Consider the following 113,757-nt stretch of genomic DNA (forward strand, 5'->3'; position numbering starts at 1 on the left):
GGGGGATACAGATCGGTATCAGTTTGGTGGTCGGGGTGATGTTGCTTGCTCTGGTCAATGATTTGGGCCGTCTGTAACACTTCGCTGAATTGCGAATCTGCCGCATTTTGCGGCAGTTTGTTTATTGCCAGTTGGAATAAGAAAGGACTTCATGAAACGTCTGCTGCTAACTGCGGTTCTCACCGTATTGATGATCGCCGAAGTTCACGCCGAGTCCTTCACTATCTCTGATATTCGCGTCAATGGCCTCCAGCGGGTCTCCGCGGGTAGTGTCTTTGGTGCCTTGCCGTTGAACGTCGGCGAGCAGGCTGACGATCGTCGCCTGGTGGAATCCACTCGTGCGTTGTTCAAAACCGGTTTCTTTCAAGATATCCAGCTGGGCCGCGATGGCAACGTCCTGGTCATCACTGTAGTCGAGCGCCCGTCGGTCGCCAGTATCGAAATCGAAGGTAACAAGGCGATTTCCACTGAGGACCTGATGAAAGGTCTTAAACAGTCCGGTCTGGCCGAAGGTGAAATCTTCCAGCGTGCCACCCTCGAAGGTGTTCGTAACGAGCTGCAGCGCCAATACGTCGCCCAGGGTCGCTACTCCGCAACCGTCGATACCGAAGTGGTGTCGCAGCCGCGCAACCGCGTCGCGCTGAAGGTCAATATCAACGAAGGCACCGTCGCTGCTATCCAGCATATCAACGTGGTGGGTAACACCGTCTTCCCTGATGATGACCTGATCGACCTGTTTGAACTCAAGACCACCAACTGGTTGTCGTTCTTCAAGAACGATGACAAGTACGCCCGTGAAAAGCTATCCGGTGACCTGGAGCGTCTGCGTTCCTACTACCTGGACCGCGGCTACATCAACATGGACATCGCTTCGACCCAGGTGTCGATCACCCCGGACAAGAAGCACGTCTACATCACCGTCAACGTCAACGAAGGCGAAAAATACACTGTTCGTGACGTCAAGCTGAGCGGCGACCTGAAAGTCCCTGAAGACCAGGTTAAATCCCTGCTGCTGGTGCAGAAAGGCCAAGTGTTCTCGCGCAAGCTGATGACCACGACGTCCGAGCTGATCACTCGCCGCCTGGGTAACGAAGGCTACACATTCGCCAACGTCAACGGTGTGCCTCAGCCGCACGATGACGATCACACGGTGGACATTACCTTCGCCGTTGATCCGGGCAAGCGCGCCTACGTCAACCGCATCAATTTCCGTGGCAACACCAAGTCCGAAGACGAAGTGCTGCGTCGTGAAATGCGCCAGATGGAAGGTGGCTGGGCTTCAACCTACCTGATCGACCAGTCCAAGACCCGTCTTGAACGCCTGGGCTTCTTCAAGGAAGTCAACGTCGAAACCCCTGCTGTACCGGGCGTCGACGATCAGGTGGACGTGAACTATAGCGTGGAAGAGCAGGCCTCCGGTTCCATCACGGCCAGCGTTGGTTTTGCCCAGAGTGCCGGCTTGATCCTCGGTGGTTCGATCACCCAGAACAACTTCCTGGGTACCGGTAACAAGGTCAGCATCGGCCTGACCCGCAGCGAATATCAGAGCCGCTATAACTTCGGTTATGTCGACCCGTACTGGACTGCTGATGGCGTGAGCCTGGGTTACAACGCTTTCTATCGCACCACCGACTACGACCAACTCCAGACGGATATCGCCAGCTATGCGGTAGACAGTCTGGGCGCCGGCGTGAGCGTGGGTTACCCGATCAGCGAGACTTCGCGCCTGACCTTCGGTCTGACCGCGCAGCAGGACACGATCAAGACCGGTGTGTACACCGTTGATGAAATCTTCGACTTCGTGAACAAGGAAGGCGACAAGTACCTGAACTTCAAGGCGTCGGCCGGCTGGTCCGAGTCGACCCTGAACAAGGGCGTGCTGGCTACCCGTGGTCGTTCCCAGAGCCTGACCCTGGAAACCACTACGCCGGGCAGCGACCTGTCGTTCTTCAAACTCGACTACCGCGGCCAGTTGTTCCAGCCGCTGAGCGAGAACTACACCATGCGCCTGCACACCGAGTTGGGTTATGGCGACGGTTACGGTTCGACCGATGGCTTGCCATTCTACGAAAACTACTATGCTGGTGGTTTCAACTCGGTTCGTGGCTTCAAGGACAGCACCCTGGGTCCGCGCAGTACACCGAGTCGTGGCAAGAACCCGGGTACCGCGGAAGACCCGGACCAGGATCCACTGCCGTTCGGTGGTAACGTCCTGATCCAGGGCGGTGTGGAACTGCTGTTCCCACTGCCGTTCGTCAAGGATCAACGCTCCCTGCGGACTTCGGTCTTCTGGGACGTGGGTAACGTGTTCGACTCGCAGTGCAAGGACACTATTAACGCTGATGGCTCGCCGTCCCGTACCAAGTGCAACGACATCAGCCTGAGCAACATGGCCAGTTCCGTCGGCGTCGGTGTGACTTGGGTCACCGCACTGGGTCCGTTGAGCTTCGCCCTGGCAATGCCAGTGAAGAAACCGGATGACGCTGATACTCAAGTGTTCCAATTCTCCCTCGGCCAGACGTTTTAAGCGTCTGACCCAAGATAACGACAATGGATTTTGTAGGAGTGCATCGTGCGTAAGTTGACTCAATTGGTTCTCCTGGCGACCGTACTGGTAGCAGGTCCGGCTTTTGCCGACATGAAAATCGCCGTCCTGAACTATCAGATGGCCCTGCTGGAATCCGACGCGGCCAAGAAATACGCCGTGGATGCGGAGAAGAAGTTCGGCCCTCAGCTGTCCAAGCTCAAGACGCTGGAAAGCAGTGCCAAGGGTATCCAGGACCGCCTGATGGCCGGTGGCGACAAGATGCAGCAAGGCGAGCGTGAACGTCTGGAGCTTGAATTCAAGCAAAAGGCCCGTGATTTCCAGTTCCAGTCCAAGGAACTGAACGAAGCCAAAGCCGTTGCTGACCGTGAAATGCTGAAGCAGCTGAAGCCAAAACTGGACAGCGCTGTGGAAGAAGTCATCAAGAAAGGTGCTTTTGACCTGGTCTTCGAGCGTGGCGCAGTGATCGATGTCAAACCTCAGTACGACATCACTCGCCAGGTTATCGAGCGCATGAATCAGCTGAAGTAATCCATGACAGCGACTATGAAGCTCGGCCAATTGGCCGAGTTCCTCGGCGCCACCCTGCGTGGCGACCCGGAGAAAGAAATTACTGGGCTAGCCACTTTGCAAGAGGCTGGCCCAGCTCAGTTGAGCTTTCTGGCAAATCCTCAGTATCGCAAGTACCTGGCTGATAGCCGGGCTGCTGCGTTGTTGCTTAAAGCCGGTGACGCCGACGGGTTCGCCGGTAACGTACTGGTGGTGCCGGATCCGTACCTGGCCTACGCGCGGATTTCCCATCTGTTCGATCCAAAGCCGAAGGCGCCTGCCGGTATTCATCCGACCGCCGTTATCGCTGCCGACGCAGTGATTGATCCGGCCGCGAGTATTGGTGCATTTGCGGTTATCGAAAGTGCGGCGAGTATTGCCGCCGGCGTGACTGTTGGCGCACATTGCTTCATTGGCGCTCGCTGCGAAATCGGCGAAGGTGGCTGGTTGGCACCGCGGGTGACGCTGTACCACGACGTTCGCATTGGCAAAAGGGTCGTGATCCAGTCGGGCGCAGTGCTGGGCGGCGAAGGCTTCGGTTTTGCCAACGAGAAAGGCGTGTGGCAGAAAATCGCCCAGATCGGCGGTGTGCTGGTAGGTGACGACGTTGAGATCGGGGTCAATACCGCGATCGACCGTGGTGCGCTGGCCGATACGGTGCTTGGCAATGGTGTGAAGCTCGACAATCAGATTCAGATCGCCCACAACGTCCAGGTTGGCGATCACACCGCCATGGCCGCGTGCGTTGGGATTTCCGGCAGCACCAAGATTGGCAAGCATTGCATGCTCGCCGGTGGCGTGGGGCTGGTGGGGCATATCGAAATTTGCGACAACGTTTTCATCACCGGGATGACCATGGTGACCCACTCGATTACCGAAAAGGGTGCCTATTCTTCCGGTACGGCGATGCAGCCGGCAGCCGAGTGGCGCAAAAGCGCGGCACGCATCCGTCAGCTCGATGACATTGCGCGGCGTTTGCGCCAGCTGGAAAAGCGGGCAGGGGAAGTGACCCCTGACGGTAATGCTTCATCAGATGGCTGATACCATTTCCATATCAAGTGTGCACAGCCGCTAGACTGCCTCCTTGATTTGCTAGAGGGGTGCGCTTTTAGTCGCGCGCTCCCAATCTTTACATAGGCTTCCCCCCGAAATGATGGACATCAACGAGATTCGCGAATACCTGCCTCACCGTTACCCGTTCCTGCTGGTGGACCGGGTCGTGGATCTGGATGTGGAAGGCAAGCGCATTCGCGCCTACAAGAATGTCAGCATCAACGAACCGTTTTTTAATGGTCACTTCCCTGCGCATCCAATCATGCCAGGCGTCCTGATCATTGAAGCAATGGCTCAGGCTGCCGGGATCCTTGGTTTCAAAATGCTCGACGTGAAACCGGCCGACGGGACCCTCTATTACTTCGTCGGTTCGGACAAACTGCGTTTCCGCCAGCCAGTGCTGCCGGGCGACCAGTTGATCCTCGAAGCCAAGTTCCTGAGCTGCAAGCGTCAGATCTGGAAGTTCGAGTGCCAGGCTTCGGTCGATGGCAAGCCAGTGTGCTCCGCTGAAATCATCTGCGCGGAACGCAAACTATGAGTTTGATTGACCCTCGCGCAATCATCGATCCGACGGCCGTACTGGCCGACGACGTCGAGGTCGGCCCTTGGTCGATCGTCGGCGCTGGTGTGGAAATCGGCGAGGGGACAGTGATCGGGCCGCATGTGATTCTCAAGGGCCCGACCCGCATTGGTAAACACAATCGCATCTACCAGTTTTCCTCGGTAGGCGAGGACACGCCGGACCTGAAATACAAGGGCGAAGAAACCCGCCTGGTGATCGGCGACCATAACGTCATCCGCGAAGGCGTGACGATTCACCGTGGTACTGTTCAGGACCGGTCGGAAACGACCCTGGGTGATCACAACCTGATCATGGCCTATGCCCACATCGGTCACGACAGTGTTATCGGCAACCACTGCATCCTGGTCAATAACACCGCGTTGGCCGGGCATGTGCATGTCGAGGACTGGGCGATCCTGTCCGGTTTCACCCTCGTGCACCAGTATTGCCACATCGGCGCCCACAGCTTCTCCGGCATGGGCACCGCCATTGGCAAGGACGTGCCTGCGTACGTCACCGTGTTTGGCAACCCGGCCGAAGCCCGCAGCATGAACTTCGAGGGCATGCGCCGCCGCGGTTTCAGTGAAGAGGCCATTCATGCCCTGCGTCGTGCCTACAAGGTCGTTTACCGCCAGGGCCTGACGGTTGATCAGGCCCTGACTGAGCTGGGCGAAGCCTCGGCGCAATTCCCGGAAGTCGCGGTGTTCCGTGATTCGATCCAGTCTTCGACTCGCGGCATAACCCGTTAATCATGGCTAATTTGCGTATTGCGCTGGTAGCGGGTGAGGCTTCCGGTGACATTCTTGGCGCGGGTCTGATGCGCGCGCTCAAGGCTCACCACCCGGCGGTAGAGTTCATTGGCGTCGGCGGGCCGTTGATGGAGGCCGAAGGCCTGGTCTCGTATTTCCCCATGGAACGCCTGTCGGTCATGGGCCTGGTGGAGGTGCTGGGTCGTCTGCGTGAGCTGCTGGCCCGGCGCAAGAAGCTGGTCGCTGAGCTCATCGCCGAAAAGCCGGACGTGTTCATCGGCATCGACGCCCCGGACTTCAACCTAAATATCGAACTGAAGCTGCGTCAAGCCGGGATCAAGACTGTGCACTACGTCAGCCCTTCGGTCTGGGCCTGGCGTCAGAAGCGCGTGCTGAAGATTCGCGAAGGCTGTGACCTGATGCTCACACTTTTCCCGTTCGAAGCCAGATTCTATGAAGAGAAGGGCGTGCCGGTGCGTTTTGTCGGTCATTCCCTGGCTGACGCGATCCCGCTTGAAGCCGACCGTACCGCCGCGCGGGCCGAGCTCGGCCTGCCGGACGGGCCTCTGGTCGCTCTGATGCCCGGCAGTCGTGGCGGTGAAGTCGGGCGTCTTGGGGAGCTGTTCCTCGATACCGCCAAGCGGCTGCGAGCCATGCGCCCGGGCGTGCGGTTTGTCATGCCGTGTGCGAGCCCGCAGCGTCGGGCGCAGCTTGAAGCGATGCTGGCAGGTCGTGATTTGCCCCTGACCCTGCTCGATGGCAAATCCCATCTCGCGCTGGCCGCCTGCAACGCGGTGTTGATCGCGTCCGGAACGGCTACGCTGGAAGCATTGTTGTACAAGCGGCCAATGGTGGTGGCCTATCGCTTGGCGCCGCTGACGTTCTGGATTCTCAGGCGCATGGTGAAAAGCCCCTATGTGTCCTTGCCCAACCTGCTGGCCCAGCGCCTGTTGGTGCCGGAATTGCTTCAGGATGATGCAACGGTCGAAGCCCTGGCCCAGACCTTGTCCCCCTTGATCGAGGGGGGGGAAGAGCAGACCCGCGGCTTCGACGAAATTCACCGGACATTGCGTCTGGACGCCTCCAACCAGGCGGCAGATGCCGTGCTGAAACTGATTGGCCAAGTACAATGAGCAAGACAAGCATGCAGATGGGACTGGATTTCACCTTGGTCGCAGAAGTGGAAGAACTGGTTGCCGGAGTTGATGAAGTCGGTCGCGGTCCGCTCTGCGGTGCCGTGGTGACTGCAGCGGTAATCCTTGATCCGAATCGTCCGATCCTTGGCCTTAACGACTCGAAGAAGCTCACCGAGGCTCGCCGGGAAAAGCTCTACGATGAAATCTGCGAAAAGGCCTTAAGCTGGTGTGTCGCGCGTGCTGAAGTCGAGGAAATCGACGAACTGAACATTCTTCACGCCACCATGCTGGCAATGCAGCGCGCCATTGAAGGCCTGCACATCCAGCCCAAGCTGGCGATGATCGACGGCAATCGCTGTCCGAAGCTGTCCATGCGCGCCGAAGCGGTGGTGCAGGGCGACGGCAAGGTGCCTGCGATTGCAGCTGCGTCGATTCTGGCCAAGGTCAGCCGCGACCGTGAAATGGCTGCTTTCGAATTGATCTACCCGGGTTACGGCATTGGCGGCCACAAAGGCTACCCAACCCCCGTTCATCTGGAAGCCCTGGCACGCCTGGGGCCGACGCCGATTCACCGGCGCTCGTTCGCCCCGGTGCGCCTGGCGTACGAGGCTCGGGAGAGCCTGATCGAGAGTTAGTCGCAAGGCTGATGTTTTCGCCAAGGCCCGGTACAATCCGGGCCTTGTTGTTTTCGAGCTCACAGACAGGATCACCATGCCGGCTTCATTCGTTCATCTACGCCTGCACACTGAATACTCCCTGGTCGACGGTCTGGTGCGGATCAAGCCGCTGGTCAAGACCCTGGTCGGCATGAACATGCCCGCCGTGGCGGTCACCGACCAGAACAACATGTGTTCCCTGGTTAAATTCTACAAAGCCTCGATGGGCGCAGGCATCAAGCCGATCTGCGGCGCCGACCTTTGGCTGTCGAACAAGGATCCCGACAATGCCTTGAGCCGGATCAGCCTGCTGGCGATGAACGCCGTGGGTTACCGCAACCTGACTGAACTGATCTCCAGGGGCTTCATCGACGGCCAGCGCAATGGTTCGATCATCATCGAGCGCGAGTGGGTGGCCGAGGCCAGCGAAGGCTTGATCATGTTGTCGGCGGCCAAGGAAGGCGAAATTGGCCTGGCCATGCTCAGTGGCAATCCGGCGGAAGCCGAAACCCTGGCGCGCGAATGGATGGCGGTGTTCCCCGACCGCTTCTATTTGGAAATCCAGCGCACCAGCCGTCCCAATGATGAAGAGCAATTGCACGGTGCCGTGGCCCTGGCCGAGAAAATCGGTGCACCGCTGGTGGCGACCAACGATGTGCGTTTCATCAAGCAGGAGGATTTTGCCGCCCACGAAACCCGCGTCTGCATCGGTGAGGGCCGGGCCCTCGACGATCCCCGACGCTCGAAGAATTACAGCGACCAGCAGTACCTCAAAAGCGCCGAGGAAATGGCCGAGCTGTTCAGCGATATTCCCGAAGCGCTGGAAAACACTGTTGAGATCGCCCGGCGCTGCAACATCGAAGTGAAACTGGGCAAGCACTTCCTGCCCAACTTCCCGATTCCCGATGGCATGACCATCGACGAGTATTTCCGAAAGGTGTCCTTTGACGGCCTGGAAGACCGCCTCACCGTCCTGCTGCCCAGGGACACCACCGAGGACTACGAGGCCAAGCGCCAGGTGTACGTCGACCGGCTGAATTTCGAGCTGGATATCATCATCCAGATGGGCTTCCCCGGTTACTTCCTGATCGTTATGGACTTCATCCAGTGGGCCAAGAGCAATGGTGTACCGGTAGGTCCCGGCCGGGGCTCGGGTGCCGGTTCGCTGGTGGCTTATGTGCAGAAGATCACCGACCTTGATCCGCTGGAATACGACCTGCTGTTCGAACGTTTCCTCAACCCGGAACGGGTATCCATGCCCGACTTCGACGTCGACTTCTGCATGGACGGTCGTGACCGGGTTATCGAGTACGTGGCCGAGAAATACGGGCGTAATGCGGTAAGCCAGATCATCACCTTCGGTTCCATGGCCGCCAAGGCTGTGGTTCGGGACGTGGCGCGGGTGCAAGGCAAGTCCTACGGCCTGGCGGATCGTTTGTCGAAGATGATCCCGTTTGAAGTCGGCATGACCCTGGAAAAGGCCTACGAGCAGGAAGAAATCCTGCGCGACTTCATCAAGGTCGATGAAGAAGCGGCAGAAATCTGGGAGATGGCGCGCAAGCTCGAAGGCGTGGTGCGTAACGTCGGCAAGCACGCCGGTGGTGTGGTTATCGCCCCGACCAAGCTTACGGACTTCTCGCCGATCTACTGCGACGAAGCCGGCGATGGCCTGGTAACCCAGTTCGACAAGGACGACGTCGAGGCAGCTGGCCTGGTGAAGTTCGACTTCCTGGGGCTACGGACTCTGACGGTCATCGACTGGGCGCTGAAAACCATCAACCGCGACCGTGCCAAAGTCGATGAGCCGCCGCTGGATATCGCCTTCATTCCGCTGGACGACAAGCCGACCTACCAGTTGCTGCAAAAAGCCGAGACCACCGCGGTGTTCCAGCTCGAGTCGCGCGGCATGAAGGAGCTGATCAAGAAGCTCAAGCCCGACTGCCTGGAAGACTTGATCGCACTGGTGGCTCTGTTCCGTCCCGGCCCGCTGCAGTCAGGCATGGTTGACGACTTTATCAACCGTAAGCACGGTCGCGCCGAACTGGCGTACCCGCACTCGGACTATCAGTACGAAGGCCTCAAGCCAGTACTGGCACCGACCTACGGCATCATCCTGTATCAGGAACAGGTGATGCAGATCGCCCAGGTCATGGCCGGTTACACCCTCGGCGGTGCGGACATGCTGCGCCGGGCGATGGGTAAGAAAAAACCTGAAGAAATGGCCAAGCAGCGCGGCGGCTTCATTGAAGGTTGCGCGACCAACAATATCGACGCCGACCTGGCCGGTAACATTTTCGACCTGGTGGAGAAATTCGCCGGTTACGGCTTCAACAAATCCCACTCTGCAGCCTACGGCCTGGTGTCGTACCAGACCGCGTGGCTGAAAACGCACTACCCGGCACCGTTCATGGCCGCGGTACTGTCGGCGGATATGCATAACACCGACAAGGTCGTGACCTTGATCGAAGAAATTCGCACCATGAAGCTGCGTCTCGACGCGCCGGATGTGAATACTTCTGAGTTCAAGTTCACGGTGAACGACGAAGGCCGGATCATCTACGGCCTTGGCGCGATCAAGGGTGTGGGTGAAGGGCCGGTGGAAGCAATTACTGAGGCGCGACAGGACGGGCCGTTCAAGGATCTGTTCGATTTCTGCGCCCGGGTCGACCTCAAGCGCATCAACAAACGTACCCTGGACGGTTTGATCCGCAGCGGTGCGCTGGATCGCCTGGGGCCGTATTTCCACGACGAACCAAAAGCCTACCAAGCGAACATCGACCAGAATCGCGCGGTGTTGCTCAATGCAATGGAAGGGGCGATCAAGGCGGCGGAACAAACCGCGCGGACCCACGACAGTGGCCACGCCGACCTGTTTGGCGGCTTGTTCGTCGAAGCGGATGCGGATGTCTACGCCAACCACCGCAAGGCCAAGGAACTGACCCTCAAGGAACGCCTCAAAGGCGAGAAAGATACCTTGGGCCTGTACCTGACCGGCCACCCGATCGACGAGTACGAAGGCGAGATCCGTCGGTTTGCCCGACAGCGCATCATCGACCTGAAACCGGCGCGCGATACCCAGACCGTGGCCGGCATGATCATCGCGCTACGGGTGATGAAGAATAAAAAGGGCGACAAGATGGGCTTCATTACCCTGGACGACCGGTCCGGGCGGATTGAAGCTTCGTTGTTTGCCGAAGCGTTCCATTCCGCGCAGTCGTTGTTGCAGACCGACGCGATGGTGGTGGTCGAAGGTGAGGTCAGCAACGATGACTTCTCCGGCGGCCTGCGCCTGCGGGTCAAGCGGGTGATGAGCATGGAAGATGCGCGCACCAACCTGGCCGAAAGCCTGCGCCTGAAGCTGCAGACCAAGGACTTGAAGGGCGATCAGCTACGCTGGCTGGGTGAATTGTTCAAGCGTCATCGCGGCGCGTGTCCAATCACCATGGAGTACACGAGCCCCGATGCCAAGGCCTTGCTGCAGTTTGGCGAGACCTGGCGAATCGACCCGGCGGATGCGTTGATTCAAGCCTTGCGTGACCAGTTCGGGCGAGACAACGTCTTCCTCCAATACCGTTGACGGTCAGGAGCCATTATTGCCATCAAGTACATGGCCCTGATCTCGACCAAACTTTTTAATCTCGACCTGAACGCGCCTCTACCTTAAGGTAGGCGCGAATAGACAACCGGCCGACCCAAGCTCACTTGGATGTCGACCCAAGACGGACGCCTATGAACCCGAATTTTCTAGATTTCGAACAGCCGATCGCCGACCTGCAAGCCAAGATCGAAGAGTTGCGCTTGGTCGGTAATGACAATTCGCTGAATATCGGCGATGAGATCTCCCGCCTTCAGGAAAAGAGCAGCACCCTGACCGAGGATATCTTCGGCAAGCTGACCAGCTGGCAGATCGCACGTCTGGCGCGTCACCCGAAACGTCCGTACACCCTCGATTACATCGAGCACATCTTCACCGAGTTCGACGAACTGCACGGCGACCGTCACTTTTCCGACGACGCGGCCATCGTGGGCGGCATTGCCCGTCTGGATGACCAGCCGGTGATGATCATCGGTCACCAGAAAGGCCGTGAAGTGCGCGAGAAGGTTCGGCGCAACTTCGGTATGCCGCGCCCTGAGGGCTACCGCAAGGCGTGCCGCCTGATGGAAATGGCCGAACGTTTCAAGATGCCGATCCTGACGTTCATCGATACACCGGGCGCATACCCAGGTATCGATGCTGAAGAGCGCAACCAGAGCGAGGCGATTGCTTGGAACCTGCGCGTCATGGCGCGTCTGAAAACCCCGATCATCGCCACCGTTATTGGTGAAGGTGGTTCCGGCGGTGCACTGGCGATCGGTGTGTGCGATCAGCTGAACATGCTGCAGTACTCGACTTATGCAGTGATTTCGCCAGAAGGTTGCGCGTCGATCCTGTGGAAAACCGCCGAAAAGGCACCGGATGCTGCTGAAGCCATGGGCATCACTGCCGAGCGTCTCAAGGGCCTGGGTATCGTCGACAAAGTGATCGGCGAGCCTTTAGGCGGCGCTCACCGTGATCCAGCCGCGGCGGCCGCGTCCATCCGTGCCGAGCTGAGTTCGCAACTGGCAATGCTGAAGAAGTTCGATAACGAAGCGCTGCTGGCCCGTCGTTACGAGCGCCTGATGAGCTACGGTCTCTAACGACCACGCAGTGTCCCATGTGGGGGCGGGCTTGCTCGCGAAGGTGGTGTGTCAGTCAACGATGATGTTGATTTGGCGGCCTCTTCGCGAGCAAGCCCGCTCCCACAGTTGATTTGTGTGGTTTGAACGATATGAGTCAGCCCGTGACTGATCTGCCTTCAAGGTTGCTCCTGAGCCTTACGCCCTGGCGCAATGCCGCTCGCTGGCACATCGCCTTCTCCGGGGGGCTCGACTCCACCGTCCTGCTGCACCTGCTCGCCCATCTCGCAAAAAACCATTCCCTGCCGGCCCTCAATGCTCTCCACATCCATCACGGCCTGCAGGTCGCGGCTGATGCGTGGCCGGAACATTGCCAGTCGGTCTGCGACGAGCTGGGTGTGCCGCTGCAGGTGATTCGCGTGCAGGTTCAGCCCGGCGCCAGCCTTGAGCGTGCCGCCCGGGAGGCTCGCTACAACGCATTTACTGCGGTCATCCAGGCCAACGAATTACTGCTCAGCGCCCAGCACCGCGACGACCAGGCCGAAACCCTGTTGTTTCGTCTGATGCGCGGGGCAGGGGTGCGCGGCCTGTCGGGCATGCCTCGACAGCGGACGCTGGGACGCGGCCATCTTTTTCGCCCGCTGCTCGACGTCACCCGCGCCGAGCTTGAGGCCTACGCGGCCGAGCATCAGTTGTGCTGGATCGATGACCCTTCGAACCAGGATCGTCAGTTCTCGCGAAATTATCTGCGCCATCAAGTGTTGCCAGTGATGATCGAGCGCTGGCCGCAAGCAGTGACCACCATGGCCCGCAGCGCCGCACACCTGGGCGAAGCAGAGGGGTTGCTCGATGAGTTGGCGCAAATTGATTTGGCCAGCGCCCGCACGGTTAGTGATTTTGACTGGCTGGGCGTGCCCTCCTTGGAGCTTGCAGCACTTGCAGAACTTTCCGCTGCGCGCCAGCGCAATGCACTGAGTCACTGGCTTGCCGCGCTTACCCGCCTGCCGGACACCGACCATTGGTCGGGCTGGGAAGACCTGCGCGATGCCGCCCCTGATGCCCGGCCGGTCTGGCGTCTGGCGCAAGGCCAATTGCATCGCGCGGGCGGGCGGATCTGGTGGTTGGCCGGCAGATGGTTACGTCCGGCAAACGATGCCGTTGCCTGGCACGATCCCTCACAACCGCTGGTGCTCCCGGACAACGGCATGCTCAGTTGCAGGGGCCAGATTCCCGATGGGCCGTTGCAAATCCGCTATCGTCAGGGGGGCGAGGTCATGGCTGTGGGCGATCGCGGTCATCGCGATCTGAAGCGCCTGCTCAACGAACGGCGTGTTCCAGGCTTCGTCCGTGGCAGATTGCCGCTGCTCTACCGAGGCGCGCAACTGCTTGGGGTGGCCAACCTGCGGGACTTGAGTGGCAGCGAGCAGGACGGCTGGCATTTGCATTGGGCTCCACTGAGCGAAGATCAAGGTTTGAGCTGAAAGGGGCTTTCCGGTAGACTACGCTCCCTTCTTGATACAACTTCTGTGGATTCGCCTGAATCGCAGGAGTTGCCGATTACCAAGCAGTCTTTGCTGGGCGATTCCAAAAAATGTGTAGCGAGCAACCTACTGGTGTTTCATCTACCGGTCTGTCCCAACGCGGCGGTTTTTTTGAAAGGTGCACTGTGATTAATGCAGGTGATCGGGGGCTTCGGCCTTCCTTCGCTTTCCCCGGCGGCTCGTACCGCTTTAACGCAGACTTCTAGGGTTTTTCATGACGCGCTACATATTCGTCACGGGCGGTGTTGTTTCTTCATTGGGGAAAGGCATTGCATCGGCTTCATTGGCGGCGATCCTGGAGGCGCGGGGACTTAAGGTCACCATGCTGAAGCTGGACCCGTACATCAACGTCGACCCGGGCACCATGAGCCCGTTCCAGCACGGTGAAGTGTTCGTCACTCACGACGGCGCCGAGACCGACCTGGACCTGGGCCATTACGAGCGGTTCATCCGCACGACCATGACCCAGAACAACAACTTCACCACCGGTCGTGTTTACGAGCACGTCCTGCGCAAAGAGCGCCGTGGTGACTACCTGGGTGCAACCATCCAGGTGATCCCGCACATCACCGACGAAATCAAGCGCCGGATCATCAAGGGCGCCGGCGATGCCGACGTGGCCATGGTCGAGATCGGTGGCACCGTGGGTGACATCGAATCGCAACCGTTCCTCGAGGCCATCCGTCAATTGCGTTTCGAAGTCGGCGCCAAGCGCGCGATGCTGATGCACCTGACGCTGGTGCCGTACATTGCTACTGCCGGCGAAACCAAGACCAAGCCAACCCAGCATTCGGTCAAGGAGCTGCGTTCCATCGGCCTGCAGCCAGACGTGCTGGTGTGCCGCTCCGATCACCCGATCGACATCTCGTCCCGTCGCAAGATCGCCCAGTTCACCAACGTTGAAGAACGCGCGGTGATTGCACTGGAAGACGCTGACACCATCTACAAGATCCCGGGCATCCTGCACTCCCAGGGCCTGGATGATTTTGTCGTCGAGCGTTTTGGCCTGCAATGTGGCGGTGCCGACCTCTCCGAGTGGGAAGCCGTGGTCGATGCCAAGCTCAACCCTGAGCACGAAGTCACCATCGCCATGGTCGGCAAGTACATGGAACTGCTGGACGCCTACAAGTCGCTGATCGAAGCGATGAGTCACGCCGGTATCAGCAACCGCACCAAGGTCAACCTGCGCTACATCGATTCCGAAGACATCGAGAACCAGGGTACAGCGCTGCTGGAAGGCGTCGACGCGATCCTGGTACCTGGCGGCTTCGGTCTACGTGGCGTAGAAGGCAAGATCACTGCCGTGCAGTACGCTCGCGAAAACAAGGTTCCATACCTGGGTATCTGCCTGGGCATGCAAGTGGCCGTGATCGAGTTCGCTCGTAACGTGCTGGGCTGGAAAGACGCCAACTCCACCGAGTTCGATCGTGCCAGCGGCCACCCGGTTGTGGGCCTGATCACCGAGTGGGAAGATGCCACCGGTGCAGTCGAAACCCGTACCGAAACCTCCGACCTGGGCGGCACCATGCGTCTTGGTGCGCAGGATTGCCTGCTTGAGCCGGGTTCCCTGGTGCACGATTGCTACGCCAAGGACGTGATCGTTGAGCGTCACCGTCATCGCTATGAAGTGAACAACAACCTGCTGCCGCAAATCATGGCAGGCGGTCTGAAAATCTCTGGTCGTTCCGGTGATGGCGCGCTGGTTGAAGTGGTCGAGGCTCCGGATCATCCATGGTTCGTCGCTTGCCAGTTCCACCCTGAGTTCACCTCGACCCCGCGCGACGGCCACCCGCTGTTCACCGGTTTCGTCAAAGCAGCGCTGACTCAACACCAGAAGAAGGCATAAATCCGATGGCGCAGAAGATCATCCGTGTAGGCGATATCGAGATTGCCAACGACAAGCCAATGGTGCTTTTCGGTGGCATGAACGTGCTGGAAAGCCGCGACATGGCGATGCAGGTCTGCGAAGAGTACGTAAAAGTGACCGAGAAACTCGGTATCCCTTACGTGTTCAAGGCCAGCTTCGACAAGGCTAACCGTTCCTCCGTGACCTCTTACCGTGGCCCCGGCCTGGAAGAGGGCATGCGGATTTTCCAGGACATCAAACAAGCCTTCGGCGTGCCGATCATCACCGACGTCCACGAGCCTGAACAGGCCGCGGTCGTCGCTGAAGTCTGCGACATCATCCAGTTGCCAGCCTTCCTGTCGCGCCAGACCGACCTCGTGGTCGCGATGGCCAAGACCGGCGCGGTGATCAACATCAAGAAAGCCCAGTTCCTCGCGCCTCAGGAAATGAAACACATCCTGAACAAGTGCGTGGAAGCGGGTAACGATCAGTTGATCCTCTGCGAGCGTGGTTCGAGTTTCGGTTACAACAATTTGGTCGTCGACATGCTTGGCTTCGGCATCATGAAGCAGTTCGAGTACCCTGTGTTCTTCGACGTGACCCACGCGCTGCAAATGCCCGGCGGTCGTGCCGACTCTGCCGGCGGTCGTCGCGCCCAAGTTCTCGATCTGGCAAAAGCCGGGATCAGCCAGTCATTGGCGGGTCTGTTCCTCGAAGCTCATCCGGACCCGGACAACGCCAAGTGCGACGGCCCTTGCGCCTTGCGTCTGGACAAACTGGAGCCATTCCTGGCTCAGCTCAAAGCACTGGACGAACTGGTGAAGAATTTTCCGACAGTAGAAACTGCCTAAACCTTATTTCTACTGTAGGAGCCGAGCTTGCTCGCTATGGCGCCCCTGTGGGCGCCGTGAGCAGGTCGGCTGATGCAATAATGTAATACACAAGTTATAAATCGATCGGTAAAGCGTTTTCGTCAACTTTGGAGTGTTTACAACAATGGCAAAAATCGTCGACATCAAAGGTCGTGAAGTTCTCGACTCCCGTGGCAATCCCACCGTGGAAGCGGACGTGCTTCTCGATAACGGTATCATCGGTAGCGCTTGCGCGCCTTCCGGTGCTTCCACTGGCTCGCGCGAAGCGCTCGAGCTGCGTGATGGCGACAAGAGCCGTTACCTGGGCAAGGGTGTACTCAAAGCCGTCGCCAACATCAACGGTCCTATCCGCGACCTGTTGCTGGGCACAGACCCAGGTGATCAGAAAGCGCTGGATCACGCCATGATCAAGCTCGATGGCACTGAAAATAAAGGCTCCCTGGGCGCCAACGCGATCCTCGCCGTTTCCCTGGCTGCGGCCAAGGCCGCAGCGCAAGACCAGGACCTGCCGCTGTACGCTCACATCGCCAACCTGAACGGCACCCCGGGTGTTTACTCCATGCCGGTTCCGATGATGAACATCATTAACGGCGGCGAGCACGCCGATAACAACGTCGACATCCAGGAATTCATGGTTCAACCGGTTGGCGCGAAGTCTTTCTCGGAAGGCCTGCGCATGGGCACCGAGATTTTCCATCACCTCAAAGCTGTCCTGAAGGCCCGTGGCCTGAGCACTGCAGTGGGTGACGAAGGTGGTTTCGCACCGAACCTGGCTTCCAACGAAGACGCTTTGAAAGTCATCTCCGAAGCTGTGGCTAACGCCGGTTACAAGCTGGGCACCGATGTGACCCTGGCTCTGGATTGCGCAGCCAGCGAGTTCTACGAAGACGGCAAGTACAACCTGTCCGGCGAAGGCCAAGTGTTCACCGCCGAAGGTTTCGCCGACTACCTGAAAGGTCTGACCGAGCGTTACCCGATCATCTCGATCGAAGACGGGCTGGACGAGTCCGACTGGGCGGGCTGGAAAATTCTCACCGACAAGATCGGCGAAAAAATCCAACTGGTAGGTGACGACCTGTTCGTGACCAACACCAAGATCCTGAAAGAAGGCATCGATAAAAAGATCGCCAACTCGATCCTGATCAAGTTCAACCAGATCGGTACCCTGACCGAAACCCTGGAAGCCATCCAGATGGCCAGGGCCGCTGGTTACACCGCAGTGATCTCGCACCGCTCCGGCGAAACCGAAGATTCGACCATTGCCGACCTGGCCGTGGGCACTTCGGCTGGCCAGATCAAGACCGGCTCCCTGTGCCGTTCGGATCGAGTATCCAAGTACAACCAACTGCTGCGTATCGAAGAGCAGTTGAACGGCAAGGCCAAGTACAACGGTCGCAGCGAATTCCGCGGTTGATCGTCTACTGATATAAAGTCAGCGGATTGTGGTGAAAAAATCGCAACGGCGATAGATTTGCCACTAATCTGATGCCTTATCAGCACAAGCCTGGGTCTTCCAGGCTTCGTGCTATCAGCTGCTTCAAATTTTGGCATGGCTGTCTTTTTTCCTGGAAACCCGATATTCGATGCGCAGTCCCAATTGGTTGTTTCTCGTCTTGCTCCTGTTGCTGGCTGGCCTGCAATACCGCCTGTGGGTGGGTAATGGCAGCTTGGCGCAAGTGGCCGAGTTGACTCAACAGATCGCGGATCAACACGCTGAGAATGAAGGCTTGCTGGAACGCAATCGGGTCATGGATGCCGAAGTCAGCGAGTTGAAAAAAGGCATGGAGACCGTTGAAGAACGGGCTCGCCATGAATTGGGCATGGTCAAGGACGGTGAAACCCTTTACCAATTGGCTCAATGAGTTCCTCGTTACCGGCCTTCTGGGCCGTGATTCCTGCCGCGGGCGTCGGTGCCCGTATGGCCGCGGACCGTCCCAAGCAATACTTGCAACTGGGCGGGCGCACTATTCTCGAACATAGCCTTGGCTGTTTCCTTGATCATCCTTGCCTGAAGGGATTGGTGGTCAGTCTTGCTATCGACGATCCCTATTGGCCCAACCTCGCATGCGCCAGCGATGCGCGCATTCAGCGAGTTGACGGCGGTGCCGAGCGTTCCGGTTCGGTGTTGAATGCCTTGCTGCATTTGCATGGGCTGGGGGCGAACGACGAAGATTGGGTGCTGGTCCACGATGCTGCGCGACCAAATCTGAGCCGCTGCGACCTCGATAAACTGCTCGGTGAACTGGCAGATGATCCGGTAGGCGGTCTGTTGGCCGTGCCTGCACGGGATACTCTCAAACGAGTCGACAAGCACGGGCGCGTGGTTGAAACCGTGGATCGCAGTGTGATCTGGCAGGCGTATACGCCGCAGATGTTTCGCCTCGGTGCGCTGCATCGGGCGCTGGCGGACAGTCTGGTGGCGGATGCGGTTATTACGGATGAGGCTTCGGCCATGGAGTGGGCGGGGTCGGCGCCGCGCCTGATCGAAGGCCGTTCGGACAACCTGAAGGTCACGCGCCCTGAAGACCTCGAATGGTTGCGTCAGCGCTGGACTAACCGCCGCTAAAAGATCGCAGCCTGCGATCTTTTGATCTTAGGTTCGATATTCCGGCCTCAAGGCCAACCCCTCCTTCAAGTAATCCACCAACTTACGTACCTTCGGTGACAGGTGTCGCTGCTGCGGATAGAGCGCCCATACCGCTGTGTTCGGCGGCTGATGGGTATCCAGCAGCGAAATCAGCTCACCGCTTTTCAAATGCTCCAGTACGTAATAATCCGGCAACTGACACAGCCCAACTCCTTGCAGCGCCGCGTCGAGCACCGCTTGCCCACTGTTGCAGCGCCAGTTTCCCTGCACCCGCTGGGAAAATTCCCGCCCGTTCTGCTCCAGTTGCCAGAGGTCCGAACTGCCGATCAGGCAATTATGGCGGCTCAACTCCGACAGACTGTGTGGGCGACCATAGCGTTCCACGTAGGACGGTGAGGCGCACAGGTACATACGCCGTGGCGCCAAACGTGTTGCGACCAGACGCGAATCCTGAAGACGGCCGAGGCGGATGGCCAGGTCGAGGCCGTCATGTACCAGGTCAAGCTGACGGTTGCTCAGTTCGATATCAATGCGCAGTTGTGGGTACAGCGCCATGAATCGCGTCACCAGCGGCACGATAAACCGTTCGCCGTAGGCCACTGCGCACGTCATGCGCAGCATGCCCTTGGGCTCGCTGGTCAGGTCGCCGACTGCGCGCAGCGCTTCTTCCCGACCGTCCTGCAAGCGCTGGCAATGTTGGAGGAACGTCTGCCCCGCTTCGGTCAGCGTGACCCGCCGGGTGCTGCGGTAGAGCAGTCGGGTCTGAAGGCGCTCTTCGAGACGGGCGATTTGTCGGCTGATGTGCGAAGAGGAAACGCCAAGTCGCTGCGCAGCCGCCGTGAATTGGCTGCATTCAGCTACGGCCACAAACTCGTCAATGCCCTCCCAGCGGTTTTCGGACATCGGTGATTATCCCTGTATGGCAATAATGTTTTGCTTTTGTCCTGATTATTCACTCTATATCGATGTATTACACTCACTGTCTCGTTTATTCACTGGAGTACCCCCATGATCAAGTCGCGCGCCGCCGTTGCCTTCGAGGCCAAGAAACCTCTTGAGATCGTTGAAGTCGACGTCGCCATGCCCAAGGCCGGTGAAGTCCTGTTGCGCGTAGTGGCCTCCGGTGTTTGTCATACCGATGCCTACACACTGTCGGGTGCGGATCCGGAAGGCATCTTTCCTTCGATTCTGGGGCACGAAGGTGGCGCAGTGGTTGAGGCGATTGGCGAAGGGGTGACTTCGGTCGCGGTCGGCGATCATGTGATTCCGCTGTATACCCCGGAGTGCCGGCAGTGCAAGTTCTGCCTTTCGGGCAAAACCAACCTGTGCCAGGCCATTCGCGCCACCCAGGGCAAAGGTCTGATGCCCGACGGTACTTCGCGCTTTTCCTACAAGGGCCAGGAAATTTTCCACTACATGGGGACTTCGACTTTTTCCGAGTACACCGTGCTGCCGGAAATTTCCGTCGCCAAAATCGCCAAGGATGCGCCTCTGGAAAAGGTCTGCCTGCTGGGTTGCGGGGTCACCACCGGCATCGGCGCAGTACTTAATACCGCGAAGGTCAAACCAGGTGATACCGTCGCTATCTTCGGCCTTGGCGGCATCGGTCTATCTGCGATCATCGGCGCGGTCAAAGCCAAGGCCGGGCGGATCATTGCCATCGACATCAACCCGGCCAAGTTCGAGATCGCCAAACAGCTGGGCGCAACCGACTGCGTCAATCCTAAAGACTTCGATCGTCCGATCCAGGAAGTCATCGTCGACATGACCGATGGCGGCGTGGACTTTTCCTTTGAATGCATCGGCAATGTGCAGCTGATGCGCGCCGCCCTTGAGTGCTGCCACAAGGGCTGGGGTGAGTCGGTAATCATCGGCGTAGCAGGTGCTGGCCAGGAAATCGCCACCCGACCATTCCAGCTGGTGACCGGTCGAGTCTGGCGTGGGTCGGCGTTCGGTGGGGTGCGCGGTCGTACTGAGTTGCCAAGCTACGTCGAAATGGCTGAAACCGGTGAAATTCCGCTGGATACTTTCATCACCCACACTATGGGCCTGGAAGATATCAACAAGGCTTTCGACCTGATGCACGAAGGCAAAAGCATCCGTAGCGTCATTCATTTCTAAGAAGCAGCGGTAAGCTGCAAGTCGAAAGCTGCAAGAGCGCCCATCTGCACTTGCAGCTACAAACTTGGAGCTTGCTGCTGGGAGCATTCCCATGAGCCTGGAAAATATCTCCTGCCAGAAAAGCTTCGGCGGCTGGCACAAACGCTACCGGCATCGTTCCGATGTGCTCGGCTGCGACATGGTGTTCGCCGTGTACCTGCCTCCGCAAGCGGAGCAGGGCGGCAAGCTGCCGGTGCTGTACTGGCTATCCGGCCTGACCTGCACGGATGAGAACTTCATGCAAAAAGCCGGTGCGATGCGCGTGGCCGCCGAGCTGGGGTTGATCATCGTGGCGCCGGACACCAGCCCTCGCGGTTCTGATGTTCCGGGCGATCCGGACGGCGCCTGGGACTTCGGCCTGGGTGCGGGTTTTTACCTGAATGCCACTCAGGAACCCTGGTCCCGGCATTACCGGATGCATGATTATGTCGTGAAGGAACTGCCAGCACTGGTAGAGGCGCATTTCCCGGCATCGGACAAACGCGGCATCAGCGGCCACTCCATGGGTGGCCATGGTGCGCTGGTCTGCGCTTTGCGCAACCCGGGACGCTATCGATCAGTTTCGGCGTTCTCGCCGATCAACAATCCGATGGATTGCCCGTGGGGCCAGAAAGCCTTTACCCGTTATCTGGGAGAGGACCGGTCAAAGTGGCGTGAATGGGATGCCTGTGCACTGATTGCCGAGGCTGCCGAAAAGCTGCCGCTGCTGGTTGACCAAGGTGACCGCGACGACTTCCTCGCCAGCCAGCTCAAGCCTGAAGCCCTGCAACAGGCGGCTAAACTTGCCGGTCATCCGCTGACGTTGCGCCTGCAACCTGGCTACGACCACAGTTATTTCTTCATCGCCAGTTTCATTGATGACCACTTGCAGCATCACGGGCGTGCTCTAAACGCCTAATGTCCGACAAAGTAGGTAGAATCACGCCCTGACAAAATTCGGGGCGTTTTTTTATGCGTATTGGCCACGGCTATGATGTGCACCGTTTCGCTGAAGGCGATTTCATTACTCTGGGCGGCGTGCGCATTGCACACAGCTTCGGGCTGCTCGCTCACTCCGACGGTGACGTCCTGCTGCATGCCTTGAGCGATGCCTTGCTCGGCGCTGCTGCGCTGGGCGATATAGGCAAGCACTTTCCCGACACCGACCCCACGTTCAAGGGCGCCGACAGTCGTGTGCTGTTGCGTCACGTCGTCGGCCTTATCCACGCCAAGGGCTGGAAAGTCGGCAACGTCGACAACACCATCGTCGCCCAGGCACCGAAAATGGCCCCCCATATCGAATCGATGCGCGCGCTGATTGCCGCGGATCTTCAAGTTGAGTTAGACCAGGTGAACGTGAAAGCTACCACAACCGAAAAGCTCGGCTTTGTCGGGCGCGAAGAGGGTATTGCCGTGCATTCCGTTGCCTTGTTGCTGCGCGCATGAACGAACTGCAACTGCTTGGCCCGCGGGCCTATGGTGACGTGCTCGGCACTGCGGTACTCAAAGCCACGGCCGAAGACTTTCAGGTCGATGAAGTGCTCGACATCCCCCTCAGTGGCGATGGTGAACATTTATGGATCTGGGTCGAGAAGCGCGGCCTGAATACTGAGGAAGCGGCACGGCGGATCGCCAAGGCTGCGGGCGTCCCATTACGCACCGTCAGTTACGCGGGGCTGAAGGACCGTCAGGCGCTGACTCGCCAATGGTTCAGCGTGCAGTTGCCGGGCAAGGCCGATCCTGACTTGTCGGCAGCAGAAAACGACACGTTGAAAATCCTCAAGACCGGTCGCCACAAACGCAAGCTGCAACGCGGCGCGCACTCGGCCAATGGTTTTACCTTGCGCCTGACCCAGTTCGCCGGCGATAAGGCGGCGATCGAAGAGCGGTTGCAGGTGATCAGCCAGCGAGGCATCCCCAATTATTTTGGTGCCCAGCGTTTTGGCTTCGACGGCGGCAACGTAGTCGATGCCCGTGCCTGGGCTGGGCGCAAGGCCTTGCCGGAACAGCGTAATGTACGTTCGCGGCTGCTCTCAACCGCTCGCAGTTTCCTGTTCAACCAGGTATTGGCGGCTCGAGTTGCCGACGGCACCTGGCAGCATGCCCAAGTCGGCGACCTGCTGGCGTTTACCGACAGCCGCAGTTTCTTTCCGGCCGGCGAAGCTGAATGCAACGATCCTCGCCTGGCGATTCTTGACCTGCATCCCACGGGGCCGCAGTGGGGCGAAGGTGACTCACCAGCCGCTGGGGTTGTCCATGAACTGGAGCAGGCAATCGCCACTCGCGAAGCAGACTTGCGCGATTGGCTGGTTAACGCCGGAATGAGCCACGAACGTCGCATCCTGCGACTGCCCATTGGTGGGTTGACGTGGCATTATCCCGAGCCTGACATTCTGCAACTGGAATTCGTCCTGCCGGCCGGATGCTTCGCCACCGTATTGGTGCGCGAACTTGTCGATCTGGTGCCGGTGGGGCAGACGGACAGCCCATGCGTATTCTGATTTCTAACGACGATGGGGTAACAGCGCCCGGGCTCGCCGCGCTTTATGCTGCGCTGGCGGATTACACCGAGTGCGTGGTTATCGCCCCCGACCAGGACAAAAGCGGCGCCAGCAGCTCGCTGACGCTCGACCGTCCGTTACACCCGCAAACCCTGGCCAATGGTTTTATCAGCCTCAACGGCACGCCTACCGATTGCGTGCACCTGGGCCTCAATGGCCTGCTGGAGCACCAACCGGACATGGTGGTTTCGGGGATCAACCTGGGTGCCAACTTGGGGGACGACGTGCTGTATTCCGGGACTGTTGCTGCGGCCCTTGAGGGACGTTTCCTGGAGCGTCCTTCCTTTGCGTTCTCGCTGGTCTCACGACAAGTGGAGAACCTTCCCACAGCGGCTTACTTTGCGCGCAAACTGGTAGAAGCCCACGCTGACCTCGACCTGCCCCCGCGCACGGTGTTGAACGTGAACATTCCGAATTTACCCCTGGATCACATTCGCGGCATTCAGCTGACCCGGCTCGGCCATCGCGCCCGGGCTGCGGCGCCGATGAAAGTGGTCGACCCGCGTGGCAAATCCGGTTACTGGATTGCAGCTGCCGGGGATGCCGAAGACGGTGGTCCGGGTACGGACTTCCATGCGGTGATGCAAGGCTATGTGTCTATCACTCCACTGCAACTGGACCGAACCTTCAATGATGCCTTCAGGAATCTTGATGGCTGGCTGGAGGGCCTGCGCTAATGGCTCGTGAGCACGACGACATTCTGCGCCGCGGCATTGGGATGACTTCCCAGCGTACCCGCGAACGCCTGATCCAGCGCCTGTATGACGAGGGCCTCTCCAACGCCAAGGTGCTGGAGGTGATTCGCCGTACACCGCGTCATCTGTTCGTCGATGAGGCGCTGGCGCACCGCGCTTATGAAGACACGGCGTTGCCGATCGGCCATAACCAGACCATCTCCCAGCCCTACATGGTAGCGCGCATGAGCGAGCTTCTGCTGGAAGCGGGGCCGCTGGACAAGGTCCTCGAGATTGGCACTGGTTCAGGCTATCAAACGGCTGTGCTGTCGCAGTTGGTCGAGCGGGTGTTCTCGGTGGAACGCATCAAGGTTCTGCAGGACCGGGCCAAGGAGCGCCTGGTGGAATTGAACCTGCGCAACGTGGTGTTTCGCTGGGGAGATGGCTGGGAAGGCTGGCCCGCACTGGCGCCTTATAACGGTATTATCGTTACGGCGGTCGCGACAGATGTGCCCCAGGCGCTGCTCGATCAGTTGGCACCGGGTGGACGCCTGGTGATTCCGGTCGGCTCGGGGGAGGTCCAGCAATTGATGTTGATCATCCGCGAAGAACAGGGCTTTTCCAGGCATGTACTGGGCGCTGTCCGGTTCGTTCCTTTGTTGAATGGGCCGCTGGCCTGAGCATTTGTTTAAACACGGTGAATTCTATTCGATTGTTCCTGTCTTACAGCGGCAACATCGGGTTAAACAGATTCATCGTCTGTCAGCAAACGTGTGCGGTAGTTCACTCAGGTAAAGCCGGCACGGCCCGTTATACTTGCGTCATTTCCTGCCGATACTTGGCAATTCAAATTTTCAGCCACCACAAAGGGAGCGGCGGGTGAGTCTCAAAGTCATTGCGCAGCGAATCGGTATCACGAGTTTTCAGTGCCTGGTGACTGGCCTTGTCTTGAGCACTTTGCTGGTCGGATGTTCCAGCAACAGATCGAGCGACGTGCGCGTCGTCGATCGCAACAAGGCCGCGGCTCAACGGCCAGCAGTGACTACGGGCCAGTACGTCGTGCGACCCAAGGACACACTGTTCTCCATCGCCTTCCGCTACGGCTGGGACTACAAGGCCCTGGCAGCCCGTAACAATATTCCGGCGCCTTACACCATCCATCCGGGCCAGGCAATTCGCTTTGATGGCCGGACCGGTTCAACAGTTTCCACTTCCTCGAGTTCAACGCCTTCGTCGTCGAGTAAAACCACGGTATTCAAGCGTCCCGCTAACGGTTCGGGGGCCGGCACAGCAGTGGTTGTACCGTCCGTCGCGAACAAGCCGGCACCCGCTTCACCGCCTCCTGCGGGTCCAGCCCCGACCGGCTGGGGATGGCCTTCTAATGGCATTCTTATTGGGAAATTCTCTTCAAACGGGAGTTTGAATAAAGGAATTGATATCGCCGGGGATTTGGGACAGCCTGTTTTGGCTGCGTCTGATGGGACAGTGGTATACGCCGGGAGTGGCTTAAGGGGCTACGGCGAATTAGTTATCATCAAACACAGCGATACCTACGTCAGTGCCTACGGACATAACCGCAGGCTGTTGGTTCGGGAGGGACAGCAGGTCAAGGTCGGACAGACAATTGCCGAAATGGGGTCAACAGGTACAGACCGGGTGAAACTGCATTTTGAGATTCGCCGCCAAGGTAAACCTGTAGATCCGCTGCAGTTCCTGCCACGTCGTTGATTTGTTACCAGCCTGTTCCGTCGCGTAGAGGGAACAGGCTCCAGCGTTGCCAAGGATAAAGGCGTCGCTCGAGCTTGAGGTCGAACTCACCAAAGGACTATAACAATGGCTCTCAGTAAAGAAGTGCCGGAGTTTGACATCGACGATGAGGTTCTCCTGATGGAGACTGGCATCGGGACGGATTCGGTGTCGAATGATGAAGGGGCAGCTCCACCTTCCGTTCGTACAAAATCCAAACACTCCGCGTCGTTGAAGCAACACAAGTACATTGACTACACGCGTGCACTCGATGCCACGCAGTTGTACCTCAATGAAATCGGCTTTTCCCCTCTGTTATCCCCCGAAGAAGAAGTTCATTTTGCGCGTTTGTCGCAGAGTGGGGATCCGGCTGGGCGCAAGCGCATGATTGAAAGCAACTTGCGGCTGGTGGTGAAAATCGCCCGGCGCTACGTCAATCGTGGCCTGTCGCTGCTGGACCTGATTGAAGAGGGCAACCTCGGACTCATTCGGGCGGTAGAGAAGTTCGACCCTGAACGCGGCTTCCGCTTTTCGACCTACGCAACCTGGTGGATTCGTCAGACCATCGAGCGCGCGATCATGAATCAAACCCGGACCATTCGGTTGCCGATCCATGTGGTCAAAGAGCTGAATGTGTACCTGCGGGCAGCCCGGGAACTGACGCAAAAACTTGATCATGAACCTTCACCCGAAGAAATCGCCAACCTGCTGGAAAAACCGGTAGGAGAGGTCAAGCGCATGCTGGGCTTGAACGAGCGGGTTTCTTCGGTCGACGTTTCGCTGGGTCCGGATTCGGATAAAACCCTACTGGACACGCTCACCGACGATCGTCCAACCGATCCCTGTGAACTGCTGCAGGACGACGACCTCTCCCAGAGCATTGATCAGTGGCTGTCGGAACTGACCGACAAGCAGCGCGAGGTGGTGATTCGCCGCTTTGGCCTGCGTGGTCACGAGAGCAGCACACTGGAAGATGTTGGCCTGGAAATTGGCCTTACCAGGGAACGGGTCAGGCAGATCCAGGTTGAGGGTCTCAAGCGTCTACGGGAGATCCTGGAGAAGAACGGCTTGTCGAGCGAGTCGCTGTTCCAATAGGCGCGTTGCAGGCAGGCAGCAAAAAGCCCCGACTGGTTCGTAATGCTGTTCACTTAAGACATCTTGAGCCGAGTGAGATACCTGTGGCGAGGGAGCTTGCTCCCGTTGGACTGCGCAGCAGTCCCCTGCTTTTCAGGTAGAGAGTGGGGCCGCTTCGCGGCCCCGCGGGAGCAAGCTCCCTCTCCACAGGCTCAGAGTTGCACTTATTTGAACACCATTACGACTGGTTCGGGGCTTTTTGTCGGCTGTGATTTGAGCCGACGGGGAGCTCGGGATTGCAGCCTGCTGGCGTAAGTCTTTGCTTACTCTGGCGTAAGTGTTCGTAATTTTTACAGGTAGACAGTTGGCTGTATTCGATCAGGACTTTTAGTAAGTATTTGATTTGTAATGGATATATCTTTTCTGGTTGGCTGGATGTTGAGTCCCTGTGGGTGTTTTCGAGGCGTTGCTCATTGCTCGGAAAGGTCTAGTATCCGGGTTGTGTCAACGGACAGACACGCCCCTCAGGATGAGGGGAAAGGATATCGCAGGAGCGATTCATCAGGATGATGAAAAGGAACACAGGGACTAGGGAAAAAAATGTGGGCGGGTCAAACCGCCCCTTTTTTTGCCTGTAGAAAAGCAAAAAGGCCCACAAGGGGCCTTTTCGGGAGCGCGATCAGATCAGCGTTCGAGGTGTTCGATCTTGCCTGGCTTGCCGTCCCACGCCGCAGAATCCGGCATCGGCTCCTTGCGTTCGGTGATGTTCGGCCAGACTTCGGCCAGCTCCATGTTCAGCTGGATAAAGTTTTCCATGCCGGCCGGGACTTCATCTTCGGAGAAGATGGCCACAGCAGGGCACTCTGGTTCGCATAGCGCGCAGTCGATGCACTCATCCGGGTGAATCACCAGGAAGTTGGGGCCTTCGTAAAAGCAGTCCACCGGACACACTTCTACGCAGTCGGTGTACTTGCACTTGATGCAGTTGTCGGTGACGACGAAGGTCATTTCTAATTTTCTCCTCAGGCGGCGGCAGCGGAGCCCCTTCACGTTGGGGTCGCCAGGTTCGGGAGCGATAGTCTGCAGGCCTGGCTGTGGCCTGCAGCATCCCAAACCGCGCGAGATTCTAACAGCTTGCAAGCAAGTGCGTTAGATCCGTGTCTTCAGTGCATAGAGCATTTCGAGCGCCTTGCGTGGCGTCAAGTCATCCAGATCGAGTTTGGCCAGTTCATCCAGCACCGGGTGAGGGAGGCTGGCGAACATGTCGCTCTGCTGCGGCGCGCTGGTTTTACCCTTGACTGGCTTGGGCGCCTCGTGAGGCAACGCGGTTGCTTCCAGCCGGCCAAGGTGCTCGCGAGCGCGCAGGATCACTTCGCTTGGTACACCGGCCAGTTGTGCCACGGCCAGGCCATAACTCTGGCTGGCAGGCCCCGGCAGGACGTGGTGCAGGAACACGATGCGTTCGTTATGTTCGGTCGCGTTAAGGTGCACGTTGGCAACGAGGGGCTGCGCCTCGGGCAATACCGTCAGCTCGAAATAGTGCGTGGCGAAGAGGGTGTAGGCGCGCAGGAACGCCAGGCGCTCCGCTGCAGCCCAGGCCAGCGATAAGCCATCGAACGTGCTGGTACCGCGTCCGACTTCGTCCATCAGCACGAGGCTGCGCTCAGTGGCGTTGTGCAGGATGTTCGCTGTTTCGCTCATCTCGACCATGAAGGTCGAGCGCCCGCCAGCCAGGTCATCGCTGGAGCCGATGCGCGTAAAAATACGGTCGACCAGCGACAACTCACAACTGGCCGCCGGAACAAAACTGCCGATGTGCGCCAGCAGTACGATCAAGGCGGTCTGCCGCATGTAGGTGGATTTACCGCCCATGTTCGGGCCGGTGATCACCAGCATCCGGGTGTTGTCGTCCAGGCTCAGGTCGTTGGCTACGAACGGCGTGGTCAGCACTTGCTCCACCACTGGATGGCGACCTTGGCTGATGCGCATGCACGGCTCTTCCACGAAGCGAGGGCAGTTCAGATCAAGGTTTAACGCGCGCTCGGCGAGGTTGCTCAGCACGTCCAGTTCGGCCAATGCCGCCGCGGTGTCCTGTAGCGGTGGCAGCTGCGATATCAGGTCTTCGAGCAATGCCTCATACAGCATTTTTTCCCGGGCCAGTGCCCGGCTCTTGGCCGACAGCGCCTTGTCTTCGAAGGCCTTCAGCTCCGGTGTGATGAAGCGCTCGGCGCCCTTGAGGGTCTGGCGGCGGATGTAATCCGCTGGCGCCGATTCAGCCTGCTTGCTCGGCAATTCGATGAAGTAGCCGTGAATACGGTTGTAGCCCACCTTCAGATGAGACAGGCCGGTACGGGCCTTTTCCCGCGCTTCGAGATCGATCAGGAATTGTCCGGCGTTCTCGCTCAGGGATTGCAGCTCATCAAGTTCGCTGTCATAACCGGTTTTCAATACGCCGCCGTCACGGATAACCGCAGGCGGGTTGTCGATGATGGCTTTCTCCAGTAACGCTGCCAGCTGCGGGTAGGTGCTGGTGGTCGCGGCCAGTTCAATGATGTGCGGCGCTTCAAGTTCGGCCATCGCCACCTGCAGTTGCGGCAGCGCGCCGAGCGCGTCACGCAGGCGGGCGAGGTCGCGAGGGCGGGCGTTGCGCAGGCCGATCCGCGCAAGAATTCGCTCGATGTCGCCAATTTCTTTGAGCTGCGGTTGCAGTTGTTCGAATCGATAGGCATCAAGCAGGCAGGTGATGGAAGTCTGGCGCGCCAGCAGCACCTTGAGATCGCGAAGCGGTCGGTTCAGCCAGCGCGTCAGTAGACGGCTGCCCATGGCGGTCTGGCAGCGATCGACCACTGATTGCAAGGTGTTGTCGCGGCCGCCGGCAAGGTTGGTGTCCAGCTCCAGGTTGCGCCGACTTGCGCCATCCAGCACCACGGTGTCGTCCAGGCGCTCGTGTCGCAGGCTGCGCAAATGCGGAAGAGCTGTGCGCTGGGTCTCCTTGGCATAGCTCAGCAGGCAGCCGGCAGCGCCGATCGCCAGGGTCAGGCTCTCACAACCGAAACCTTTCAGGTCCTGGGTGGAGAACTGCTGGCACAGACTTTTCAACGCCGAATCTCGCTCGAAATCCCACGGTGCACGGCGACGAACCCCGCGACGCTTCTCTGCGGGCAGATCCTTTGGCCAATCGTCCGGGATCATCAGCTCCACCGGATTGACTCGCTCCAGCTCCGCCAGCAGGTTTTCCCAGCCCTTGATTTCCAGCACGGTGAAGTTGCCACTGGTGATATCCAGCACGGCCAGGCCAAACAGGCGTTCGTCTCCCAGTACGGCGGCGATCAGGTTGTCGCGGCGCTCATCCAGCAGCGCCTCGTCGCTGACAGTACCGGGAGTGATGATGCGCACCACCTGGCGATCCACTGGCCCTTTGCTGGTGGCCGGGTCCCCGACCTGCTCGCAGATCACCACCGACTCGCCAAGCTTAACCAGTTTCGCCAGGTAACCTTCCGCAGCATGGTAAGGAATCCCACACATGGGGATCGCTTGTCCTGCAGATTGCCCGCGCGCGGTCAGGGTGATGTCCAGCAACTTGGCGGCTTTCTTCGCATCTTCATAGAAGATCTCGTAGAAGTCGCCCATGCGGTAGAACATCAGCTGGTCGGGGTGCTGGTTTTTCAGGCGCCAGTACTGCTGCATCATCGGCGTGTGGGAGGACAGATCGGAGAGCGCTTTATTCATCGGTTATCAGGCAAATTCGTTGAAAGGTGTAGGGCAAAGGAGGGACGTCGGCCCGGCTTTTCCGCGATGGGCGCAAGATTACCATGGGCGGTCCGCCCACCGCAGGAGTGAAAGCCATGCGCTGCATTTCCATCCCCGTGCACACTGCGCATTTCCTCACATTTTTGATGGCTGCCGCGCCTTGCAAGCGCAATCGGCTCGTGTACGGTAGTGCTCATCCCGCCCGACAAGGAGATGACCGTGAAAGAAATCACCCAGCTCGCCGCTGAACTTGGCAGACGCCTGCAGGTTCTCAATGCCCATGTCACAACCGCCGAGTCGTGCACCGGCGGCGGGATTGCGGAGGCAATTACCCGGATTCCCGGGAGTTCGGCGTGGTTCGAGGCCGGTTACGTCACTTATTCCAACCGGCAGAAAACCGAACAGCTGAATGTGCCGGGCGAACTGTTTTCCACCGTAGGGGCGGTCAGTCGCGAGGTGGTCGAGGCCATGGTCAAGGGCGCCCAGGAAAAAAGTCACGCTACTTTTGCCGTGGCGGTCAGTGGCGTTGCCGGGCCTGACGGCGGATCCCCAAGCAAGCCGGTCGGTACGGTCTGGCTGGCCTGGGGTGTCGCAGAGCAGATGTTCAGCGAGGTTCAGCACTTCCCGGGGAATCGCGACGAGGTTCGCCGACAAACGGTGAAGGCCGCGCTAGAGGGGCTGCTGCGGCATGCCGCTTCAGAAATCTCAAATCAGGGGTAGGCGATCCTGAAGCGCTGTGGAATAATACTGTCTACTTATACAGGTGTTGGCCGTCAGGCCTTATTGATTACGTGAGGACTTTAATGGACGACAACAAGAAGAAAGCCTTGGCTGCGGCCCTGGGTCAGATCGAACGTCAATTCGGCAAGGGTGCCGTAATGCGTATGGGCGATCAAGACCGTCAGGCGATCCCGGCTATCTCTACTGGCTCTCTGGGTCTGGACATTGCACTCGGCATTGGCGGTCTGCCAAAAGGTCGTATCGTTGAAATCTATGGTCCTGAATCCTCGGGTAAAACCACACTGACCCTGTCGGTCATCGCCCAGGCGCAAAAGGCTGGTGCGACCTGCGCATTCGTCGACGCCGAGCACGCACTTGACCCTGAGTACGCTGGCAAGTTGGGCGTCAATGTCGACGACCTGCTGGTTTCCCAGCCGGACACGGGTGAACAGGCCCTGGAAATCACCGATATGCTGGTGCGTTCCAACGCGGTTGACGTGATCATCGTCGACTCCGTGGCAGCACTGGTTCCAAAAGCCGAGATCGAAGGCGAAATGGGTGACATGCACGTTGGCCTGCAAGCCCGTTTGATGTCCCAGGCCCTGCGTAAAATCACCGGCAACATCAAGAACGCCAACTGCCTGGTTATCTTCATCAACCAGATCCGGATGAAAATCGGCGTCATGTTCGGCAGCCCGGAAACCACCACTGGTGGTAACGCGCTGAAGTTCTACGCTTCGGTTCGCCTGGACATTCGCCGTACTGGCGCGGTGAAAGAAGGTGATGAAGTCGTTGGTAGCGAAACTCGCGTCAAGGTTGTGAAGAACAAGGTCGCTTCGCCGTTCCGTCAGGCTGAGTTCCAGATTCTTTACGGCAAGGGCATCTATCTCAATGGCGAGATGATCGACCTGGGCGTACTGCATGGTTTCGTCGAGAAGTCCGGTGCCTGGTATGCCTATGAAGGCACCAAGATCGGTCAGGGCAAGGCCAACTCGGCCAAGTTCCTGGCAGACAACCCGGAAATCGCGGCGAAACTTGAGAAGCAGCTGCGCGACAAACTGCTGAGCCCGGCTCCAGACGTTAAAGCGTCGGCAGATCGAGTGAAAGCAGATGACCTGGTTGATGTAGATGTTTGATTGATCCGATGACCGCCGTACTCGATACACTCGTCGCAGTGCGGCGAACCGCAATGGACCTGCTCGCACGACGCGAGCACGGTCGAGTCGAGCTGACGCGTAAACTGCGTCAGCGTGGCGCTCTCCCTGAAATGATCGACACTGCACTCGACCGTCTGACGGAAGAGGGTTTGTTGTCAGAATCCCGTTACCTTGAAAACTTCGTGTCCTACCGTGCCCGCTCGGGTCATGGCCCGTTGCGTATCCGTGAAGAGCTGAGCCAGCGCGGCCTGCAACGAGTCGATATCGAGCTTGCTCTGCGCGAGAGCGGGATCAGTTGGCAGGATCAGTTGGAAGATACCTGGCGGCGAAAGTTTGCCGGGCATCTACCGATAGATGCTCGGGAGCGCGCAAAGCAGGGGCGCTTCCTGAGTTATCGCGGTTATTCAATGGAAATGATCAGTCGGCTGTTCAGCGGCCGAGGGATGGACGATTAAATGAAAAGGCCCGCTATTGATAGCGGGCCTTTTTTATACGCTTGTCACATCACCTTGGACGGTTCCCGCGTGCGCTGTTGAGCCTGGGTCTTGGGTGGCGCCCAGTTTTCCGGCAGGTTGATGTAATCCACCAGTTCCCGCAGGCGTCCGTGATCCCGCGCGTTGAAGGTGAACGCGAGTCGTGCCAGGTGGCTGAATTGTTCGTCGTCGTGTTCTTCGCCACTATAAACGTGTTGATGGAAATGGTCGCTCAGGCACAGGTCGGCGAACGCTTCCTGCATATGGTCGAGTGCCTGTTCGCTCAGCCTGTGGTTCATGCGAATGATGAACTGATGCTTGAGCCAGCGACTGGAGTGAAAGTTGCTGTAGAACTGGTTGATCTGCTCCACCGCTTCTTCGGCACTGTATACCAGGCTGACGAGCTTCATGTCGGTGGGAAGGATGTAACGATTTTGTTCGAGCTGATGGTGGATGAAATCCAGCGCACCCTGCCAGAAAGTGCCGCCAGGAGCATCCAGTAATATCACCGGCACCAGAGGACTTTTACCGGTCTGGATCAATGTCAGTACTTCCAGCGCTTCATCCAGGGTGCCGAACCCCCCAGGGCAGAGTACCAACGCATTGGCCTCCTTGACGAAGAACAGCTTGCGCGTGAAGAAGAAGTGAAATGACAGCAGGTTGGCCGTGCCCTGGACAGTCGGATTGGCGTGTTGCTCGAAGGGCAGGGTGATATTGAATCCAAGGCTGTGTTCAAGGCCGGCGCCCTCGTGGGCTGCCGCCATTATTCCGCCTCCGGCACCCGTGATCACCATCAGGTCTGAACGCGCCAGAGCAGCGCCCAGCTCTCGGGCGAGACCATAGAGGGGATGTTCGACAGGCGTACGTGCAGAGCCGTAAACCGTGACTTTGCGTCGACCCTTGAACTGTTCCAGTACGCGAAAGGCGTGTTCCAGTTCGCGCAGGGCCTGCAGGGTAATCTTGGCGTTCCAGCGATTGTGGTCTTCCTGTGCCATGCGCAGCACGGTGAGGATCATGTCACGGTAGATCGGGGTGTTCGGGCTGGCAGGGGAAACCAGGTTGAGTAGTTCGTCGACCTTGCTGGTGAGGTCGTGGCCGCTTTCTGCAAAATGACGGCTAAGGAGGTCATTCGGTTGGTAAGGCATTCAACTTCTCCTTGCGTGCGGGCTCTGGTTTTTTTCGGTGGATGAAAAAAACGTTCGCAACATCAAAATCCATAACGGGCGGCTCCTTCCCGACCCTCAAATATAATGGTGTTTACTCTAAATCTAGTCCTTGGCGATGATTTGCGCAGGCTTGATCATTGCGCCGCAAAGTCTTTCCTGGCAATCGCTTATTAACGATTTCAGAAGTGATTTCGCCACTCGTCTGAACCTGGTCCAAGAGTTCTGCGCTCTGATGTACTTACTTACAGGCGTGACGCGACCGTTTTGCGCAAGGGCAAGATGCACGGTACGGTTAACTCAAAGGATTTCGCGCAGTCGGGGCGAAAGAGGCAGGGAGGCGGGAAGCTATGGTCAGGGTCATTCTGGAAATCGATATGCCACTGTATCGATTGCTGAAGGTATCAGCCGAGACCAATCGTTTGAGTCTCGATGAAGAATGTTGTCGACGTTTAGCAGGTGGTGAGCGTCGTTCGTGTTACTTGCAGGCGCTTGTAGCGGAATTGCGCGCCGAAGACGAACAGCGGCGCGCCAATCCCCGATAATCACTTTTTCTTCTGGTTCACTTTCGGGCAATCCGATTCCTGGAAACGCTCGCTGGCGACCGGACGATTGCTCTTAACCTCGGTGAATTCGTAACGCATGATCGCGCCTTTGGCCATCAACTTGCGAAAACCCGGGTTGTTGCAGACGGTGGAGCCAAGCTGGAAATAAACAGCCTTCGGATCGGCGCGCATCTTGTCGGCGTGGGTGCTCTGTACGCTCAGGTGGTTGATCAGCTCTTTGCCTTCAACGGTATAACCCTGATCGAGAATGTCTTCATTGATTGCCCGCGGAGTGCCGACGCTGCTTTGAGCAGCAACGTTTTGCAGCATTTTGCTCAGTTCCATGTCTTTCAAGGAAGCAGCCTGGGCGTTGAAGGACGACGCCAGCAAAATGGCAGCGGTAGGAACGATAAAGCGCAGCATGAAACTCTCCTGGTTCAGTGACTGGTGGTTCGACCCGTCACATGACTGTGCGTTCAGTGGCGGAGAATTATAGGGGACGAGACCTGGACGGTACAGGTTTGCTCGGGCTGCTCTGATAAACTGCTACTACTTTATGCCCTGCCGAGTGTTGTTCGTGTCGATAATTCCTTCTGCCCCCCCCTTTGCTGCGAATGCCGTTGCCCGTTTGCGCGATCAGCGTGAGGAGGAGGGCATCAAGCCGATTCAGGCCCGTGGTTGGAGGGCCGCCCGCTGCCGTGCCTGTCGCGTGATCGAAAGCCATTGCCTGTGTGCTTGGCGCCCGCAGGTCGACGCGCGGTCCGGTGTGTGCCTGATCATGACTAACAAGGAAGTGTTCAAGCCGAGCAACACCGGGTGGCTGATTGCCGATGTCGTGCGCGACAACCATGCATTTATCTGGTCCCGGACCGAAGTGGATCAACAACTGCTGGCGCTGCTGGCCGACCCGCAGTGGCAGCCGTACTTGGTGTTTCCGGGGGAGTACGTCAAGCCCGAGCGAGTGACCAGCCAGGTAGCTGCGGATAGCGCCAGGCGGCCGTTGTTTATTCTGCTGGACGCCACCTGGACCGAAGCGCGGAAGATTTTCCGTAAAAGCCCTTACTTCGATGCGCTGCCGATCCTGAGCCTGTTGCCTGAAAAGCTTTCGCGGTATCGACTGCGCCGGTCGACCCGCAGCGAGCATCTGTGCACGGCCGAAGTCGCGGCGCTGTGCCTTGACCTCGCAGGGGATGTCGAGGCTGCATCGGCACTGGATGCTTATTTTGATGTGTTCAGCCAGCACTACCTTGATGCCAAGCACCAGCTGGACATGAATGTGTCTACTCCCGCACACGCCGAGCTGATGCCCTTTGTGCAGAGCGGCACAGCGGCCTTGTGTTGATTGTCGCCCATACTGTAAAGATCTGTACTGGCCATGTACCTTGACCACCTCGGCTTCGCTGGGCATGCTTGGCGCCGATTGGGGCGCGGCCAAGGTTTGAAACGCCGTTTTATCTTGTAATTGGTGTTGAACGTGCCCTGTTGGTGCAGCTCTGTGGCTGTACCTCGAGTTGTTTGAAAAACAGGATCATTTGAAAAATGGCCACATACGAAATCCTGATTGCCGATGACCACCCACTTTTTCGTAGCGCATTGCATCAGGCGTTGACTCTTGGCCTCGGCCCCGAAGTTCGGCTGGTGGAGGTGGCGAGCATTGCTGAGTTGGAGACACGGTTGGACGAAAAGTCCGACTGGGATTTGGTCCTGCTCGACTTGAACATGCCTGGCGCTTACGGATTTTCCGGCCTGGTGCTGTTGCGTGGGCAATATCCACAGATCCCGGTGGTGATGGTATCGGCCCAGGAAGAGGCCTCGATCATGGTCAAGTCTCGTGAGTTCGGGGCCAGTGGCTTCATTCCAAAGTCCAGCGACCTGAGTGTCATTCAAAAGGCCGTCAGGGCGGTATTGGACGGCGATGTGTTTTGGCCCCCGCAAGCCTTCGAAGCGGTCAGCGTTTCCGATGAGGCCAAGGCAGCGAGTGAGGGCCTGGCAAGTCTCACACCCCAGCAGTTCCGTGTGTTAACCATGGTTTGTGAGGGCTTGCTGAACAAGCAGATCGCTTATGAACTGAGCGTCTCTGAAGCCACCATCAAGGCCCATGTAACCGCCATCTTTCGCAAACTGAATGTACGTACTCGCACCCAGGCGGCGTTGCTCTTGCAACAACTTGAGTCAATTTCGAGCCATTAAGCCCGGCAGGTTCACGCTTTTTTGACTTCCACTGGTCTAGCTTTCCCACTCCTTTTTGGTGCAGTTACTTACTCTATGTCTCCTTTCAAAGGCCAGACCGGCCTCAAACGCATCCTCAATGCTTCGGGTTATTCACTGGATGGACTGCGCGCCGCCTTCACCGGCGAGGCCGCTTTCCGTCAGTTGGTGTTGCTCAACGTCATTCTGGTACCGCTGTCGTTCTTTTTGAATGTCAGCCGGGTGGAACAGGCGTTGTTGATCGCCGTTTGCCTGCTGGCCCTGATCGTCGAGCTGCTCAATTCCGCCGTGGAAGCGGCCATTGACCGCATTTCCCTCGAATTGCACCCATTGTCCAAGAATGCCAAGGACATGGGCAGCGCCGCCCAGTTCGTGGCACTGACCATGATCGCGCTGGTCTGGGCAGTGATCCTGCTTTAAGCGATGGTGGGCAGGACGATCTCGTCGCTGCGCTGAACCCCAGCGGTGAAAGCGCGGCACAGGTCCAGGAATTCGCGCATCGCCGAGGTCTGGTATTTCTGTTTATGCCAGATGAAATAGAACTGTCGCGCCAGGTCCAGATCTGGCGTCTCCACCGCTACCAGGCTACCGCGCCGGAATGCATCGCGCAGTGCCAGGCGCGAGATGCAGCCAATCCCCAGACCTGACTCGACCGCGCGCTTGATCGCTTCGGTGTGTTCCAGCTCCAGGCGAATATTCAGCGCGCTTCGATGGTGTCGCATAGCTTGGTCAAACGTCAGGCGCGTGCCGGAACCCTGTTCCCTCAGAATCCAGGCCTCTTGAGAAAGCTCGTCGATACTCGCCGTGCCGCGCAGGGCCAAAGGATGCTGCGGCGCACAGAACACCACCAACTCATCCTCGACCCAGCTCTGCACTTCGATGTCCGGATGGCTGCAGTCGCCTTCGATTAGACCCAGGTCAATTTCATAGTGCGCGACTTGTTGCACAATGTTGGCAGTATTCTGCACGTGCAGCTTTACTTGGCTTTCCGGATGGCGCTGCATAAAGCTGCCGATCAGCAGGGTGGCCAGGTAATTGCCGATGGTGAGGGTTGCGCCGACTGCCAGGGAGCCGAAACCGGACTTGCCGTTGAGCAGGTCTTCGATTTCCTTGGCCTGATCAAGCAGCGCGACGGCCTGGGGCAACAGCTGTTTACCCAGGGCGTTGAGGCTCAACCGTTTACCTGCGCGGTCGAAAAGCTGGCAGCTGGACTGGCGCTCCAGTTCGGTGATCGAAGTGCTTGCCGCCGATTGTGAGAGGTTGAGCAGTCCCGCAGCGCGGGATACGCTCTCCTGCTGGGCGACAGCGACGAAGACTTGCAGTTGACGGAGAGTAAATCGCATATCTATATAACCGATAACCCTTATCTTAATAATCCATTTAACAGATATTGTCGCTGCGATTAGAATGCGATGCAATTGCGCACATCACAGGCGCAGGCAAAATCTCCAGGAGTCCCACGTACATGAGCAACATGAACCACGAGCGTGTCCTCAGTGTTCATCACTGGAACGACACTCTGTTCAGCTTCAAGTGCACCCGCGACCCGGGTCTGCGCTTCGAGAACGGTCAGTTCGTGATGATCGGCCTGCAACAGCCCAACGGCCGGCCGCTCATGCGCGCTTACTCGATCGCCAGCCCGAATTGGGAAGAGCATCTCGAGTTTTTCAGCATCAAGGTGCCTGATGGTCCGCTGACTTCCCAGTTGCAGCACTTGAAGGAAGGCGACGAGATCATCATCAGCAAGAAGCCTACCGGCACGCTGGTACTGGACGACCTGAAACCTGGTAAACACCTTTACTTGCTCAGCACTGGTACTGGTCTGGCGCCATTCATGAGCGTCATCCAGGATCCGGAAACCTACGAGCGTTTCGAAAAAGTGATCCTGTGCCACGGCGTGCGTTACGTCAACGAAGTTGCTTACCGCGAATTCATCACCGAGCATTTGCCGCAGAACGAGTTTTTCGGCGATGCCCTGCGTGACAAGTTGATCTACTACCCGACGGTCACCCGCGAGCCGTTCGAGAACGAAGGTCGCCTGACCGACCTGATGCGCAGCGGCAAGCTGTTCAGCGATATCGGCCTGCCACCGATCAACCCGCAGGACGACCGCGCCATGCTGTGTGGCAGCCCGAGCATGCTCGACGAGACTAGCGAAGTGTTGAACAGCTTCGGCCTGAAAGTTTCGCCACGGATGCGTGAGCCGGGTGATTACCTGATCGAGCGTGCGTTCGTCGAAAAATAAGCAATTCGCAGCACTAGAATGCCCCCATCGCCTGCTCAGGCAATGGGGGCATTTTTATGTCCGATATATTTCAGGTAGTAGCTGCCGAAGGTTGCGATCTTTTGATCTTGAAATTCGGGAAAGAAGATCAAGGTCAAAAGATTGCAGTCTTCGCCAGCTCCTACAAGTTGGATACGGAAACGACTTCGAGCACGCGGATCACGCCCGCTTCGGGGTAATGCCAGCGCACATCCACATCCCAGAACTGCGCGCCATATTCACGTTCTGGCGCAGGTGTCTGGTACGCCGGGCGTGGATCTTGCGCGAGACACTGTTCGATAAGCTCGACCAGGGGTTCCTCAAGCCGCTGAGCGTGGCCTTGGGCCTGCTGCAGCGCCGAATCCTTCCACTGCACGGGAATCAACTGCGGCGCAGCGCTGGCGATGCTGTTGGAGGCGGTGTCGATGATGTCGGCGTAAGGCACGTAAGGTTTTATGTCCAGGATCGGCGTGCCATCGAGCAAATCGATGCCGGATATCCACAGGCGATTGGCTTCGACTTTGTCCAGCCTGACGACTGACTGGCCAATGCCATTGGGACGATGTGTTGCGCGAGTGGCGAATACTCCCATGGATTTGTTGCCGCCGAGGCGAGGCGGGCGGACTTTCAGTCGTGGCTTGTCTTCCAGCGCCTGGTGAAACAGGAACAGCAGCCACACATGGCTGACCTGCTCCAGGCCCTGTACGGCATCGCCCTGATCAAATGGCGCGACTAACTCCAGTACGCCGCGTGCGGCGGGAGCCAGCTGGGGTTGGCGCGGGATGGCGAACTTTTCCTTGAAGCAGGAGCGCACGAAGCCGATAGGGGAAACGCTGTAGGTCATGGAGTGGAGTCAAGGCGGAGTTGGGGTGGGCATGATAACCCGATCGCCCCTGAAATCGGTGTTGACCGGTAGGGAGCCTTCGCGAGCAAGCCCGCTCCCGCAGGGTTCTAGAGCGAACACTAGTTTTGTGTACGCCACAGAACCTGTGGGAGGGGGCTTGCTCGCGAAAGCCGCGTCGCCGATTTCAGAGACTGAACCCGCCATCAAGAGGAATGATATTGCCCGTCATATAAGCCCCCGCCGTGCTCGCCAGGCTGATCGCCAATGCCGCCATTTCTTCCTCCCGACCCCAGCGCTTCATCGGAATCAACGCCGTATCCTCGGCCAGTGCCTGCTCATCATTGCCAATATGCTGGGTCATTTTGCTTGGGAAACGGCCCGGAGCGATCACGTTGACGTTGATGTGCTGGCTTACCAACTCCCGGGCGAGAATCCGCGACAGTTGATGGAGGGCCGCCTTGCTCGGTCCATAGGCATAAGCTTGTTCACCGAATGAGGAAATCGCGGCTACCGAGCCAATGTTGATGATCCGTGCCGGGCTCGCTGCCGAGCCCGCCTTGCGCAGCAGTGGCAGGAATTGCTGGATGCAGTTGAACACCGAGGTCACGTTGAGCTGCATGACCTTTTCCCAGCCCTTGATCGGGTAGCTTTCCAGCGGCGCGCCCCAGGTGGTGCCGGCGTTGTTCACCAGAATGTCGAGATGCGTGAGCTGTTCGCCCAGGCGTTTGGCCAGTTGCAGTACGCCTTCTTCGGTGGCCAGGTTGGCTGCCACGCCATGGCAATGACCGAAGGCGCTCAATTCGTCAGCCGTTTGCTGGCAGGCTTCGGCATCCCGTGCGCAGACGTACACGGTCGCGCCGGCCTCGACGTAGGCCTTGGCGATCATTTTGCCGATACCACGGGTGCCGCCGGTCACCAGCGCGGTGCGGCCTTGCAGGGAGAAGTAGGGGGGCATGGCGAATCCTGAGGGCTGAGGGTCAGTACACCCTAGACGTCAGCTGCGGGAAGCAGAGCCATTATTTTTGCGCGGAATGGGGGGGCATATAGAACGACCATTGTAGGAGTCGGCTTGGTCGCGATGGCGTTTGTCGAAACGCCATCGTGCGCGAGCAAGCTATGCTCCCACAGGCACCCATCGCGATTACTGCGGGCGAACGCGCAGGGTCAGGCCCTTGAGGAAGTTGCGCAGCAATTGGTCGCCGCACGTGCGGTAGTTGGTGTGGCCGAACTTGCGAAACAGCGCGCTCAGCTCGGGCTTGGACACCGGGAATTCGGCAGCCTTGAGGATGGCGTGCATGTCGTCTTCCTTCAGCTCGAAGGCCACACGCAGTTTCTTCAGGATGATGTTGTTGGTCACCGGTGTTTCGATCGGCTGCGGAGGACGGCTGTCGTCCTTGCCGCGCTTGAAAATCACCAGGCCATCGAGGAAATGCGCCATGACTTCATCCGGGCAACGAACGAAGCCTTCTTCGTCTTCCTCTTTTTTGTCGAGGTAGGTCAGCAAATCTTCCAGGCTGACGTCCATGCCGCCGAGCTTGATAATCTCGATGACTTTCTTGTCGCTGATGTCGAGCATGTAGCGCACGCTGCGCAGTACGTCATTGTGGATCATGGTGTGCAGTCCTGATATTCAGCAGTGGGCGCCGCTCATCGCGGCGCCAAAATGTAGGGCGGCGTGAGAAGCCTTAGAACTTCTCTTTGCCGGACAGGTAGCGCCATTGCCCCAATGGCACCTTGCCAATGGACACCCCGCCGATGCGGATGCGACGGATGGCAACGACCTTCAGGCCAACGGCCTGGCAGAACAGGGCGATCACGCCTGGTTGTGGATTCTTCATCGCAAAGCGCAGGCGATTTTCGTTCTGCCAGCTGGCCTTCACCGCTGGCAGCTCTTTGCCTTTGTATGTCAGGCCGTGGTTGAGGCGGTTAAGCCCGTGAGCGACCATGTCGCCTTCAACCTCCACTACGTACTCTTGCTCGATCTTGGCGGAGTCGGCAGTCAGCTTGCGCAGAATCTTCCAGTCCTGGGTGAACACCAGCAGGCCGCTGGCATTGGCCTGCAGGTCGGTGCTGGCGGTCAGGCGCAGGAAGTGGCCCTTGAGCGGACGTTTGCTGAAACGGTGCTCTTCGCTCAGGGTCTCGGCGCTGATGGTACCCATGGCTTTTTCCGCGTCCATGCCCGCCGGGACGTTGAACAGAATGGTCACCGGCTCCGGCGCAGTCGCCTTGGCTTCTGGATCGAGCTCGACTTTCTGGGTGTCTACCTTGAATTGCGGCTCGTCGATGACTTCACCGTCCACGGTGACCCAGCCGCCCTCGATGAACAGCTCAGCCTCCCGACGGGAGCAGCCGACGAGTTCGATGAGGCGTTTGGAGAGACGAATCGGGTCGGTCATGACAGGGCCGTAACAAAAAAGGGGGTGGGCATTGTACCTGCTGGGCGCCGGTTAATCGCGGGTCCATTTCAATACGGTTCAATTTCCCGTGGGAGCTGGCTTGCCAGCGATTGCATCACCGCGGTCCATCTGACAAATCGCAGCGCCTGCATCGTTGGCAAGCCAGCTCCCACAGGGATTTTATGGCGTCAGGCGTGTTGTGAGCGTTGCTGGTCTTGGCGCAAGCGCATATGCAGCAACGGATAAGGCTGCCCCATCCCGTCATGCTCGGTGCGACCGACTACCTCGAAGCCCTGCTTGAAATAAAACCCCAGCGCCAGCGGGTTCTGTTCGTTGACGTCCAGTTCATACGCATTCAGTTGCTCTATGGCATAGCACAACAACTGCTTGCCCAGGCCCTGGCCGCGGTGAGCGGGGTCGATGAAGAGCATTTCGATCTTGCCCCCCGCAACCCCGGCAAACCCGGTGATGTGCTGGTGCGCGTCCCTGGTGCAGATCAGCATGACTGCATCCAGATAGCGGGTCAGCACCAGATTCTTCAGCAGTTCAATGTAGCTCTCTGGCAGAAAGTCATGGGTCGCGCGCACCGAGGCTTCCCAGACTTCTGTGAGTTCTGCGTAATCACTGAGTTTCGGTGTATGGATGACCGAATGATGGCGCATGGCACCTTGCCCCTTGCTTAGTAAACGGAACGACCCCGTTCCTCACAAAACGATAGACGTAAAAAAGCCCCGCATCTCGTCAGGAGAGCAGGGCTTTTACATTTTTTGCTTTAGATCTGTTCAGCCCACAGGTCGTATTCGTCGGCGTCGGTCACTTTGCACCAGACCTTGTCGCCCGGCTTCAGGTTGCTGCCGTTGTCGATAAACACGTTGCCGTCGATTTCCGGGGCATCGAAGAAGCAGCGACCCACTGCGCCTTGCTCGTCGACTTCATCGACCAGCACTTCGATTTCGCGGCCGACGCGCATTTGCAGGCGAGCCGAGCTGATGGCCTGCTGGTGCGCCATGAAGCGGTCCCAACGGTCTTGCTTGATCTCGTCCGGCACGATCTCCAGGTCCATGTCGTTGGCCGGGGCGCCATCGACCGGCGAGTACTGGAAGCAGCCAACGCGATCGAGCTGGGCTTCGGTCAGCCAGTTCAGCAGGTACTGGAAGTCTTCTTCGGTTTCGCCGGGGAAGCCGACGATAAAGGTCGAGCGGATGATCAGGTCCGGGCAGATCTCGCGCCAGTTCTTGATGCGCGCCAGAGTCTTGTCTTCGAAGGCCGGGCGTTTCATCGATTTCAGGACTTTCGGGCTGGCATGCTGGAACGGGATATCCAGGTACGGCAGGATTTTCCCGGCGGCCATCAGCGGGATCAATTCGTCGACGTGTGGGTACGGGTACACGTAGTGCAGGCGGACCCAGACGCCCATGGAGCCGAGGGCTTCGCAGAGTTCGGTCATGCGGGTCTTGACCGGGGCACCGTTCCAGAAGCCGGTGCGGTACTTCACGTCGACGCCGTAGGCGCTGGTGTCTTGCGAGATCACCAGCAACTCCTTGACGCCGGCCTTGACGAGCCGCTGGGCCTCGTCGAGCACGTCACCGATCGGACGGCTGACCAGCTTGCCGCGCATCGACGGGATGATGCAGAAACTGCAGCTGTGGTTGCAGCCTTCGGAAATCTTCAGGTAGGCGTAGTGGCGTGGGGTCAGCTTGATCCCTTGTGGCGGCACCAGGTCGATCAGCGGGTTGTGGTCCTGGCGCGGCGGCACGGCGTCGTGCACGGCGTTGACCACCTGTTCGTACTGTTGCGGACCGGTCACGGACAGCACGCTTGGGTGAATGTTGCGAATGTTGCCTTCTTCAACGCCCATGCAGCCGGTCACGATGACCTTGCCGTTTTCCTTGATGGCTTCGCCGATCACTTCCAGGGATTCGGCCTTGGCCGAGTCAATGAAGCCGCAGGTGTTGACCACCACCACGTCGGCGTCCTGATAAGTGGACACCACGTCATAACCTTCCATGCGCAGCTGGGTCAGGATGCGCTCGGAATCTACCAGTGCTTTGGGGCAACCCAGGGATACGAAGCCAACCTTTGGATTGGCCGGCGCAGGAGTGGTGGACATGTCTAACCTCGGTATTTGTGACGCCTGCGCCCGCTAAGGGCGAGGCGGCTGACGGACGCTTTATGGCGTCTCTGATCAAAAAGTGCGCAATTCTAGCGATGGGACGCGCTCTTGACCAGCTTTATGCGGGGAAATGCGACGAGTGCTGCGCTATGCTTCGCGCCTCGATGCTTTGCCGATTTTTTACAGTCAAGAAAACGTCTGTAACGTGAAGTAAAACAGCGCATGCTCCGGCAAAGCATAGTGCTTCTTATCAGTAGTCCAGGTCTGAGTAGTAGGAGTTTTGGATGGGGCAGGCAAGTAGTCATGCGGCGGGCGCTGAGCATTCGGCAGCAAGACCGATCGGCATGCTGGTCGCGGCGGTCGGGGTGGTTTACGGCGATATCGGCACGAGCCCGCTGTACACCCTTAAAGAAGTGTTCTCCGGTGGTTATGGTGTGCCGGTAAGCCATGACGGGGTGTTGGGCATCCTGGCGCTGATTTTCTGGTCACTGATTTGGGTTGTCTCGATAAAATACATGATGTTCGTGCTGCGGGCCGACAACCAAGGCGAGGGTGGGATCATGGCGCTGACGGCCCTGGCTCGACGCGCCGCCGCGGGGCATGCCAGGTTGCGCAGTCTGTTGGTGGTCTGCGGCTTGATCGGTGCGGCGCTGTTCTACGGCGACAGCATGATCACCCCGGCGATTTCCGTGCTGTCGGCGATAGAGGGCCTGGGATTGGCCTTCGATGGTATTGACCACTGGGTAGTGCCGCTGTCATTGGTGGTACTGGTGGCGTTGTTCCTGATTCAACGGCACGGCACGGCGCGCATCGGTATTCTGTTCGGGCCGATCATGGTCACCTGGTTCCTGGTGCTGGGCGCCTTGGGCGTCTACGGCATCCTGCAGCACCCCGAGGTGTTGCAGGCGATGAACCCGGTATGGGGCGTGCGATTCTTTGTCATGCATCCGGGTGTAGGCGTCGCGATCCTGGGCGCCGTGGTGCTGGCATTGACCGGTGCTGAAGCGTTGTACGCAGACATGGGGCATTTCGGCCGCAAGCCAATCGCCCGCGCTTGGTTCATCCTCGTACTGCCGGCATTGATGCTGAACTACTTCGGCCAAGGTGCGTTGCTGCTCGGCGATCCTGAAGCGGCTCGCAACCCCTTCTATCTGCTCGCGCCAAGCTGGGCGTTGATCCCCTTGGTGGGCTTGGCGACCATGGCGACCGTCATTGCCTCCCAGGCAGTTATTTCCGGGGCGTTCTCCTTGACGCGCCAGGCGATCCAGCTGGGTTACATCCCGCGCATGCACATCCAGCACACCTCCAGTGCCGAACAGGGCCAGATCTACATTGGCGCGGTGAACTGGTCGCTGATGGTCGGCGTGATCCTGCTGGTGCTGGGCTTCGGTTCCTCCGGCGCGCTGGCCTCCGCTTATGGCGTGGCCGTAACCGGCACCATGTTGATGACGACCATTCTGGTGTCGGCGGTGATGCTGCTACTGTGGAAGTGGCCACCGGTGCTCGCCGTACCGGTGTTGCTTGGCTTCCTCCTGGTGGATGGCCTGTACTTCGCGGCCAACGTGCCGAAGATCCTCCAGGGCGGGGCGTTTCCGGTGATTGCCGGTATCGCGCTATTCGTGCTGATGACCACCTGGAAGCGCGGCAAACAGTTGCTGGCCGAACGCCTGGACGAGGGCGGTTTGCCGCTGCCGATCTTTATCAGCAGCATCAGCGTCCAGCCACCGCACCGGGTCCAGGGCACTGCCGTGTTCCTGACCGCCCGCCCCGACGCTGTGCCCCATGCGCTGTTGCACAACCTGCTGCACAACCAGGTGCTGCATGAGCAAGTGGTGCTGCTGACCGTGGTATACGAAGACATCCCGCGGGTGCCGCCGAATCGGCGCTTTGAGGTGGAGTCCCACGGCGAGGGGTTCTTTCGGGTCATCCTGCACTTCGGTTTCGTCGACGAGCCTGACGTGCCGCAAGCGCTGAAGCTGTGCCATCTCGATGACCTCGACTTCAGTCCGATGCGTACCACCTACTTCCTCAGCCGCGAGACGGTCATTGCCTCCAAACTCGAAGGCATGGCCCGCTGGCGCGAGGCGCTGTTCGCGTTCATGTTGCAGAACGCCAACGGCAACTTGCGGTTTTTCAATCTGCCGTTGAATCGGGTGATTGAGTTGGGGACGCAGGTGGAGATGTAGGGGAAATTACGAAAGCCCGCTCCCACAGGGATTGGGTACAAATGAAAAAGCCCCCGCTACCGTGAGATAGCGGGGGCTTTTTTGTGGGGCGTGTCAGATCACTCCTCAGCCACCTTGTCCTTGTTCTGGCGCTTCTCGATCACGTCCACCAACTGCTGCGCCAGCTTCGGATAGTTCTCATCAAAGTGATGCCCGCCCGGAAGCTTCAGTGCTTCACCCACGGCCGTCTTGTCGGTGCAGCCGCTTTCATCGGCCTCCTCTTCACCGTAGATGCACACCACTTTCTCTGGTGGCAGCTTGGCCATTTCCGGGCCGGTGGCGGCTTCCTTGCCGGCGTTGCCCAGCCAGCCTTCGACTTCGATCTCGAAGCTGCCGGTGCGGGCGAAGGCCAGCAGGATGATAGCGTCGACGCGCTGCTGCTCGGCAGGTTCCAGGCGGTTGTAAATCGCTGGCAGGACATCGGCGCCGAATGAGTAGCCGGTCAGGACGAAGCGCTTGGTACCCCATTTTTGCCGGTAGTGCTGCATCAGTTCGGCCAGATCCAGCGCGCTTTGTTCGGGGCTCTTGTGCTGCCAGTAGTAGCGCAGGGTGTCGATGCCGACGACCGGGTAACCGATTTTCGCCATCTCGCCTGCTACGTCGCGATCGAGGTCGCGCCAGCCGCCGTCACCGGAGAGGAACAAGGTGACAGTGTCCTTGGCCTGACCTGCCGGTACTTCGACTACCGGGATCTGCAGGCCACCAGCGGCCTTGTCGCCGCCGACCAGGATCTTGCGCAACTCGTTATTCAGTACCTGCGGCAGGTTGATGTCGTAGTCGCTGATGCTAGTTTCGGCATTGGGCTGGTCGCGTACGAAGCCGGCGCTGGTGTCGTCCGGGTTATCGTTCCAGGCTGCCAGCCATCGGCCGTGCGCTGCGCTTTTTGGCAGCAGGTGGGTGCAACCGGGTTTTTCCAGGGCCAGGTCCACCGAGACGGCCTGGGCCTTGTCATCTTTCTGCTCGGACAACCAGCGCCACGCCAGCACGGCACCGGGGCCGATGCCGCTGACCAGGGTCGCCGGACCGTGGAGTTCCCGCAGGCCCGATTGCAACGCGCGACTTTGCAGTAGGCAGTCTTTGGGCAGGATCACCTGGACGATCTGTGCCGAACCGGTGCGGCTCAGGGTCAGCAATTGTTTGTCGCTGAGTTTTTGTTCTTCATTCACCGCGACCAGCACCTGGGCACGGGGTGTGGTGCCGGGAATGACCCGGGTCATCGCCGCGCCGTCAGCCGGCTTGAGCAATTCAAGTGCCGGTTCCGGGGCCGGGCGCTTGAGGTACCAGTAACCACCACCGAGAATCAGGACCAGCACTACCAGTGTGGCCAGTACATACCGCAGGGAGCGTTGAATCATCAGCGTTTCACCAATCCAGTCAAGCCGCCCGCAATCAGGGCGGCAGTGTCGGCCAGGGCCACCAGCGGATCGAGTCCGGCGGGAACGGCCATATAACGGGGTTCCCAGTCAGGCTGGAACTTGTCTTTGAAGCGGCGCAAACCTTGGAAATTGTAGAGCTGCTCACCACGGCGGAAGACCATCGAACCCAGGCGCTGGGTCAGTGGTGCGCCGCGACGGGGTTGCAACCCCGATAGCGGCACCATGCCCAGGCTGAAGCGCGCGTATCCGTGAGTCTTATAATGTTGAATCAAGCCGACCATCATGAACTCCATAGTCAGCTTTGGCGCTTCAGGGTGCGCGCGCATCAGGTCGAGGCTAGCCAGGTCGTGGCCGAATGTCTCGAGCAGATTGGCGAATGCCACCGGACGGCCTTCGAAGCGGATCACCGCGATGCGGAAATGCTTGAGATAGTCCTCGCTGAAACGGCCGAGGGAGAAGCCTTTCTCGCGAACATTCTTGCCGTTCAGCCAGGCATCGGAGATCACCTTGAGCTCGTCCATCGGTGCCTGCCCAGGTTCGAAGATCTCCAACGACAGGCCATCGCGGGTGCCGCGGTTCCAGGTGTAGCGCAGGTCCTTCATCTCCTTGCCCTTGGCTTCCAGGTCGAAGCGCTGCAGATCGACCCGGGCTTCCTCGCCCAGCTTGATCGCGGTCAGGCCGATGTCCATGTAGTACGGCAGGTTCTCGGCGCGTACCTGATAGAACACGGGCCGGGCGTGGTGAATGTCGCACAGGTCGCGGAACTGCCAGATCATCTCCGCCCGTTGCTGGGCTGGCCCGATCGGGTCGTACAAGGCCACCAGGCTGCGGCCACGGCGGGCGTACATCAGGAACGCCTGCTCGTCAGGGTGGAACAGCAGCGCCTTGTCACCCGTCAGCGCCAGGCCACCGTCCGGCTGGGCGGAAGCCATGAGGATCTTCACCGCCCGCTCCAGCTCATCAGGCGTGGGCAAGTGGATCACCGGGCGTGCGGTGCGCAACAGCCAGGTCAGGGATACCACCACCAACAATACGGCGGCGCCGAGCAACGAGCGCAGCCCTCGGGGAGCGTCGGCGTCAAGGGTGAACTGCCACCAGAGTTGATGGCTGTAAGGCACATCCTGATAGGCAAACAGCAGCAGCCAGATGGACGCACCGAGGACGCACAGGCTCGACACCAGGTACAGCGGCGAGAACGGCAGTTCGGTCAAGCGGCTCGGCCGATAGAACGAGCGACGGAATATGGCCAGGAGGCTGGCGGTCAGGGTCAACAGGCAGGCTTCTTCCCAGTCAAAGCCCTTGAGCAGGGAGAGCAGGGCGCCTACCAGCAAAAGAATGGTCGTCAGCATCCAGGCCGCCGACAGACGACGGCGTAGGCCCTGGGCCAGCAGCAGGCACAGCACGCCGATCAGGCTGGCGCCGAAGTGCGAGGCGTCGACCAGACGATGGGGGATCAGAAAGCCAATGTGCTCCAGGCGGGTGTCGATTTCCGGCGTTACTCCAGAGAACAGCAGCACTACGCCGGACAGGAACACCAGCACCGCGAGGATCGGCGCGGCCAGGCCGGACGCGGCGCGCAGGGACTGACGGGATTGAAACAGGCGCTGCCCCTCGTTGATCAGCAGGAAAACGCAAGCCACCAGCAATGGCAGCACCACATAGATCAGTCGATAAAGCAGCAGTGCGGCGGCCAGCGGCGCGGCACCGAGTTTGTCGGCGAAGGCGGCGAGCAGGATCGCTTCGAATACCCCGACCCCGCCGGGCACATGGCTGAGCACCCCGGCCGCCAGCGCCAGCAGGTACACCAGCAGGAAGGCGCCGAAGGGCGGGGCTTCCGGCAACAACAGGTACAGCACGGTCGCTGCGGCGGCTACGTCCAGTGCGGTGATGATCAGTTGCAGGAAGGTTAGGCGCCGCCCCGGCAGACGCAAGGTGCGCCGCCCGGCCTTGACCAGCAGGTTATCCCGATAAGGTTGTTCCGGTAGGCGGCGGCGATAGATGCCGATGGCCAGCACGCTGAACAGCAGCAACACGGCAACGGCGATGCTACCCAGTAATAGCTCGGACAAACCCAGGGCGGTGGCGGCCTCTGACAGGTCGCTGAGGGTGGCCAGCGCCGCAAGGGGTGGCAGGGCGCAGCCAAGCGAGAGGCTGGCGAACAGCGTCATGCGCGCGACTTCCGTCGCACCCAGACCATGCCGTGCATATAGACGGTAACGCACCGAGCCGCCGGAGAGCATCGACAGGCCGATGGCGTTGCCAATCGCAAATGCGGTGAAACCACCCAGGGCGAGAATACGCGGCGCCAGTTTCACGCCGGCGTAGCGGCTGGCGGACCATTCATAGCCCAACAGAATAATGAAGCCGACCACCGTCGCCGCCAGTGCACCGAGCAAGGCAGGTTTTGGTACTTCGAAAATGGAGTCGTGCAGAGCATCCAGGTCCAGCTCGCTCAACAGGTGACGACAGGCAATCAGCGCGATGGCGAACAGCAGCAATGTCACTGCCAGGCCGATCGGTTGGCGGTATTTGCTGACCAGGTCCAGCAGGCGTAAACGCCCGGGCTTGATAGGTTGTGTCGCTGTGACGGAGTCTTGTGGATCAGACGATTTGGCGCGCATCAATCACCTCTTGGATTGTGCGCGACAGGATGGAGGTATCCAGCCAAGTTACCAATCCCTGTAGAAAAAAATAATCACAAATATTAACGCCACTCACCCTCATCAGGTGAAGGCACGCCTTCGGCCGGTGCAATGAAAGCCTGGGACCAGCATAGACCGAACTCAAGGTTCCTGTGATACCAATCAGTCCGCCACAGGGTGGCAGATCATTGTTGCGAAAGGACTTTTTCGACAGATACAAAAAAGGCCACTCTTTCGAGTAGCCTTTTTTGATGTTTGGTTGCGGGAGCCGGATTTGAACCGACGACCTTCGGGTTATGAGCCCGACGAGCTACCAGACTGCTCCATCCCGCGTCTGTGTGGCGGCATTCTACAGAGGAACGACGAGGTGTCAACCGTTAATCCTGAAACAAGCCAAATAAGCGTAAAAGAGTGATGGTCGGCGCCAAAGCAGCGCTAAGTTTCGGAATCAGAACGATTTCTGTTTTTCGGTGGTCCTGAGTGCGACGATCTATTTCGCTTCTATCTAATAGGCTAATAGGTACAAAACAGGCGCGCACAAAAAAGGCCACTCTTTCGAGTAGCCTTTTTTGATGTTTGGTTGCGGGAGCCGGATTTGAACCGACGACCTTCGGGTTATGAGCCCGACGAGCTACCAGACTGCTCCATCCCGCGTCTGTGTGTCGGCATTCTACAGAGGATGGCGGGGCTGTCAACCGTCAATCACGCGGAAAACTGTTCATGTTCAATCGCTTAGCGCAAAAACGAAGCGGCGAAAATGGCTGCAGCTCAGGCGTGGCAAGGGTTGTAGCTCTATTGGTAGGAGCTTTTCGATTGAGAAAACAAATTCATCTTTTTTCCTGCGCTTGAGAAAGAAGATACCTACTACTGGTGCTATATACAGGTGTCGATGAGATACTGCTGATCTGACTCGCTAAAATCCTTATTCGTACAATGAATCCCGCTTCTCTATGACTCAGCGAAAAATCATCCACGTCGATTGTGACTGCTTCTATGCCGCCATCGAGATGCGTGACGATCCGCGGCTGGCCGGTAAACCCCTGGCCGTGGGCGGCTCTGCGGATCGGCGGGGGGTGATCGCGACGTGTAACTACGAGGCTCGGGCCTTTGGTGTGCGTTCGGCCATGTCCTCTGGGCACGCGCTGAAGCTGTGTCCAGACCTGACGATCGTCAAGCCGCGCATGGATGCGTACAGAGAAGCATCGAAGGAAATTCACACGATCTTTCGCGACTACACCGACCTGATCGAGCCGCTTTCCCTGGATGAAGCCTATCTTGATGTGTCGGACAGCACGCATTTCGGTGGCAGTGCGACCCGGGTGGCCCAGGAAATCCGTCGACGGGTATCGAACCAGTTGCACATCACCGTCTCGGCTGGGGTGGCGCCCAACAAGTTCCTGGCCAAGATCGCCAGCGACTGGAAGAAGCCCAACGGGCTGTTTGTCATCACCCCGGGCCAGGTCGAGGACTTTGTCAGTGGCTTGCCGGTGAACAAGTTGCACGGGGTAGGCAAGGTGACGGCGGACAAACTGGGTCGGCTCGGGATTGTCGATTGTTCGCATCTGCGCGAGTGGGACAAGTTGGCGCTGGTGCATGAATTCGGCAGCTTTGGCGAGCGTTTGTGGAACCTGGCTCGCGGGATCGATGATCGCCTGGTGCACAACGATAGTCGGCGTCAGTCGATCAGTGTGGAAAACACCTACGACGTGGATTTGCCGGATCTGCAGAGCTGCCTGGATAAGCTACCTGAATTGCTGGAGACGCTGGCCGGGCGCATGGCGCGGATCGACAGTAGCTATCGACCGGGCAAGCCGTTCGTCAAAGTGAAGTTTCATGATTTCACCCAGACCACGCTGGAACAGGCCGGGGCAGGGCGGGATCTGGGGAGTTATCAGCTGCTGCTGACCCAAGCGTTCAATCGTGGCGGCAAACCGGTACGGTTGTTGGGGGTCGGGGTGCGACTGGAGGATTTGCGGGGTGGGTTTGAGCAGATGGAGTTGTTTGAGCGGTAGCGGCAAGGTTTTGAGGTTGTGGTTAATGTCATGTTGCCTTCGCGAGCAAGACCGCTCCCACAGTTGACCGCATTTGCCTTAACAACTCGGTCGCTGTGGGAGCGGGCTTGCTCGCGAAGCTTTTAAGAGGCCTTAATTCGGTCCGGGATCCGCCACCAGTCGCCCGGCATCCTTGGTCAAGGACTTGAGGAATTGGGTCTGAAGTTCCGGATCATTACGAGTCAGTTCGATCAGACTCTGTTCAAGTTCCGTGGCTTCTTCTTCCAGTCCCAGCTCCGACAGTCGTTTGACCCGGTGCACCCACTGGCTCACTTCGTCGTCTTCGAGGTCGTCGTAGATCAGGCCGTGGGCTTCGAGCAGCTTGCCGCGCAGCGAACTGCTGACGGCCAGGGATGTATTGACGTGCACCTCGTCCTGGCCGTCCGCGACACTGATCAACAAGCGGGTCAGATGATTGATGTCATGTTCGGCGAACGGGCTGTCCAGAAGATTCAGGCGCAGCACGCCATTCTTGTCGGTAGTCAGCTCGAACGTTTCCTTGCCGGCCTTGACCTGCACCGGGCGCTCGCTCCAAGGCAGGCTTGAGTACTCGGTGCGCTTGTCGAGCTGAACTTCGTCGATACCCGCCAGATTCTGCTGTGCACGACCGTGGGATTGCACGTTCATGAACGGATTGAGCCCGGCGAAACCGTAGCTCAGCCAGTCCTTGGTCACGCTGTCTGGCAGACTGCCCAAGGCAAACACATTGACCACGTTCGCGCCGACACCGGCCACCACGGCGACGGCGCCCAGAGGAATCTCGTAAGCCTCCCGCCAGGGTTGGTAGGGCGTGTAGCGGTCGTAGTGGCGAGTGACCTCGAACTCAGTGACTTCGAAGGTTTTCTGCTCTTGGATTTTCACCCGGCGTTGCGGCAGCTCAAGCACCTTGGGCTCGCCGACATCGACCTGCAGGCTGTGATCGAGCAATTTGCGCTCGACACGTTCCTCGTGCTCGCTGCGTTGTGACATTTGATTGGCACAGCCGCTGACCAGCAGGGTGCCGCACAGGGCGGCACCACCGAGGCCTAAGGTGTTTCGCTTGAACATGACTTCTCTATCTGGTGTCAGCGGCGGATACGGGCCTGGAGGAAGGACAGCACGTCAGCGACCGGCAATGCCTGCGCTTCAGGTTCGGTGCGGCTCTTGTATTCCAGGTTGCCATCGGCGAGGCCGCGGTCGCTGACCACGATCCGGTGAGGAATGCCGATCAGCTCCATGTCGGCAAACTTGATGCCTGGGCTGGTTTTCTTGTCGCGGTCGTCCAGCAGTACTTCGAAACCGGCCGCAGTCAACTCTGCGTACAGCTTGTCGGTAGCTTCGCGAACCTGTTCGTTATCGTAGCGCAGCGGTACCAGCGCGATCTGGAACGGAGCGAGGGTGTCACTCCAGATGATCCCGTTGGCGTCGTTGTTCTGTTCGATGGCCGCGGCGACCACGCGCGACACGCCGATGCCGTAGCAGCCCATCTCCAGGGTGACCGGCTTGCCGTTCTCGCCCAGCACTTCGCACTTCATTGCCTTGCTGTACTTGTTGCCCAGCTGGAAGATGTGCCCGACTTCGATGCCGCGCTTGATTTCCAGGGTGCCTTTGCCGTCCGGGCTTGGGTCGCCGGTCACAACATTGCGCAGGTCGGCAACGGTCGGAACGGGCAGGTCGCGTTCCCAGTTCACGCCGAAGTAGTGCTTGTCGTCGATGTTGGCGCCGATGCCGAAGTCGCTCATCAGCTCCACCGAACGGTCGATGATGATCGGCAGTGGCAGGTTCAGCGGGCCCAGCGAACCAGCGCCGGCGCCAATGGCGTCACGCAGTTCGGAATCGGTGGCCATGACCAGCGGGCTTGCCACGCCAGGTTGCTGGGCTGCCTTGATCTCGTTGAGTTCGTGATCGCCACGAATGACCAGGGCGATCAGCTTGCCTTCTTGTTCGGCGCGCACGATCAGGGTCTTGATGGTCTTCTCAATCGGCAGATTGAATTTTTCCACCAGCGCAGCAATTGTCTTGGTGTCCGGGGTGTCGACCAGGCGCAACTCTTCAGTCGGCGCTGGACGAGAGGTTTCCCGAGGCACGGCTTCAGCTTTCTCGATGTTCGCGGCGTAGTCGGAACTGTTGCTGAAGGCGATGTCATCTTCGCCGGATTCGGCCAGCACATGGAACTCGTGGGAGCCGGCGCCGCCGATGGAGCCGTTGTCGGCTTCCACAGGGCGGAATTTCAGGCCCAGGCGGGTAAATACATTGCAGTAGGCCTGGTGCATGCGGTCATAGGTGACCTGCAGCGAAGCCTGGTTCGCGTGGAAGGAGTAGGCGTCCTTCATGATGAATTCACGACCGCGCATCAAGCCGAAGCGTGGACGAATTTCGTCACGGAATTTGGTCTGGATCTGATACAGGTTGATCGGCAGCTGCTTATAGCTGCTCAATTCGTTGCGCATCAGGTCGGTGATGACTTCTTCGTGGGTCGGGCCGGCGCAGAAATCGCGACCATGGCGATCCTTGAAGCGCAGCAACTCCGGGCCGTATTCTTCCCAGCGCCCGGACTCCTGCCACAGCTCAGCCGGTTGCGTGCTCGGCATCAACACTTCAAGAGAGCCGGCAGCGTTCATTTCCTCGCGAACGACCGCTTCAACCTTGCGCATCACTCGCAGGCCCATGGGCAGCCAGGTGTACAGGCCCGAGGCGAGTTTGCGGATCATGCCGGCGCGCAGCATCAGCTGGTGGCTGATCACGACCGCGTCGGAAGGCGTTTCTTTCTGTGTGGCGAGCAAAAATTGACTGGTGCGCATGGTTGGCCGTTGTCGGTTGCTGATGACGAGAAATGACGGAGCATTGTACGGGCGAGATTTGCTGGCGTACAGGCGTGCGGTCGGTGGTGTCGCAGCAGGGCGGGTATTACCCCGCTCCTGCGCGCTTTCCAGCTAAAGGGACTCTTCGGTCGCGGGTGCAGGAATCGGTTCCGGGGTCGGTGTCGGCCCTGCGCGGCGGCTTTCCTGATACCAGTGCAGCATGATCAGGAGCAAGGTCGGCACTCCCAGCAGTGCGGTGATCAGGAAGAAGTTGTGATAACCGAATTTCTCCACCATGACGCCTGAGTAGCCGCCAATCAAGCGTGGCAGCAAGAGCATGATCGAGCTCAGCAGGGCGTACTGGGTGGCGGAGAACTTGAGGTTGGTCAGGCTCGACAGGTAGGCGACGAACGCCGAAGTCGCCAGGCCGGAACTGAAATTGTCCAGGGAGATGGTAACGATCAGCATGTTCAGGTTGGCGCCCATGTCGGCGAGCATCAGGAACAGCAGGTTGGTGCCGGCTGAGGCAATACCGCCGATCAGCAGGATCGGCAGAATGCCGAAGCGCACGATCAGGAGTCCGCCCATGCCCGCGCCCACCAAGGTCATGATCAGGCCGAAGATCTTGCTGACGCTGGCGATCTGGTCCTTGGTGAAGCCTTGGTCGATGTAGAACACGTTGGCCATTACGCCCATGACCGTATCGGACATCCGATAGGTGGCAATCAGGCCCAGCAGTAGCAGCGCTTGCCAGCGGTAGCGCAGGATGAAGTCGTTGACGGGCGTCAGCACGGGCGCCAGGCCGCGCCGCCCCATGGTGGACAGGCACATGATGGTCAGCGTGGTATAGAGAATGGCCCGCAGGAACGCGCGGTCTTCCAGCAGCAGGTCGAGCACGCTGTGGCCTTCGAACAGCACGCTGGCGAAATCGGTGTTGTACAGCTGGGTGAACATGGCTGGCACGGACACCAGCAGCACAATCAGTACGAACACGGAAGCCAGTTGATGGGCGAAGGTGTAGCGCCCGGCCTGCAATTGCGTGCGCAGCGGCACGGGTGGTTCGCGCATGAAAAAGGAAGTCAGCAGCGCCGGGATCATCAGGGCGCCGAACAGGATGTAGGTGCCGGCCCAGGCTGAATGCTGGTAGTTGAAGCCCGTCGAGCCGAAGCCTTCGGCGAAGAACAGCGCGCCGGCCGTGGCCAGCAATGCGGCAATACGGTAACCGGACATGTAGCTGGCGGCGAGGGCGGCCTGGCGGCTGTCATCGGCAATTTCCAGGCGATAGGCGTCGACCGCGATGTCTTGCGTCGCGGAAGCGAAGGCCACCACCACGGCGATCGCTATCAACCAGGACAGGTGTTTTTGCGGGTCGCAGAAACCCATCCCGATCAAGCCGAGGATTACCAGTGCCTGGGAAAGGACCAGCCAGGAGCGTCGACGCCCCAGCTTGCCGAGCAATGGCAGGCGCCATTGGTCGAGCAACGGCGACCAGACCCATTTAAAGGCATAGGCCAAACCGATCAGGCTTGCATAGCCAATGGTTTCGCGAGCCACACCGGCTTCACGCAGCCAGACCGAAAGTGTTGAAAACACCAGCATGTACGGCAGGCCGGCGGCGAAACCCAGCAGCAACAGCACGAGCGTTGAAGGGCTGGCATAGGCGGCGAGCGCTGCGCGCCAGGTTTTACGGGGCATGGGCTGGAGTCTGCCTCAAGATTACGGAAACAAAGCGCGCACTCTAACCGCTGTGCTCTACCGGGCGCCAGCCATGGCGCTGAATATCAACACGATTATTCAGGATACTGACGCCTTCCTCGCGCAATCGAGCGCGCTGCTCGTCTCCGGAAGCGCTGCCTGCAGGCAGGCTGAGACGCCCGCCTGCGCCGAGCACCCGGTGCCACGGCAATTTGCTGTCGCCGGGCAGTTGGCTCAGGGTTCGCCCGACATAGCGAGCGGCGCGACCTAGCCCGGCCAGCTCGGCAAGCTGACCATAACTGACGACTTTGCCCGGCGGAACTTGGGCCAGTGTCAGGTACAGCGCCGTGCGTCGGATTTGCGCGGCGCTGTCGATTTCAGTGAGCGGGTCTGTCACGTACGCAGTTCCTGCGGTGGGCGGTAATTACTGTCATCAGAGTAAATCCAGAATCGCCAATTGAGAAATGAACTCAATACAAATAGTTGTGTCAGTGCTTGCTAGGGTCTTATTCGTAAGGATAATGCCGACTTTTTTTCGCAAACTTGAGCCTGTATTTGCTTATGGTGTCCAGATCCCTGCTGTGCCTCGCTGTCCTAAGTGCTTCCACACCCTTGCTCGCCGATACCGTCTGGTTGAAGAACGGTGACAAGCTGAGTGGCAAGATCACCCTCTTCGATGGTGGCAAGCTGTTGATCAAGACCGAGTACGCCGGCTCGATTCCGATCGACTGGAAGCAGGTCAAGACGCTGGAAAGCGATCAGGAGTTACTCGTCAAGCAGGATGCCTACACCGGGGAAAGGGCCAAGTCGCTGCATGCGGCAGACGATGGCAAGGTGACGTTGGCCAATGGCGATGCGCCGAAGACCGTGGAGCTTGCCAGTATCCAGCAGATCCTCAAGCCCAAGCCGGTAGTTGAGGATCTGGTATGGAAGGGCAATGTCGACATGGCGCTGGACTACCAGCGGGCCGAGAAAGATACCGATGACTACGATATCGGCTTCAAGACCAGTGCGCGTCATGGCAGGTGGCGGCACACGGCGGAAGGCGAGTACAACCGCGAATTTCAGGATGACGTGGTCACTACGGATAACTGGCGCGGTGAATACTCGCTCGATCGGTTTCTGACCGAGAAATGGTTCTGGCAAGGCCGCGCTGTTTATAAGCGCGACAAGGTTGAAGAACTGTCTCGCCAGCGCACCGTCGGTACCGGTCCAGGTTATCAATTCTGGGACGACGAGCTGGGCGCGTTCTCCCTGGGATCGCTGGTCAACCGCACGGATTATCAATACGCGGATGGCGGCAAGGAAAATTTCTATTCACTGGCCATGAAGTGGGACTACAACCGCTACCTGATTGGCAAGAAAGTTGAGTTCTTCACCGGCGGCGAGGTGGGCAAGCCGTTGTCGGGCGTTGCGGAGTACGCGCTGGATGCCGAGGTCGGGCTGCGTTACAAGGTGACCGATTGGGCATCGCTTAACTTGAAGGCCGAGCGAGACGTCATCAGCGGTACTGATGATGCAGATTTGGAGAAGACCCGTTACACCGCGGGGTTTGGCGTGGCCTGGTAAGATCAAAAAATCAAAAGATCGCAGCCTGCCGAAGGCTGCGATCTTTTTTTATCTGGCAAAAACACACAGGCACAAAAAAAGCCCCGCTTTTGAGGGCGGGGCTTTTTACTAAAGCAAGTACAAGTTAGATAACTTGAACTTCTTCAGCTTGCATGCCTTTCTGACCGCGGGTAGCGATGAAAGAAACCTGTTGGCCTTCTTTCAGGCTTTTGAAGCCGTCGGATTGGATAGCTTTGAAGTGAACGAACAGGTCGTCACCGGATTGTGGAGTGATGAAGCCGAAGCCTTTTTCATCGTTGAACCACTTAACGGTACCGGTTTGGCGATTAGACATGGTGTAACTCCTTGAACAAAGATAACTGCGACGCAGGAAGAACCCTGGCCGAGACTGAGTGCAAAGAGCAGGAAAAATTCTTGTAGATGGTTGGATCGAAATTCAACATATCGTGTAGAGATTCTCAGTGACACAAGCAGCACAGTGGCGCCACCTTAACCCTTTTTCCGGAACGTGCCAATGCTTCTTGCGAAGGTTTCTCTTATTTCGTGACTGACGGTGCATCAAAAATAGCGTGAGGCCCCGGAAATTCGGGGGCGTGCACGGGATAATTGTATTGCGGACTTTGAACCGGCGACCCGCCCCCGGTAAGATGCCGGACAGATTTTCTCCACCTCGCTATTCAGGACACCCGCCATGAGCATCAAATCGGACAAGTGGATTCGCCGCATGGCGCAAGAGCACGGCATGATCGATCCCTTCGTTGAGCGCCAGATGCGCGGTGAAGGGGCCGAGCGCCTGATTTCCTACGGTGTGTCGAGCTACGGCTACGACGTGCGTTGCGCCGATGAATTCAAAGTGTTCACCAATATCAACTCTGCAACCGTCGATCCGAAAAACTTCGACGAGAAGAGCTTCGTCGACGTTAAGAGCGATGTCTGCATCATCCCGCCCAACTCGTTCGCGCTGGCTCGTACCGTGGAATTCTTCCGCATACCACGCAATGTACTGACCATATGCCTGGGTAAAAGCACCTATGCCCGTTGCGGCATCATCGTCAACGTGACGCCGCTTGAGCCAGAGTGGGAAGGCCATGTGACCCTGGAGTTCTCCAACACCACTACGCTGCCGGCAAAAATCTACGCCAATGAAGGTGTCGCACAGATGCTTTTCTTCGAATCCGACGAAGAGTGCGAAATCTCCTACAAGGACCGTGGCGGCAAGTATCAGGGCCAACGCGGCGTCACCTTGCCACGCACCTGAGCCATCCATCCGACGGGGCGCGGGAATTCTTCGGCGGGTAGACACTCTATTGTGTGTACTGCCCGGTTTGCGCACAGTGAATTGGGCCACTGCTCAGGAGTGCTCTATGAAGATCGATCCGCGAATAAGTGCCGAACTGGCAAGGCTTGAGCCCAATCAGGTTGGCGTGCTGGCCTGGTCATTGCTGGCGCACCCGCCACTCAGCATGGCAGGGGGCATCCCCGGCCAGCCTGATCCTGACACCCCCAACGAACAACCGACCGAACCGGGCGAACCCACCTTGCCGGATGAGCCGCCTCCAGCGCCTGTCGCATGATCCGTCGGCAATGCTGTGTGGGGGCGATAGCTCCTACACCGGCCATATATCGTTGTCGCCAATTACAAACAATCTGCAATCGGCATCCCGCTCCACCTGATACCCGCCGGTAAATGCGCCGAAAGCGGGTAACAGGCTGACCGCCGCTCCAAGCCTGAAGCAGGCCAGGCGCAAGCTCTGTCGCCCTCGACCGTGCAACCGATACACCGGATGAATGTGACCGGCCAGCACGTGCCTGTCCGGGTGTGGGTCAGGTTCATGTTGCAGGGCAAAGGGCCCGAGCAACATCGGCTCCGGCACTACGCGAATATTCAGTGAGGCTGGCGGGTCGCCAGCGCGCTTGTCGTGATTGCCGCGGATCAGCGTCATGGCCAGTTCGAAGTGCCGCGCCCGCCACTGCGCCAAGGCGCTCAAGGTGGCAGGCGTGTGGGAGCCAGGCCCATGCAGGAAATCTCCGAGAAATATAAGCTGTCGACACGGCAGTCGGGCCAACAGTCCGTCCAGCACGCCGATGTTCTGCGTGGTGGTGCCCTGAGGCACGGGCTGCCCCAGGCGCCGATACGCCGCGGCCTTGCCAAAGTGCACATCGGCCACCAGCAATGCCTGTTGCGCTGGCCAGTAGATGGCTCTTTCGGGTAACAGCCACAACTCTTCACCCGCGAGGCTGACGGGGTAAGGTGTACTCATCAGCCTTTCCCCGTCTCTGCGGTAGTTTCCAGGTCACTGACCATGCGGCGGATGCGGTCGGCGAGTTTTTCCGAGCTCATGCTCTCGCGCATGCGCTCCACCAACAGTGGAAAGGCCAGCGGCGTTGGCCGTTCAATCGGGTGCAGGTCGAGCCTGAGTCGGACTATTCGCTCAAGCGTCTGTTCCAGTCGCCGAATATCCAGCTCCTCGCGCAAGACTTCTTCCCCTGCCTGGGCCAGCAGCAGATTGTCGGCGTCATATTGCTTGAATACCTGGAAAAAAAGGCCGCTGGAAGCCTGGACCTGCCGGGTACTTTTCGGGGCTCCGGGATAACCGGCAAACACCAGGCCGGCGATGCGCGCAATTTCGCGGAAGCGGCGCAAGGCCAACTCGCCTGCATTCAGGCTGGCAAGCACATCAGCCATCAGGTGCTCATGACTGAGCAGTTGCGCGTTGAGATGCTCAGGCCAGTCCACTTGAGTGGCGCTCAACAACTCCAGTCCGTAATCATTCACCGCAATGGAGAACGTCACCGCCAGCCGTTGACTGACCCGCCACGCTAGCAGGCTGGCCAGGCCCAGGTGTACCTGGCGGCCGGCGAAAGGGTAAAGGAACAGGTGCCAGCCCTCGCGGGATTTCAGGACTTCGGCCAGCAGGCTTTTATCCGTTGGCAGCCCGGACCATTGTTGTTGCACCTCCAGCAAGGGGCGCAATGCCTTCATTTCCGGCCCAACGAATTCGCCCGACGCAGCAGCACTGAAACGCGCCACAACTGCAGCGGCCAGTTCACTGGAAAGCGGCATGCGCCCGCCATTCCAGCGCGGTACCGCGGCTTTCTTCGCCGTGCTGCGCTTGACGTAGGCCGTCATGTTTTCCACTCGCACCAACTCCAGCAAGCGCCCTGCAAACAGAAACCCGTCGCCAGGCTTGAGCCGCGCTATAAAACCTTCCTCGACACTGCCCAGCTGCTTGCCACCGCCGCCCTTGCTCCAGAACTTCAACTGAATGCTCGCATCGCTGACGATGGTGCCAATGCTCATGCGATGGCGGCGCGCCAAACGCGCGTCGGGTACCCGCCACACGCCCTTTTCATCCGGTTCGACCCGGCGATAATCCGGGTAGGCCGTCAGAGAAAGTCCGCCGTGGCGTACGAAAGCCAGTGCCCACATCCAGTCCTCCGGGGTGAGGTCGCGATAGGCCCAGGCACCGCGTACTTCTTCGTACAGGTCCTCGGGTACGAAGCCGCCACCCAACGCGATACTGACCAGGTGTTGCACCAGCACATCCAGCGGCTTGTGCGGCGATTCCCGGGGCTCGATGTGACGCTGCGCCACGGCGTCCTGAGCCGCAATCGCCTCGATCAATTCAAGGCTGTGAGTCGGCACCAGCGTCACCCGCGACACCCGCCCGGGCGCGTGGCCGGAGCGGCCTGCACGCTGCATCAGCCGCGCGACCCCTTTGGCCGAACCAATCTGCAACACCCGTTCCACCGGGAGGAAATCCACCCCCAGGTCGAGACTGGAAGTACAGACCACGGCTTTGAGCCGGCCATCCTTGAGCGCCCGTTCGACCCAGTCCCGGGTATCCCGGGACAGTGAGCTGTGATGCAGCGCAATCAATCCGGCCCAGTCTGGCCGTGCCTCCAGCAACGCCTGATACCAGATCTCCGATTGCGCACGGGTATTGGTGAACACCAGGGTGCTGGGGCTAGACTCGAGTTCCTCGACTACTTGCGGCAACATTTTCAGGCCAATGTGGCCGGCCCAGGGAAAGCGTTCAATGGCGGCGGGACGCAGTGAGTCGACTCGCAGGCCTTTGGCGCTCTGCCCCTGCACGCTGATGCCGCCTTGAGGTATGAGCACTTGCTCGGCGTGGGGCTGATTGCCCAGGGTCGCGGACACGCCCCACACCACTAGGTCTGGCTGCCACCGGCGCAAGCGGGCGAGGGCCAGTTGCAGCTGCACTCCGCGTTTGTTACCGAGCAGTTCATGCCATTCATCCACCACTATCATGCGCAAGGTCGACAAGGCGGTTTGCGCGTCGGCCCGAGCCAGCAGCAGGGTGAGACTTTCCGGGGTGGTGATCAGGGCGGTGGGCAGGCGCCTGCTTTGCCGAGCCCGTTCGCTGGCGCTGGTGTCACCAGTTCGCAGGCCGACGTTCCAGGGAATCTGCAGGTCCTGCAGCGTTACCTCCAAGGCTCGCGCAGTGTCCGCAGCCAACGCGCGCATCGGGGTTACCCACAAGACGGTCAGCGGTTCGGCGGCAGGTTTGCGCTTGCGCGGTTTTTCGACAGGGGCGAGGGGGTTGGCGTAGCGGTTGAGTGCGCCAAACCAGACTGCGTAGGTTTTACCCGCGCCAGTACTGGCGTGCAGCAACCCGGACTGCCCTTGTTTGACGGCGGCCCAGACCTGTTTTTGAAAAGCGAACGGCTTCCAGCCGCGTGCGCTGAACCATTGTTTTGCAAAGTCTGGAGATGATCCCATGCCGGCTGCTTGCGCCCTGTAGGAGCTGTCGAGTGATACGAGGCTGCGATCTTTCGAGCTGGCCTTTGCCGAACTAGTTCAGAAGATCGCAGCCTCGTTGCTCTCGGCAGCTCCTACTTCAAATTCCCACTCAGGAACTGCTGCAGCCGCTCGCTGCGCGGATTGCCCAACACATCCTCGGGGGCGCCTTGCTCCTCAACCAGGCCCTGATGCAGAAACAGCACCTGGCTCGATACCTTGCGCGCAAAACTCATCTCGTGGGTCACCATGATCATGGTGCGGCCCTCTTCAGCCAGGCCCTGGATCACCTTCAGCACTTCCCCCACCAACTCCGGATCAAGGGCCGAAGTCGGCTCGTCAAACAACATCACCTCCGGCTCCATTGCCAGCGCGCGGGCAATGGCAACACGCTGCTGCTGACCGCCCGATAGAAACGCCGGGTATTGGTCCGCCACCCGCGCCGGCAGACCGACCTTGTCGAGGTAGCGTCGCGCGCGGTCTTCGGCTTCCTGCTTGCTGCAACCCAGCACCCGCCGCGGTGCCATCGTGATGTTCTCCAGCACCGTCATGTGGCTCCACAGGTTGAAGTGCTGGAACACCATCGCCAGGCGAGTTCGGATCCTTTGCAGTTCATCGGCGTCCGCCACATGCATGCCGTGGCTATCCTTGATCATGCGGATGCTCTGGCCGTCCAGGCTCATCGCGCCGTCGTTGGGTTGTTCGAGAAAGTTGATGCAGCGCAGAAAGGTACTTTTACCCGAACCGCTGGCGCCGATCAGGCTGATGACGTCGCCGGTGTTGGCCTTGAGCGAAACACCCTTGAGCACGTGATGATCGCCATAGCTTTTGTGCAGTCCTTCAATGGTCAGTTTGTACATGGGGCAATGCATCCTCAAGGCGAAAGTAGGTAGCCGCTGCGATAGGCTTCAGTGCCCGCAACATGGGCGATCACCATGCCAGCAGTGGCCATGCGTCGCAGCGACCGGGCGTACATGAGCCCAGCGGCGGCGCAATGGACTGGGGTGACGTGATCAAGCACCGGATCAATGATTTCAGCAACCAGCTGCCCCGCTTCCAGGTATTCCCCTGGCAGCGCCGCGAACACCAGTAACCCGCCAACCGGCGTCGCTACTGGCTCCACGCCGGCCAGCGGCGTCGCAGGGTAGGGCAGTTCGGGCAGGGGGGGCGGCGTACCGACTATGGCGCCGAAGTGGATCAGGTAATCGAGCAATGCCTGGCAGTCGAGACTGGCCAGTGGGTGATTGACGTCGCCCTGGCCGCGCAATTCGACGGTCACCGAAAAACTGCCCAAGGGGATGTCGAAGTACTCGCCGAAGCGCTCTTTCAATTGCCACCAAAGCAGTGTGAAGCATTCGTCGAACGACTGGCCGCCGGAATCAGTTGCCAGCAGGCTGGCTTCAGCGCCGATGTAGCGGGCGAGCGGCTCGACATGAGGCCACGCCTCGGGTGTGGTGTAGAGATGCGCGACAGCTTCGAAATCGCAATGCAGGTCCAGCACCATGTCAGCATCACAGGCCAGCCGTTGCAAGGTCAGGCGCTGGGATTGCAACTGGGTGGTCGCTGTGTGCCTTGCCAGCGCCTGGCGCAGGCTGCTGCGGATGATTTGCAGGTTGCGCTGCGGGTCATCGCCCAGTTCTCCTTCGATTTCGTTGCCGACTTCTTCACTCAGGTCGACGAACCAGCGGTTGAAATTCTGCCCGCTTTCCAGCTCGTAGCGGCCCAAGGGTACATCCATAAGGACCTGTTCGAGGCCGACCGGATTGGCCACCGGCACCAGCACGATTTCACTGCGCAGGCGGCCGGCAGCTTCCAGTTCCCTGAGGCGCTGTTTGAGGTGCCAGGCCACCAGCATGCCGGGCATTTCATCGGCGTGCAGGGACGACTGGATGTAGATCTTGCCGCTGGCCGACGAGGGGCCGAAGTGGAAGCTGTGAATCTGCCGTGCGGTCCCCGGCAGCGGGGCCAGCAAGTCATGGATCTGGTGGCGCATGGTGCAAAGTCCTAGTGGGTCGGCCCGAGGAAGGCCAGCCATCGGCGTTCGGCGAGGCGGAACAAGCCGACCAGTGCAAAAGTAACGGTCAGGTAGATCAGAGCGGCGATGCCGAACGATTGAAAGGTCAGGAAGGTCGCCGAGTTGGCGTCCCGAGCGACTTTCAGGACATCAGGGATGGTCGCGGTGAACGCCACGGTGGTCGAGTGCAGCATCAGGATCACTTCGTTGCTGTAATAAGGCAATGAGCGGCGCAGGGCCGAAGGCATGATCACATAGGCATACAGCTTCCAGCCGGTCAGGCCGTAGGCTTTGGCCGCTTCGACTTCCCCGTGGTTCATGCTGCGAATGGCCCCGGCAAAAATCTCCGTGGTGTAGGCGCAGGTGTTGAGGGCGAATGCCAGGATCGTGCAGTTCATCGCATCGCGAAAGAACGCATCCAGCACCGGTTGAGCACGCACCGCCGCCAGGCTATAGATACCGGTGTAGCAAATCAGCAACTGGATATAGAGAGGCGTACCCCGAAACAGGTAGGTGTAGAACTGTACTGGCCAGCGCACGTAGACCTTGGACGAGACCCGGGCAATCGACAACGGGATCGACACCAGGAAACCAATGAAGATCGATGCGCTGAGCAACCACAGGGTCATGGCCAGGCCAGTGATGTTGTAGCCGTCTGTATAAAGGAAGGGTTTCCAGTATTCCTGCAGGAGTTCGATCATCGTACGGCCTCCCGGGATCCGGCGGCGTAGCGGCGTTCGAGCCAGCGCAGGACGAAGTTGGAGGCGCTGGTAATCAACAGGTAGATCAGGGCCGCCAGGACCAGGAAATAGAACAGCTGGTACGTGCTCTTACCGGCGTCCTGGGCGGCCTTGACCAGGTCGGCGAGGCCGATGATCGACACCAGCGCGGTGGCCTTGAGCATCACCATCCAGTTGTTGCCGATACCTGGCAGGGCAAAGCGCATCATTTGCGGGAACACCACGATGCGAAAGCATTGGCCCCGTTTGAGTCCATAGGCGGTGGCGGCTTCGATCTGACCCCGGGGGACCGCGAGGATCGCGCCACGGAAAGTCTCGGTGAAGTACGCGCCATAAATGAAACCCAAGGTAATAACCCCGGCACTGAACGGGTTGATCTCGATGTATTCCCATTCCATGAAATCGGTAAACGACGTCAGCCAGGTTTGCAGGCTGTAGAAAATCAGCAGCATCAGCACCAGATCCGGCACCCCGCGAATCAGCGTGGTATAGACCTGCGCCGGCACCCGTAGCAGTTTGAGTGTTGACAGCTTGGCAGTGGCGCCGAGCAGGCCGAGTAATACGGCCACCAGCAGCGACAACGCCGATAATTTGATGGTCATCCAGGTGCCTTCCAGCAGCAACGGGCCGAAGCCCTGAAGGCTGAAGGCGGAGAGCCCCAGATTTTGCAGGAGTTTTTCGAACATAAATCAGCAACCTGATCGGGTGAAAAAAGCGCCCATCAAAAGATGGGCGCTGGGCATTATTTGCCGCTGTACAGATTCAGATCGCCGAAGTGTTTCTTCTGAATGGTGGCGTAGGTGCCATCGTCGTGTAACGCTTTGATACCTTTATCCAAAAGCGCTTTCAGCTCGGTGTTACCTTTCTTAATACCGACCGCTGTTTTGGCTGGTAGCAGTTCGCTGTCGACCGGCTTGCTTATTTCGTAGCCTTCGCCTTTTGGCGACTTGAGGAAACTCAGTTCCGCTTGCAGCATGTCCTGGATGGCGCCGTCGAGACGACCGGAGGTCAGGTCGGTATACACCTGGTCCTGGTTCTGGTAAGCCTGGGTTTTGACGCCAGCCTTGTCCAGCACGGCCTTGGCGTAGGCTTCCTGGATGGTGCCCTGCTCGTAGCCAATGGTTTTGCCCTTGAGTGAGGCGACGTCTTCGCTCAGGCCCGAGCCCTTCTTGAACACGTAGGCGGTAGGGCCGGAGAACAGTTCGCTGGAGAAGTCGATAACCTTTTCACGGGCCGGGGTAACGGTCATCGACGAGATTACGCCGTCGAACTTGTTGGCCTTGAGGCCTGGGATCATGCCGTCGAAATCACTTTCGACCCACTTGCACTTGACCTTCAACTCGGCGCAGATCGCGTTCCCCAGATCGATGTCGAAGCCCACGAGGTTGCCGTCAGCCGCTTTCGACTCGAACGGTGCGTAGGAAGGGTCAACGCCAAAACGCAATTCCTTGTATTCCTTCGCTACCGCGGAGCCGGCAGCCATGCACAACGCCAGTGCAGAAAGGGTCAGCAATGCTTTTTTCATTATTCAATCCCTAAAAACCAATTTGAGCGCTTGTGGCGCGTAAAATTTGTTACTGGAAAGCGTAAGACCTGAATAAAGTAGCAATTTCTGAACCATAGTCCCGAACAAGCGTTTTAAAAGGTGCTTCGAGAAACAGCAGGCAGACGTTTATGCACGCAAGCGGGCATGACCGAGCCGGCGCACCAAATCGGTTCATTTCAGCCCAGCAGGTCCTGCAACGTTGCCAGGTTATCCGCCTCGTCCACCGACTTGTCGCGGCGCCAGCGCAGCATCCGCGCAAACCGCACGGCGATCCCGCTCTTGTGGCGTTTAGACAGGGCGATACCCTCGAAGCCCAGTTCGAACACCAGGCTCGGCGTCACGCTGCTGACCGGGCCGAATTTCTCCACTGTGGTCTTGCGTACGATGCTGTCGACCTGACGCATTTCTTCGTCGGTCAAGCCGGAGTACGCCTTGGCGAACGGTACCAGTGCACGTTCACTTGAGTCCGCCGGGCCGTCCCACACGGCGAAGGTATAATCGCTGTACAGGCTGGCGCGCCGACCGTGGCCGCGTTGTGCGTAGATCAGCACGGCATCGACGCTGTAAGGGTCGACTTTCCACTTCCACCACACGCCCATGTCCTTAGTCCTGCCGACGCCATACAGCGCATCTCGCGCCTTAAGCATCATGCCCTCGACGCCCAGGCTGCGAGAGGCTTCACGTTGGCGGGCGAGGTCAAACCAGTCTTCGCCGGTGAGTACCGGGGAGGCCAGCAAAACCGGGTTGTTGCATGCGACGAGAACGTGCTCCAGCTGGGTACGCCGTGCGGCCAGAGGTTGGTTGCGCCAATCTTCGCCATTCCATTCCAGCAGGTCGTAGGCGAGTACCACTACCGGCACGTCGTCGAGGATTTTCTTGCCGAGGGTCTTACGGCCGATACGCTGTTGCAGCAAAGCAAAAGGCTGCACCGACGGTGCCGAGGGCGCTTGCGGGGCGAAGGCATCCTCGGTCTTGGCTGGCGCGGCCTTCCAGGCGACGATTTCACCGTCGATCACTGTTCCATCGGGCAGGCCATGCACCAGGTTTTCCAGTTCCGGAAAGCGCTCGGTCACCAACTCTTCCCCGCGGGACCAGATCCACAGGCGGCCCTCACGCTTTACCACCTGGGCGCGTATGCCGTCCCACTTCCACTCGATTTGCCACTGGTTGGCAGGGCCGAGCAGGGCTTCAAACTGATCCACCGGTTGCGACAGCGCATGTGCCAGGAAAAACGGGTAGGGATGCCCTCCGCGCTGGACATGTTCGTCGGTTGATTCAGGCGCGATCAGCTTCCGGTAACTGGCGGCGCTCGGGCGGTTGGACAGGTCGGTGTACCCCACCAGGCGCTGGGCCACCCGCTTGCTGTCCAACCCCGCCATGGATGCCAGTGCGCGCGTCACCAGTAATTTGGAAACGCCTACGCGAAAACCGCCGGTAATCAACTTGATGCACAACATCAGGCTGGACCGGTCCAGTTGCGACCAAAGTGCAGGTAGCGCCTGGGCGAGTGCTTCGGGGGATTCCCCGCGCAGGGGCAACAGCTTTTCCTCGATCCACACCGCAAGGCCCGCGTCGGAACGGTGGCTGGACTCAGGCAATACCAGGGAAATGGTTTCCGCCAGGTCACCCACGGCCTGGTAGCTCTCCTCGAACAGCCAGGTCGACAGGCCCGAATAGGCCACTGCCAACTCACGCAGGACACGGACCGGGACCAGTTGCCTGGGCCGTCCTCCAGACAGGAAGTACACCGCCCATGCCGCGTCTTGCGGTGCGGCCTGGGCGAAATAGTGTTGCATGGCAGCCAGTTTGGCGTTGCTGGAAGTTGTCGCATCGAGTGCGGCATAGAGTTCGGCGAAGGCTTTCATGCAGTGGCCTCGGTGCTGGTCAGTTCCTCTTCGTCGTTACCGTACTCGGTGCTGAAGCCCTGGGCATCCAGCCCTTGCTCGCGCAAATGGCGCACCAGGACGGCGACCGAACCGTGGGTCACCATGACCCGTTCGGCGCCGGTCTGCCCGATGGCCCAAAGCAGGCCCGGCCAGTCTGCGTGGTCGGACAGCACAAAACCGCGATCGACGCCGCGCCGACGCCGGGTCCCACGCAGGCGCATCCAGCCGCTGGCAAAACCGTCACTGTAGTCGCCGAACCGACGCATCCAAGTGCTGCCAGCGGCTGAAGGCGGGGCGATCACCAGAGCCTTGCGCATGATCGGATCGCTTTTCTTCACATCACCGGCGTAAATCGTCGGCGGGATGTACACGCCGCTGTCACGGTATACCCGGTTCAGCGGCTCCACCGCGCCATGGGTCAGGATCGGACCGAGGCTAGTGTCAATGCCATGGAGAATGCGCTGCGCCTTGCCGAAGGAGTAACAGAACAGCACGCTGGTTTTGTCCTTCGCAGCGTTGGCTTGCCACCACTGGTTGATCTCTGCGAACACGTCTGCCTGAGGTTGCCAGCGATAGATCGGCAGGCCAAATGTCGATTCGGTGATGAAGGTATGGCAGCGCACTGGTTCAAAGGGCGCGCAGGTGCCATCGGGTTCGATCTTGTAATCCCCCGAGGCCACCCAGACTTCGCCACCGTATTCGAGACGCACCTGGGCCGAGCCGAGCACATGCCCGGCCGGGTGGAAGCTCAAGGTCACGCCGTGATGCAGTAGTCGCTCGCCATACGCCATGGTCTGCAGGTTAATGTCCTGGCCGAGGCGCGACCGCAGGATCCCTTCGCCAGGGGCGGCAGCAAGGTAGTGTTGATTGCCGGTGCGGGCATGGTCGCCATGGGCATGGGTAATGACCGAGCGCTCGACTGGACGCCAGGGGTCTATATAGAAATCCCCGGCGGGGCAGTACAGGCCTTCGGGGCGAGCGATAACAAGGTCCATGTGGATGACCAGGCAGGGGGACTTGTTAGTTATGAGGATGGCGTGAGGTCAGAAGTTCTATCGATTTGTGTCGCCAGGACACCATTGCTTGTGGGAGCGAGGGTTGCTCCCACAAGGGGCGGGGTTATTTTCCAGGAGTCAGTGTCAGCCGCGCTTTTCCGTACACCTTGTCGAAGTTTTGCGGCTGCATTGGCAGGCTCATGTATTGCCCCTTGAGCCACGGATCGATGCTGTTGAGGTAATTAGGGCTGGCTGGGTTGCCGGACTGGCCGGTGGCGTTCTGGCCCATCAGCGGTTCGGCCTGGCCGAAATCGACGATGAAACGCATGGACGGTGCCACGGAGGTGGTGAAATCTTCGCCCCAGGCAAACGCGGCGGTGTTCAGCGTGGTGTGATCGCCACCGGCCGCAAGCGGGCCGCGGACGATCTGGCCGCTGGCGTTCTTCCATTCGTAGCGGTGCAGCTTGCCCCATTGCCAGGCCTTGTGATCAGCCCCCAACAGGCTGTCGCCCGCCGTGATGGCGGCTGCCAGGCTACGAGCCAGGATCACTGCCTTGTCCTCTTTTTGCGGCGTGCGAGTGTCGTCCCAGAATGGGCTGTCCTCGCGTCCCAACAGGTGATCGGCCTGGGCGGCATAGGAGCGCTTGCCGTTGGCGATGAAGGTTTCCCATGCCGGACTGCCTTGCGGCCCCAACTCATCGAGGAAAATCTGCCGGGTGCTTTCCTGCAGGAACAGTTGATAGATTGCCGCGTCGGCTGAAGTCGGGCTGAGTTTGCCGTCGAACGCCATCAGGCGGGCATAGGCCTCGCGAGCCTTGGCCTTGTCAGTTGCCGGTAACGCTTCGATGGCTTGCTTGAGCGGTTGGGCCATGCCCGGCGCCGCGAACATTTTCTTCAGTTTGGCCGCGAAGGTGGTGGTTTGGTCGTACTGCATGACGATCATGCTGCGAGTATCGTGCTTGCCGATGCCGGCGAGTTCAGCCATGCGTTCGCCTCGCTCGGGCGCCGACCAGGAGTTGGACAACTGCATGCCATAGCCATGGGGAATGACCCGCTGGTTCGCCGTGCCGAGCCAGCCCTGGGCGGGGTCCTGATCGTACGGATGCAGCATTGGGTCGGCGTAACCGTCCCAGTCGTAGCGACCCTCCCAGCCCGGCGAGGGCAGCAGGCCTTCGCCTTCGCGCCGGTTCGGATAACGACCGGTGACCTGCCAGCCGATATTACTGGCATCGGCGAACACCAGATTCAGCGCAATGGCGCGGATCTCACGACTGGCATCCGAGGCCTTCTCGACGTTCTGCGCCCGGGACAGGTCGAAAAACGCGTCCAGGGTCTTGTCGTCGGTGAAGCTCGGCGACTGCAGGGCCAGGCCAAAACCGTTGGCCAATGCGGTTCCCTGGGCGCTGTTGAGCAGTGGGCCGTGACGGGTTTCGAAGACCGCCTCGCGAGTCGGCCGCTGGCCTTTGGCGAAGTATGTTTCATTACGAACCATGACCGGCTGCCATTTGCCGCCCGTCTCATAAACCAGGCCGTTACCCTGGCGTTTGATTTTTTCCAGGAACAGGTCCTGATTATCGCCCATGACCGTGGTCATGCTCCACGCCACTTTACCGTTGAAACCGCCCAGCACCATCGGCAGGCCGGCGATGGTCACGCCCGATGCCTGGTATTTCGGCGCGCGTATCTGCACGTAGCTGAACAGGGACGGCACGCCGAGCGGGCCATGACTGTCGCTGGCCAGCAGGCTTTTACCGCTGCGACTGCGCTGCGGTGCGATCGCCCAATTATTGGAGGAAGTGGCGCCGAGCCAATTCAGGTCGGCCAATTGGTTGGCGGCTTTGCTGATGTCGACTAGACCCGGAATCTGCCCGTTGAGCTTGATGCCCAGGAGTTTCTCGGCCTCGGCCACCGGCAGTTTTTCGTCGGGGGCGGACGGGGTCAGCCACGGGAGTTTGTCGGTGCTGACGGTCTGCGCCAGCATCAGTGAGGAGATTTCTTCCGGTAGGTTGGCCGACTGACTGAAGTTCAGCAGGCAGAAAATCAGCGCTGAATCTTCTGGCTGCCAGTATTCGGGCTTGTAGCCGGTAGCCATCAGGTCTGCCGGCAACTTGTCGCGGTAACGGAAAAGGTAGGCGTTGACGCCCCGAGCGTAGACTTCAAAGAAGCGCTTGAGACGCGGGGAGGATGCCTTGTACAGCTCACCAGCGCTTTTCTTCAGGTTGACCGCGCGCATGTAGCGATCGGCGTCCAGCAAGTCGGCGCCGGACATTTCCGCCAGGCGGCCTTGGGCCAGCAGGCGCAGCGTGACCATTTGCGTGATGCGATCGCTGGCATGCACGTAGCCGAGGGCGAACAGTGCGTCGTGGAAGTTGTTGCTTTCGATCAGCGGCATGCCCATGGCGTTGCGCCGTACCGAGACGTTCTGCGCCAGGCCCTTGAGCGGCTGCACGCCGGTGGTAGGCGGGAGGGTGTCCTGGGTGTTCCAGGTCTGACAACCGGTCAGGCTCAGAGCACCGGCCACTGCTGCGGCAACGCCGAACCGGGGAAGAAAATGAGTAAGGGCTGGCGAGGCCATGGCAAAGCTCCTGCGGGGTATTAGCGCAATAAAGCCGCTACGTTAGTGAGCAGGAGAGGGGCGCGCAAGCAGGGTCTCAGGATATTTCTGGATTTGTCTGATTAAGGACGTCAACGCGATGCGGGGAATACGCCACAGTCGTGACAACTACGCAAATCCTGTCGGAGCCGGCTTGCTGGCGATGTTGCTGCGCGGTGCATCAGGTCCGACGCCAGCGTAAGCAAGCTTGCTCCCACAGGGTATTTGCGAACGACCCGATCAGGCGCCGTGGCACTTCTTGAATTTCTTGCCATTGCCGCATGGGCAAGGATCGTTGCGGCCTACGTCTTTCAAGGCGTTGCGCACCGGCTCCTGGTGGGCGTGGCCGCAGTTCGGGCCGTGGACATGGCCATGGTCGTGATCATGGTGATCGTGATGATCATGATCGTGGTCGCAGTCAGGGCCATGGACATGGGGTTGCTGGGTCATCAGGTTTACTCCGGAATTAAATCGGCGGGGATTATTACGCCATTCCTCGCTACGTGCACGTAGTGAGCGATGAATAAACCGGTTTCCATCTCTCCTTCCAGACGGTAGGGGATGGGGCGGTCAGGCTTTTTCAGCAATTTCACCAGGTCTCGGACTTTCGGCCACAGATTCGTACGGATCGGCACCTTGAAATAAGCGCTGCGTTTGGGTCCCACCGTGAACCAGTGTTCGTGCTCACCCTCGGTCAGCAGCATGTCACCCAAGTGAATGCGGTACTCAAGGCCGCGTACAGTCAGGTCGCCGTCGTTTGGATTGTCCACACGAAAGTGCAGGAGGAATTTTTGCTCCAGCAGTTTGGCGCGGATGACTTCCACCTTGACCAGGTGCAGTTGGGGTTCCGGCTCGTCGCTGCTGAACCAGGACGCACAGCCGCCGAGCCCGAGAGCGAGGCTCAAGGCCAGCAGGTGGAGGACGATGCGCCGGCTGATCATGATGGTTTTCCCTTGAGCCCGTAATTGATACAGGTCATACCTCAGCTGCTGAAATATCCTGAACAGCACTTCTTGAACTTCTGGCCGCTGGCACAGGGACAGGCATCATTGCGGCCGGCCTTGAGTTGTACAGTCGGATCAATGAAATACCAGTGCCCGGCGTTTTGTACAAACGAGGAGCGCTCGCGATGGCCATGTTCCCCGGTGCTGTCATGCCAACGTGCGGTAAAGGTGACGAAGGCGTGTTCCGTTTGCCCACCAAAGACTTCCGAACTCTCCACCTCAAGCCCCAGCCAGGTGCTGTTGGCGCTCCAGTCGCTGATGGATTGGCGATCCAGGGCTGCCTGTTGCGCGGGCAGGGTGGTGTCGACCAGATAGTCAATCAGGCCCAACACATAGGCGGTGTAGCGCGAACGCATCAGGGCCTCGGCGCAAGGGGCAGGATGGCCGGAGTGATAATGACCACAGCAGGCATCGAGCAGGGTGCCGCTGCCGCACGGGCAAATGGATGTACTCATTGCGTTACCACCAATATTTCCCGAAATTCTCCGGATTGGCCCAGAATCTCGAATTGAGCCAGTCAGGTACTTGTTTGTACTCAAGCAGATCATAGGTGAACAGTGTCAACACCTGATCGTCGCGCTGGAAACGCTCGCTGGCTTGCAGGGCCAGGGAGAAAAAATCCGTTTCCTGCCAGCCACTGGCCGGCAGGTCCGCCAGCACCGCGATACGGCTGGCGTTGAGATTGCGGATGCCTCCGAGCAAATTCAGACCGTCACGTTTAGACAGGTGCTCCAGGCAATCGACCACCAGCGCCAGATCGAACCTGCGTGCCGCCAGTTCCGCAGGCAACAGCCCCGGTGCGGCGTGAGCCACACAGCTATCAGGGTGCGCAAGCTTGAATGCTTCAAGCGCGGGGAACTCACTGGCCCCTATCAATAGCAGGCGAGCAGGGGCGTATCGATCAAGCAAGGCGGCCAGCGCCTGTTGCGGCGTGCGCGAAGAAATACCGGCAATCATCAAGGATCCTCAATCAGCGTCTGCCAAGACTAGCCTGCCCAAAGGCCCTGGCCTAGCGCTCTCTTGGGGCAATTGCATCGATCCACGGTGAACACGAGGCAAAACAGCGGTGGCCTATTGCTGGCGGAGATTAAAACTCCGGTCTTTACTCCCTGAATCGGTTCTAAGCCGATCCTTCAGGAGAAAACTAGATGAGCATAGTTCGGACAGCATTACCCTTGGTTCTGCTAACCAGTGTGTTGACTGGTTGCGCAGGTTTGCAGAAAACCGACTGGCCGACCTGTGCGGCGGTCGGTGGTGTCGTCGGTGCAGGTCTTGGTGCAACCGAGAGCTCGGCGTGGGCAGGCTATGGCGCGCTGTTGATCGGTGGTACGGCAGCGGCCTATTGCTGGGTTCACGGTGATGGCGACGAAGACGGTGATGGCGTGCCGGACAGTCGCGACAAGTGCCCAGGTACGCCTAGAGGCGTTCAGGTCGATGCTGATGGTTGCCCGCCTCCGGTGCCTGTACCCGTGGTCGAAGAGGTGGTTGTAGTCAAGGAAGAAGTCATCGTCGTACGTGATGTGCATTTCCAGTTCGACAAGGCGACGCTTACTCCTTCCGATAAGCAAGTGCTCGACAAGATCGCTACTCGCCTGAAACAGGAATCCTCTACCGCGCAACTGACCGTGACCGGTCACACCGACAGTGTGGGCAGCGATGCCTACAACCAGAAACTGTCGGATAAACGCGCGCATTCAGTGGTCGAGTACCTGATTTCGAGTGGCGTACCTCGCAGCAGCTTCGTGTCTGTGACCGGTGCCGGCGAAAGCCAGCCAGTGGCCGACAACAAAACTGCGGACGGCCGCGCGATGAACCGTCGCACGGAAATCAAAATCAATCGTTGATGCCCTTGCACTCTGCGGCTTGTGCAGTCGCGGATGCGGGTCTTTACTCCTGTGTAACCGGTATGGGCCGGTAACACAGGAGCTTTCACAATGAGTGTTCTCACAAGGACCGTCTTACCGGTTCTGCTGCTTGGCAGCTTGCTGACCGGTTGCGCGACCCACAGCGACGGCACTGCACCCTTGAATCAACGTACCTGGCCAATTTGCAGCCTTATCGGCGGCCTGGTCGGCGCAGGCCTGGGCGCAATTGAAAGTGCCGGCTGGGCTGGTGGTGGAGCCGCCCTCGGCATCCTGACCGGTGGCCTGATCTGTTACTCCCAGGATGGCGATGAAGATGGCGACGGCGTATTCGACCGCCGTGATCGTTGCCCGGATACGCCCGCCAATACCCCAGTCGAACACCACGGTTGCCCGCTGCCGCAATACCCGGCCAGCGTGAAGCCTGTTGAACCTGTTCCGGCCCCGACTGAAGTCGTGACGCTGAGCGATGCCAATGACGTTCTGTTCGCCTTTAACAAGTCCGACCTGACAGCAGCTGCCCGCAGCGAACTGGATTCTCTGATGAGTAAATTGCAGAACGCTGACGTGGTCAGCATCAAGGTCATCGGCCATACCGACAGCGTGGGGGCTGACGCCTACAACCAGGCACTCTCGGAACGTCGCGCCAGCAGCGTCGCCGACTATCTTCTGAGCCAGGGCCTGGCGCCGAACAAACTCACCAGCGAAGGACGAGGAGAGCGTGAACCGGTCGCTGATAACGACACGGACGAAGGTCGCGCGAAAAACCGCCGAGTGGAGCTGCATATAAACCGCTAATCCCCGAACCAGAGCCGTCCGCCGATAAAAACCATCGTCCGGACGGCCCATTCGACGGCCTGCATGAAGAAAATTCGATTGCCCTCTGGCTTATCCCGCGCGGAAGCCGTTACTGTGCGCGCAAAGAATAATTCTCATTGGGGGAGCGTATGAAGGTGTTCTGGGGGCTATGGAAGCTGCTGAGCCTGTTGTTCTGGGCGGTGGTGGCGGTCAACTGGCTCATGCCGTTTGTCTTCCCGCTGAATCTGCTGGTCCAACTGGCCGGTGGCCTGCTGGCTATTCTTCATCTTCTGGAAGTGCTGCTGTGCAATCGCAGCCTCAAGGATCGCCCCCATCAGTGGCGCGATCGCCTGAAGATTGTGTTTTTCGGCGTATTCCACCTGCAAACCATTCCGGCTCCTACCGTATCGAAGGCTTCCCATGCGTAATCTCTGTCTGCTCGCCGCATTGATCAGTCCACTGGCTTGCGCTCAGGTGGTGAGCGTTGAAACCAACTCGCTCATGCGCTTGCCCAACACCGCGAGCACTTTGAAACTGGAGCGACTGGAAGTTGCCGACTACGGCACCTTGCTGATCCCCTCGAATGTCACCGAAGTCACGGTTGGTGAGCTGCGCCTGGGGCGCGAAGCGCGGATCGCCATCGTGCCCAGCGAGCAGGCGCTCGATTTAAAGGTCAGTCGTGCCGAGTTGTCTGAAGGCAGCCAGATCACTGCTCGCGGTGCGCCGGGCACTTACCTCAAGGCGGCCCGTTCGGGGCGCAACCTCAACTTGCAGATCAAGGCATTGAATGCCCCGCAGTTGGCGCTGGACGCCCGGGGCGGTGCGGGGGCACCAGGATTTGTCGGGCTTGACGGTGCCAACGGTCAGGCGCCGGGTTGCACTTGGGGCCAGGCCGGTCGTGGAGCGGACGGCAGTGATGGCAGCGATGGCCATGCAGGGGCGCCCGGTGCACTGGTCAGGCTGGAAGTGCCTCGCGATTATCCCCTCGAACAGATCAAGGTCGAGGTGGCCGGCGGTGCGGGTGGCCTCGCAGGGCCCGGTGGCAAGCCGGGTGCCGGCGGCAAATCCAAAGGATGCATTGTCTATCGCGCGGAGGGTGGCAAGGCTGGTCGTCCGGGTGTCGATGGCCAGCCAGGTCCTGCAGGGGCGGCGGGTTCGGTGACTTTGCAGCGTTTGTAAGCCCTTTGTGATGTTGCGATTGTCATCGCGAGCAAACTTTTCTCCCTCAGGGTCATGACAACCCTGGGGGAGATTCTATGTTGCAAGTCTCCTCAGAACATTGGCCGAGCCGCCGCAATCCCTACCAGCAGCAACCCGACCAGCAGATTGATCCCCACCAGCCGGCGAATCCTCCCCAATACCGCAGCGCCCGCCGGCCAGTCCTGCGCCGTCACCACCGTGCGCAGTTCAGGCAACATCAGCGCTTGGATGCGGATAAACAGCGCGGTCATCACCACATACAGCCCCATCATCACCTGTACATAACGCGGCGCGGTTTCAAAACCGGAATATTGCAGATGAATCATGCCCACACCGCTGACAGGCAACACCACGACCGCGACCCAGATCCAGCGGAAAAAACCTGTGAACACCTCGACCCACAGTTTCAGTCGGGCAGGGCCTTCCAGCGCCTTCATGGCAGCCGGACGCAAGACCATCCAGGCGAAAAACATGCCGCCAACCCATACCAGGGCCGACAGGACATGCAGGCTGTAAACGATGGCAAAAAGTGTCATTGGGGTACTCCGTTCTGCGCGGGATTAATTAGCGGGGTATGATAGCGGCCGAACCGAACCACTGAAAATTTATCCAGCGTTTTTTGCGCCCGACAATCCATGATCAGCACCGAACTCAAAACCACGATCCAGGGCGCCTACTCGCGTTTTCTCGAGGCCAAGAGCCTCAAGCCGCGCTACGGCCAACGCCTGATGATCGCCGAAATTGCCAAAGTCCTCGGGGATATCGACACCGACGACGAGGGCCGGCGCAGTGGCGACCCCGCGATTGTCGCCGTGGAAGCCGGCACCGGTACCGGTAAAACCGTGGCCTATAGCCTGGCGGCAATACCGACGGCCAAGGCCGCCGGCAAACGGCTGGTGATCGCCACGGCGACCGTAGCCCTGCAAGAGCAGATCGTCTACAAGGACCTGCCCGACCTGATGCGCAACAGCGGGCTGAATTTCAGCTTCGCCCTGGCTAAGGGACGCGGACGCTACATGTGCCTGTCCAAGCTCGATATGCTGTTGCAGGAAGGTCACGCGCAAACTGCCACGGCACAACTGTTCGAAGAGGAAGGCTTTCGAATCGAAGTCGACGAGGCCAGCCAGAAGCTGTTCACCAGCATGATCGAGAAGCTCGCCGGCAATAAGTGGGATGGCGATCGTGACAGCTGGTCCACCGCCCTGGAAGACGCCGACTGGGCACGCCTGACGACCGATCATAGCCAGTGCACTAACCGCCATTGCCCCAATTTCGGCCAGTGCGCCTTCTACAAGGCCCGCGAGGGTATGGGCAAGGTCGACGTCATCGTCACCAACCACGACATGGTGCTGGCCGACTTGGCGCTGGGTGGTGGTGCCGTCCTGCCGGACCCCCGCGACACTATCTACGTGTTCGACGAAGGCCACCACCTGCCGGACAAGGCGATCGGTCACTTCGCCCATTACACGCGCCTGCGCTCCACGGCCGACTGGCTGGAGACCACCGCCAAGAACCTCACCAAATTGCTGGCCCAGCACCCGCTGCCAGGCGACCTGGGCAAGCTGATCGAGCAGGTCCCGGAGCTCGCGCGGGAGATCAAGACCCAGCAGCAGTTCATGTTCACCGCCTGTGAACAGGTGGCCGATTTCAAACCGGGCGAAGACGTGGAAGGTCGTGAGCGACCTCGGCATCGCTTCGTCGGCGGGGTGATTCCCGAGCACATGCGGGAAATGGGCATCGAACTGAAGAAAGGCTTTGCCCGCCTGAATGACGTATTTACCCGTCTCACCGAGTTGTTGAAAGAAGGCATGGACGGCGAAGTCAACATCGGCATCGCCAGCAACCAGGCCGAAGAGTGGTATCCGCTATTCGGCAGCCTCCTGTCCCGGTGTACGGGCAACTGGGAGTTGTGGACGGCGTTCACTGCCGAGGACCCCGAAGACAACCCGCCGATGGCCCGCTGGCTCACCCTGGCCGAAAGTGGCTCGCTGTTCGACATCGAGGTCAACGCCAGCCCCATCCTTGCGGCGGAAATGCTCCGGCGCAACCTCTGGAACGTGGCATACGGAGCCCTGGTGACCTCGGCGACCCTGACCGCACTGGGTACGTTTGACCGTTTCCGCATGCGTGCCGGGCTGCCGAAAAAAGCCGTGACGGCGGTGGTCCCGAGTCCGTTCCATCATGCCGACGCCGGCGTGTTGCGAGTGCCGGATTTGAAAGCCGACCCACGGGACGCGCCCGGGCACACTGCGGCAATCATTCGCGACCTGCCGCAATTGGTCGAAGGTTCGCGCGGCACCCTCGTACTGTTTTCTTCGCGCAAACAAATGCAAGACGTGTTCGATGGGCTTGATCGCGACTGGCGCAAGCAGGTGTTTATCCAAGGCAACCTGTCCAAGCAGGAAACCTTGAACAAGCACAAAGCGCGGGTCGATGGGGGGGATTCGAGCGTGCTGTTCGGTCTCGCGAGTTTCGCCGAGGGCGTGGATTTACCGGGCGCCTATTGTGAACACGTGGTGATCGCGAAGATCCCGTTTTCGGTGCCAGACGACCCGGTTGAAGCGGCCCTGGCTGAATGGATTGAAGCCCGTGGCGGCAATCCTTTCATGGAAATCTCGGTGCCGGACGCCTCGCTAAAGCTGGTCCAGGCCTGCGGACGGCTGCTGCGGACTGAAGAGGACCGCGGCACAATCACCCTGCTTGATCGGCGTCTGGTTACCCAGCGTTACGGCAAAGCCATCCTCAATGCGTTGCCGCCATTCCGTCGTGAAATTTCCTGATACTCCGGTGGGCAATTTTGCCCACCGTGTTGTCTATCTCTCTGCCACCGCTTTTCCATTGGCCCTTTAGGTCGTTAGGGAGAACCTTGTTCCTATGATTCGCCGTTCGCTGCGCCATTCGTTACCTGCTGGGGTTTTTGCCCTGATGTTCGCAGCCCCTTTGCTGGCGGCCCCTGCCGGCCAACAGACGCTGTTCAACTTTGTGCGCCCTGCTGACGTTGTTCAGGTAGCGACACAGGACGCCAGCCTGCCGCAGTCCAATGCGGAGCAAACAGCCGAAGGCGAAGTGCTGCGCCGGGTGACATTCAATCCGGTGGCGCAACCGACGCTGCGCCTGACCCCGCAAAGCGGTGCATGGGACTGGTCGCAGTCGGGCGTCATGAGCTTGCGCGTGCAGAGTGCGATGAACTGGGCGCTGACCCTCTATGTGAAGATCCAGAGCAATGATGGCAAAACCTTGGTCAGCCGCGTCGACTTGCCGGCCGGCCCAGCGCAAACCTTGCTGGTGCCGCTGCAACCGAGCTCGCCGCTGAGCCTCGGCATGAAAGCCGGGCCGCCGATGCCGATCACTGTGGATGGTCAGCGGGTACTGTTGGTCAGCAGCGCCGGTGAGCTGGATCGCAGCCAGGTGGTGTCGGTGACCTTGTCGATGGATCACCCGAAAGTCGCCCAAAGCATTCTGCTCGAGCGCTTTGGTGTTCAGGGCGGCGAGGAAGTGCTTCAGGCCGCGTATGGCGGCCTGGTGGATGCCTACGGTCAGTCGACTCGCTCCAAGTGGCCCGAAAAAGTCAGTGGCGACGAGCAATTGAAAAACGCTGCCGCCAAGGAGCAGCAACAGCTGAAAGCCTGGCTGGCGGAGCGCGAAAAATCTTCCCTGGACAAGTTCGGTGGCTGGACCAAAGGACCGCAATTCAAGGCCAGCGGATTTTTTCGCAGCGAGAAGCGCGAGGGTCGTTGGTATCTGGTCACGCCGGAAGGCCACCCTTTCTATTCCCTGGGCGTGAACACCGTGACCCCAGATGTCGATCAGACCTACATTGCGGGTCGCGAGTGGATGTTCGAGTCCCTGCCAAAGCCCGATGAGCCGCTGGCCAGCCATTACGGCGAAGGCGACAACCGCGGGGGTAATGGAGCGGACAAGGGGCGTGGCTACAACGCCGGGCGCTGGTACGATTTTTACGGTGCCAACCTGCAGCGTTTGTACGGGCAGCCCTGCGTCGTGACGAGCAAAACCAAAGCCGGGGTTGCCGAGGCTGCCAAGGCCGACGCTGAAACCGCCGAGAAACCTGCAGCCGCTCCTTGCGCGCCGGAAGTCTTCGACGACAAACGCTGGACTGCTCACACCTTGGATCGCCTGCAAGCCTGGGGATTCAACACGCTGGGCAACTGGAGCGCGCCGATGCTGGGTGATGCCGAGCGAGTGCCGTACACCGTGCCGTTGTCGATCGTCGGCGATTACGCGAGTATCAGCACGGGTACGGACTGGTGGGGCGGTATGCCCGATCCATTCGACCCGCGTTTTGCGATGGCCACCGAACGTGCCGTGGCCATCGCTGCCCGTGATCATCGTGACGATCCATGGCTCATTGGCTACTTCGCCGATAACGAACTGGCCTGGGCAGGTCCCGGCGATGACCCGAAAGCTCGTTATGCGCTGGCTTATGGCACCCTGAAGATGACCACCGATGTCCCGGCCAAACGCGCGTTCCTCAAGCAGCTACGCGACAAGTATCGCAACCAGGCAGGCCTGTCCAAAGCCTGGGGTATCGACCTGCCAGCCTGGGAATTGATGGAAGACCCGGGTTTCGTGCCACCGCAACCGAGCGCGGAGCACCCCGAAATTGAAGCGGACTTCAAATACTTCCAGAAGGTCTTCGCCGACACCTACTTCAAGACCATTTCCGACTCGCTGAAGTGGCACGCGCCCAATCAGCTACTGCTTGGCGGCCGTTTTGCCGTCAGCACGCCAGAGGCGGTCGAGTCCTGCGCCCAATATTGCGATGTGTTGAGCTTCAATATGTACACGCTGCAACCTCAGGATGGTTATGACTTCGAGAAACTGCGTGGCCTGGACAAGCCTGTGCTGATTACCGAATTCAACTTCGGCTCGGCTGATCGTGGCCCGTTCTGGGGCGGCGTGACGCAACTGGCGAAAGAGGAGGACCGTGGGCCGGCTTACGCGCACTTCCTCAAACAGGCGCTGAGCGAACCATCGATTGTCGGGGTGCACTGGTTCCAGTACCTGGATCAACCGGTCACCGGGCGCTTGCTGGATGGCGAGAATGGCCACTTCGGGTTGGTGGGCATCACCGATTTGCCGTTCCAGGATTTTGTCGACAGCGTGCGCAAGAGCAACCTCGCCACTGTCGATCAACTGACCAAAGAGGCCGAAAAGGCCCGGCGCGCTGCGAACAAGGCCGGCCATGATGCTGAAGGCGGACGCAAAGGCGAGGCCGGTAAGGCTGCGAAGTAACCGACCGCCGGGCCTGCACCTGTTCCCAAAACCGTCAATGGCTGGAACAATGCGGCCACTTTGTAGAGTATGAGTCAGGGGAGTTGCGGGTGCAGATTCAGGGTCATTACGAACTCAGGTTCGAAGCCGTACGCGAGGCTTTCGCGGCGTTGTTCGACGATCCCCAGGAGCGTGGCGCAGCGTTGTGTATCCAGGTCGGCGGGGAAACGGTGGTCGATCTTTGGGCCGGTACGGCTGACAAGGACGGCAGCGAGGCCTGGCATAGCGACACTATTGCCAACCTGTTCTCCTGCACCAAGACCTTCACCGCGGTCACGGCCCTGCAACTGGTCGCCGAAGGCAAGCTGCAACTGGATGCCCCGGTTGCCCGCTACTGGCCCGAATTCGCGGCCGCAGGTAAAGAATCGGTAACCCTGCGCCAACTGCTGTGCCATCAGGCAGGGTTGCCGGCCTTGCGCACGGTGCTTGAACCACAAGCCCTCTACGACTGGCAAACCATGGTCGATGCCCTGGCCGCCGAAGCACCCTGGTGGGAACCGGGTACCGGTCATGGCTACGCCGCGATCACCTATGGCTGGCTGGTCGGCGAATTGCTGCGCCGTGCCGACGGTCGTGGACCCGGAGAATCGATTGTCGCGCGGGTTGCGAAGCCGTTGGGGCTGGATTTTCATGTCGGCCTGGCTGACGAAGAATTCCATCGGGTGGCGCATATCGCCCGCGGCAAGGGCAATGTCGGCGATGCTGCGGCCCAACGCTTGCTCCAAGTTACCATGCGCGAACCCGCAGCGATGTCCACTCGCGCCTTCACCAATCCGCCGTCGGTCTTGACCAGCACCAATAAACCCGAGTGGCGCCGTATGCAGCAGCCGGCGGCCAACGGCCATGGCAATGCGCGCAGCCTGGCCGGGTTCTACGCCGGACTGCTGGACGGTAGCCTGCTCGAAAGCGAGATGCTCGACGAGCTGACTCGCGAGCATAGTGTCGGCGACGACAAGACTTTATTGACCCGGACCCGTTTCGGGCTGGGCTGCATGCTCGATCAACCGGACGTTCCCAACGCCACCTATGGCCTCGGCCCGCGGGCGTTCGGGCATCCGGGTGCCGGCGGTTCCATCGGTTTTGCTGACCCGGAACACGATGTTGCCTTCGGTTTTGTGACAAATACACTGGGGCCGTACGTCTTGATGGATCCACGCGCACAAAATCTTGTGCGAGTACTGGCCACTTGTCTGTAAATCCAGTCGTCAGGCCTCCAGGCCGGAACCTGACAACCTTTTTAGTTTCAAATCGTGTGTTTATACGGGCCAGTCAGGCCTGATTTTTTATTACTTCATTTTGTGGATATCCAATGTCATCCAATAAAACTTTCGCCCTGGCCCTGTGCTTCGCCATAACCGGTTGCGCACAGACTCCACAGAATGATGCAGATGGCGGTAGCTGGTGGCCATTTGGCTCCGCCGACAAAGTGGCGGCGAAAGAGCCATCCCCGGCACCGGCCCAGCTCAAGCCAGCAGCTACTGCACCGGTCGCCAAGGCCGAAAGCTCCAATCCCTGGTATTGGCCGTTTGGTTCGGAAGAAGTCTTGGATAAGAAGTTTGATGAAAAACCTGAAGCCAAGCCTGTTGAAGTTGCCAAGGCCGAAGCTGAGGCCGATGGTAAATGGTGGTGGCCGTTCGGTGGCAAGCATCAGTCTGCCGCCAAGGTCGTTCCCATGCCTGATCCGAAAGCCACCCAAGCCTGGCTCGATGACTACGAACCGCGCCTGCGCACCGCGATCAAGGACAGCAAACTGCAACTTGAACGCCGTGAAAACGTGCTGGTAGTCACAGCGCCGGTCGAAGGTTCGTTCAACCCGGACCGCCCAGCCATGCTGTTACCTGTCACCCTGGGACCGTTTACCCGAGTGGCTAAAATTCTCGAAGTCGATCCCAAGACTGCGGTATTGGTGCTCGGCCACAGTGATACCTCCGGGGCCAATCCGGCCAACGTCAAGTTGAGCCAGGAACGTGCCCAGGCTGTTGCGGCGATTTTCCGTCTCAGCGGCCTGCAGCGTGATCGCCTGATGCTGCGCGGCATGGGTAGCGAAGCGCCGCGGGCTGCCAATGACAGTGTTGAAGGGCGCGCCTTGAATCGCCGCGTTGAGCTGCTGGTGACTCCGCAGAACACCATGGTTGCCTTGTTGAGTAAGTACAACATGCCGGCCCCGGCGCCGATGCGCATGGTCGCGGTCCAGGACGTCAAGCCAGCCGTGGCGCCAGTCGCCCCGGCCCCTGCCGCGAAGAAGGCCGATGTGCCGGCCGCGAAAAAAGCCCCGGCCAAGAAATCGGCGACTAAGGCTCCAGCGAAGAAAGCCCCAGCCAAAAGTGCTACTCCGGCCAAGAAAACCGCGCCAGCCAAAGCCAAGGCCACAGCCACTGACAAGAAAGTCGCGGCGACTGACGCTGCAAAAAAGTGATTCGTTAACCAAAAGGAATGCGCCATGACCCAGGGCCTGGCTGATATGCGTCGCGACTACACCCGGGATGGCTTGACCGAGGCGCAAGCCCCGGTCGAGCCGTTCGGGTTGTTCCATCAATGGTTTGCCGAAGCGGTGAAAACCGAACAGCTGCCGGTGGAGGCCAATGCCATGACCCTGGCCACCGTCGATACGGAAGGGCGTCCGCACTGCCGAATCCTGCTGCTCAAGGGACTGGACGAGCAGGGCTTCACGTTTTTCACCAACTACGACAGTGCCAAGGGACAGCATCTGGCGGCGAATCCCTTCGCTGCCATGACCTTCTTCTGGCCGGCTCTGGAGCGCCAGGTGCGTATCGAGGGGCGGGTGGTGAAGGTCTCTCCTGAGGAGTCCGACACCTATTATCAGGTTCGACCCTTGGGCAGCCGTCTCGGAGCGTGGGCTTCGCCGCAAAGCCGGGTGATAGCCGATCGTGCCGAACTGGAAGCGCTGCTCAAGAATACCGAGCAACGTTTCAGCGATACGCAGCCGCATTGCCCCGAGCACTGGGGTGGTTATCGTCTGTTGCCCGAGCGCATCGAATTCTGGCAGGGCCGCCCGAGCCGTCTGCACGATCGCCTCAACTACCGCCTGCAGGGCGCCGACTGGATTCTTGAACGTCTGGCACCCTGAGCAGTCTACCGAGCGGGATAGCCTGCCGCAGTGGCCTTGAGCCACTGCGGCAAGTCTCGACGCTTGATCCCTTGTGCTTGAGCGTTCGCCAGTTGCTGGAGCATGAAGGTTTTTTTTGCTTCGTCACCATCGGCCAGAGCTAGCGCCAGATCACGGTCCATCCAGCTTTTGATCCGCACGTACAACCACCAATGGAAGTACAAGCCGGCGACAGTGGTGACGACAATGATGAAGTAATCCATGAAAATCCTTGGGTCGGTGGCGCAGATCTCGTAACTTGACGCTACTGTGTGGTGAGTTCTAAGGGTGCCTGTACAAGTCCTGAATCAAACCACTTTTATCCGGGCGATGCCGTGACAGGCGTCATGCTGCGGAGTTTAATGAATACCTGTCCTTTGGAGTTGATGCTATGCGTAAGTCTGTTTTGTTGGTTGCTTCCTTTTCCACGATGGCGATGTTGCTCACTGGCTGCCAATCGAGCCTGACCGGTGACTCCTACTCCCGTGACGAAGCGCGTCGCGTGCAGTCGATCCGCATGGGCACCATCGAAGCATTGCGCCCGGTAAAAATCGAAGGCACCAAGACCCCTATCGGCGGCGCCGCTGGTGCGGTGGTCGGTGGTGTAGGCGGTAGCGCCATTGGTGGCGGTCGCGGCAGTATCGTTGCAGCCGTCATCGGCGCAGTTGCCGGCGGCCTGTTGGGTTCGGCCACCGAAGAAGGCCTGACCCGCACCCAAGGCGTGGAAATCACCGTTCGCGAAGACGACGGGAGCATGCGCGCTTACGTGCAGCAAGTTCAGGAAAACGAAGTGTTCCGTGTCGGCGAACGCGTGCGGATCGCCACAGTGGATGGCACGAGCCGCGTTTCGCACTAAGCGCAACCGGTCAAAAGAAAACCCCGATCAGGTAACTGGTCGGGGTTTTTCATTTGCCGCAGGCTGATCCTACGTCCGTGCTGGCGTGGTGCTCTTGCGACTTGCCGCCGCTGTCACCGCATAACCAATCAGCGCCGCCAGGATCGACCCGGTCAAAATACCCATCCGGTCCATACCAGCGAACTCGCTGACACCCGGCTCAAACGCCAGTGAGCCTACGAACAGGCTCATGGTGAAGCCGATGCCGCACAGGATCGCCACCCCTAGCACCTGGCCCCAGTTAGCGCCCTGGGGTAGAGCTGCGATACCGGTTTTAACCGACAGCCACGTGAGGCCGAACACCCCGACAGTCTTGCCCAGCAGCAGGCCGATGGCGATGCCCATCGGTACGTGATGGGTAAAGCTTTCGACTGTCACGCCGCTCAGCGACAGGCCAGCGTTGGCGAAGGCGAACAGTGGCAGGATGCCGTAGGCCACCCAGGGATGCAGGGCGTGCTCCAGGGTCAGCAGCGGCGAAGGCTCGGCATTTTTGGTGCGCAGCGGGATGCAGAACGCCAGGGTCACGCCCGCCAGCGTGGCGTGGACGCCGCTTTTCAATACGCAAACCCAGAGGATCAGGCCGATAATCATGTACGGCCCGAGCTTGACCACCCCCAGCCGGTTCATCGCGATGAGTGCCACAATGCAGGTTCCGGCCAGCGCCAGGGAAAGGGTCGACAAGGTGCCGGAGTAGAAGATCGCGATGACGATGATTGCACCCAAGTCATCGATGATAGCCAGGGTCATCAGGAACAGTTTCAGCGACACTGGCACACGTTTGCCCAGCAAGGCGAGCACGCCCAGGGCGAAAGCGATGTCGGTGGCCATTGGTATGGCCCAGCCATCAAGGGCTGCGGCGTTGTCCCGGTTGAAAAACCAGTAGACCAACGCGGGAATGACCATGCCGCCAATCGCTGCAGCCCCAGGCAGGACGACTTGGGAAGGTTTCGACAACTGTCCGTCGAGAACTTCTCGCTTCACTTCCAGGCCGATCAGCAGGAAGAACAGCGCCATCAGGCCGTCATTGATCCATAGCAGCGCCGGCTTGGCGATGTTCAGCGCACCGATCTGCGCCACCACCGGGGTGTCGAGGAAACTGGTGTACAGCCATGACAGTGGGGAGTTGTTGATGATCAGGGCCAGGGCCGCAGCGGCTATCAGTAATAGACCGCTGGCCGCTTCCAGCTGAAAGAAACGCGTGAAAGTGCTACGCAGAGGCAAGGTCACTCTCCATTGATGGGTTCGAAGGTGGCACACCCTAACCCGTGCTGTTAGTAGTTAAAACAAAAGTTATATTCTTTTTTGCTATATGCCATTACAGCTATGAATGCAGGGCTGGAGGCTGAGCCTAGCAGTTGCCAAACGTATTGAAGCTCAGCTGTATCTGTGCGTGATGTAGGTTTTTTCCTAAGCTTGTGAGCTGGGCCTCGAAACAGGTCAACCGACACCCGATCCGACGAGAAAACCACCATGAGCGACAACCGACAGTGGGCCCGAGAAGCCATCCGGATCATTGAAGCGGACTTCCAGCGTAGCGCCGACACTCACCTGATCCCTTTACCGTTGCCCGGTTTTCCTGGCATCGAACTGTATTTCAAGGATGAGTCGAGCCACCCCACGGGCAGCCTCAAGCATAGACTGGCACGCTCGTTGTTCCTGTATGCATTGTGCAACGGCTGGCTTAAGCCGGGGGCGCCAGTCATCGAGGCATCCAGCGGTTCTACGGCAATCTCCGAAGCTTATTTCGCCCGTATGCTAGGCCTGCCGTTCATTGCCGTGATGCCGGCGACCACGTCCAGGGAGAAGATCGCGCAGATCGCCTTCTACGGCGGCAAGAGTCACCTGGTGGACGATCCGACACAAATCTACGCCGAATCCGAGCGTCTGGCGCGGGAGCACGATGGTCACTTCATCGACCAGTTTACCTATGCCGAGCGCGCGACTGACTGGCGCGCCAATAACAACATCGCCGAATCGATTTTCCATCAGATGCGCTTCGAAAAGCACCCGGAGCCGAGCTGGCTGATTTCCAGCCCCGGCACGGGCGGAACCACGGCGACTCTGGGGCGTTATGTCCGTTATCGTCAACACTGCACCCGGGTACTGTGCGCCGATGCCGAGCGTTCGGTGTTTTTCGATTATTACCAGACCGCTGATGCGAGCCTGCGTCTGGATCATGGTTCACGCATCGAAGGCATTGGCCGGCCGCGGGTAGAAGCGTCGTTTCTGCCCAAGGTGATCGATGCGATGGTCAAGGTGCCGGACGCGCTGTCACTGGCAGCCATGCATTACCTGGCCGGGCGCTTGGGACGGCATGTTGGCGGATCGAGCGGGACCAACCTGATGGGGGCTTTGATGGCGGCCCAACAGATGGCCGCGGCGGGGGAGTCAGGGTCGATCGTGGCGATTCTGTGTGATGGCGGCGAACGCTATGCCGGCACCTATTACGATCAGGCCTGGCTCAAGGCGCAAGGGTATGAATTGAGTGGCTTGATCGATGCCGTCGCGGCCAGTGCCGAGCGTGGTGAGCCGTTGCCGGCGAGCGTGCTGCGCGCCAATATTTAAAGCGCTGCGGCACTGAAGAACCTATGCGGGAGAGCCCATGTGGGAGTGAGCCTGCTCGCGATTGCGGATTAACATTCACCAGATATGCTGGCTGATCTTATGCAATCGCGAGCAGGCTCGCTCCCACAGGGTTTACCACAAGGTTTTGTGATGTGTTAAAGCATCAGGCCTCGAGGCCTAGAATGTCACGAGCCACTGCCTCGGCGATCCGTATCCCGTCCACACCTGCCGACAGAATCCCGCCTGCATAACCAGCGCCTTCACCCGCCGGGAACAGACCCTTGACGTTTAGGCTCTGCATCGACTCGTTGCGGGTAATGCGCAATGGCGAAGAAGTGCGGGTTTCGATCCCGGTCAGTACCGCGTCGTGCAACGAGTAGCCGCGGATCTGCTTTTCGAAGGCTGGCAGTGCCTCACGAATCGCTTCGATGGCAAACGCCGGCAGCGCCAGGGCCAGGTCTCCCAGGGCAACCCCCGGCTTATAGGATGGCTCGACACTCCCCAGTTCGGTGGACGGCTTGCCGGCAATGAAGTCGCCGACCAGTTGCGCCGGGGCCTCATAGTTGCTGCCGCCTAGCACGAAAGCGTGGGACTCCAGGCGTTCCTGCAACTCGATCCCTGCCAGCGGGCCGCCCGGGTAATCGACTTCCGGGGTAATACCCACGACGATGCCTGAGTTGGCGTTGCGTTCGTTACGCGAATACTGGCTCATGCCGTTGGTAACCACCCGGTTCGGTTCGGACGTCGCAGCGACGACGGTGCCACCCGGGCACATGCAGAAGCTGTAGACCGAGCGGCCATTCTTGGCGTGATGTACCAGTTTATAGTCGGCGGCGCCGAGTTTCGGGTGGCCGGCGTACTTGCCCAGACGCGCGCGGTCGATCAGCGATTGCGGGTGTTCGATGCGGAAACCGACCGAGAACGGCTTGGCTTCCATGAACACGCCACGGCCGTGCAGCATGCGGAAGGTGTCCCGGGCGCTGTGGCCGAGGGCCAGGATCACGTGCTTGGAATGAATCTGTTCGCCGCCATCGAGTTCTACGCCGATCAGTTGTCCGTCTTCGATCAGCACGTCAGTGACGCGCTGCTGAAAGCGCACTTCGCCACCCAGGGCGCGAATCTGCTCACGCATATTCTCCACGACACCGGTCAATCGGAAGGTGCCGATGTGCGGTTTGCTGACGTACAGGATTTCATCCGGTGCGCCGGCCTTGACGAACTCGTGCAGGACCTTGCGCCCGATGAATTTAGGATCCTTGATCTGGCTGTAGAGCTTGCCGTCGGAGAACGTCCCGGCGCCGCCTTCACCGAACTGCACGTTTGACTCCGGATTAAGCACGTTTTTGCGCCACAGGCCCCAAGTGTCCTTGGTGCGCTGACGAACCTCGGTACCGCGCTCGAGGATGATCGGCTTGAAGCCCATCTGGGCGAGCAACAGACCGGCGAAAATCCCGCAAGGACCAAAACCTACGACCACCGGGCGCTGCTCGAGATCGGCCGGCGCCTGGCCGACGACTTTGTAGCTGACGTCCGGTGCCACATTGACGTTACGGTCATCGGCGAACCTGTTCAGCACCAGGGCTTCATCGCGCACGTTGAGGTCGACGGTGTAGATAAAGCACAGCTCGGAGGACTTTTTACGCGCATCGTAGCTGCGTTTGAACAAGGTGAAATCGAGCAGGTCATCACTGGCAATGCCCAGGCGCTGAACGATGGCAGGGCGCAGGTCTTCTTCTGGATGGTCGATTGGCAGCTTGAGTTCGGTGATTCGTAACATGACAGGATCCGGTTCGCGGGGCGCGTGACTGCGCCAGGGCGGAATAGCACAAACCGGTGATTATAAGCCCCAAAGACCGGAATCAGTGAGGCAAAAACGGTCAGTCGTCACGCGCTCCGCCGAAATACCCGCAGCCACGCTGGACCTGGCCATTGATGCGCAGTTCAGCACTCATAGGCTGGACCGCGCCCGTGGTGGCATCGACGCAACGTTGCGGTGCGACCCAGAGCTCGATGTGTTGGCCATTGGCTTCGGTGCTCAGGTTGAAGCGACCGTCGCCCAACTGTTCCTCGACATAGGGCAAGGCCAAGGGTGGTTGGCCGGCGCGGTCAATGACCATGCCCTTGCCGCTGACCTTGACGTTCCACTCCAGCGTATGGCCGGCGGCGCGCAGGATCAGCAATTTGAAGTTCGGATCATCACAGGCCGTGCCCGAGCGCTCGACGCGGTACAGCTGTTCCAGGTCGAGGCGGCTGCCGTCGATGCGCCCGCGCACATCGGCAAACAACTTGCCCTGATTATCTGCCAGGGTTGCGGCCTCCTGCAGCACGCTGGTGCCACCGGTGTCGTTGACCACAAAACTGCTCGATTGATTGCAAGGCTGGAACACCAGTTTGCCATCCGCCGCCGTCAACTGGCCCTGCATGCGGGTCTGGCCCACGTGGGAGGCGCTTTGCCGCGGACTATCGAACAACTGGCACGCGGCGAACAATGGAAGCAAGGCAACGAGGACAAGGGAACGGGCAACACGCATCTTTGGTTCTCCAGACAAGTGCCGCCACGTTACGCAGCCTGACCGCTCATCACAACCCCAGCGACTGCTGTCAACGCACGCTGTGGGAGCAAACCATGCGCGCTCCTGTTAGCCCACGTGAAAGGTCTGACCAGTCTGCAAGCCTTCTACGCTTTTGGCGTAGGCCAAAGCCACATCGGCTGCAGGAACCGGTTTGTAACCACGGAAGTACGGTGCATAGCTGCTCATCGCCTCAAGCAGCACGGTCGGGCTGATCGAGTTCACGCGCAAACCACGAGGCAATTCGATGGCCGCCGCACGCACGAAGCTGTCCAGCGCACCGTTGACCAAGGCCGCCGAAGCGCCGCTGCGAATCGGGTCATGGCTAAGCACGCCAGTGGTGAAGGTGAACGAGGCGCCGTCATTGGCGAACTCGCGCCCGATCAGCAGCAGGTTGACCTGACCCATCAGTTTGTCCTTCAAGCCCAGTGCAAAACTCTCCTCGGACATCTCGTCCAGCGGAGCAAATGTCACGTTGCCAGCGGCACAGATCAGGGCGTCGAACTTTCCGGTCTGTTCGAACAGCTTGCGAATCGAAGCGTTGGTACTGATATCCACCTGCAAATCGCCGCTGTTACGGCCGATGCGAATAATCTCGTGACGTTGCGACAATTCCTTGTCGACCGCTGAACCGATGGTGCCGCTTGCGCCTATCAACAGAATTTTCATGCCCTGATCCTCGGGTGGTTTAAACGAGGCACCAGTCTAGGGCTGGTTTTTTCTGCTGATAAGCGTGCTAATAGGCAACCTTTGGTTTTCAATTGGAAACAATCCATGAGTGAGATGGATGACCTCGCGGCGTTCGCGGTGTTGATCGAGGCGGGGAGCTTTACCTTGGCGGCGCAGCAACTGGGATGTAGCAAGGGGCAATTGTCCAAGCGCATCAGTCTGCTGGAAACTCGATTTTCCGTAGTCCTGTTGCAACGCACCACCCGCCGTCTGAGTTTAACGGCGGCGGGTGCCGCGCTATTGCCCCAGGCCCAAGCACTGGTGGTGCAAGTGGAGCGGGCGCGCCAGGCGTTGGCGCGATTGAAGGACGACATGGCCGGGCCGGTGCGAATGACCGTGCCAGTGTCGCTGGGGGAAACCTTCTTCGATGGGTTGTTGCTGGAGTTTTCCCAACAGTACCCCGAAGTGCAAATCGAGCTGGACCTGAGTAACAATTTCCACGATTTGTCTCGTGACGGTTTTGATCTTGCCGTCCGCTCCGAGGTCGGTAACGACGACCGGCTGGTGGCCCGACCGCTGTTGGCCTGGCACGAAATGACCTGCGCCAGCCCGGATTACCTTGAACAATATGGCGAGCCTTCGACGCCGCAGGCACTCGCAGAGCACCGCTGTCTGCTCAACAGTCATTACAGCGGTCGCGAAGAATGGCTGTATCACCAGCAGCACGAATTGCTGCGGGTGCGAGTGATGGGGCCGTTCGCCAGCAATCATTACAGTCTGCTGAAGAAAGCGGCGCTGGCGGGTGCGGGGATTGCGCGGTTGCCGTCGTATTTATTGCAAACTGAGTTGGCCGACGGGCGCTTGCGCTGGTTGTTGCGTGACTATCAGACCCGCAGGATGCCAATGTATCTGGTGCATCCGTATCAGGGCGGGTTGCCGAAACGCACGCAGGTGTTGGCGGATTATCTGATGGGGTGGTTCAAGCGCAGTGGCGAGGCGCTGGATCGCCTTTGAGGCATCGCACTTAACCCCCGTTGGAACAGCCTTCGGCGGCTCCAACGGGGGCTTGTGCCTGGCCCTACCGTTTAGCCGCCCAGATACGCCTCGCGCACCTTAGGATCTGTGAGCAGCGCTTCACCAGTGCCTTGCATAACCACCCTGCCGTTCTCCAGAACGTACGCACGGTCAGCAATTTTCAGCGCCTGGTTGGCGTTCTGCTCCACCAGGAATACCGTGACACCATCCTTGCGCAGCTGTTCGATGATGTCGAATATCTGCTGGATGATGATCGGCGCCAAACCCAATGACGGTTCGTCGAGCAGCAGCAGCTTGGGCTTGCTCATCAGAGCGCGGCCGATGGCGAGCATTTGCTGTTCGCCGCCGGACATGGTGCCGCCGCGTTGACTGAAGCGCTCCTTCAGGCGAGGGAACAGTCCGAGGACCTTGTCCATCTGTTCCTGGTAATCGCCCTTGTCGGTAAAAAATCCGCCCATGGCGAGGTTTTCTTCCACGGTCAGGCGGGCGAACACCCGACGACCCTCCGGCACCACGGCAATGCTCTTGCGCATGATCTGCGCCGAAGTCTGCCCGACCAGCTCCTCACCCATGTAGCGAATACTGCCGCTGTGAGCTTGAGGCGAGCCACACAGGGTCATCAGCAAGGTTGACTTGCCGGCACCGTTGGCACCAATCAGGGTCACGATTTCGCCCTGGCGGATTTCCACGTTGACGCCGTGCAAGGCCTGGATTTTGCCGTAGAAGGTGGAAACGTTTTCGAACTGCAGCATTACGCTTCCCCCAGATAGGCTTTGATCACTTCAGGATTGTCGCGGATCTGTTCCGGCGTGCCGTCGGCCAGGGGAGTGCCCTGGTTGATGACGACGATGTGGTCGGAAATACTCATCACCAGCTTCATGTCGTGTTCAATCAGCAAGACGGTGACGTTGTGCTCTTCACGCAACACGCCGATCAGCGCCTTGAGGTCCTCGGTTTCCTTGGGGTTCAGGCCGGCGGCCGGCTCGTCGAGCATGAGGATCCGCGGACGGGTCATCATGCAGCGGGCGATTTCCAGGCGACGTTGCTGACCGTAGGCCAGCGTGCCAGCCGTGCGGTTGGCGAACTCCGTGAGGTTGACCTTGTCCAGCCAGTACTCGGCAAATGCCATGGCCTCGAGCTCGCTCTTGCGGAACGCCGGGGTCTTGAACAGACCGGACAGGAAGTTGGTGTTCAGGTGACGATGCTGGGCGATCAAGAGGTTCTCGACCGCAGTCATGTCCTTGAACAACCGCACGTTCTGGAAGGTTCGCACCACGCCTTTACGGGCGATCTCATGCCCGGCCAGGCCTTCGATGGCCTGACCGTCGAGCAGGATGCTGCCACCGCTTGGCTTGTAGAAGCCGGTAAGGCAGTTGAACACCGTGGTCTTGCCGGCGCCGTTAGGGCCGATCAATGCGACGACCTGTTTTTCCTTGACGGTCAGGGCCACGCCGTTGACCGCCAGCAAGCCGCCGAAGCGCATGCTCAGATTTTCGACTTTCAGGATCTCGCGGCTCATTTGCGCAGCTCCATGTGAGGACGTTGCATGGGCAGCAGACCCTGAGGACGCCAGATCATCATCAGCACCATCAAGGCGCCGAACATCAACATGCGGTATTCACTGAACTCACGCATCATTTCCGGCAGCAGGATCATCACCACGGCGGCGAGTATCACGCCCAGCTGCGAGCCCATGCCACCCAGAACAACGATGGCGAGGATGATCGCCGACTCGATGAAGGTGAACGACTCGGGCGTGACCAGGCCTTGGCGGGCAGCAAAGAAGCTGCCGGCGAAACCGGCAAAGCTGGCGCCCAGGGTGAAGGCCGACAGCTTGATGACCGTTGGGTTGAGGCCGAGTGCACGGCAAGCGATTTCGTCTTCACGCAACGCTTCCCAGGCACGGCCGATCGGCATGCGCAGCAGGCGATTGATGACAAACAAGGCAGCCAGGGCCAGCAATAGCGCTACAAGGTAGAGGAAAATCACCTTGTTGATCGAGTTGTACTGCAGCCCAAAGTACTCATGGAACGTCTGCATGCCCTCGGCCGCTTTGCGTTCGAAGGTCAGGCCGAAGAACGTGGGCTTCTCGATGTTGCTGATGCCGTTGGGGCCACCCGTGATGTCGGTGAGGTTACGCAGGAACAGACGGATGATTTCACCAAAGCCCAGGGTCACGATCGCCAGGTAGTCACCGCGCAAGCGCAGTACCGGGAAGCCGAGCAGGAAGCCGAAAGTGGCAGCCATCAGGCCGGCGACCGGCAGGCAAACCCAGAAACTCCAGCCCAGGTAGTGCGACAACAGCGCATAGCTATAGGCACCGACGGCGTAGAAGCCGACGTAACCCAGGTCGAGCAGGCCTGCGAGGCCGACCACGATGTTCAGGCCCAGGCCTAGCATCACGTAGATCAGGATCAGGGTCGCAATGTCCACCGCGCCGCGGGAGCCGAAGAACGGCCATACCAGGGCAACGACGATCAGCGCGATGATGATCCAGCGCTGGGTGGTCGGCAGGGTCAGGAAGTTGCTGGCCTTGGACGGGATCAACGGCATGGACGGCGAAGACTTCCAGGCCTTGCTGATCGGGTCGTCGAATAGCACCCGCAGGAACATGAGTGCCGAGCAGATCGCAATGATTGCCAGGGTCATGTTGCTGGTGCCGTGAACCTCCAGGTTGATACCGACGATGGTCAGTTTCAGGCCGAGTACCGGATAGGCAACCGCCCAGACCAGGAGCGCGCTGAACAGCGCTTGTTTAAGATTCTTAGTCATACCTTTTCAACCTCCGGACGGCCCAGGATGCCGGTCGGCCGGAACAATAGAACCAGAACCAACAAGCCGAAAGCCACGACGTCCTTGTACTGGTCGCCGAAGATGTCGGCACCAAAGGCTTCCGCCACTCCAAGCACCAGCCCGCCGAGCATGGCGCCGGGGATGCTGCCGATGCCGCCAAGTACCGCAGCGGTAAAGGCCTTGAGGCCAACGAGGAAGCCGGCGTTCGGGTTAATCACGCCGTATTGCATGCTCAACAACACTGCCGCAATGGCTGCCAGCGCCGCACCGATGACGAAGGTCAGGGCAATGATGTTGTTGGTGTTGATACCCAGCAGGTTGGCCATTTTGATGTCTTCGGCGCAGGCGCGGCAGGCGCGGCCCAGTCGAGAACGGGAGATGAACATCGTCAGGCCGAGCATGGCGATCAGGGTCACCACGAACACGACGATTTGCATGTACGAAATCAGCACTTCATGTGCGCCACCTGGCCCGAAAGAGAGGTTCCCGGGGATCAGGTTGGGGATGGATTTGTCCTTGGAGTCTTGCGCCAGCAGAACGGTGTTCTGCAGGAAGATCGACATGCCGATGGCCGAGATCAGCGGAATCAGACGGTTGCTGCCACGCAAGGGGCGATAGGCAATCCGTTCGATGCTGTAGCCGTAGGCACTGCAGACGACGATGCTCGCGATGAAACCGGCGGTCATCAGGAGCGGGACACTGTCGAGTCCCACCATAGCGAGGCCCGCGATGGCGATGAACGCCACGTAGGAACCAATCATGTACACCTCGCCGTGGGCGAAGTTGATCATTCCAATGATGCCGTAAACCATCGTATAGCCGATGGCGATCAGGGCATACGTGCTGCCAACGGTCAGACCGTTAACCAGCTGTTGGAAGAAGTGATAGATGTCAGGCATTACAGCGCTCCTAAAAACCTGATACGCATTTCACTGGTGGAGTCATTTTCCCGCCCGATCCCGCGGATCTGCATCCACTTCGAACTCGGGGTTTGCCAGCGAACCGCTGATGACGGTTTTGAGATTTTCAGGTGGGGAGACTTGCGGATCACGCAAGCGCGGCCCAATACATTCGTAAAACAAAGCCCACGGCACGCCGTGGGCTTTGTGGGCAGTCAGTCAGGCAAGGCCTTACTGAGGCGAAGCTTCCGTTTTAGGTTTGCCGAAGTGCCACTCGTAAACCACGAACTTGAAGTCTTTCAGGTCGCCCTTGGCGTCGAAGCTCAGGTCGCCAGTCGGGGTTTTGAAAGTGCCAGCGTGAATGGCTTCAGCCACTTTCGCCGGGTCTTCGCTCTTGGCGGCAGTGATGCCACCGGCAATGACTTCAACAGCAGAGTAGGAAGGGAACACGAACGGACCGCTCGGATCTTCTTTCTTGGCTTTGAACGCGTCAGCCAGGGCAATGTTGGCCGGGTCCTGGTCGAAGGATTTCGGCAGGGTTACCAGCAGGCCTTCGGAAGCCTCCTTGGCGATCTGCGAAATGGAGTCGTTACCCACGCCTTCCGGACCCATGAACTTGGCTTTCAGGCCTTTTTCCGAGGCTTGACGCAGGATCAGGCCCAACTCCGGGTGGTAGCCGCCGTAGTAGACGAAGTCGACGTTGGCTTGCTTGAGCTTGGCGATCATCGAGGAGAAGTCTTTGTCGCCGGCATTGATGCCTTCGAACACGGCAACCTTGACGCCTTTCTTCTCGAGGGTTTGTTTAACAGCGGTGGCGATACCTTCGCCGTATTGCTGTTTGTCGTGCAGGACGGCGACGATTTTCGGCTTCACGTGATCAGCAATGTAGTTGCCGGCTGCAGGGCCCTGGGCGCTGTCGAGACCGATGGTGCGGAACACCATCTTGTAACCACGGGAAGTGATGTCCGGGCTGGTGGCAGCCGGAGTGATCATGATCACGCCTTCGTCTTCGTAGATGTCCGACGCCGGTTGGGTGGAGCTGGAGCACAGGTGACCGACCACGAACTTGACGCCGTCGTTGACGACCTTGTTCGCGACGGCTACCGCTTGTTTTGGATCACAGGCGTCATCGTATTCAACGGCTTCGAGTTTCTTGCCGTCTACGCCGCCCTTGGCATTGATCTGCTCAATGGCCATTTTGGCGCCACTGAACTGCATGTCGCCGTACTGGGCTACAGGGCCGGTTTTAGGGCCGGCAATGCCGATCTTGATGGTGTCAGCTGCGAACGAATGGCTGGCAACCCCGGCCAGAACCATAGCGGCAAACAGTTTGGAAATCTGCTTAGTAGCCTTAGTCATAGTGCTCCACTCTTACTGTTGTAGTTTTTATAGTCCTGGCGCCGTAGCAGCAGAACCGGGTCAGATATCGTCGATATCCTCCGGAAACGCCCCCGGCAACTGTACCGGTACAGTGTAGAGCGCCGATTGTCAGCCTGGGAAGGCAGCGCCGGGGGGCAAAACCAGAGGGTGTCGCTTTATCGAAAGAAAAATACAGAATCGCGGCGGGATGTTAGCTGGCTAATAGCTTGATTCACCTGCATTCCTTGGCTTTCCTGCGATTTTCGCTCGGTGACGCAAATTGCATCCGGATTTTGCTGCCAGACCACCGACGTTTATCATTCGCGTCGATTTCTTTTCCGGACAGAACCCATGAATCAAGAACCTAGCACCCTCTATGCCAAGCTGCTTGGTGAGACCGCATCTATTACTTGGAAGGAGCTTGAACCCTTCTTTGCCAAGGGTGCCCTGTTATGGGTCGACCCAACGCTGGATTTGATCGCTGCGGCCGAAGCGGTGGCGGCTGACGAAGGTGAGAAAGTGGCTGCCTGGCTGGCCGATGACAAACTCGCCAAGCTCTCTGAATCGCGGGCGCTGGATCTTTTCGAGCGTGATCCGCAGCTGTGGGCGGTGGTAGTTTCGCCATGGATTCTGATCCAGGAAAGGGCGTGCTATTAACCTGTCGCACCTTATTGGTGCGCTACCGGTTTATTGGAAAGTGTGTAGGCCCGTAGCGTGGTGGCATGTGGCCGTGAAGAAAGGCCCCATTGAATTCCGGGCCAGGGTGACGTTCGCGTAACGAGAACAGTTGGCTGCCCCGTCATTGGTCGGTTTAATTGTTTCCAGATGTTGATACATTCCGGGGTTAACAAGCGCTTTTCTACTCGTGTTCAATTGGAGGAAACCAGACCGTGGCAACTTTACCTTCGCTGGGATTTGCCGGTATTGGCCTGATGGGCTTACCGATGTGCCGACGATTGCTGGCGGCGGGGTTTCCATTGACCGTGTGGAATCGTAATCCGGGCAAGTGCGCCCCATTGGTCGAGGCGGGGGCTCGGCAGGTCTCGACGCCGGCCGAGCTGTGTTCGTACGCGGATGTGGTCATGCTGTGCCTGGCGGATACCGCCGTGGTGCGAGAGGTGGTGTTTGGCGCGGCGGGCATTGCCGAGGGTGCGAAAAACGGCCAGTTGCTGGTGGACTTTTCCAGCCTGGAGCCTGCGGCCACCAGGGAAATGGCCATGACGCTGAACGAATCAAGCGGCATGCAATGGCTGGACGCCCCAGTGTCTGGGGGGGTGGTGGGGGCCGAAGCGGGCTCGCTGGCGATCATGGTCGGAGGGGCGGCGTCAGACCTTGAACGAGTCAGGACTGCATTACTGAGTATCGGTCAGCGCGTGACCCATATGGGGGGCGTGGGCGCGGGGCAGGTGACCAAGGCCTGCAATCAGATGATCGTCGCCTGCAATGCATTGGTCATCGCCGAGGCGGTGGCCTTGGCCGAGCGGTCCGGCGTTAATGCCAGTCTGATTGCCGAAGCGCTGGCGGGGGGCTTTGCCGATTCGGAGCCTTTGCAGATCCTCGCGCCGCAAATGGCCGACAACCGTTTCGAGCCGGTGAAATGGCATGTTCGCACACTGCTCAAGGATCTCGACACCGCAGTGAAATTATCCCGCGAACAGGGTTCGGCGACGCCCCTCAGCGCACTGGGCGCCCAATTGATGCGGTTGCACGGGAGTAAGGGCTTTCTGGAAAAAGATCCGTCGACGTTAGTGCAGATGTACCGCGAGCCTGGCCCGCGGGAATGATCGGGCTCAAATAGTTGCGCTGGTTTATTTCGTTGAGGACGGGGCGCAATTCAGCCAGCGGCACCGGGCGGCTGAGCAAGTAGCCCTGAATGAAGTCACAGTCGGAGCGTTCCAGGGCGTCGTACTGCTCCTGCGTTTCGACGCCCTCGGTGACGACGTGCAAATGCAGGGTATGGGCCATGACGATGATCGCCTGGACGATTTCCATGTCCTGGGTCGACTGGGGAATATCCTGGATAAACGAACGATCAATCTTCAAGGTGTTGAGCGGCAGGCGTTTGAGGTAGGCCAAGGATGAGTACCCGGTGCCGAAGTCGTCGATCGACAGCGACACCCCCAGCGCGCGAATCTGGCGCAGCAACACCAGTGTATTGGCGATGTTGCCCATCAGCGCATTTTCCGTCACTTCCAGTTCCAGTCGTTGCGGGGCCACACCGGCGATCCGCAACGCCTGTTCGATCTCATCGGCGAGTTCCTCGCGCACCAGGTTAAGGGGCGAACAGTTCACCGCAATCCTGAGTGCTTCGCAGCCCTGGCGGGACAACTCACCCAAGTCCTCGCAGGCTTTGCGCAGCACCCAGTTGTCGAGTTGTGCTATCAAGCCATTGGCTTCAGCGATGGCGATGAACCGCTCTGGCGCGAGCAGGCCGTGCACCGGATGCTGCCAGCGCACCAGGGCTTCGAGCTTGCTCACCAGTCCGGTCTTGAGGTCAAAAATCGGTTGGTAGTACAGCATCAGGCCGGAGTTCTCGCGCAGGGCATGGCGCAGTTCTTCTTCCAGTTGCAGCTCCATCATCGCGCGGGTCTTCAGGATGGCGCTGAAGAAATTCAGGCCGTTACGGCCATTGCCCTTGGATTGATAGAGCGCCAGGTCGGCGTTTTTCAACAATTCTTCGCATGTTCTGCCGTCCTCGGGAAACAGGCTGATACCAATGCTGGTGGTCATCACCATGCGCCGTCCCGAAAGCTCGATAGGTTCTTTCATCTTCATCATGATGCGCTGGGCCATGTGCCGTGCTTCTTCACGGTCGTGCAATCCTATGAGGATGCAGAACTCATCACCGCCGAAACGTGCCACCACATCTTCATGGCTGCGTACCGAACCCTTGATGTGGCTGGCGAGGACCTTGAGTAATTCGTCGCCGGCGTCATGACCGAGGCTGTCGTTGATGCGCTTGAAGTGGTCGATGTCCAGGAACAGCACAGCGAGCATGCCACCTTCATTGGTCTTTTCGATGAGTTTCTCGGCGAACAGTTGGTTGAACCCGCGGCGATTGAGCAGGTTGGTCAGCGCGTCGTAATGCGCAACCTGTTGTAACGACATGCGTGCCTGGTCGAGTTGGCTGAGCAAGGCGTTGACCCGTTGCAGGTCGCGCTCCTTGTGTTGCAGTTTTTTGTCAGCCAGCGCCGCGCTGATGCTGCTGCCGATGATGAGTAGCGTCATGACGGCCACGGTGAGCCCCAGTTGCAGGTGATCGTTTTCGCTCGGCGGCGTCAGGACACTGCCTGCAGGCAGTACCAGCTTGAACGCGGCGATGCCAGTGAAGTGCATGCCGAACAGGCCGGCTCCGAGCACCAAGCTGGCCGTGTATTTCTTTAGCTGATGGGACAGCCCGCTGCCGCCGCGCAAGTGCCGGGCGATCAGCAGGGCTGCAAGGCCGGCCAGCATGGCGATTATCACAGACAGTGTGAACAGCATCGGCTCGAAATACGCGGCGGCCTTGGAGCGCATGGCGCCCATGCCGACGTAATGCATAGCGGCTATGCCCAGGCCAATGCACACCGCGGCTTTCACGTAGTGCCACAGCGTTTGCTGCACCTGGCTTAGGGTGAACATCACCAGCCATGAGGCGAGCAGGGCGATCATCAGGGAGACGAGGATGATGGGGAGGGCGTAATGAATTTCGACTGGCGCTTGGAACGCGAGCATGCCAATGAAGTGCATGGCCCAGATGCCACACGCCAGGCATGCCGTTCCAACCAGGCGCCACAGGCGTTGGGACTCTGGCTTCTGGGCATGATCCACTCGTTCGGCTATGTCCAGCGTGGCAAAGCTACCGACGCAGGCGACCATATAAGCCAGCAGCACGAGAAACGTATTGTGGGTGTAACCGAGGGTTACCAGTCCCCTATCTGGTAGGTCGGTAATGAAAGGCAAACCAAGCCATTCCATAGCATTTCCCGTTTTCGTCATCCTGGCTGCCATCGTTGAAGCTGGCGGGTTGTGTTGCAGTATAGAGGGCATGGGGGAAGCGCAAGCGGTAGTGGCAGTTTGGTGTCAATCGATTTGGAATGAGCGTTAGAACATTTGGCAATAATCAAATGGCGGCAGCAGGCGGTTTTTCATAGAGGCATATCAGCTTAACGAATAATTACAGACAGCTTGTGCAGGCGTGACTAGATTGCAGGTTCCGGGGGCAGTGAAGCCCCATAACAATAAAAGAGACGGAAGCATGCAGAACTCGACCCAAGCGGCGAATGCGTGGCGCATTCTGTTCCTGTTGTTCCTGGCCAATTTGTTTAACTTTTTCGACCGTACCATCCCGGCCATCATCATCGAGCCCATCCGCATGGAATGGCACTTGAGCGATTTTCAGCTGGGGATCATCGGTACGGCGTTTACCATTGTCTATGCAATCGCCGGCCTGCCGCTTGGACGGATGGCCGATACCGGTTCGCGGGCTAAATTGATGGGCTGGGGGCTGGCCGCCTGGAGCGGGTTGACGGCGGTCAATGGGCTGGTAGGCAGTTTCTGGACGTTTTTGATCGTGCGCATGGGCATTGGTATTGGCGAAGCCAGTTATGCGCCCGCCGCCAATTCACTGATTGGCGACTTGTTCCCGGCCCACCGGCGTGCCCGAGCCATGGGCATCTTCATGCTGGGCCTGCCCCTGGGCCTGTTACTGGCGTTCTTCACCATCGGCTGGATGGTCAAGACCTTCGACAGCTGGCGTGCGCCTTTTTTCATTGCCGCAGTGCCGGGTCTAGTTCTGGCGGTGTTCATGTTTTTCATCAAGGAACCCAAGCGCGGTGCGGCGGAAAGCGTGCAGGTGTCCCAGGAGCGCATCGAGCGGCCGATCCGTCGGGTATTGGCGGTACCGACCTTCCTGTGGCTGGTGCTGGCAGGGTTGTGCTTCAACTTCGCGACCTATGCTTGCAACTCATTTCTGGTGCCGATGCTGCAACGTTACTTCCTGATGCCGTTGCATGAGGCTGCTGTGGCGACGGGGGTGATTGTCGGTGTGACCGGGTTGTTCGGCCTTACCCTTGGCGGGTGGGTCGCCGACAAGATCCACCAGAGGGTTGCCAATGGGCGGCTGCTGTTTGCCGCGTTCAGCCTGATTGTATCGACTGTATGCACAGCCTGGGCCTTGCACGCCGGGCGGATCGAGATCGGGCTGTTTGTCGCGGTGTTCAGCCTGGGCTGGCTGTTTGCCTACAACTTCTACACCTGCGTCTATACCGCCATCCAGGACGTGGTCGAGCCACGGCTGCGGGCAACGGCCATCGCACTGTTTTTTGCCGGGTTATATCTGCTAGGCGGTGGTTTGGGGCCGGTGGTAGTGGGTGGGCTGTCTGATCACTTCGCCCATTCGGCCATGCTGGCGGCGGGCGCCGAGCAGATGACCGAAGCGTTCAAGGCGGTGGGCTTGCACGACGCGATGTACCTGATTCCGGTGGCGCTGTTCTTCACGATGGTGTTTCTGTTCATGGCTTCGCGGTGTTTTGTGCGGGATGCGAAGCGGATGAAGGATGGGTTGGTGGCTGTGGTTGAGCCTGGGGTTTCTGCGGCGACTGCGTAATCGCCTTCGTCGGAACGCCGCCCGGACCAAGCCTGCTCCTACCGTGGATCTGTAGCGTTCACAAATCCACTGTGCGGGCTTGCCCGCGAAGAGGCCATCAGCAACACCACAACAACCAGGAATAAAAAAGGCCCGCATCACTGTGGGCCTTTTCCGTTTGCCGATGGGGCAGGGGACTTACCCCGCCACCAGCACCCGAATCGCTTCCAGTCGTAACGCAGCCTTGTCGAGCATGGCCAGGCCTTGCTCGCGTTGTTTGCGCAGTGCTACCAGTTCGCTGTCGCGTACCGTCGGATTGACCGCTTGCAGGGCGGTCAGGCGTGCCAGTTCTTCATCGGTGTCGGCGGCCAGGCGGCGCTGGGCTTCAGCGACGCGCTCGGCATGGCGCGGGAAGATTTTCTCTTCACCGGCGTTGATCCGCGGCGTCAACTGGTCACGCTGGGCCTGGATAAACTTGTTGGCGCTGGCCCGCGGCACGCTTTCGAGCTGGTCGTTGAGGGTTTCGAACGCGACGCGGGCCGACAGGTCGTTGCCGTTGGTATCGAGCAGGCAGCGCAGGGCGGCTGGCGGCAGATAGCGCCCCAACTGCAGTGCGCGAGGGGCCACCACTTCGCTGACGTAGAGCAGTTCCAGCAACACGGTGCCAGGTTTCAGCGCCTTATTCTTGATCAGCGCCACGGCAGTGTTACCCATCGAACCGGACAGCACCAGATCCATGCCACCCTGGACCATCGGGTGTTCCCAGGTGATGAATTGCATGTCTTCGCGAGACAGCGCCTGGTTGCGGTCGTAGGTGATGGTTACGCCTTCGTCGTCGCCCAGCGGGAAGCTGGCGTCGAGCATTTTCTCGCTCGGCTTGAGGATCAGCGCATTTTCCGAATGGTCTTCACTGTCGATGCCGAAGGCATCGAACAGGGTTTCCATATAGATCGGCAGGGCGAACTGATCGTCTTGCTCAAGAATGTCCTCGACCAGCGCATCGCCTTCGCCGGCACCACCGGAGTTGAGCTCCAACAGGCGGTCGCGGCCAGTGTGCAGTTCGGCTTCCAGGCGCTCACGCTCGGCGCGGGCTTCGTCGATCAGCGCTTGCCATTCTGCGTCGTCGGCATTTTCCAGCAACGGCAGCAGGCGCGAGCCGAACTGGTGCTGCAATGCGTTACCGGTCGGGCAGGTATTGAGGAAGGCGTTGAGTGCTTCGTGGTACCACTGGAACAGTCGCTCCTGCGGACTGGTTTCCAGGTATGGCACGTGCAACTCGATAATGTGCTTCTGGCCGATCCGGTCCAGACGGCCGATGCGTTGTTCCAGCAGGTCCGGGTGCGCAGGCAGGTCGAACAGTACCAGGTGATGCGAGAACTGGAAGTTGCGACCTTCACTGCCGATTTCCGAGCAGATCAGCACTTGTGCGCCAAATTCCTCGTCGGCAAAGTAGGCGGCGGCGCGGTCGCGCTCAAGGATGTTCATGCCTTCGTGGAACACCGTCGCCGGGATGCCCGAACGCACGCGCAGGGCGTCTTCCAGGTCCATAGCGGTTTCGGCGTGGGCGCAGATCACCAGGACCTTGGTGCGCTTGAGCATCTTCAGTTGATCGATCAGCCACTCGACACGAGGGTCGAACTTCCACCAGCGCTCTTCTTCGTTGGCGTCAGGCTGAGCCTGGAAGCTCACTTCAGGATACAGCTCGGCGTGATCGCCCAGCGGCAACTCGAGGTATTCGTCCGGGCACGGCAGCGGATACGGGTGGAGTTTCCGTTCCGGAAAACCCTGCACGGCGGCGCGGGTGTTTCGGAAAAGCACGCGTCCAGTACCATGGCGATCCAGCAGTTCGCGAACCAGGCGCGCACTGGCTTCGGTGTCGCCATCGTTGACCGCGGTCAGCAACGCTTCGCCCTCATTGCCGAGGAAACCGTGGATCGTCTTGTGCGCTTCGGGCGACAGGCGCCCTTTTTCCAGCAGTTCCTGAACGGCTTCGGCTACCGGGCGATAGTTTTCGCTCTCGGCGCGGAAGGCGTGCAGGTCATGGAAACGGTTTGGATCGAGCAGGCGCAGGCGGGCGAAGTGGCTGTCCTGGCCGAGCTGCTCCGGGGTGGCGGTCAGCAACAGGACGCCGGGAATGACTTCGGCCAGTTGCTCAACAAGGGAATACTCAGGGCTGGCCTTTTCTTCGTGCCACACCAGGTGGTGCGCTTCATCGACGACCAACAGGTCCCAGCCGGCGGCGAACAGCGCATCCTGGGCTTTTTCGTCGTCCACCAGCCATTCAAGGGCTACCAGTGCCAGCTGGGTATCTTCGAACGGGTTGGTCGCATCGCTTTCGATGAAGCGTTCTTCGTCGAACAGAGCGACCTGCAGGTTGAAACGGCGGCGCATCTCTACCAGCCACTGGTGCTGCAGGTTTTCCGGAACCAGGATCAGCACACGGCTGGCGCGACCCGAGAGCAATTGGCGATGGATCACCAGGCCGGCTTCGATGGTTTTACCCAGGCCTACTTCGTCGGCGAGCAGAACCCGAGGGGCGATGCGGTCGGCAACTTCGCGGGCGATGTGCAACTGGTGGGCGATCGGTTGCGCCCGAACGCCGCCCAGTCCCCACAACGAGGACTGCAGCTGGCGGCTGGTGTGCTCCAGCGTATGGTACCGCAGGGAGAACCAGGCCAACGGGTCGATCTGCCCGGCAAACAGACGGTCGCTGGCCAGGCGGAACTGAATGAAGTTCGATAGCTGGGTTTCCGGCAGGGTGACGATTTCGTTCTGCGCGTTGAGGCCATGGTAGACCAGCAGGCCGTCGACATCGTCGACTTCCTGTACGGTCAGTTTCCAGCCTTCGAAGTGAGTGATCGAGTCACCCGGCGAAAACCTCACACGGGTGAGGGGCGCATTCCGTAGCGCGTACTGGCGGGTATCGCCAGTGGCCGGATAGAGCACGGTCAACAAGCGGCCGTCCTGTGCCAGAACGGTGCCCAAACCCAGCTCGGCTTCGCTGTCACTAATCCAGCGTTGCCCCGGTTGATACTGCTGCGCCATGCTGCCTGACTCCCACCTTGAAAAAGCGGGCTATCTTAACGGAATGAGGGCTCCAGGCCAAAGGATAACGCGTGTATGAGCTGCCGCAGGCTGTGATCTTTTGATCTTGGTGGAACGCCTGGGTTCAGCGTTGTCCTATAAACGATAGCCCCAACTTCCCTTGAACCCGCCATCGCGCAAGTGCCAACCGGGTCACAATTTGTGTGCGCGTGCTCAAGTTGGGGTCCCCGCAGCCGACAGCCTGCTGACAGGAGAACTAAAATCATGCTGCCACCGATGCTCCCCTTGAGTGCCGTGCCGATCACTTCACAGCAGGATCCGGTTCGCCAGCGCCCGGACATCGCCCCCGTAGCCCCGGTGCAGAAAACGTCCAGTGACAGCACGATCGACCTGCAGCAGCGCGATCCCGAGGAGGCGGCATTTCAGCTGCGCGAAGAGCAGCGCCGTCAGCAACAGCGGAAAAAACGTCGACGTGAAGCTGATGGCCAACCTGATCAACATCTGCCAATTCCCGGCTATGAGCTGAACGCGGACAACACGGTGCCGGTTGCGCCTTTGATCGAAGACGAGCCGAGGCAGGGATTGTGGGTTGATATCGAGATATGAAACCAGCGGCTGGTCAGCGCCGTCGTTAGGCTACATTATTGGCGTGACCATGCGTGCAAACGCAGCACCTTTAAACGACGCGATGTAGTGAAGACATGAGCCAGGACGACAAACTGATCGATCTAACCGCTGAACGCGCCAAGCGGGTGCATGACCTCAATGAGAAGCGCCTGAATGAAGTGCGTCAGGCATTTGAGCAGGCCATGCCTTTGGGGAAGCCAAAGAAAAAGCCGAAGAACAAACCGAAAAAGCGTTGACCCCCCCCCTGCATCGATTGATGCAGGTCAGTTTTTCTCCCTCCTTTACGCCCAGTCTCCGGCGACATTGATCCTGGTCAATTTTCTCTTCTGCCCGATTGGTTAACTTAGCCCTATCGCAACAGGGCAAGTGCAGGAGGCCAGTCATGTTTTTCGACAACGTGGTGATCGCCGGAGTGCTGACAGTCGGCCTCATGGTTCTGTTTTTTGCAGGGTTTGGATTTTTTATCTGGAAAGACGCGCACAAACGGAAAAAACCGTAGGTCTTTCAGGAAGCAATGAGCACGCAAGGCATTTTGGGCGACTTCGGTTGCCCTTTTTTTTGTCCTTGCGAAAGGTCCCTGGGACCCTCTACGAGCCGAGCTTGCTCGTGATGAGTCCACTACATTTAACATCTACATTGACTGAAAGACCGCTATCGCGAGCACGCTCGGCTCCCAGAGGGTTTTCTGGTGTTTTTTGTAGGCATTAAAAAGGCGCGAACCTCACGGGACGCGCCTTTTTTGTGCCGCTTTTCTATCAGCTACCCAGCGCCTTCGATGCCAGCCAGAACAGGCCGGCTGACAGGGCTACCGTTGCCGGCAGGGTTAACACCCAGGCCAGCAGGATGGTTTTTACCGTGCCGCCTTGCAGGCCACTTTTGTTCGCGACCATGGTACCGGCCACGCCCGAGGACAGTACGTGGGTGGTCGAAACCGGCAGGCTGAAGATGTTCGCCATGCCGATCAGGCTCGCCGTAGTGATCTGCGCCGCCATGCCCTGGGAGTAGGTCATGCCTTGTTTGCCGATTTTCTCGCCAATGGTCAGCACTACGCGCTTCCAGCCCACCATGGTACCCAGGCCAAGTGCCAGGGCGACCGCCAGAATCACCCAGAACGGGGCGTATTCGGTGGTGGTGGTCAGGTCCTTGCGCAGCTTGTCCAGGTCGGCTTTTTCACGGGGCTCGAGGCCAGGCAGTTTGCTGACTTTCTTCGCCGTGTCATCCAGGCAGAGCAGGTAGCGACGTACTTCGATGCGGCTGTCCGACGGCAGCGAGTGGTAGTCGGAAACGCCTTTCAAGGTGCCGAGCAGGGCGGAGATGGTCGGTTCGGTCTGTTGCGGGTTGCAACGGAATTTCTCCGGAAGATCACCTTCCACGCTTTTACCCAGGGCCAGGAACTCGCCCAGGGTGTCGGCATTGCGCTTGTAGAACTGGCTCAAGTGCAGGGTCGCGTCGCGAGTCCGTTCAATCTGGTAAGTGGTGCTGCCCAGGTCGAGCACGAACTGCGCCGGGACGATACCGATCAGCACCAGCATGATCAGGCCGATACCTTTCTGACCATCGTTGGAACCGTGCACGAAGCTCACGGCCATGGCCGAAATCACCAGTACCAGGCGATTCCAAAACGGCGGATGCTTCTTGTCATCGATCTTGCGGCGTTGTTCCGGCGTCTTGTGCATCTTCGAAAGCGGACGCCACCACTTAAGGCCGATCAGTATCAGCGCTGCGACCAGGAAGCCCGCCATCGGCGAGAACACCAGGGACGCGCCGATATCGATCGCCTTCTGCCAGTTCACGCCATCGGCCAACGGAATATCGTTGATCAAGGCGTTGGCCAGGCCGACACCGAGGATCGAACCGATCAGCGTGTGGGAGCTCGAAGCCGGGATACCGAAGTACCAGGTGCCCAGGTTCCAGGTGATGGCTGCGGCAAGCAGCGAGAACACCATGGCCAGCCCGTGACCGGTGTTCACATTGATCAGCAGTTCTACCGGAAGCAAGTGGACGATGGCATACGCCACGCCGACACCGCCCAGCAGCACGCCGAGGAAGTTGAACACACCGGAAAAGAACACCGCCAGATGGGGCGGCATGGCTTTGGTGTAGATAACGGTGGCCACCGCGTTAGCGGTGTCATGAAAGCCGTTGATGAACTCGAAGGCGAGGACAAAGGCCAGGGCGAGCAAGAGGCTCACGAGCACCCAAGCATCCAGTCCGCTGAATAAATCGATCATGAAGGTTTTCTGACCCGGTCGTAAGGGGGCGCGATTATGCCAGAAAAGGATGGAAATCGATGCACTAGCTGCTCATCGGTAACATTCTTCAATGAAATAGTTCGCGGGCAGCGCCGGATTAACGGTGCATCGACTGGCTTCGCAGGTCGTTGAATCTAAAGGCAAAGGCTGCATACACAGGGGGTTCTCCGAAAAACTCGAGAGATATGAACACCCGTGGGAAATTTCTGAAAAGAGGGTCAGAAATGAACCTGTGACCTCGTCCTCTGGACAAGGTAGCCGCTGCCCGCTCGTAGCGGGCGCGTAGGCATCATCGATTCGGCCCGCTTTTAACTGGCCAACATCCAGACCCTTGGAAAGATCAACGCCCTGCGATTCATGGATCTTCGGCTTTGAGTTCCTTTTCCATCTTCTGCAGTTCCTGGCTGAATGCCTGATCCTGAACGGTGGCGCGTTTACGCCAGGGTTTACGTTCCGGTTCGGGCTGGGCGGCGTAGGTGGTGACTTCCCCGCCGTAAACTTCCTTGTAACGTTGTTCCTGGCGCTCAAGTTCCGCGCGCAGTTCGTCTTTCGTCACAGTGCTACCTGTATGAGTTGAGATTGATTCTGGTGAAACGCACTGCACGGCGATATCGACTGCGCTCGGCGACAACCCGGGAGGGTTTCGATGGCGAGAGCATTCAATACAGGTTACAGGCGGCCACGGCACCAGAGATAAACAGCTGACGTAGCATCAGTCTCCAGTTACAGCGAGCGCGTTGGCGTAGCATCAAGTGATCAGCGGCAGGCGCTTGCTGCTGGCAGCGACAATGGAACATTGCGCCACCGAATGGTGGACTCGGCAGGTGAGTAGCTGAGTCGCCATTGAATTGTATTATAGCGGCCGTTTCGTAGAACACTATCTCTAAACCGTTAAAACAAGATATTGCGCAGAGTTTGTTTAATGACACATAAGTTTTACCCTGAACTACGCCGTTCAGGGTATGTATTTTGTGACGCTGTCTTTCTGGCGCCATTGTGGCCGGCAAGTTCGCTGCCAATTGCCAACCCTTAGTTGTACGAGAGTTCCGCTCCAGGAAAATTCCCAAGGCTCGTCAGTCGTATGGCCTGCAGCGGGTTTGCGATAATCGGCTGATGGTTCGATAATCGCCCGGTGTGGGCTGGTGTCTCTTGTGCGCTGTACCGGAGCGGCTTGTAATGGCTCTCGATTCGTGTGGGAAAAGGACCTGATATGAACGATCAATTGCGCAACTCCTTCGCTTCCGTGGCGCCGCCGATAGTCGCGTCACCCGCGAAACGGATCCAGGCACTGACCGGTGACCCGGATTTCATGACCTCGCTGGCCCGTGGCCTGGCGGTAGTGCAGGCCTTCCAGGAGCGCAAGCGTCACCTGACCATCGCCCAGATCAGCCACCGCACTGAAATACCCCGCGCCGCAGTGCGCCGCTGCCTGCACACGCTGATCAAGCTCGGCTACGCCACCACTGACGGCCGTACCTATTCACTGCTACCCAAAGTCCTGACGCTCGGCCATGCATACGTTTCGTCCACGCCGCTGGCGGTCTCCGCCCAGCCGTACCTGGACCGCATGAGCGAACAACTGCACGAGGCCTGCAACATGGCCACGCTGGAAGGCGATGACATTTTGTACATCGCTCGCTCGGCTACCACCCAACGGCTGATCTCCGTCGACCTTTCCGTGGGCGGGCGGCTTCCCGCCTATTGCACCTCGATGGGCAGGATTCTGTTGGCCGCGCTAGATGACACTTCGTTGCGCGAGTATCTCGATCATGCGGAGTTGCAGGCCAAGACGAGCCGTACCCTGCACACCCCCGAAGCATTGCTCGAATGTTTGCAAGAGGTGCGACAACAGGGCTGGTGCATAGTCGACCAGGAGCTCGAACAAGGTCTGCGCTCGATTGCCGTTCCCGTGTATGACGCGTCCGGACAGGTCGTGGCGGCGTTGAATGTCAGCACCCATGCCGGTCGAGTCAGCCGCAACGAACTCGAACAGCGATTCCTGCCGGGACTGCTCAGCGCCAGCCGCGACCTGAGCAGCCAGCTCTTCGCCTGACGCAAACTTCCTAAGTGTTCGATAAACGCACAGACTCGCGTTTATCGAATTGACGCTGTTTCCTCTGGATCATTAATGTCGCCGCAGCGCCAGCATAAGGCTGGCAGGTGTTCGACTGCGTTTTGCGTGGAATAAAAATAATGAACCAGCCTCAGTCTGCTGTAGGCAACTGCCTCGACGTGCAGTCCTTCATCAATGCCCAGCCCATTTCGCGGTACCAATGGCGAGTGGTGATTCTATGTTTCCTGATTGTCTTTCTCGATGGTCTCGACACGGCGGCCATGGGTTTCATTGCGCCAGCCCTGTCACAGGATTGGGGGATCGATCGGGCCAGCCTGGGGCCGGTCATGAGTGCCGCTTTGATCGGCATGGTATTCGGCGCATTGGGTTCCGGCCCGCTGGCTGACCGCTTCGGGCGCAAAGTCGTGCTGGTCGGTGCGGTACTGCTGTTTGGAGCATTCAGCCTCGCGTCTGCCTACAGCACCAACGTCGACCAATTACTGGTATTGCGTTTCCTCACCGGCCTGGGACTGGGTGCGGGGATGCCAAACGCGACCACGCTACTGTCGGAGTACACCCCTGAGCGCAAGAAGTCTTTGCTGGTGACCAGCATGTTCTGCGGTTTCAATCTCGGTATGGCGGGCGGCGGGTTTATCTCGGCCAAGCTGATTCCCATGTTCGGCTGGCACAGCCTGCTGTTCATTGGTGGGGTCCT

Annotated in this window: 105 protein-coding genes and 2 tRNA genes (2 of these 107 only partly in view); 57 read left to right on the forward strand and 50 right to left on the reverse strand. The window is 59.2% G+C overall.

All coding sequences use genetic code 11. The annotated features are described in order from the left end of the window. From rseP to ispD, 16 genes are all read left to right on the forward strand, one after another. Positions 1–77: the 3' end of a sigma E protease regulator RseP gene (gene rseP, locus L9059_RS04585; protein ID WP_247288486.1), read on the forward strand. It extends 1,276 nt beyond the left edge of the window; 77 of the gene's 1,353 nt are visible here — the last part of the coding sequence; its start codon lies off the left edge, out of view; the stop codon is at positions 75–77. 74 nt (positions 78–151) lie between these two features. Then, the gene (bamA, locus tag L9059_RS04590) at positions 152–2,527 is read left to right on the forward strand and encodes an outer membrane protein assembly factor BamA (protein WP_247288495.1); all 2,376 of its coding nucleotides are present in this window, start codon (positions 152–154) and stop codon (positions 2,525–2,527) included. A 45-nt stretch (positions 2,528–2,572) separates the two neighbouring features. Further along, entirely contained in the window at positions 2,573–3,076 is a 504-nt protein-coding gene (locus L9059_RS04595) for an OmpH/Skp family outer membrane protein (protein WP_010462812.1), read from the forward strand. Between the two features lie 3 nt (positions 3,077–3,079). Continuing rightward, on the forward strand, positions 3,080–4,135 hold the full coding sequence (gene lpxD / locus L9059_RS04600; protein WP_247288497.1) for a UDP-3-O-(3-hydroxymyristoyl)glucosamine N-acyltransferase: 1,056 nt from the start codon (positions 3,080–3,082) through the stop codon (positions 4,133–4,135). A 109-nt stretch (positions 4,136–4,244) separates the two neighbouring features. Then, a complete protein-coding gene (gene fabZ, locus L9059_RS04605) occupies positions 4,245–4,685 on the forward strand; it encodes a 3-hydroxyacyl-ACP dehydratase FabZ (protein WP_007907157.1) in 441 nt (146 codons plus the stop codon). Continuing rightward, on the forward strand, positions 4,682–5,458 hold the full coding sequence (gene lpxA, locus L9059_RS04610) for an acyl-ACP--UDP-N-acetylglucosamine O-acyltransferase (protein WP_247288499.1): 777 nt from the start codon (positions 4,682–4,684) through the stop codon (positions 5,456–5,458). The genes fabZ and lpxA overlap by 4 nt, the downstream gene beginning before the upstream one ends. A gap of 2 nt (positions 5,459–5,460) precedes the next feature. Then, complete coding sequence (gene lpxB / locus L9059_RS04615) at positions 5,461–6,591, forward strand: lipid-A-disaccharide synthase (protein ID WP_247288501.1); 1,131 nt, start codon at positions 5,461–5,463, stop codon at positions 6,589–6,591. A gap of 11 nt (positions 6,592–6,602) precedes the next feature. Beyond that, positions 6,603–7,229, forward strand: coding sequence for a ribonuclease HII (rnhB, locus tag L9059_RS04620; protein WP_247289445.1), 627 nt, complete (start codon positions 6,603–6,605; stop codon positions 7,227–7,229). Positions 7,230–7,305: 76 nt separating this feature from the next. Next, entirely contained in the window at positions 7,306–10,827 is a 3,522-nt protein-coding gene (gene dnaE, locus L9059_RS04625) for a DNA polymerase III subunit alpha (RefSeq protein WP_247288511.1), read from the forward strand. 152 nt (positions 10,828–10,979) lie between these two features. Beyond that, complete coding sequence (locus L9059_RS04630) at positions 10,980–11,927, forward strand: acetyl-CoA carboxylase carboxyltransferase subunit alpha (RefSeq protein WP_247288513.1); 948 nt, start codon at positions 10,980–10,982, stop codon at positions 11,925–11,927. A 131-nt stretch (positions 11,928–12,058) separates the two neighbouring features. Continuing rightward, positions 12,059–13,387, forward strand: coding sequence for a tRNA lysidine(34) synthetase TilS (gene tilS / locus L9059_RS04635; protein ID WP_247288515.1), 1,329 nt, complete (start codon positions 12,059–12,061; stop codon positions 13,385–13,387). Positions 13,388–13,661: 274 nt separating this feature from the next. Next, entirely contained in the window at positions 13,662–15,293 is a 1,632-nt protein-coding gene (gene pyrG, locus L9059_RS04640) for a CTP synthase (protein ID WP_247288526.1), read from the forward strand. Between the two features lie 5 nt (positions 15,294–15,298). Further along, positions 15,299–16,144, forward strand: a complete 846-nt coding sequence (gene kdsA / locus L9059_RS04645) for a 3-deoxy-8-phosphooctulonate synthase (protein WP_247288528.1) — start codon at positions 15,299–15,301, stop codon at positions 16,142–16,144. Positions 16,145–16,289: 145 nt separating this feature from the next. Further along, positions 16,290–17,579, forward strand: a complete 1,290-nt coding sequence (eno, locus tag L9059_RS04650) for a phosphopyruvate hydratase (protein WP_247288537.1) — start codon at positions 16,290–16,292, stop codon at positions 17,577–17,579. A gap of 169 nt (positions 17,580–17,748) precedes the next feature. Further along, positions 17,749–18,027: a cell division protein FtsB gene (gene ftsB / locus L9059_RS04655; protein ID WP_008028992.1), complete on the forward strand. Its 279-nt coding sequence runs from the start codon at positions 17,749–17,751 to the stop codon at positions 18,025–18,027. Continuing rightward, entirely contained in the window at positions 18,024–18,731 is a 708-nt protein-coding gene (gene ispD / locus L9059_RS04660; RefSeq protein WP_247288547.1) for a 2-C-methyl-D-erythritol 4-phosphate cytidylyltransferase, read from the forward strand. Before ftsB ends, ispD begins: the two co-directional genes overlap by 4 nt. Positions 18,732–18,758: 27 nt before the next feature. On the opposite strand, the gene L9059_RS04665 is transcribed toward ispD, so the two are convergent. Then, positions 18,759–19,655 carry a LysR family transcriptional regulator gene (locus L9059_RS04665; RefSeq protein WP_247288549.1) on the reverse strand — a complete coding sequence of 299 codons (897 nt, stop codon included), beginning with the start codon at positions 19,653–19,655 and terminating at the stop codon, positions 18,759–18,761. A gap of 105 nt (positions 19,656–19,760) precedes the next feature. Between L9059_RS04665 and L9059_RS04670 the strand changes: the two genes are divergently transcribed. The 8 genes from L9059_RS04670 (at position 19,761) to rpoS (ending at position 26,967) form a co-directional block, all read left to right on the forward strand. Beyond that, positions 19,761–20,873, forward strand: a complete 1,113-nt coding sequence (locus L9059_RS04670; RefSeq protein WP_247288550.1) for an S-(hydroxymethyl)glutathione dehydrogenase/class III alcohol dehydrogenase — start codon at positions 19,761–19,763, stop codon at positions 20,871–20,873. Positions 20,874–20,958: 85 nt separating this feature from the next. Then, entirely contained in the window at positions 20,959–21,810 is an 852-nt protein-coding gene (gene fghA / locus L9059_RS04675; protein WP_247289447.1) for an S-formylglutathione hydrolase, read from the forward strand. A gap of 53 nt (positions 21,811–21,863) precedes the next feature. Beyond that, positions 21,864–22,337, forward strand: coding sequence for a 2-C-methyl-D-erythritol 2,4-cyclodiphosphate synthase (gene ispF / locus L9059_RS04680; RefSeq protein WP_247288552.1), 474 nt, complete (start codon positions 21,864–21,866; stop codon positions 22,335–22,337). Continuing rightward, the gene (gene truD / locus L9059_RS04685) at positions 22,334–23,392 is read left to right on the forward strand and encodes a tRNA pseudouridine(13) synthase TruD (RefSeq protein WP_247288554.1); all 1,059 of its coding nucleotides are present in this window, start codon (positions 22,334–22,336) and stop codon (positions 23,390–23,392) included. The genes ispF and truD overlap by 4 nt, the downstream gene beginning before the upstream one ends. Next, positions 23,380–24,129 carry a 5'/3'-nucleotidase SurE gene (surE, locus tag L9059_RS04690; protein ID WP_247288556.1) on the forward strand — a complete coding sequence of 250 codons (750 nt, stop codon included), beginning with the start codon at positions 23,380–23,382 and terminating at the stop codon, positions 24,127–24,129. The genes truD and surE overlap by 13 nt, the downstream gene beginning before the upstream one ends. 41 nt (positions 24,130–24,170) lie before the next feature. Continuing rightward, a complete protein-coding gene (locus L9059_RS04695; protein ID WP_247289450.1) occupies positions 24,171–24,806 on the forward strand; it encodes a protein-L-isoaspartate(D-aspartate) O-methyltransferase in 636 nt (211 codons plus the stop codon). 199 nt (positions 24,807–25,005) lie between these two features. Beyond that, a complete protein-coding gene (locus tag L9059_RS04700) occupies positions 25,006–25,854 on the forward strand; it encodes a peptidoglycan DD-metalloendopeptidase family protein (RefSeq protein ID WP_247288566.1) in 849 nt (282 codons plus the stop codon). A 105-nt stretch (positions 25,855–25,959) separates the two neighbouring features. Then, on the forward strand, positions 25,960–26,967 hold the full coding sequence (gene rpoS, locus L9059_RS04705; protein WP_247288568.1) for an RNA polymerase sigma factor RpoS: 1,008 nt from the start codon (positions 25,960–25,962) through the stop codon (positions 26,965–26,967). Positions 26,968–27,630: 663 nt separating this feature from the next. Here the strand turns inward: rpoS and fdxA are convergent. Both fdxA and mutS read right to left on the reverse strand, forming a co-directional pair. Further along, positions 27,631–27,954: a ferredoxin FdxA gene (gene fdxA / locus L9059_RS04710; protein ID WP_247288570.1), complete on the reverse strand. Its 324-nt coding sequence runs from the start codon at positions 27,952–27,954 to the stop codon at positions 27,631–27,633. A 141-nt stretch (positions 27,955–28,095) separates the two neighbouring features. Further along, the gene (gene mutS, locus L9059_RS04715) at positions 28,096–30,675 is read right to left on the reverse strand and encodes a DNA mismatch repair protein MutS (RefSeq protein WP_247288572.1); all 2,580 of its coding nucleotides are present in this window, start codon (positions 30,673–30,675) and stop codon (positions 28,096–28,098) included. 240 nt (positions 30,676–30,915) lie between these two features. Here mutS and L9059_RS04720 point away from each other — a divergent pair, with 240 nt between their 5' ends. The 3 genes from L9059_RS04720 to recX all read left to right on the forward strand — a co-directional run bounded on the left by L9059_RS04720 (position 30,916) and on the right by recX (position 33,028). Then, a complete protein-coding gene (locus tag L9059_RS04720; RefSeq protein WP_247288574.1) occupies positions 30,916–31,416 on the forward strand; it encodes a CinA family protein in 501 nt (166 codons plus the stop codon). A gap of 83 nt (positions 31,417–31,499) precedes the next feature. After that, positions 31,500–32,552 carry a recombinase RecA gene (recA, locus tag L9059_RS04725; protein WP_247288576.1) on the forward strand — a complete coding sequence of 351 codons (1,053 nt, stop codon included), beginning with the start codon at positions 31,500–31,502 and terminating at the stop codon, positions 32,550–32,552. Positions 32,553–32,560: 8 nt separating this feature from the next. After that, positions 32,561–33,028 carry a recombination regulator RecX gene (recX, locus tag L9059_RS04730; RefSeq protein WP_247288577.1) on the forward strand — a complete coding sequence of 156 codons (468 nt, stop codon included), beginning with the start codon at positions 32,561–32,563 and terminating at the stop codon, positions 33,026–33,028. 44 nt (positions 33,029–33,072) lie between these two features. Here the strand turns inward: recX and L9059_RS04735 are convergent, their stop codons facing one another. After that, positions 33,073–34,191, reverse strand: coding sequence for an LOG family protein (locus tag L9059_RS04735; RefSeq protein WP_247288587.1), 1,119 nt, complete (start codon positions 34,189–34,191; stop codon positions 33,073–33,075). 368 nt (positions 34,192–34,559) lie between these two features. Here L9059_RS04735 and L9059_RS04740 point away from each other — a divergent pair, with 368 nt between their 5' ends. Next, entirely contained in the window at positions 34,560–34,754 is a 195-nt protein-coding gene (locus tag L9059_RS04740; RefSeq protein ID WP_247288588.1) for a hypothetical protein, read from the forward strand. Here the strand turns inward: L9059_RS04740 and L9059_RS04745 are convergent, their stop codons facing one another. After that, a complete protein-coding gene (locus L9059_RS04745; protein ID WP_247288590.1) occupies positions 34,755–35,177 on the reverse strand; it encodes a quorum-sensing-regulated virulence factor family protein in 423 nt (140 codons plus the stop codon). A 160-nt stretch (positions 35,178–35,337) separates the two neighbouring features. Between L9059_RS04745 and L9059_RS04750 the strand changes: the two genes are divergently transcribed. The 3 genes from L9059_RS04750 to L9059_RS04760 all read left to right on the forward strand — a co-directional run bounded on the left by L9059_RS04750 (position 35,338) and on the right by L9059_RS04760 (position 37,382). Continuing rightward, positions 35,338–36,096, forward strand: a complete 759-nt coding sequence (locus tag L9059_RS04750) for a tRNA-uridine aminocarboxypropyltransferase (RefSeq protein WP_247289452.1) — start codon at positions 35,338–35,340, stop codon at positions 36,094–36,096. Between the two features lie 197 nt (positions 36,097–36,293). Then, positions 36,294–36,944, forward strand: a complete 651-nt coding sequence (gene erdR, locus L9059_RS04755) for a response regulator transcription factor ErdR (RefSeq protein ID WP_247288595.1) — start codon at positions 36,294–36,296, stop codon at positions 36,942–36,944. A gap of 75 nt (positions 36,945–37,019) precedes the next feature. Continuing rightward, on the forward strand, positions 37,020–37,382 hold the full coding sequence (locus tag L9059_RS04760; protein WP_247288596.1) for a diacylglycerol kinase: 363 nt from the start codon (positions 37,020–37,022) through the stop codon (positions 37,380–37,382). Here L9059_RS04760 and L9059_RS04765 read toward each other — a convergent pair. Next, entirely contained in the window at positions 37,379–38,305 is a 927-nt protein-coding gene (locus tag L9059_RS04765) for a LysR family transcriptional regulator (protein WP_247288597.1), read from the reverse strand. The two genes, L9059_RS04760 and L9059_RS04765, sit on opposite strands and share 4 nt — an antisense overlap. Before the next feature lie 122 nt (positions 38,306–38,427). Between L9059_RS04765 and fpr the strand changes: the two genes are divergently transcribed. Beyond that, positions 38,428–39,207: a ferredoxin-NADP reductase gene (fpr, locus tag L9059_RS04770; RefSeq protein WP_008054100.1), complete on the forward strand. Its 780-nt coding sequence runs from the start codon at positions 38,428–38,430 to the stop codon at positions 39,205–39,207. 160 nt (positions 39,208–39,367) lie between these two features. On the opposite strand, the gene tsaA is transcribed toward fpr, so the two are convergent. The 6 genes from tsaA to rimO form a co-directional block, all read right to left on the reverse strand. Continuing rightward, positions 39,368–40,069 carry a tRNA (N6-threonylcarbamoyladenosine(37)-N6)-methyltransferase TrmO gene (tsaA, locus tag L9059_RS04775; RefSeq protein WP_247288598.1) on the reverse strand — a complete coding sequence of 234 codons (702 nt, stop codon included), beginning with the start codon at positions 40,067–40,069 and terminating at the stop codon, positions 39,368–39,370. Between the two features lie 184 nt (positions 40,070–40,253). Further along, positions 40,254–41,024, reverse strand: a complete 771-nt coding sequence (locus L9059_RS04780) for an SDR family oxidoreductase (RefSeq protein WP_247288601.1) — start codon at positions 41,022–41,024, stop codon at positions 40,254–40,256. A gap of 186 nt (positions 41,025–41,210) precedes the next feature. After that, positions 41,211–41,681, reverse strand: a complete 471-nt coding sequence (locus tag L9059_RS04785; protein WP_247288604.1) for a YehS family protein — start codon at positions 41,679–41,681, stop codon at positions 41,211–41,213. 73 nt (positions 41,682–41,754) lie between these two features. Further along, positions 41,755–42,465: an rRNA pseudouridine synthase gene (locus L9059_RS04790; RefSeq protein WP_247288606.1), complete on the reverse strand. Its 711-nt coding sequence runs from the start codon at positions 42,463–42,465 to the stop codon at positions 41,755–41,757. A gap of 188 nt (positions 42,466–42,653) precedes the next feature. Then, a complete protein-coding gene (locus tag L9059_RS04795; protein WP_247288608.1) occupies positions 42,654–43,127 on the reverse strand; it encodes a GNAT family N-acetyltransferase in 474 nt (157 codons plus the stop codon). Positions 43,128–43,237: 110 nt separating this feature from the next. After that, positions 43,238–44,575, reverse strand: coding sequence for a 30S ribosomal protein S12 methylthiotransferase RimO (gene rimO, locus L9059_RS04800; RefSeq protein ID WP_247288610.1), 1,338 nt, complete (start codon positions 44,573–44,575; stop codon positions 43,238–43,240). A gap of 287 nt (positions 44,576–44,862) precedes the next feature. On the opposite strand from rimO, the gene L9059_RS04805 reads away from it, so the two are divergent. Beyond that, positions 44,863–46,764, forward strand: a complete 1,902-nt coding sequence (locus tag L9059_RS04805) for a potassium transporter Kup (RefSeq protein WP_247288612.1) — start codon at positions 44,863–44,865, stop codon at positions 46,762–46,764. Between the two features lie 98 nt (positions 46,765–46,862). Here the strand turns inward: L9059_RS04805 and L9059_RS04810 are convergent, their stop codons facing one another. The 4 genes from L9059_RS04810 to L9059_RS04825 form a co-directional block, all read right to left on the reverse strand. After that, positions 46,863–48,158, reverse strand: a complete 1,296-nt coding sequence (locus L9059_RS04810) for a virulence factor family protein (RefSeq protein WP_247288614.1) — start codon at positions 48,156–48,158, stop codon at positions 46,863–46,865. Beyond that, on the reverse strand, positions 48,158–50,800 hold the full coding sequence (gene mprF, locus L9059_RS04815; RefSeq protein ID WP_247288617.1) for a bifunctional lysylphosphatidylglycerol flippase/synthetase MprF: 2,643 nt from the start codon (positions 50,798–50,800) through the stop codon (positions 48,158–48,160). The genes L9059_RS04810 and mprF overlap by 1 nt, the downstream gene beginning before the upstream one ends. A gap of 277 nt (positions 50,801–51,077) precedes the next feature. Then, positions 51,078–51,154 (reverse strand) — tRNA-Met (locus L9059_RS04820). Between the two features lie 244 nt (positions 51,155–51,398). Further along, positions 51,399–51,475: transfer RNA gene (locus L9059_RS04825), tRNA-Met, on the reverse strand. Between the two features lie 296 nt (positions 51,476–51,771). On the opposite strand from L9059_RS04825, the gene dinB reads away from it, so the two are divergent. Further along, a complete protein-coding gene (dinB, locus tag L9059_RS04830) occupies positions 51,772–52,833 on the forward strand; it encodes a DNA polymerase IV (protein WP_247288619.1) in 1,062 nt (353 codons plus the stop codon). Between the two features lie 132 nt (positions 52,834–52,965). Here dinB and L9059_RS04835 read toward each other — a convergent pair whose 3' ends face one another. The 4 genes from L9059_RS04835 to L9059_RS04850 all read right to left on the reverse strand — a co-directional run bounded on the left by L9059_RS04835 (position 52,966) and on the right by L9059_RS04850 (position 57,744). Then, positions 52,966–53,919, reverse strand: a complete 954-nt coding sequence (locus tag L9059_RS04835) for a hypothetical protein (RefSeq protein ID WP_247288621.1) — start codon at positions 53,917–53,919, stop codon at positions 52,966–52,968. Positions 53,920–53,936: 17 nt separating this feature from the next. Next, positions 53,937–55,652 carry a proline--tRNA ligase gene (locus L9059_RS04840; protein WP_247288631.1) on the reverse strand — a complete coding sequence of 572 codons (1,716 nt, stop codon included), beginning with the start codon at positions 55,650–55,652 and terminating at the stop codon, positions 53,937–53,939. Between the two features lie 132 nt (positions 55,653–55,784). Continuing rightward, on the reverse strand, positions 55,785–57,347 hold the full coding sequence (locus L9059_RS04845; RefSeq protein WP_247288633.1) for an AmpG family muropeptide MFS transporter: 1,563 nt from the start codon (positions 57,345–57,347) through the stop codon (positions 55,785–55,787). A gap of 43 nt (positions 57,348–57,390) precedes the next feature. Next, complete coding sequence (locus tag L9059_RS04850) at positions 57,391–57,744, reverse strand: MGMT family protein (protein ID WP_247288635.1); 354 nt, start codon at positions 57,742–57,744, stop codon at positions 57,391–57,393. 164 nt (positions 57,745–57,908) lie between these two features. Here L9059_RS04850 and L9059_RS04855 point away from each other — a divergent pair, with 164 nt between their 5' ends. Beyond that, entirely contained in the window at positions 57,909–58,916 is a 1,008-nt protein-coding gene (locus L9059_RS04855) for a DUF481 domain-containing protein (protein ID WP_247288637.1), read from the forward strand. Between the two features lie 124 nt (positions 58,917–59,040). On the opposite strand, the gene L9059_RS04860 is transcribed toward L9059_RS04855, so the two are convergent. Then, positions 59,041–59,250, reverse strand: a complete 210-nt coding sequence (locus tag L9059_RS04860) for a cold-shock protein (RefSeq protein ID WP_002554837.1) — start codon at positions 59,248–59,250, stop codon at positions 59,041–59,043. 357 nt (positions 59,251–59,607) lie between these two features. On the opposite strand from L9059_RS04860, the gene dcd reads away from it, so the two are divergent. Continuing rightward, entirely contained in the window at positions 59,608–60,174 is a 567-nt protein-coding gene (gene dcd / locus L9059_RS04865) for a dCTP deaminase (protein WP_247288638.1), read from the forward strand. A 106-nt stretch (positions 60,175–60,280) separates the two neighbouring features. Continuing rightward, positions 60,281–60,490, forward strand: a complete 210-nt coding sequence (locus L9059_RS04870) for a hypothetical protein (RefSeq protein WP_247288641.1) — start codon at positions 60,281–60,283, stop codon at positions 60,488–60,490. Between the two features lie 33 nt (positions 60,491–60,523). Here the strand turns inward: L9059_RS04870 and pdeM are convergent, their stop codons facing one another. From pdeM to L9059_RS04940, 14 genes are all read right to left on the reverse strand, one after another. Beyond that, positions 60,524–61,177 (reverse strand): ligase-associated DNA damage response endonuclease PdeM, encoded by a 654-nt coding sequence (pdeM, locus tag L9059_RS04875; RefSeq protein ID WP_247288644.1) that lies wholly within the window; start codon positions 61,175–61,177, stop codon positions 60,524–60,526. After that, positions 61,177–63,660, reverse strand: coding sequence for a ligase-associated DNA damage response DEXH box helicase (locus L9059_RS04880; protein ID WP_247288654.1), 2,484 nt, complete (start codon positions 63,658–63,660; stop codon positions 61,177–61,179). Before L9059_RS04880 ends, pdeM begins: the two co-directional genes overlap by 1 nt. 113 nt (positions 63,661–63,773) lie before the next feature. Then, entirely contained in the window at positions 63,774–64,538 is a 765-nt protein-coding gene (locus L9059_RS04885) for an ABC transporter ATP-binding protein (protein WP_247288656.1), read from the reverse strand. Between the two features lie 14 nt (positions 64,539–64,552). Further along, positions 64,553–65,671 carry a succinylglutamate desuccinylase/aspartoacylase family protein gene (locus tag L9059_RS04890; protein WP_247288659.1) on the reverse strand — a complete coding sequence of 373 codons (1,119 nt, stop codon included), beginning with the start codon at positions 65,669–65,671 and terminating at the stop codon, positions 64,553–64,555. An 11-nt stretch (positions 65,672–65,682) separates the two neighbouring features. Then, a complete protein-coding gene (locus L9059_RS04895) occupies positions 65,683–66,393 on the reverse strand; it encodes an ABC transporter permease (RefSeq protein WP_247288661.1) in 711 nt (236 codons plus the stop codon). Beyond that, positions 66,390–67,118 (reverse strand): ABC transporter permease, encoded by a 729-nt coding sequence (locus tag L9059_RS04900; RefSeq protein WP_247288663.1) that lies wholly within the window; start codon positions 67,116–67,118, stop codon positions 66,390–66,392. The genes L9059_RS04895 and L9059_RS04900 overlap by 4 nt, the downstream gene beginning before the upstream one ends. 56 nt (positions 67,119–67,174) lie before the next feature. Then, positions 67,175–67,957 carry a transporter substrate-binding domain-containing protein gene (locus L9059_RS04905; RefSeq protein ID WP_247288664.1) on the reverse strand — a complete coding sequence of 261 codons (783 nt, stop codon included), beginning with the start codon at positions 67,955–67,957 and terminating at the stop codon, positions 67,175–67,177. 197 nt (positions 67,958–68,154) lie between these two features. Next, a complete protein-coding gene (locus L9059_RS04910) occupies positions 68,155–69,843 on the reverse strand; it encodes an ATP-dependent DNA ligase (RefSeq protein WP_247288666.1) in 1,689 nt (562 codons plus the stop codon). Next, positions 69,840–70,859, reverse strand: a complete 1,020-nt coding sequence (locus tag L9059_RS04915; protein WP_247288668.1) for a ligase-associated DNA damage response exonuclease — start codon at positions 70,857–70,859, stop codon at positions 69,840–69,842. Before L9059_RS04915 ends, L9059_RS04910 begins: the two co-directional genes overlap by 4 nt. A gap of 124 nt (positions 70,860–70,983) precedes the next feature. Next, the gene (locus L9059_RS04920; RefSeq protein WP_247288670.1) at positions 70,984–73,434 is read right to left on the reverse strand and encodes a penicillin acylase family protein; all 2,451 of its coding nucleotides are present in this window, start codon (positions 73,432–73,434) and stop codon (positions 70,984–70,986) included. Between the two features lie 258 nt (positions 73,435–73,692). Continuing rightward, positions 73,693–73,902: an SEC-C metal-binding domain-containing protein gene (locus tag L9059_RS04925; protein ID WP_247288671.1), complete on the reverse strand. Its 210-nt coding sequence runs from the start codon at positions 73,900–73,902 to the stop codon at positions 73,693–73,695. Between the two features lie 5 nt (positions 73,903–73,907). Next, positions 73,908–74,393 (reverse strand): LEA/WHy family protein, encoded by a 486-nt coding sequence (locus tag L9059_RS04930; protein WP_247288673.1) that lies wholly within the window; start codon positions 74,391–74,393, stop codon positions 73,908–73,910. Between the two features lie 41 nt (positions 74,394–74,434). Continuing rightward, positions 74,435–74,911 carry a YchJ family protein gene (locus L9059_RS04935; protein WP_247288675.1) on the reverse strand — a complete coding sequence of 159 codons (477 nt, stop codon included), beginning with the start codon at positions 74,909–74,911 and terminating at the stop codon, positions 74,435–74,437. Between the two features lie 4 nt (positions 74,912–74,915). Continuing rightward, positions 74,916–75,413 (reverse strand): DUF6231 family protein, encoded by a 498-nt coding sequence (locus tag L9059_RS04940; RefSeq protein WP_247288678.1) that lies wholly within the window; start codon positions 75,411–75,413, stop codon positions 74,916–74,918. A gap of 191 nt (positions 75,414–75,604) precedes the next feature. On the opposite strand from L9059_RS04940, the gene L9059_RS04945 reads away from it, so the two are divergent. The 4 genes from L9059_RS04945 to L9059_RS04960 all read left to right on the forward strand — a co-directional run bounded on the left by L9059_RS04945 (position 75,605) and on the right by L9059_RS04960 (position 78,295). Then, positions 75,605–76,300, forward strand: a complete 696-nt coding sequence (locus L9059_RS04945; protein ID WP_247288680.1) for a PA1041 family peptidoglycan-binding anchor lipoprotein — start codon at positions 75,605–75,607, stop codon at positions 76,298–76,300. A 90-nt stretch (positions 76,301–76,390) separates the two neighbouring features. Next, positions 76,391–77,116, forward strand: coding sequence for a PA1041 family peptidoglycan-binding anchor lipoprotein (locus L9059_RS04950; protein ID WP_247288690.1), 726 nt, complete (start codon positions 76,391–76,393; stop codon positions 77,114–77,116). Between the two features lie 149 nt (positions 77,117–77,265). Continuing rightward, positions 77,266–77,544 (forward strand): DUF1145 domain-containing protein, encoded by a 279-nt coding sequence (locus L9059_RS04955; protein WP_247288692.1) that lies wholly within the window; start codon positions 77,266–77,268, stop codon positions 77,542–77,544. Beyond that, positions 77,537–78,295 (forward strand): collagen-like protein, encoded by a 759-nt coding sequence (locus L9059_RS04960; protein WP_247288694.1) that lies wholly within the window; start codon positions 77,537–77,539, stop codon positions 78,293–78,295. The genes L9059_RS04955 and L9059_RS04960 overlap by 8 nt, the downstream gene beginning before the upstream one ends. A gap of 92 nt (positions 78,296–78,387) precedes the next feature. Here the strand turns inward: L9059_RS04960 and L9059_RS04965 are convergent, their stop codons facing one another. Next, the gene (locus tag L9059_RS04965) at positions 78,388–78,852 is read right to left on the reverse strand and encodes a CopD family protein (RefSeq protein ID WP_247288696.1); all 465 of its coding nucleotides are present in this window, start codon (positions 78,850–78,852) and stop codon (positions 78,388–78,390) included. A gap of 99 nt (positions 78,853–78,951) precedes the next feature. Between L9059_RS04965 and dinG the strand changes: the two genes are divergently transcribed. The 5 genes from dinG (at position 78,952) to pdxH (ending at position 86,696) form a co-directional block, all read left to right on the forward strand. Then, positions 78,952–81,096 (forward strand): ATP-dependent DNA helicase DinG, encoded by a 2,145-nt coding sequence (gene dinG / locus L9059_RS04970; RefSeq protein ID WP_247288698.1) that lies wholly within the window; start codon positions 78,952–78,954, stop codon positions 81,094–81,096. A gap of 94 nt (positions 81,097–81,190) precedes the next feature. Continuing rightward, complete coding sequence (locus L9059_RS04975; protein WP_247288700.1) at positions 81,191–83,569, forward strand: beta-galactosidase; 2,379 nt, start codon at positions 81,191–81,193, stop codon at positions 83,567–83,569. An 89-nt stretch (positions 83,570–83,658) separates the two neighbouring features. Beyond that, positions 83,659–84,804, forward strand: coding sequence for a serine hydrolase domain-containing protein (locus tag L9059_RS04980; RefSeq protein WP_247288702.1), 1,146 nt, complete (start codon positions 83,659–83,661; stop codon positions 84,802–84,804). Between the two features lie 113 nt (positions 84,805–84,917). Then, entirely contained in the window at positions 84,918–86,024 is a 1,107-nt protein-coding gene (locus L9059_RS04985; RefSeq protein WP_247288704.1) for an OmpA family protein, read from the forward strand. Positions 86,025–86,048: 24 nt separating this feature from the next. Next, on the forward strand, positions 86,049–86,696 hold the full coding sequence (gene pdxH, locus L9059_RS04990) for a pyridoxamine 5'-phosphate oxidase (RefSeq protein ID WP_247288706.1): 648 nt from the start codon (positions 86,049–86,051) through the stop codon (positions 86,694–86,696). Positions 86,697–86,701: 5 nt separating this feature from the next. On the opposite strand, the gene L9059_RS04995 is transcribed toward pdxH, so the two are convergent. Beyond that, complete coding sequence (locus tag L9059_RS04995; protein WP_247288714.1) at positions 86,702–86,938, reverse strand: hypothetical protein; 237 nt, start codon at positions 86,936–86,938, stop codon at positions 86,702–86,704. A gap of 167 nt (positions 86,939–87,105) precedes the next feature. Between L9059_RS04995 and L9059_RS05000 the strand changes: the two genes are divergently transcribed. After that, positions 87,106–87,570, forward strand: a complete 465-nt coding sequence (locus L9059_RS05000) for an outer membrane lipoprotein (RefSeq protein ID WP_247288716.1) — start codon at positions 87,106–87,108, stop codon at positions 87,568–87,570. Positions 87,571–87,639: 69 nt separating this feature from the next. On the opposite strand, the gene nhaA is transcribed toward L9059_RS05000, so the two are convergent. Next, positions 87,640–88,830 carry a Na+/H+ antiporter NhaA gene (nhaA, locus tag L9059_RS05005; protein WP_247288718.1) on the reverse strand — a complete coding sequence of 397 codons (1,191 nt, stop codon included), beginning with the start codon at positions 88,828–88,830 and terminating at the stop codon, positions 87,640–87,642. A gap of 249 nt (positions 88,831–89,079) precedes the next feature. Between nhaA and L9059_RS05010 the strand changes: the two genes are divergently transcribed. Further along, entirely contained in the window at positions 89,080–90,174 is a 1,095-nt protein-coding gene (locus L9059_RS05010) for a PLP-dependent cysteine synthase family protein (RefSeq protein WP_247288720.1), read from the forward strand. 163 nt (positions 90,175–90,337) lie between these two features. Here L9059_RS05010 and L9059_RS05015 read toward each other — a convergent pair whose 3' ends face one another. From L9059_RS05015 to L9059_RS05025, 3 genes are all read right to left on the reverse strand, one after another. After that, positions 90,338–91,951: an NAD(P)/FAD-dependent oxidoreductase gene (locus L9059_RS05015; protein ID WP_247288722.1), complete on the reverse strand. Its 1,614-nt coding sequence runs from the start codon at positions 91,949–91,951 to the stop codon at positions 90,338–90,340. 100 nt (positions 91,952–92,051) lie between these two features. Continuing rightward, positions 92,052–92,705, reverse strand: coding sequence for a COG3650 family protein (locus L9059_RS05020; RefSeq protein ID WP_247288724.1), 654 nt, complete (start codon positions 92,703–92,705; stop codon positions 92,052–92,054). 108 nt (positions 92,706–92,813) lie between these two features. Further along, complete coding sequence (locus L9059_RS05025) at positions 92,814–93,413, reverse strand: short chain dehydrogenase (RefSeq protein WP_247288726.1); 600 nt, start codon at positions 93,411–93,413, stop codon at positions 92,814–92,816. Positions 93,414–93,518: 105 nt separating this feature from the next. On the opposite strand from L9059_RS05025, the gene L9059_RS05030 reads away from it, so the two are divergent. Beyond that, a complete protein-coding gene (locus tag L9059_RS05030) occupies positions 93,519–94,427 on the forward strand; it encodes a LysR family transcriptional regulator (RefSeq protein WP_247288728.1) in 909 nt (302 codons plus the stop codon). A 71-nt stretch (positions 94,428–94,498) separates the two neighbouring features. Here the strand turns inward: L9059_RS05030 and L9059_RS05035 are convergent, their stop codons facing one another. From L9059_RS05035 to L9059_RS05055, 5 genes are all read right to left on the reverse strand, one after another. Then, the gene (locus L9059_RS05035; RefSeq protein ID WP_122837748.1) at positions 94,499–95,200 is read right to left on the reverse strand and encodes an ABC transporter ATP-binding protein; all 702 of its coding nucleotides are present in this window, start codon (positions 95,198–95,200) and stop codon (positions 94,499–94,501) included. Further along, positions 95,200–95,967, reverse strand: coding sequence for a high-affinity branched-chain amino acid ABC transporter ATP-binding protein LivG (gene livG, locus L9059_RS05040; RefSeq protein WP_247288737.1), 768 nt, complete (start codon positions 95,965–95,967; stop codon positions 95,200–95,202). Before livG ends, L9059_RS05035 begins: the two co-directional genes overlap by 1 nt. After that, positions 95,964–97,220, reverse strand: a complete 1,257-nt coding sequence (locus L9059_RS05045) for a high-affinity branched-chain amino acid ABC transporter permease LivM (protein WP_247288739.1) — start codon at positions 97,218–97,220, stop codon at positions 95,964–95,966. The genes livG and L9059_RS05045 overlap by 4 nt, the downstream gene beginning before the upstream one ends. Further along, the gene (gene livH, locus L9059_RS05050) at positions 97,217–98,140 is read right to left on the reverse strand and encodes a high-affinity branched-chain amino acid ABC transporter permease LivH (RefSeq protein ID WP_247288741.1); all 924 of its coding nucleotides are present in this window, start codon (positions 98,138–98,140) and stop codon (positions 97,217–97,219) included. Before livH ends, L9059_RS05045 begins: the two co-directional genes overlap by 4 nt. A gap of 231 nt (positions 98,141–98,371) precedes the next feature. Further along, positions 98,372–99,499 (reverse strand): branched-chain amino acid ABC transporter substrate-binding protein, encoded by a 1,128-nt coding sequence (locus L9059_RS05055; RefSeq protein ID WP_247288744.1) that lies wholly within the window; start codon positions 99,497–99,499, stop codon positions 98,372–98,374. 351 nt (positions 99,500–99,850) lie between these two features. Here L9059_RS05055 and L9059_RS05060 point away from each other — a divergent pair, with 351 nt between their 5' ends. Both L9059_RS05060 and L9059_RS05065 read left to right on the forward strand, forming a co-directional pair. Next, entirely contained in the window at positions 99,851–100,156 is a 306-nt protein-coding gene (locus L9059_RS05060) for a DUF2288 domain-containing protein (RefSeq protein ID WP_247288746.1), read from the forward strand. 233 nt (positions 100,157–100,389) lie between these two features. Next, on the forward strand, positions 100,390–101,283 hold the full coding sequence (locus L9059_RS05065) for an NAD(P)-dependent oxidoreductase (RefSeq protein ID WP_247288756.1): 894 nt from the start codon (positions 100,390–100,392) through the stop codon (positions 101,281–101,283). Here L9059_RS05065 and L9059_RS05070 read toward each other — a convergent pair. Continuing rightward, positions 101,174–103,456 (reverse strand): putative bifunctional diguanylate cyclase/phosphodiesterase, encoded by a 2,283-nt coding sequence (locus L9059_RS05070; RefSeq protein ID WP_247288758.1) that lies wholly within the window; start codon positions 103,454–103,456, stop codon positions 101,174–101,176. The two genes, L9059_RS05065 and L9059_RS05070, sit on opposite strands and share 110 nt — an antisense overlap. Positions 103,457–103,736: 280 nt before the next feature. Here L9059_RS05070 and L9059_RS05075 point away from each other — a divergent pair, with 280 nt between their 5' ends. Next, on the forward strand, positions 103,737–105,086 hold the full coding sequence (locus L9059_RS05075; RefSeq protein ID WP_247288760.1) for a spinster family MFS transporter: 1,350 nt from the start codon (positions 103,737–103,739) through the stop codon (positions 105,084–105,086). Between the two features lie 177 nt (positions 105,087–105,263). On the opposite strand, the gene rapA is transcribed toward L9059_RS05075, so the two are convergent. After that, positions 105,264–108,110 (reverse strand): RNA polymerase-associated protein RapA, encoded by a 2,847-nt coding sequence (gene rapA / locus L9059_RS05080; RefSeq protein ID WP_247288762.1) that lies wholly within the window; start codon positions 108,108–108,110, stop codon positions 105,264–105,266. Between the two features lie 264 nt (positions 108,111–108,374). Here rapA and L9059_RS05085 point away from each other — a divergent pair, with 264 nt between their 5' ends. The 3 genes from L9059_RS05085 to ccoM all read left to right on the forward strand — a co-directional run bounded on the left by L9059_RS05085 (position 108,375) and on the right by ccoM (position 109,236). Next, positions 108,375–108,716: an aspartate-semialdehyde dehydrogenase gene (locus L9059_RS05085; RefSeq protein WP_247288764.1), complete on the forward strand. Its 342-nt coding sequence runs from the start codon at positions 108,375–108,377 to the stop codon at positions 108,714–108,716. A gap of 95 nt (positions 108,717–108,811) precedes the next feature. Continuing rightward, complete coding sequence (locus L9059_RS05090) at positions 108,812–108,973, forward strand: hypothetical protein (RefSeq protein ID WP_247288765.1); 162 nt, start codon at positions 108,812–108,814, stop codon at positions 108,971–108,973. A 146-nt stretch (positions 108,974–109,119) separates the two neighbouring features. Next, a complete protein-coding gene (gene ccoM, locus L9059_RS30625; protein WP_007926603.1) occupies positions 109,120–109,236 on the forward strand; it encodes a cytochrome c oxidase subunit CcoM in 117 nt (38 codons plus the stop codon). A 256-nt stretch (positions 109,237–109,492) separates the two neighbouring features. On the opposite strand, the gene L9059_RS05095 is transcribed toward ccoM, so the two are convergent. Continuing rightward, positions 109,493–110,968 (reverse strand): inorganic phosphate transporter, encoded by a 1,476-nt coding sequence (locus tag L9059_RS05095; RefSeq protein WP_247288768.1) that lies wholly within the window; start codon positions 110,966–110,968, stop codon positions 109,493–109,495. A 376-nt stretch (positions 110,969–111,344) separates the two neighbouring features. Further along, positions 111,345–111,545: a hypothetical protein gene (locus tag L9059_RS05100; RefSeq protein WP_247288770.1), complete on the reverse strand. Its 201-nt coding sequence runs from the start codon at positions 111,543–111,545 to the stop codon at positions 111,345–111,347. Positions 111,546–112,199: 654 nt separating this feature from the next. On the opposite strand from L9059_RS05100, the gene pcaR reads away from it, so the two are divergent. Next, entirely contained in the window at positions 112,200–113,042 is an 843-nt protein-coding gene (pcaR, locus tag L9059_RS05105) for a pca regulon transcriptional regulator PcaR (protein ID WP_247288771.1), read from the forward strand. A 140-nt stretch (positions 113,043–113,182) separates the two neighbouring features. Further along, a protein-coding gene (pcaK, locus tag L9059_RS05110) for a 4-hydroxybenzoate transporter PcaK (RefSeq protein WP_247288773.1) crosses the window boundary here: on the forward strand, positions 113,183–113,757 show its start. It continues 772 nt past the right edge of the window; 575 of the gene's 1,347 nt are visible here — the first part of the coding sequence; it begins with the start codon at positions 113,183–113,185; its stop codon lies beyond the right edge, outside the window.

The sequence above is a fragment of the Pseudomonas violetae genome (genome assembly GCF_023072615.1).
Classification (GTDB): domain Bacteria; phylum Pseudomonadota; class Gammaproteobacteria; order Pseudomonadales; family Pseudomonadaceae; genus Aquipseudomonas; species Aquipseudomonas violetae.

What these genes read in the sequence shown, in the direction of transcription:
- bamA (WP_247288495.1), top strand. Translation starts at nt 152, where the DNA reads ATGAAACGTCTGCTGCTAACTGCGGTTCTCACCGTATTGATGATCGCC.
- lpxD (WP_247288497.1), top strand. Translation starts at nt 3,080, where the DNA reads ATGACAGCGACTATGAAGCTCGGCCAATTGGCCGAGTTCCTCGGCGCC.
- fabZ (WP_007907157.1), top strand. Translation starts at nt 4,245, where the DNA reads ATGATGGACATCAACGAGATTCGCGAATACCTGCCTCACCGTTACCCG.
- lpxA (WP_247288499.1), top strand. Translation starts at nt 4,682, where the DNA reads ATGAGTTTGATTGACCCTCGCGCAATCATCGATCCGACGGCCGTACTG.
- lpxB (WP_247288501.1), top strand. Translation starts at nt 5,461, where the DNA reads ATGGCTAATTTGCGTATTGCGCTGGTAGCGGGTGAGGCTTCCGGTGAC.
- rnhB (WP_247289445.1), top strand. Translation starts at nt 6,603, where the DNA reads ATGCAGATGGGACTGGATTTCACCTTGGTCGCAGAAGTGGAAGAACTG.
- dnaE (WP_247288511.1), top strand. Translation starts at nt 7,306, where the DNA reads ATGCCGGCTTCATTCGTTCATCTACGCCTGCACACTGAATACTCCCTG.
- L9059_RS04630 (WP_247288513.1), top strand. Translation starts at nt 10,980, where the DNA reads ATGAACCCGAATTTTCTAGATTTCGAACAGCCGATCGCCGACCTGCAA.
- tilS (WP_247288515.1), top strand. Translation starts at nt 12,059, where the DNA reads ATGAGTCAGCCCGTGACTGATCTGCCTTCAAGGTTGCTCCTGAGCCTT.
- pyrG (WP_247288526.1), top strand. Translation starts at nt 13,662, where the DNA reads ATGACGCGCTACATATTCGTCACGGGCGGTGTTGTTTCTTCATTGGGG.
- kdsA (WP_247288528.1), top strand. Translation starts at nt 15,299, where the DNA reads ATGGCGCAGAAGATCATCCGTGTAGGCGATATCGAGATTGCCAACGAC.
- eno (WP_247288537.1), top strand. Translation starts at nt 16,290, where the DNA reads ATGGCAAAAATCGTCGACATCAAAGGTCGTGAAGTTCTCGACTCCCGT.
- ftsB (WP_008028992.1), top strand. Translation starts at nt 17,749, where the DNA reads ATGCGCAGTCCCAATTGGTTGTTTCTCGTCTTGCTCCTGTTGCTGGCT.
- ispD (WP_247288547.1), top strand. Translation starts at nt 18,024, where the DNA reads ATGAGTTCCTCGTTACCGGCCTTCTGGGCCGTGATTCCTGCCGCGGGC.
- L9059_RS04665 (WP_247288549.1), bottom strand. Translation starts at nt 19,655, where the DNA reads ATGTCCGAAAACCGCTGGGAGGGCATTGACGAGTTTGTGGCCGTAGCT.
- L9059_RS04670 (WP_247288550.1), top strand. Translation starts at nt 19,761, where the DNA reads ATGATCAAGTCGCGCGCCGCCGTTGCCTTCGAGGCCAAGAAACCTCTT.
- ispF (WP_247288552.1), top strand. Translation starts at nt 21,864, where the DNA reads ATGCGTATTGGCCACGGCTATGATGTGCACCGTTTCGCTGAAGGCGAT.
- truD (WP_247288554.1), top strand. Translation starts at nt 22,334, where the DNA reads ATGAACGAACTGCAACTGCTTGGCCCGCGGGCCTATGGTGACGTGCTC.
- surE (WP_247288556.1), top strand. Translation starts at nt 23,380, where the DNA reads ATGCGTATTCTGATTTCTAACGACGATGGGGTAACAGCGCCCGGGCTC.
- L9059_RS04695 (WP_247289450.1), top strand. Translation starts at nt 24,171, where the DNA reads ATGACTTCCCAGCGTACCCGCGAACGCCTGATCCAGCGCCTGTATGAC.
- rpoS (WP_247288568.1), top strand. Translation starts at nt 25,960, where the DNA reads ATGGCTCTCAGTAAAGAAGTGCCGGAGTTTGACATCGACGATGAGGTT.
- fdxA (WP_247288570.1), bottom strand. Translation starts at nt 27,954, where the DNA reads ATGACCTTCGTCGTCACCGACAACTGCATCAAGTGCAAGTACACCGAC.
- mutS (WP_247288572.1), bottom strand. Translation starts at nt 30,675, where the DNA reads ATGAATAAAGCGCTCTCCGATCTGTCCTCCCACACGCCGATGATGCAG.
- recA (WP_247288576.1), top strand. Translation starts at nt 31,500, where the DNA reads ATGGACGACAACAAGAAGAAAGCCTTGGCTGCGGCCCTGGGTCAGATC.
- recX (WP_247288577.1), top strand. Translation starts at nt 32,561, where the DNA reads ATGACCGCCGTACTCGATACACTCGTCGCAGTGCGGCGAACCGCAATG.
- L9059_RS04735 (WP_247288587.1), bottom strand. Translation starts at nt 34,191, where the DNA reads ATGCCTTACCAACCGAATGACCTCCTTAGCCGTCATTTTGCAGAAAGC.
- L9059_RS04740 (WP_247288588.1), top strand. Translation starts at nt 34,560, where the DNA reads ATGGTCAGGGTCATTCTGGAAATCGATATGCCACTGTATCGATTGCTG.
- L9059_RS04745 (WP_247288590.1), bottom strand. Translation starts at nt 35,177, where the DNA reads ATGCTGCGCTTTATCGTTCCTACCGCTGCCATTTTGCTGGCGTCGTCC.
- erdR (WP_247288595.1), top strand. Translation starts at nt 36,294, where the DNA reads ATGGCCACATACGAAATCCTGATTGCCGATGACCACCCACTTTTTCGT.
- L9059_RS04760 (WP_247288596.1), top strand. Translation starts at nt 37,020, where the DNA reads ATGTCTCCTTTCAAAGGCCAGACCGGCCTCAAACGCATCCTCAATGCT.
- L9059_RS04765 (WP_247288597.1), bottom strand. Translation starts at nt 38,305, where the DNA reads ATGCGATTTACTCTCCGTCAACTGCAAGTCTTCGTCGCTGTCGCCCAG.
- fpr (WP_008054100.1), top strand. Translation starts at nt 38,428, where the DNA reads ATGAGCAACATGAACCACGAGCGTGTCCTCAGTGTTCATCACTGGAAC.
- tsaA (WP_247288598.1), bottom strand. Translation starts at nt 40,069, where the DNA reads ATGACCTACAGCGTTTCCCCTATCGGCTTCGTGCGCTCCTGCTTCAAG.
- L9059_RS04780 (WP_247288601.1), bottom strand. Translation starts at nt 41,024, where the DNA reads ATGCCCCCCTACTTCTCCCTGCAAGGCCGCACCGCGCTGGTGACCGGC.
- L9059_RS04785 (WP_247288604.1), bottom strand. Translation starts at nt 41,681, where the DNA reads ATGATCCACAATGACGTACTGCGCAGCGTGCGCTACATGCTCGACATC.
- L9059_RS04790 (WP_247288606.1), bottom strand. Translation starts at nt 42,465, where the DNA reads ATGACCGACCCGATTCGTCTCTCCAAACGCCTCATCGAACTCGTCGGC.
- L9059_RS04795 (WP_247288608.1), bottom strand. Translation starts at nt 43,127, where the DNA reads ATGCGCCATCATTCGGTCATCCATACACCGAAACTCAGTGATTACGCA.
- rimO (WP_247288610.1), bottom strand. Translation starts at nt 44,575, where the DNA reads ATGTCCACCACTCCTGCGCCGGCCAATCCAAAGGTTGGCTTCGTATCC.
- L9059_RS04805 (WP_247288612.1), top strand. Translation starts at nt 44,863, where the DNA reads ATGGGGCAGGCAAGTAGTCATGCGGCGGGCGCTGAGCATTCGGCAGCA.
- L9059_RS04810 (WP_247288614.1), bottom strand. Translation starts at nt 48,158, where the DNA reads ATGATTCAACGCTCCCTGCGGTATGTACTGGCCACACTGGTAGTGCTG.
- mprF (WP_247288617.1), bottom strand. Translation starts at nt 50,800, where the DNA reads ATGCGCGCCAAATCGTCTGATCCACAAGACTCCGTCACAGCGACACAA.
- dinB (WP_247288619.1), top strand. Translation starts at nt 51,772, where the DNA reads ATGACTCAGCGAAAAATCATCCACGTCGATTGTGACTGCTTCTATGCC.
- L9059_RS04835 (WP_247288621.1), bottom strand. Translation starts at nt 53,919, where the DNA reads ATGTTCAAGCGAAACACCTTAGGCCTCGGTGGTGCCGCCCTGTGCGGC.
- L9059_RS04840 (WP_247288631.1), bottom strand. Translation starts at nt 55,652, where the DNA reads ATGCGCACCAGTCAATTTTTGCTCGCCACACAGAAAGAAACGCCTTCC.
- L9059_RS04845 (WP_247288633.1), bottom strand. Translation starts at nt 57,347, where the DNA reads ATGCCCCGTAAAACCTGGCGCGCAGCGCTCGCCGCCTATGCCAGCCCT.
- L9059_RS04855 (WP_247288637.1), top strand. Translation starts at nt 57,909, where the DNA reads ATGGTGTCCAGATCCCTGCTGTGCCTCGCTGTCCTAAGTGCTTCCACA.
- L9059_RS04860 (WP_002554837.1), bottom strand. Translation starts at nt 59,250, where the DNA reads ATGTCTAATCGCCAAACCGGTACCGTTAAGTGGTTCAACGATGAAAAA.
- dcd (WP_247288638.1), top strand. Translation starts at nt 59,608, where the DNA reads ATGAGCATCAAATCGGACAAGTGGATTCGCCGCATGGCGCAAGAGCAC.
- L9059_RS04870 (WP_247288641.1), top strand. Translation starts at nt 60,281, where the DNA reads ATGAAGATCGATCCGCGAATAAGTGCCGAACTGGCAAGGCTTGAGCCC.
- pdeM (WP_247288644.1), bottom strand. Translation starts at nt 61,177, where the DNA reads ATGAGTACACCTTACCCCGTCAGCCTCGCGGGTGAAGAGTTGTGGCTG.
- L9059_RS04880 (WP_247288654.1), bottom strand. Translation starts at nt 63,660, where the DNA reads ATGGGATCATCTCCAGACTTTGCAAAACAATGGTTCAGCGCACGCGGC.
- L9059_RS04885 (WP_247288656.1), bottom strand. Translation starts at nt 64,538, where the DNA reads ATGTACAAACTGACCATTGAAGGACTGCACAAAAGCTATGGCGATCAT.
- L9059_RS04890 (WP_247288659.1), bottom strand. Translation starts at nt 65,671, where the DNA reads ATGCGCCACCAGATCCATGACTTGCTGGCCCCGCTGCCGGGGACCGCA.
- L9059_RS04895 (WP_247288661.1), bottom strand. Translation starts at nt 66,393, where the DNA reads ATGATCGAACTCCTGCAGGAATACTGGAAACCCTTCCTTTATACAGAC.
- L9059_RS04900 (WP_247288663.1), bottom strand. Translation starts at nt 67,118, where the DNA reads ATGTTCGAAAAACTCCTGCAAAATCTGGGGCTCTCCGCCTTCAGCCTT.
- L9059_RS04905 (WP_247288664.1), bottom strand. Translation starts at nt 67,957, where the DNA reads ATGAAAAAAGCATTGCTGACCCTTTCTGCACTGGCGTTGTGCATGGCT.
- L9059_RS04910 (WP_247288666.1), bottom strand. Translation starts at nt 69,843, where the DNA reads ATGAAAGCCTTCGCCGAACTCTATGCCGCACTCGATGCGACAACTTCC.
- L9059_RS04915 (WP_247288668.1), bottom strand. Translation starts at nt 70,859, where the DNA reads ATGGACCTTGTTATCGCTCGCCCCGAAGGCCTGTACTGCCCCGCCGGG.
- L9059_RS04920 (WP_247288670.1), bottom strand. Translation starts at nt 73,434, where the DNA reads ATGGCCTCGCCAGCCCTTACTCATTTTCTTCCCCGGTTCGGCGTTGCC.
- L9059_RS04925 (WP_247288671.1), bottom strand. Translation starts at nt 73,902, where the DNA reads ATGACCCAGCAACCCCATGTCCATGGCCCTGACTGCGACCACGATCAT.
- L9059_RS04930 (WP_247288673.1), bottom strand. Translation starts at nt 74,393, where the DNA reads ATGATCAGCCGGCGCATCGTCCTCCACCTGCTGGCCTTGAGCCTCGCT.
- L9059_RS04935 (WP_247288675.1), bottom strand. Translation starts at nt 74,911, where the DNA reads ATGAGTACATCCATTTGCCCGTGCGGCAGCGGCACCCTGCTCGATGCC.
- L9059_RS04940 (WP_247288678.1), bottom strand. Translation starts at nt 75,413, where the DNA reads ATGATTGCCGGTATTTCTTCGCGCACGCCGCAACAGGCGCTGGCCGCC.
- L9059_RS04945 (WP_247288680.1), top strand. Translation starts at nt 75,605, where the DNA reads ATGAGCATAGTTCGGACAGCATTACCCTTGGTTCTGCTAACCAGTGTG.
- L9059_RS04950 (WP_247288690.1), top strand. Translation starts at nt 76,391, where the DNA reads ATGAGTGTTCTCACAAGGACCGTCTTACCGGTTCTGCTGCTTGGCAGC.
- L9059_RS04955 (WP_247288692.1), top strand. Translation starts at nt 77,266, where the DNA reads ATGAAGGTGTTCTGGGGGCTATGGAAGCTGCTGAGCCTGTTGTTCTGG.
- L9059_RS04960 (WP_247288694.1), top strand. Translation starts at nt 77,537, where the DNA reads ATGCGTAATCTCTGTCTGCTCGCCGCATTGATCAGTCCACTGGCTTGC.
- L9059_RS04965 (WP_247288696.1), bottom strand. Translation starts at nt 78,852, where the DNA reads ATGACACTTTTTGCCATCGTTTACAGCCTGCATGTCCTGTCGGCCCTG.
- dinG (WP_247288698.1), top strand. Translation starts at nt 78,952, where the DNA reads ATGATCAGCACCGAACTCAAAACCACGATCCAGGGCGCCTACTCGCGT.
- L9059_RS04975 (WP_247288700.1), top strand. Translation starts at nt 81,191, where the DNA reads ATGATTCGCCGTTCGCTGCGCCATTCGTTACCTGCTGGGGTTTTTGCC.
- L9059_RS04985 (WP_247288704.1), top strand. Translation starts at nt 84,918, where the DNA reads ATGTCATCCAATAAAACTTTCGCCCTGGCCCTGTGCTTCGCCATAACC.
- pdxH (WP_247288706.1), top strand. Translation starts at nt 86,049, where the DNA reads ATGACCCAGGGCCTGGCTGATATGCGTCGCGACTACACCCGGGATGGC.
- L9059_RS04995 (WP_247288714.1), bottom strand. Translation starts at nt 86,938, where the DNA reads ATGGATTACTTCATCATTGTCGTCACCACTGTCGCCGGCTTGTACTTC.
- L9059_RS05000 (WP_247288716.1), top strand. Translation starts at nt 87,106, where the DNA reads ATGCGTAAGTCTGTTTTGTTGGTTGCTTCCTTTTCCACGATGGCGATG.
- L9059_RS05010 (WP_247288720.1), top strand. Translation starts at nt 89,080, where the DNA reads ATGAGCGACAACCGACAGTGGGCCCGAGAAGCCATCCGGATCATTGAA.
- L9059_RS05015 (WP_247288722.1), bottom strand. Translation starts at nt 91,951, where the DNA reads ATGTTACGAATCACCGAACTCAAGCTGCCAATCGACCATCCAGAAGAA.
- L9059_RS05020 (WP_247288724.1), bottom strand. Translation starts at nt 92,705, where the DNA reads ATGCGTGTTGCCCGTTCCCTTGTCCTCGTTGCCTTGCTTCCATTGTTC.
- L9059_RS05025 (WP_247288726.1), bottom strand. Translation starts at nt 93,413, where the DNA reads ATGAAAATTCTGTTGATAGGCGCAAGCGGCACCATCGGTTCAGCGGTC.
- L9059_RS05030 (WP_247288728.1), top strand. Translation starts at nt 93,519, where the DNA reads ATGAGTGAGATGGATGACCTCGCGGCGTTCGCGGTGTTGATCGAGGCG.
- L9059_RS05035 (WP_122837748.1), bottom strand. Translation starts at nt 95,200, where the DNA reads ATGCTGCAGTTCGAAAACGTTTCCACCTTCTACGGCAAAATCCAGGCC.
- livG (WP_247288737.1), bottom strand. Translation starts at nt 95,967, where the DNA reads ATGAGCCGCGAGATCCTGAAAGTCGAAAATCTGAGCATGCGCTTCGGC.
- L9059_RS05045 (WP_247288739.1), bottom strand. Translation starts at nt 97,220, where the DNA reads ATGACTAAGAATCTTAAACAAGCGCTGTTCAGCGCGCTCCTGGTCTGG.
- livH (WP_247288741.1), bottom strand. Translation starts at nt 98,140, where the DNA reads ATGCCTGACATCTATCACTTCTTCCAACAGCTGGTTAACGGTCTGACC.
- L9059_RS05055 (WP_247288744.1), bottom strand. Translation starts at nt 99,499, where the DNA reads ATGACTAAGGCTACTAAGCAGATTTCCAAACTGTTTGCCGCTATGGTT.
- L9059_RS05060 (WP_247288746.1), top strand. Translation starts at nt 99,851, where the DNA reads ATGAATCAAGAACCTAGCACCCTCTATGCCAAGCTGCTTGGTGAGACC.
- L9059_RS05070 (WP_247288758.1), bottom strand. Translation starts at nt 103,456, where the DNA reads ATGGAATGGCTTGGTTTGCCTTTCATTACCGACCTACCAGATAGGGGA.
- L9059_RS05075 (WP_247288760.1), top strand. Translation starts at nt 103,737, where the DNA reads ATGCAGAACTCGACCCAAGCGGCGAATGCGTGGCGCATTCTGTTCCTG.
- rapA (WP_247288762.1), bottom strand. Translation starts at nt 108,110, where the DNA reads ATGGCGCAGCAGTATCAACCGGGGCAACGCTGGATTAGTGACAGCGAA.
- L9059_RS05085 (WP_247288764.1), top strand. Translation starts at nt 108,375, where the DNA reads ATGCTGCCACCGATGCTCCCCTTGAGTGCCGTGCCGATCACTTCACAG.
- L9059_RS05090 (WP_247288765.1), top strand. Translation starts at nt 108,812, where the DNA reads ATGAGCCAGGACGACAAACTGATCGATCTAACCGCTGAACGCGCCAAG.
- ccoM (WP_007926603.1), top strand. Translation starts at nt 109,120, where the DNA reads ATGTTTTTCGACAACGTGGTGATCGCCGGAGTGCTGACAGTCGGCCTC.
- L9059_RS05095 (WP_247288768.1), bottom strand. Translation starts at nt 110,968, where the DNA reads ATGATCGATTTATTCAGCGGACTGGATGCTTGGGTGCTCGTGAGCCTC.
- pcaR (WP_247288771.1), top strand. Translation starts at nt 112,200, where the DNA reads ATGAACGATCAATTGCGCAACTCCTTCGCTTCCGTGGCGCCGCCGATA.